The organism is Actinoplanes xinjiangensis (assembly GCF_003148685.1).
In the GTDB taxonomy this organism is placed as follows: Bacteria; Actinomycetota; Actinomycetes; order Mycobacteriales; family Micromonosporaceae; genus Actinoplanes; species Actinoplanes xinjiangensis.
On sequence record NZ_QGGR01000011.1, the window covers coordinates 111,815 to 227,157 of the forward strand.

The following is a 115,343-nucleotide window of genomic DNA, read 5'->3' on the forward strand; positions in this document are numbered from 1 at the left end:
CCCGCCAGTCGATCAGGAGCGGCTCGTCGGCATCGTCCCCCGGAGCTGCGGCACCACCGTCGCCGGCCCGCAGCCCGACCCGCCCGATGTGCCGTACCGTCCCGTCGACCGCGTCGAGCCGCCCGAACACCAGCCCGTCACCGGCCCGCCGCAACTCCTCGAACCGTTGCCGCAGCATCCGCTGCCGGGCCGGGCCCAGCCCGTCGTCGCCGGCGTCCGCGATCTCGTCGCCGAGCCGGGCGGCCAGCCGGTCACGCCGCGCCAGAGCGACCTCGAGAAATCGTTGTTCCTCGGTGATGGCTTCCCCGTTCTCCATGGCGGCCAAGGTAGAACCCCGAAACGGGAGAACGCCTATGGAGGAGAGAGGTCTCTCAGTTTCTTGCCATGCCGATCAGCCTGCTATCTGGCTATTGTTTTCGCTGCTCAACGCGTTGTGCCGGGTGACGAGGCCGGGTAATTCCTCCAGCGAGCCGATCCGGAACAGGCATCGCCCGGCCTCCTCCGGCATGTCCAGGACGTGACCCCACGGGCCGCGCCGGATCAGGCACGTCCGCATGCCGGCGAGCCGCGCCGGGCGCGCGTCGTTGTCGGGGCGGTCACCGACGTACAGGATCGACGCCGGATCGTGGCCGCTCTCGGCGACGGCCCGCTCGAAGAACCCGGGTGCCGGCTTCTCCACACCCCAGCCCTCGGACGTGCCGATCAGGTCCACCGCGAGGTCCATCGCGCTCAGCAGCGGCCCGGCGTGCGCGGGCTGGTTGCCGGCCAGCCCCACGAACAGGCCCTGCGCCTTCAGGGCGGCCAGGCAGGCCCGCGCGTCCGGGTAGAGGTCCTGTTCGCCGAACGTCTCCGGCTGTCCCGCCGCAGCCCGCAGCGCCCGTTCGGCCGCCAGGTCGAAGTCCGGCCGGAACACCCGGAACACCTCCGTATAGGGCTGTCCGCGCGCGATCACCGCCCCGAAGACCGCCGAGAACGTGTGCCGGGGAATGCCGAGCCGATCCGCCCAGGCCGCGAACTCGTGGGTCTCGTCGAGAATCGTCCCGCCGACGTCGAAGAGGACCGCCCGGATCACGTCTCCGACGCACCGATGAGGGCGGCGACACGGGCCGCGTCGCCCCAGGAGAGGGTGAAGCCGGCCCCGCCGTGGCCGTAACAGGCGTACACCGGCCGATCGTGCCCGGCGACCGCCTCCAGCCGCACTCCGGCCCGGCCCGGGCGCAACCCGGCCGCCCGCGACAGCACCGGTTGCCCCGCCAGCTGCGGAACCAGCTCGGTGACGCGCCGCAGGATGGCCGCCTCCACGTCCGGGTCGACCTGCTCGTCCCAGGAGCCGACGTCCCCGGTTCCGCCGCAGACCACGTCGTCGCGGCGCGGCACCACGTAGGTGAGCCCGCCCGGATTGTCGTCGTCGGTGATCCAGTCGGTCAGCCCCGGATTGGCCAGCCGCACCACCTGCCCCCGGATCGGGAAGCTGACGTCGTCGTCGCCGAGCAGCGCCGCCGAGCGCAACCCCGCCGCCACCACCAGCACGTCCGCGTCGTCCTGGCGCAGCACGTCGCCGACCGATGCGAACTCGGCGGCCCGGATCCGCACGCCCAGACCGGTCACCGTCTCCCGCAGCCAGCCCAGATAGGTGCTGGTCTCGACCAGCGGCACCGTGCACCGGATCCCGGACGCACCCGCCGGCAGCCCGTCCGGCCCGGCCGGCTCGGTGTGCGGCACCGCCCGTGTCCACGACGTGTCCACCTCGGCCCGCCGCGACAGGACCGTCCCCCGGCGCAGATGCACACCGGTCCGCGGGTCGCCGGCCAGCTCCGCCAGCCGCCGGTAGGTGACCGCCGCCGAATCCAGCACCGCCGGCGAATGATCCACGTCGTGCGGGAACCAGATGGCCGCCGCCACCCCGGAGACACTGTCCGGGGCCTCCCGCGCCGCCACGATCCGTACCTCGTGCCCGGACCGGGCCAGCTCATGGGCCACGCTCAACCCGACGACCCCGGCACCCACCACCGTCACTCTGCTCACGGGATCACACGATAGGCCCCGTGGCCGGTGGGATGGTCCACCGCAGCGTGGCCCGTCCGCCGACGTTCTCCAGGGTCACCGGGTACACCTGCCCGAACGCGCGTCCCGCGGAGAACCGCTGCAACTCACTCGGTGCCCAGCCGACACAGAGGACCGGACAGCCGGCCACCTCGATCACCCCGGCGCCGAGCGGATCCAGCCGGCCGGCCCGCGAACCGAGATGGTGATGGCTGTGCGGCTCCACGTACGCCATCTGAACGAAGTGCCCCCGGGTGAGCGCCCACTCGTTGATCGCCGCCGCCCGTTCGTGCGCCACCGTCACCGGCAGATCCAGCCAGCCGTGCAGATTCCGGTTCCGTAGCCCCGGCAGCGGCTGCGCGCCGTACCGCGCCCAGGCCTCCTCCGCGCCCCGCCCACCGATCCGCACATCGGCCAGCCCGTCGACACTGCGGGCCGCGGGCAGGAAACCCACCCAGGAGTCGAGCGCCACCGCATCCCCGATGATCATCCCGCACGGGTCCACCGGCAGGTCGCCCAGGACCACCGGCGCCGCCCCGCCCGACACCGCCGGCCAGGGCAGATCCAGGTCGACGTCGATTCCCGCGATGGTGTCGACCGGCTCGTACGCGCCGGGCCGGGTCCGTGCGGTCACCGTCAGCTTCCCGGGACCGGCCGGCGCCACCACCGCCTCGGCCAGCCAGTCCCGCAGGTGGGCGCCACCGGTCGCGGCCGCCCGCATCGCCCGCGACGACAGTGGCTCGCCCAGCGCCCGCCACTGATCCAGGAACCCGCCACAGGCCAGTACGACGGCCCGCGACGGGACCAGCAGGTGAGCCAGGGTCGCCGTCATCGTCGTCGATCATCACACCTCAGCGTGCCCGGTGGAGGACATGCGCACGAACGTGTACCCCGGGAACCCTCACCTATGATCGGCGACATGGCGCTGCGGCTCGCTATGGTCAACGGCAAAGCGCGGGACACCGCGGCACTCGGCCGGTTCTGGGCGCAGGCCCTGGACTGGACCGTCTTCAGCGACAGACCCGGCGCGACCGCCGTCGGCCCGGCCGGTTTCACCTGGCCCGATCCGGACGCCCTGTGCCTCGACTTCATCGCCGTCCCGGACCCCTCGACCGTGCACGGCCGGCTGCATCTCGACCTCGCCACCGGCTCGGCGGCCCACCAGGCGGAGCTGGTCGCCAGGCTGCGGGACCTCGGCGCGACCCCCGCCGACGTCGGTCAGGGCGACGTGGCGTGGACGGTCCTGGCCGACCCGGAGGGCAACGTGTTCTGCGTGCTCGAGCCCCGCGACGTCTACCGGGACACCGGCCCGATCGCCGCGCTCGTCGTCGACTGCGCCGACCCGCCGGCCATGGCCCGCTTCTGGGGCGGCGCCCTGGACTGGACCGTCCACGAGTCGACCGGCGACTTCGCGCGGCTGCGCTCGCCCGGCGGCACCGGCCCCTTCCTCGAATTCCTTCGCACCAGCGGTACGCGGGCCTGGTGGAACCGTCTGCATGCGGACCTGCTGCCGTACCCCCGGGAAGCTCAGAAGGCGGAGGTGGGCCGCCTGCACAGCCTGGGCGCCACCGACGCCGACGTGGGCCAGGGCGACGTGGCGTGGCGCGTCCTGGCCGACCCGGAGGGCAACGAGTTCTGCGTCCTCGCCCACTGAGAAGAAGCCGGCCTCAGGTGCGAGACCGGCTTCGACCAGGACAAGGCCCGGTACGCGCTGACGCGTACCGAATGGCTTCAGGACACCGTGCCGGTGATGGTGTCCCAGGAGTAACCCAGAAGAGCGAACGCGGCCGCCAACAGCCCCAGGCTGATCCGGCCCGTGTTGATCGGCAGCGCCGCCACGACGAGCAGAATCACGGCGATGATATAGAGAAGTCCCGGAATGGTCATGTCCGCTCCTAGCAATGGGGGTCGAGAGCGGCGACGCAGTACCCCCACGGCGAGGCCCGCTAAACACAGGCTCCGGTCCATGACCTCCTCCGCCGCCGCCCGCACGGCCCGGCCCGGACCGAGGCGGGTAGTGACTGGCGCGGGATGGCAGCACTCGGGATGATCGGCCATCATGCATGGCGTGGAGTCCTACCTTCTGCCCGGCGAGCGTGTCCTCTGGGAGGGCGCTCCGATGCGGCACCGGCTGTTCCGCAGGACCGATGTGCTGCTCCTCCCGTTCAGCGTCGTGTGGTGCGGGTTCGCGATCGTCTGGCTGGTGCGGGCTCTGCGCAGCGACGGCGCGGGGCTCTTCCCGCTGTTCGGGGTCCCGTTCGTGATCGTCGGGGTCTACCTGGTCGCGGGGCGGTTCCTGGTGCGGGCCCTCGCCTCCCGGCGCACCGTCTACACGGTCACCGACGGCCGCGTCGTCGTCCGGGGCGGGCCGACCGGCGCCCGGCTGACCACGGCTTACCTCAGGGATCTGCCGCCTCCGGTGATCGCCGAGCGGCCGGACGGGTCCGGAAGTCTCGCCTTCGGCGGTTTCCCCGGGATCGGGGACGTCTTCACCGGCGGGGCGAAACGCGGTTGGCGTGGCTGGTCCGACGAGCCGTCCGACACCCCGATCCTGTGGGAGGTGCCGGACGTCCGCCGCGTCCGCGACTGCGTCGCCCAGGCCCAGCGGGCCGGCTGAGTACCTGTCTCGCCCGGAGCCGAGTGAGTTGCGGGTCTTGATCGCAGAGAGTCCGACACCTCCATCGCTCCTGATCGGTCCGACATGACCACCAGGACGACCATCGACAGGCGCTGACACGGTTCCGCGTGCCTCAGCGTGCCGGAGCGTCAGTCACCCACCCGCCGGAGAACGCTCCGTCACAGTCAGTCGAATCGCCGGTGCGCCGTCAGGTCGGTGCGGCGCGTCCGGCCATGGTGGTCGGTGAGTGAGGTACGGTCGGCCGTCCCCACCCCGCGCGGGCGTGGCGGTCGTCGGGCTCGCCGCCCGTACGGGAGGGGTGCTGTGATGAGGGACCGGTCAGAGTCTTCGGGTTTGGGCGCCGACGGTGTCGGGGTAGGCGAGGAGCCGGCCGGGCGGTCGGGCCGTCGCCGCCGGCTGGCCCGGTTGGCGGCCGCGGGGCTGGTGGCGGCCGGCCTCGTCGCGGCGTGCTCGCCGCTGCAACCGTCGGCTCCCAGTGAGTCGGCCCACCCGACGGGTCCGCGGGCCGACTCGGCGGGCCCGTCCACCGCCGCGTTGTCCACGGTGGATTCACCGGTGGCCAATCCGGCGCCGCTGCCGGACCGGCCGCTGGCCCGCGCGGCGTTCCTCTACGCACGGTGCAACCCCATAGACGTCGACAACGAGAAGTGCCGGCTCCGGCTCGTGCTCACCGACGGCTCCCAGTATTCGCTGCCCAAAGACGTGATGCAGGTGGGGCCGGGTCCGATCTCTCCGGACGGTGCCTTCCTGCTGCTGTACGACGAGTCCGCCGGGTTGGTCCTGCGCGATCTGCCCAGCGGAACGTCGCGCACGGTGTCCCCACCCGACCGCCTCGTGCTGGGAGGTCCGGTGTTCTGGTCACCCGGCGCGCGCTGGGCGGCGGTGTCGGCGGGCGGCCTCCCCGGGGAGAAGGCCGTCGCCGCCGTCGTCGACATCGCCGGCGCGAGCGTGCGCCGGGTGGAAGATTCAACCGCCTCCCTCGGCTCCCAGCTTGTCGCGGTCTCCGCCCACGGCGACCCGATCTGGGCCGAACCCGCGAACACCAGCACGACCACGGTGCACTGGGTCGTGGGCGGCCGGCAGCCCCGCGTCGTCGACGCCGACCTGCGCTCCCAGCTGCGGCCCGGCGAGATCGTCAACCAGACTGGATGGCCGGGCGAGTTGATGCTCGGCGACGGGATCACCGCCGTGGTGCCCATCATCCGGGCCGGCGGCGATCCACGAGAGGTCTCGTGGGCCAACGGCCACGCCATCCTGCTGGTCGACCTGGCCACCGGCGTTGCCCGGCACCGCCTGGATCTGCCCGGCAACCCCGCCCGCTCACGCCTCCACGGCAGTGGATGCGGACTCGGCCCCAACACCCTCATCGAGTCCGAGGGAGGCGACCCGACGAGCGGGCAGCAGCCGGCCGATCCCACCGATCGCACCACCATGGTCGCGCTCGACTCCCGGACCGCCGCCCGCGGCAGCGGCTACCTCTTTCCCCCGGAAGGGTTCCCTCTGCTCATCTGCTGACCAGCGGCAGACGACTCACCGTCGGGCGGTCACGTGGTGAGTCGCCCCGCAGTAACGACGAGCCGAGGGGTCACCGGAAGCCGTCGGCGGTCTCCTCCAGGCGGTTGCGGTAGGCGCTCCACCAGGTGGGGTCGCCGTCGGGCAGGCCGCTGTTGCCGGCGCGGGTGCCGGCCGCGCCGTCGACGAGTTCACGGACGATGTCGGCGTGGCCGGCGTGCCGGTGGGTCTCGGCGATCACGTGGATCAGGATCCGGTGCAGCGAGTGGTTCTCCAGGTCCTCGGTCCACCACGGGACACGGCCGACGGTCTCCAGGCTGAGGGCCTCGATGGTGGCGTCGGCGTGCGCCCACACCCGGTGGTAGAGGGCGATGACGTCGGCCCGGGACTCGTCGGCGGTGGCCCACATGTCGGCGTTCGGCTCGGCGTCGTCCTCCATCCACGGCAGCGGCTCCGGGAACGGGCGGCCGAACGTCACACCGAAATAGCCGCTCTCCACCCCGGCGGCATGCTTGACCAGTCCCAGCAGGTTGGTGCCGGTGGTGGTCAGGGGGCGGCGCACGTCGTACTCCGAGAGGCCCTCCAGTTTCCACACCAGGGCCCGCCGGGCCGCGTCGAGGTAGTGGCGGAGGTCTGTCTTGGGATCGTAGGAAGCCATGATCGGCACCCTAGGGGGTCATCGCACGCCGGCTTCGAAGAGCTGACCGTTCTGCGGGAAGCCGGTCACGGCGGTGGGTTTCGGGTCGCCGGTGGACCAGCGCGGGTCCTTCTCGTCCTCGAACGCCAGGTCCGGCCAGTGCATCGGGATGCCGGCGGCCGCCGTCGGGCACGGGTCGTCCATCAGCTGGACGTGCAGGTGCGGCTCGGAGGTGTTGCCGCTGTTGCCGACCTCGGCCAGTTGCCCGCCGGCCGCGACCCGGTCACCGATGCGCACCCGGGCCGATCCGCGGCGCAGATGGGCGTACGCCGAGAAGGTCCCGTCGTCGTGCCGGACGACGATGTGGTTGCCGAGGATCCAGGAGGCGCCGGCGAACTCGCGGGCGAACGCCTCGACCGTCATCATCCAGATCAGCGTCGGCCACGTGTCCCGGCTGCGGTGGTCGCGCCGGTTGCCGGTCACCGCCACCACGGTGCCGTCGGCCATGGCCAGGACCGGTTCGCCGAAGCAGGGGTACGACCCGGGCGCCCGTGTGCGCGGTGACCAGCCGATCCTCGTGGGCGCGTCGGGGGAGGGCCGGAGCAGGTCCACGGCATACGTCTGCCCGTAGGCCCGCACCCCGTGGCTGGGGGTGCCGGTGCCGGGGCTGTTGATCGCGACCCACCGGCCCCGCACCGGCGCCGCCAGGTCGACCGGCGGTTTCGTCGAGCGGGGCGGGCGGACGAGGGCGAGTGCCAGCAGCAGGGCCTTGATCGGCAGGTCGAGGAGGAGGGGGACGTCCGGGAGGACGAGCGTGACGACGACGCTGATCACGAACAGCCGCAGCCACCAGGTCTGCCGGCGGGCGATGGCGCGTTTCATCGGCGGGCTCCCAACAGGAGGGTGAGAAGGGGGACGACGCGGGCGGCGGGCACCTCGTAGCGCCCACCGCCGCGGGTGTGCAGCCAGCCGGCGGCGACGAGCTGCCGCAGGTGGTGGTAGACCTGCCCGCTGGTGCCGATGCCGTCGACCTGGGTCAGCTCGGCGGCGGTGCCGGCGCCGTGCAGGATCCGCTGGAGCAGCCGGATCCGCGCCGGGTGGGCGAGGGCGGCCAGGGCCGCGACCTGCTGTGTCCAGTCGCCGTCGAGCAGGTCTCGGGTGCCGGCGCTCTCCTGCCACCGGGCGGCGCGGCCGTCGGGCAGGGTCACGTGGCCGGTGATCAGGACGGCTCCGGGGTCGTCGACCCGGCTGGCGAGGCCCTCGAGTGCCCAGAACAGCTCGGCGTCCGGGGTGGGGGCGGGCTCGCCGGGACTCTCCCGGCTCTCGAAGCGCTGCTCCAGCTCGGCGACACGTTGTTCGAGGGCGGCAAGGCGGTCGGTGTCGCTCACCGCCCCACCATAACGTAATTACGTAAAACCGTTCAACGGGGGTTCCCTCTCCGTCCGGGCCGGAGAGTGGAGATCAACTACTGTCCGGAAGGACCGACATGCCGATGACGTCGCCGCCGATCGTGACGCTGTGGCTCACCGCCGCGATCGCCGTGCCGCAGACCGCCGAGCCCACCTGGTCGGCCGTCGTGGCCGGAGCGGGGGACACCACCTGCGGCATCCGCAGCGACCGGTCGCTCTGGTGCTGGGGATTCAACGGCGACGGCCAGATCGGTGATGGCACCACCGAGACCCGCACCCGGCCGGCCCGGGTCGGCGCCGCCACCACCTGGAGCGTGGTCGCGCCCACCGACGGCCACACCTGCGGAGTGCGCACCGACGGCAGCCTCTGGTGCTGGGGGAGGAACGGCGACGGGCAGCTCGGCACCGGGGAGGACGACGGCACGCGTACGTCGCCGGTCCGGGTCGGCACGGCGACCGACTGGACCTCGGTGGCCACCGGCGGCGGCGCCACCTGCGGCCTCCGCACCGACGGCAGCCTGTGGTGCTGGGGCGACAACGGCGGCGGGCAGCTCGGCGACGGCACGACCGACGACCGCCGGACCCCGGTCCGCATCGGTGCCGACACGGACTGGGCCGACATCGACATGAACGGCACGACCTGTGGCCTCCGTACCACCGGCGCCCTGTGGTGCTGGGGCTCCGACCACGGCGGCATCGCCGGCGGGCAGGCCGAGACCGCACAGACCGCACCCGCCCGGGTCGGTACCTCCTCGTCCTGGACGTCGGTCACCGCGGGATACTCCGACATCTGCGCCGTCGACTCCCGCCACGACCTGTGGTGCTGGTCGAGCGGCCCCGCCGACCGGCCGGACACCCCCGTCCCGGCACCCGCCGGCTTCGGTCCGCAACGGGTCGGCGCCGGCCTGTCCTGGTCGGACGTCACCCTGGGGCGGGGCCACACCTGCGCGCTGCGGACCAACGGCGAGCTCTGGTGCTGGGGTGACAACGACGCCGGCGAGGTCGGCGACGGCACCACCGCCCGGGTCGTGCAGCCGGCCCACGTCAACGCCGACCTCTCCTGGTCGGCGGTCACCGCCGGCGGCGACCGGACGTGCGCCCTCACCACCGCCGGTGCCCTCTGGTGCTGGGGCGCCAACGGCTACGGACAACTCGGCGACGGCACGACGTCGCCGCCGGCCGGCAACGAACCGCTGTCCGTCCAGCCCGCCGCCCGGTGGCGGCAGGTGACCGCCGGCCTCGGGCACACCTGCGCGCTCACCACCGCCGGAACACTGTGGTGCTGGGGCGACAACGACGCCGGCCAGCTCGGCGACGGCACGAACGACACCGGGCTTCCGCCGAGGCGTGTCTCCGACGCGCCGTGGAAGTCGGTGTCCGCGGGATGGACCTCCACCTGCGGTGTGGACGGCGCCGGCGCGCTGTGGTGCTGGGGTGCCGAGTTCGGCGGCGGCAACCGGTCCGACGAACCCCTGCGGATCGGCACCGGCACCACCTGGACCGGCGTCAGCACCGGCACCTCACACGCCTGCGTCCTGCGCCACGACGGCTCCCTCTGGTGCTGGGGCTCCAACGTCGCCGGCCAGCTCGGCACCGCCGACGAGGACCTCGTCACCGCGCCGGTGCGGGCGCGTACCGACCTCACCACCACCTGGACGTCGGTGAGCGTCGGGACGGCACACACCTGCGCCTCCGACGTGCACGGTGAACTGTGGTGCTGGGGCGCCGACGACAAGGGACAGCGCGGCGACGAGAAGACCGGCGACCCGTGGTCCCCGCCGATCAGGCCCGGCGGCCGGACCGTCACCACGGCCTCGGCGGCCTACGACGACTCCTGCGCCATCACCGCCGACAAGAGCCTGTGGTGCTGGGGCGACAACAGCAACGGACAGGTCGGCGCCGGCCGCACCGATGCGCGCCCGCTGCCCGGCCGGGTCGGGGAGTCCTCCGGGTGGACGACGGTGACCGTGGGCCGGGGACACACCTGCGGCGTCCGTGCCGACCGGAGCCTGTGGTGCTGGGGTTCCAACAGCGCCGGGCAACTCGGCGACGGCACCTTCACCGACCGGCACCGCCCGGTACGCGTCGGCGACGGCACCGCCTGGCAGTCGGTGAGCGCCGGCGAGTCCCACACCTGTGCCCTGCGCACCGACCGGAGCCTGTGGTGCTGGGGCGACAACCGGCAGACTCAGCTCGGCGTCCTGACCCCGGTCCGGCGGCCCGTCGCTACGACCGCTTGATCGTCGTGTGCGGGAAACGGTCGGGACGGGCCACCGTGACGGTCCCGGCCCGCCCGGACAGCAGCCCGTCCAGGTCGGTGATCGGCACGCAGCCCGGCCGCGGCTCGGGATGGTCCAGGGCCAGCAGCACCGCGCCGTCCGGGATGCCGTCGGTCACGTCGCGCGGGTCGCAGCCGTGGCCGAGGTACGCCCACCGGTAGCCGATCACCTCGTCGAGGGTCGTCGGCGCTCCACCGGCGACCCGCACCGCCGGGTTCGGCAGGGCCCGGCGCACGACCGGGGGCCGGCTGCCCAGGCGCCCGATTCCCGGCAGGGCCGCCACCGTGCGCAGCACACCCCGGGTCAGGCGCATCACCGTACGGTTGCGGCTCTGTACGACCCGGCCGATGCGCAGCGCCAGCGCGGTGGTCCGCTCGACGTCGGGCCGCCTGTCGCGTTCGTAGCCGTCGAGTGCGCTGTCGTCGCCGGCGACCGCGTCGGCCAGCCGCCAGGCCAGCGTGACCGCGTCGCGGATCCCCGTGCCGAGCCCGGCCCCGGCGAACGGCGGCATGGCGTGGGCGGCGTCGCCGGCCAGCAGGACGCGCCCGGCCCGCCACCGGTCGGCCATCCGGGCGTGGAAGGTGAACACCGTGGCGCGCTCGATCCGCAGGCCGGCCGGCTCGGTCCAGTCGGCGATCAGCCGCCGTACCGTCTCGTCGGCGGCCATCTCTCCGGGGTCCTCGCCGGGCAGCAGCATCCACTCCCACCGCCACCGGCCCGGCTGGGACATGACCACGCACGGCCGGGTCTCGTCGGCCACGAACGCGACACTCGGTCCGCCGTCCCCCTCGCCGCCCACGGCGTCGACCACCAACCACGGCTGCGGGTAGGTCGTACCGGTGAAGCCGATCCCGGCCGCGGTCCGCACCGTGCTCCCGGTGCCGTCACAGCCCACCAGCCACTGCCCGGTCACCCGCCGGCCGTCGTCGAGGAACGCGGTGACCGTGCCGTCGCGCTGCTCCACGCCGGTGACGCTGTGCCCGGTGAGCACCCGCACGCTGCCGGTGGCCTCGGCGGCGGCCCGCAGACCGGTCTCCAGCGCCGGCTGGTCCAGGCGGGCGAGAGCCGGATGGCCGTACGCCCGCCCGTTCTGCCCGATCATGAGCAGCGGCCGTTGGTCCGGTCCGATCACGCCGCTGGCGGCCACCGGGGTGGCCCATTCCTCGGCCGGCGGCAGCCCCGGCACCAGTCCCAGCGCCCGTAGTGCCTCGTTGTCGAGCACGGCGGCGCGTGGTTTCGGGTAGGGCAGTTCCTGCGGTTCGATCACGACCGTCGCCACACCCCGGCCGCCGAGCAACGCCGCGAGCAGCGCCCCCACCGGGCCCATCCCGACGACCACCACCGCGGCCTCTGTCACGTCATCGCTGGTCACGGCGTTCCCCGATCCGGGTGGCACGGCCGTCGGACCGATCGGCACCGGTCGACAGAAGACGAGCAACCATAGCGGTGCTCCGTCGTACGCCGACGCTGCCGTCGGTCACGATCACCGGGTAGCCGAGGTCGCGTGCCTGATCGGCGACCGTCGCCGCGAACACGGCGTCGCGGCGCATCCATCGCCGGAACGCCTCGTCCGGCCGCTCCAGTCCGGTCAGCATGCCGGGATTCTCGTCAGGCGCCGGCGCTGCTGACCTCGGCGGTCCGCTGACGGGTGACCAGGTAGCCGAACGCGGCCGCGGTGAAGAACATGAGGATGCCGTAGACGGCGGCGGGGATCGCCATCTCGGTGCTGTCGAGCAGGGCCGGGCTGACCGCCACGGTGATCGCCAGGGTGCTGTTGTGGATGCCGATCTCCATGCCGGCGGCGATCGACTCGCGCCGGCCAACTCCGGCGAGGCGCGGTGCGCCGTACCCGATGGCGAGGCTGATCACGTTGAAGATCAGGACCGCGACGCCGACGGCGACCAGGTAGTCGGCGATGTTGTCCCGTTCCTTGATGACCGTCCCGGCGATCACCGCGACCAGCACGATCACCGACACGATCTTGACCGGCCGGGCGAGACGCGCGGCCAGGCCCTCGTTGCGGGCCCGCAGCGCCATGCCGATCGCGACCGGGATCAGCACGATCGCGAACACCTGGAGCACCTTGTCGAACTGCAGGCCGATGGACGCGCCGTCGCCGAGGAACCGGGCGGCCGACAGGTTGACGATCACCGGCAGCGTGACGACCGCGAGAACCGAGTTGACCGCGGTCAGGGTGACGTTGAGCGCGACGTGCCCGCCGAACAGATGGCTGTACAGATTGGCCGTGGTGCCGCCGGGTGACGCGGCGAGCAGCATCATCCCGACGGCCAGTTCGGGTCGCAGGTCCAGGGCGAGGACGAGCCCGAAGCAGAGTGCCGGCAGCAGCAGCGCCTGACAGGCGAGCGCGATGAGGGCCGGTTTCGGGAACTGCACGACGCGGCGGAAGTCGGCCACGGTGAGGCCCAGCCCGAGGCCGAGCATGATGATGCCGAGTGCGATGGGCAGCCCGATGGCCGTCAATGCCGAGTCCATGCCGCATTCTGCGTCGGCGCGAGGATGTGAGGAATCCTCATTTCGGCCAGGACTGTGTCGGCCGTCACTGTACCGGCCCTCGATGCGCCGGCCGGGCCACCGTCATCAGCGGTCCGGCCGGCGCATGCGGGGCGGGCTACGGCCAGACGTACGGCGACCGGACCGGCTTCGGCTCGCGCGGCTGCTTCACCGGGTGGGCCGCGAACTGCTCGGCGTGCAGCCCGAACGACCGATCCAGTTTCGGCATCCAGTACGCGTCGTCGTGCCGCCCGGCGCCCAGCTGGTAGTCGTGCCGAACCCCCTTCGCGGCCAGCGCCGTGCTCATCTGCTGTGCCGCCGCCCCGAACCGGTACTCGTCGGAGTCGCCACCGTCGAAGTAGTACCGGTGCCGCCCCAGATCGGCCGCCGACATCCCGGCGACCAGGGTGAGCGGCCGCAACCCGGCGTTGGCGGCCTGCTCCGCGGGCGTCCCGGCCAGCGGCGGCAGGCTCAGCGCCCCCATGTGACTGGTGATCGAGCTGAACACCGCCGGAGTGGTCAGCCCGAGCATGAACGCGCCCTGCCCGCCCATCGACACCCCGCTGATCCCGCGGTGGTCACGGTCGGCGACGGTCCGGTACGCCCGGTCGACGAGCGGCACGATCTCGTCCACGATCATCGTCCGGTACCTGCCGGCGGACGTGTCGGCGTACCAGCCGCTGCCGCCGTCCGGGAACACCACGATCGCCTCGACGCCGAGCCGGTCCAGGACGGTGCCGATGTCGCGCGCCTCCCACTCGATGTTGCTGCCGTTGAACCCGTTCAGCATGTAGACCACCGGGAACCGCCGGGTGGTGGTGCGGGTGTAGGCCGGTGGCAGGTACACGTTGAACTGCGCACGCCGCCCCATCGCCGCCGACCGGTAGTCGTCCCGGAAGAACCGCGCGTGGTCGCCGAGTTCGACGGGGCGGCGCGGGTCGACGTACAGCAGCTCCCGTGCCGGCGGCAGCCCGGTCCAGGTGCGGATGGTGTCGACGACGAGCCGGCCCTGGCCGTCCACGAACACCTCGGCCTGCGCGTCGGTCAGCGTCACCCGCCCGGCGCCGAGCAGCTCCCGCAGGCCGGCCAGGCGGCGGGCGGCGGTGTCACCCTGGTGGAAGAACCCGTCGGCCAGGGTCGCGGCATAACCGCGGACGTCTCCGGCGGCGACGGCGCGATGCTGCCGGTCCAGCACGGCACAGACATGAGCCAATTGGGTACGGGTGGCGGCCGTCCCGGTGTCACCGGCCAGGGCACGCAGTCGCGCCTTCGAGTAGAGCCCGACGGGGCCCTGGTGGAAGCCGCCCCCGCCGGTGCCGTCGTAGACCCGTACGGCGATCACGTTGGTGGCGCCCCAGCGCAGCAGGCCGTCCGCCGGGTAGTACTCGCGAGGCACCTCCCACGTCGAGTCGAAGGTGGGCGGGAAGCCCCCGGTCCGCCCGATCTCCCGCCCGTTGAGGAACGCCTGATCCGCGTCGTCGATCTTCCCGAGCGCCGCCACGACGGCCGAGTCGGTGATTCCGGCCGGCCGGGCGGGCAGGGTGAACGTCCTGCGGTACCAGGCGAAGCCGTCGTACGACGTGAGGTCGGGGTGCGCACCCCAGTCGTCCGGGACGGTCCAGTCCCGCCAGCCGGTGTCGGCGAAGGCCGGATCCGACCAGGACGGGTCGTCGCCGGTGGTGAACTTCCAGCCGTCCCCGGCCAGATCCACCCCGAAGTCGACCGATCCGGTGGTGGCGCAGGCCGTCGATCCGCCGCCCGCGGAAGCCGGTGTGGGAACGTTCACAGATGTAAGCGTCAAGAGTAGGGTGCCCAGCAGAGCGCGAGCTTTCCAAGACATCGAGTGCCCCCGGAAGAGAACAGGATCACACAAGAAACACAACGGACGCACACTCGCAACAATCCGAATCCCTGTCAACCGGGCCGAAACACCCCAGGCCCGGCGTTGACTGATGTGCGATTGTTCTCCCGCCGTCGGCCGGCCGCCGAGCCTGTCGGCGGCCGGCCGCTGCGACGAGAGGGCGGGCGGTGTCAGCGGTTGAAGACGGTCACCTCGATGGCGTAGTGGTCGGCCCGGTACAGGTGGTCGGAGTACTCGACGGTGGCGCCGGTGCTGTCGAACGACGTGCGCTGCATGCTGATCAGCGGCGTGTGCTGTCCGATGTCGAGCAGCCGGGCCTGCGCCGGGGTCGCCGCCTTCGCGGTGATCCGCTGTTTGGCGACGGCGGGCCGCCCGTTCCACTCGGCCATCAGCCGGTAGAGGCTGCGCATGCCGAGTGCCTCGGCGGTCAGGTCGGCGAACCGGGGCGGCAGCCAGTTGCGCAGCACCGCGAGCGGCACCCCGTCGGCCAGGCGCAGCCGTTCGCAGTGCACCAGGCGTTCGGTCGGGGGCAGGCCGAGCATCCGGGCGGCATGCCGGTCGACGCAGTCGCGGTCGAACCGCAGCACGGTCGTCTGCGGCTGCCGGCCGGCCGCTGCCAGGTCGTCGTAGAGGCTGGTCAGGGCGACCCGGCGACGGACCTGTACGTCGGTGACCCGGGTGCCGACGCCGCGTTTGCGGGTGAGCAGCCCTTTGCTGACCAGTTCCTCGATCGCGCGGCGGATGGTGGGCCGGGAGATGTCCAGCGCCTCGGCGAGCTCGACCTCGGTGGGCAGTCGCTCACCGGGGACCAGTTCGCCGCGGTCGATCGCCTCCTCGAGGCGCCGGCCGAGCTGGAAGTAGATGGGAACGGGGCTGGTGCGGTCGATTTCGAGAGGCGGCATGGGCATCGGGGGCACCCCCACAGCGTGACAATCGCGGAAGTTTGTCAGTGCGTTCAGAAGAATGTCAATACAAACTATTGACGTGATCAACAGGGCGGCAGAGGCTGCTCACACGTGCGGCGGAAACGTTCGCGACATCTTGCCGTAATCGGAGGTGTGATGCGGGACTTCGAGGTCATCGCGATGGGACGTGTCGGCGTCGACATCTATCCGCTGCAGACCGGAGTGGGCCTGGAGGACGTCACCTCGTTCGGCAAGTTCCTCGGTGGCAGCGCGACGAACGTGGCGGTCGCCGCCGCCCGGCACGGACGCCGCACGGCGGTGATCACCCGGGTCGGCCGGGACCCGTTCGGCAGGTACATCCACCGCGCGCTCGGTGAACTGGGTGTCGACGACCGGTTCGTCTCCGCCGTCGACGGCCTGCCGACCCCGGTCACGTTCTGCGAGATCTTCCCGCCGGACGACTTCCCGCTCTACTTCTACCGCCAGCCGACCGCCCCCGACCTGATGATCGAGCCGGGCGAACTGGACCTGGACGCGATCACGAACGCCGGCGTCTTCTGGGCCACCGTCACCGGCCTGTCCCAGGACCCCAGCAACACCGCCCACCACGCCGCCTGGCAGGCCCGTGGCCGCCGCCCGCTGACCGTCCTGGACCTCGACTACCGGCCGATGTTCTGGGATTCCCCGGCCGAGGCCACCGCGGCCGTCCAGGAGGCGCTGCCGCACGTCAGCGTCGCCGTCGGCAACCTCACCGAATGCGAGATCGCGGTCGGGGAGACCGACCCGGACGCCGCCGCCGACGCCCTGCTGGCCGCCGGTGTGTCGCTGGCCGTGGTCAAGATGGGCCCGGCCGGGGTGCTCGCCAAGACTGTGAAGGAGAGCGTGACGAAACGGCCCACCGACGTCGAGGTGGTCAACGGCCTGGGTGCCGGGGACGGGTTCGGCGGCGCCCTCTGCCACGGCCTGCTCCACGGCTGGCCCCTGGACCGGATCATCGGTTTCGCCAATGCGGCCGGCGCGATCGTCGCGAGCCGCCTCGAATGCTCCACCGCCATGCCGACCACGGCCGAGGTGGAGAAGGTCCTGGAGGCCGGACGTGTCTGACGACGACTTCGCCGAGCTGCGCGGCCTGCGCGCCACGCGCCCGCAGGCGATCGCCGAGGCGGCCGCCCGCCGCGTACGGCGGCCGCTGCTGAGCGATCCCGGCGACCGGCTGATGCTCGTCGCCGCCGACCACCCGGCCCGCGGGGCGCTGGGTGTGCGGGGCGACGGCGGGGCGATGGCCGACCGCTACGAGCTGCTGCGCCGGCTGCGGACCGCGCTGCGCCGGCCGGGCGTGGACGGGGTCCTCGGCACCGCCGACGTCCTGGAGGACCTGCTGCTGCTCGGTGAGCTGGACGGCAAGATCGCGATCGGCTCGATGAACCGGGGAGGGCTGCAGGGCTCGGTGTTCGAGCTGGACGACCGGTTCACCGGCTACGACGCGGCGGCGGTGGCCCGGATGCGGTTCGACGGCGGCAAGATGCTGGTCCGCATCGACCCGGACGACCCGGCCAGCGTGCGCACCCTGGAGGCGAGCGCCCGCGCCGTCGACGAGCTGGCCGCGCACGGGCTGCTGGCCATGGTGGAGCCGTTCCTGTCCACCCGGGGCAGCAGCGGTTCGGTGGTCAACGATCTGAGCACGGCGGCGGTGGCCCGTTCGGTGGCGATCGCCGCGGGACTGGGCGGGACCAGCGCCTACACCTGGCTGAAACTGCCGGTCGTGGCGGACATGGAGGCGGTGATGGCGGCGACGACGATGCCGGCGCTGCTGCTCGGCGGTGACCCGTCGGGCAGTCCGGCGGAGACCTACGCGTCCTGGGGGCGGGCTCTGGCCGTACCCGGTGTGCGCGGCCTGATGGTGGGCCGCGCGCTGCTCTATCCGCCCGACGGTGACGTGGCCTGTGCGGTCGACGCCGCCGTCCGGCTGGTCCGTACGGGGGTGGCGGCGTGATCCGGCTGGACGTGACCCCGGAGTCGGCGGGCTGGGGCTACAGCGGCCTGCGGGTGGTCGTCCTGGCGGCGGGGGAGGAGTTCCACTACGACACCGGCGGGGACGAGGTGGTCGTGGTGCCGCTGGCCGGGTCCGCGACGGTGACCACCGACGGTGACAAGGCCGAGCTGACCGGGCGCGCGAGTGTCTTCGACGGACCGACCGACGTGGTGTACGTGCCGATCGGGACGACGCTGCGGCTGCGCAGCATCGACGGGGGCCGGTTCGCGCTGGCCACGGCACGGGCCACGAAGCGGCTGCCGTTCCGGCACATCCCGGTCGCCGAGCAGCGTATCGAGCTGCGGGGGGCGGGCGTCTGCTCCCGGCAGGTCAACAACTTCGCCACCACCGACGTGCTGGACGCCGACCGGATCATCGCCTGCGAGGTGCTCACCCCGGGTGGCAACTGGTCGTCGTACCCGCCGCACCGCCACGACGACCTGGAGGAGATCTACTACTTCGAGGTGGCCGGGGGCGGGCCCGCCTACCAGCGCGCCGACGGGGTGCGCGAGGTCCGTACCGGTGAGGTGGTGTTGATCCCGGACGGCTGGCACGGGCCGTCGATGGCCGCCCCCGGCTACGACCTCTACTACCTGAACGTGATGGCCGGGCCGGGGGAGCGGGCCTGGGTGATCGAGGACGAGCCGGAGCACGCCTGGGTCCGCGACACGTGGACCGGCCAGGCGATCGACGGGCGGCTGCCGTTCGGAGAGAAAGGCGAACAGGACCGATGAGACTCACCGTGGGCCAGGCCGTCGTGCGGTTCCTGGCCGCCCAGCACACCGAACGTGACGGGACCGAGCACCGGCTGATCGAGGGCTGGTTCGGCATCTTCGGGCACGGTAACGTCGCGGGCCTCGGCCAGGCGCTGCTGGAGGCCGAACTGACCGAGCCGGGCGCCGCACCCTACCGCCAGGCCCGCAACGAACAGGGCATGGTCCACGCGGCCGCCGGGTTCGCCCGGATGCGCAACCGGATGTCCACACTGGCCTGCACCAGCTCGATCGGCCCGGGCGCCACCAACATGGTCACCGGCGCCGCCCTGGCCACCGTCAACCGGCTGCCGGTGCTGCTGCTGCCCGGCGACGTCTTCGCCACCCGCGTCGCCAACCCGGTGCTCCAGGAGCTGGAGGACCCGCGCGGCTTCGACGTCAGCGTCAACGACACGCTGCGGCCGGTGTCACGCTTCTACGACCGGATCTGGCGGGCCCAGCAGCTGCCGTCGGCGCTGCTCGGCGCGATGCGGGTGCTCACCGACCCGGCCGAGACCGGCGCGGTCACCCTGGCGTTGCCGCAGGACGTCCAGGCCGAGGCGTACGACTTCCCGGACCGGCTGTTCCGCAGGCGGATCTGGCACGTGCCCCGCACCCTGCCCGAGCCCGGCGCCCTGGCCCGCGCGGTCGCGGTCATCCGCGGTGCCGAACGTCCCCTGATCATCGCCGGCGGCGGAGTGATCTACTCGGAGGCCACCGAGGCGCTGCGGGCCCTCGCCGAGGCGACCGGCATCCCGGTCGCCGAGACCCAGGCGGGCAAGGGCTCGATGCGGTACGACCACCCGCTCGCCCTCGGTGCGGTCGGCGCCACCGGCACCGTCGCGGCCAACGAGTTCGCCCGTGACGCCGACGTGGTGATCGGTATCGGCACCCGCTGGAGCGACTTCACCACCGCGTCCCGCAGCGCCTTCGCGGACCCGTCGGTCCGCTTCGTTAACGTAAACATCGCCGCTTTCGACGCCGTCAAACACTCCGGCGAGGCGGTGGTGGCCGACGCCCGCGCCGCCCTGGAGGCCCTTCTCGAGGCCCTGACCGGGTACCGGACCGCACCGGCCCACCAGGAGCGGGCCCGGGACAGGTCGGCGGCCTGGGACGCGACCGTGGAACGCGCCTACCACCTGGGCAACCAGCCGCTCCCGGCGCAGACCGAGGTGATCGGCGCCGTCAACGACGCCGCCGGCCCCCGCGACGTGGTCGTCTGCGCCGCCGGATCGATGCCCGGTGACCTGCACAAACTGTGGCGCACCCGGGACCCGAAGGGCTACCACGTCGAGTACGGCTTCTCCTGCATGGGCTACGAGATCGCCGGTGGTCTCGGTGTGAAGCTGGCCGCCCCGGACCGCGAGGTCTTCGTCATGGTCGGCGACGGCTCCTACCTGATGATGGCGCAGGAGCTGGTCACCGCCGTACAGGAGCGGGTGAAGCTGATCGTGGTCCTGGTGCAGAACCACGGCTACGCCTCGATCGGGCGGCTCTCCGCCTCGGTCGGCGCCCAGCGGTTCGGCACCGCCTACCGCTACCGCGACCAGGACGGCCGGCTGGGTGGCGGCGTGCTCCCGGTCGATCTGGCCACCAACGCCGCCAGCCTCGGCGCCACCGTCTTCCGGGCCGCCACCGTGCCGGAGCTGCGCGACGCGCTGGCCAAGGCGCGGGAGACCGACGGCGTCACGGTCGTGCACGTCGACGTGGACCCGATGGTCGACGCCCCGTCCAGCGAGTCCTGGTGGGACGTCCCGGTCGCCGGGACGTCACAGCTGGAGACGGTCCGGGCGGCACACGAGCAGTACCTCGACGGCAAGCGCGGACAGCGCGACTACCTCTAGAAGGAGGGGACACTTTGACCGGCTTCGTGGATCGTATCGGCGGCGCGCCGATCTCCTGGGGCGTCTGTGAGGCGCCCGGCTGGGGACTCGAACTCCCCGCCGACCGCGTGCTCGCCGAGATGGGCGGGCTGGGCCTGCGGGCCACCGAACTCGGCCCCACCGGCTACCTGGGCAAGACCCCGGCGCATGTACGGGTCACCCTGGACCGCCACGGCCTGACCCTGATCGGCGGTTTCCTGCCGGTGCCGATGCACGTGGCGACCGCCGACGACCTGGCCGAGGCCGCCGACGCGATGGACACCCTGGCCGCCGCCGGCGCCGAGGTGGTGGTACTGGCTGCCCGCTCCGGTGACGGCAGCTACGACCACAAGGTGCATCTGGACGACGACGAGTGGCGGACGTTGTTCGCCACCCTGGAGACGTTGCAGGAGATGGCCCGCGACCGTGGCCTGCGCCCGAGCCTGCACCCGCACGTCGGCACCGCCGTGGAGTCCCGGGAGGCGGTGCTGCGGCTGCTCGACGGCAGCGACGTGCCGATCTGCCTGGACACCGGCCACCTGCTGATCGGCGGCATGCAGCCGGCCGAGCTCCTCGACCTCGCCGCGTCCCGGATCACGCACGTGCACCTCAAGGACGTCGACCTGGAGGTGTCGGCGACCGTCCAGGACGGCACCCGTGCCTACATCGACGGTGTGCGGGCCGGCCTGTACACCCCGCTCGGCGCCGGTGACGTCGACATCCCCGGCATCGTCCGCGCCCTGGAGAACGCCGGCTACACCGGCTGGTACGTCCTCGAACAGGACTGCGCCCTGGCGGTCTCGCCCGCCGACGGTGCCGGCCCGGTCGGTGACGTGCGGCGCAGCCTGGAGTTCCTCACGGAGGTGGCGCGATGACCACACTCATCGAACCCGGGCGGGTCCCGGCCGGAACCGGGGGTGCCGTGGTGCGGCGGATCGGCATCATCGGCACCGGCATCATGGGCGCCGACCACGCCCGCCTGCTCACCCGGGCGGTCTCCGGTGCGGCCGTCGGCGGTGTCTTCGACCTCGACGACGACCGGGCCCGCGGGGTCGCCCAGGCCAGCGGCGGCGCCCGGGTGTTCGCCGACCCGTACGCCCTGATCGCCGACGACGACATCGACGCCGTGCTGATCGCGTCGTCGGACGCCACCCACGAGGACTACGTGCTCGCGTGCGTGGCCGCCGGCAAGCCGGTGCTCTGCGAGAAACCCCTCGCACCGACCGTCGACGGCTGCGCCCGGATCCTGGACGCCGAGACGGCCCACGGCAGCCGGCTGATCACCGTCGGGTTCATGCGCCGCTTCGACCCGGGCTACACCGACCTGAAGGCGCTGCTCGCGACCGGGGAGATCGGCGCGCCGCTGATGCTGCACAACGTGCACCGCAACCCGGCCGCGGTGCCCGGCCTGCCCAGCTCCGCCCTGATCACCAACTCGGCGGTGCACGAACTCGACATCACCCGCTGGCTGTTCGACTCCGAGATCACCGAGGTCGCCGTGCACACCCCGCGGCCCAGCGGCAACGCCGGCGGCACCCGCGACCCGCAACTGCTGATCCTCACCACCGCGTCCGGGGTGCTGTCCGACGTCGAGATCTTCGTCAACGCCCGATACGGCTACGAGGTCCGCTGTGAACTGGTCGCCGAGACCGGCACGGTCACCCTCGACGCCCCGCCGCCCACCGCGGTACGCCGTTCCGGACTGCACGCGCGGACGCTTCCGGCCGACTGGCGGCCCCGTTTCGCCGAGGCGTACCGCCTGGAATTGCAGGACTGGATCGACGGGACCGGGCAGGGCGCGACCGCGTGGGACGGATTCGCCGCCACGTTCGTCGCACAAGCCTGTGTGAACGCGCTGGAAAGCGGAGAACGTTATACCGTCGAGATGCCGCCGACACCCGGGCTCTACCGGCGGTAGAAAAGGTGGGTTCCATTTCTTCGCGTCTTTCCGAAAGTGGTGCGGTGACCGATTCTGATCCCGAGTTCACCGCGCGCGTGCGGACCGCACTGGAGCGGGAGGTCCGCGGCATCCGCACCGAGACCGGCGACCTGTGGTGCCAACTGCAGCACCGCCGGCTCGCCGAGCGGGTCAAGGCGCTGGCCGCGGCCTGGCACCTCACCGGCGACAGCGGCCTGCTCACCCCGGCGGCGCAGCTCACCGGCCTGCTGCGGGAGCGGCAGAACCCGGGCGGCCTGTTCCGTGGCGGCGACAACGTCGACTCGCCGCCGGACTCCGCGTTCAGCGTCAACGACCTCGCCGACGCGGCCCGGCTGCTGCGCGAGGCCGACGACCAGAGCGCGCAGCGGCTCGCGGACCGCCTGGTCCACCTCCTCGACACGATGACCCCGGCCCTGGTGAAGGGCGGGGTGCACACGCCGAACCACCGGTGGGAGCTGTCCGCCGCCCTGGCCCGGCTGCACCGCCTCGCCCCGCGGCCGGAGATCGCCGCCCGGGTCGGGCAGTGGCTGGCCGAGGGCATCGACATCGAGGACGGGCTGTACTCCGAACGCAGCGCCAACTACGCCGCCGCCGTGTCGAACCCGTCCCTGCTGGTCATCGCCGACGTCTTCGACCGGCCCGACCTGCTCGACGCCGTCGAGGCGAACCTGACCGCCACCCTGGACCTGCTGATGCCCGACGGCACCGTGGAGACCGTCCTGTCCCGACGGCAGGACCAGACCCGGCGGGTGCCGCTGCGCGAATACCTGATACCGCTGCGCGCCCTGGCGATCCTCCGCGATCGCGGCGACCTCGCCTGGGCCGCCGGGATCGCCCTGGAGCAGGGCGTCCCCGCGCCCGCGAACGCCGTCGTCATGCCGCTGGTGAACCGCCGGCTTCCGGCACCGGTCGCACCCGCCGTGCCCCGGCAGCGGCTCTTCGCGGCCGCCGGGACCCTGGTGGCGCACGGTCCGGACAGCACGGCCGTGGTGTTCGGCGGCTCCGACTACCCCCGTCACCGGCGGATCCGTTCCGGGCTGGCCAACTCGCCGACCCTGCTGCGCCTGCACGCCGGCGCCACGGTGCTGGAGAGCGTCCGGCTGTCCCGCACGTTCTTCGGTCTCGGCCCGTTCCGCGCCGAAACCCTGACCCTCTCACCCGACACCCCGGCCGACGAGGCGGGTCCGGTGGTGACCCTGACCGAGACCGTGTCGGCGGCCTACTACCAGCCGCTTCCCGGCGACGGCACAGGCCGTTACGCCCTGACCGACGACGGCCGCTTCAGCGCCGCGATGGACTTCGCCCGCCGCCCCCGCGACGAGGTGTCCCTCACGACCCGCGTCCGCGTGGCGTTACCCCAAGCTGGCTCTCACCGCTGTCTCAGCGCTGCTGAGACAGCGGTGGAAGCCAGCTCGGTACTTCGGTCTGTACCCCGGGTCGACCTGACGGTCGACATCGACGGCGCGGCCGTCGACTGGGCTCTGGAGCTGGCGTTCCGGCCGGGCGGCACGATGACCGGCGCCCGTGCGATCGGCGGGTGCCGATGGCATCTGGAGTCGGGCACGGCCACCTACGGCGGGCTGCACGTGACGGTCGTGGAGGCGTCGGAGACGGCGTCGGAGTCCGACCCGGGCTACCACCCGGGGGAGGACTACGCCTTCCTCGGCGGCACCGACGCGGCCGACGGTGTCCTCCTGTACGTGACCGGAAAAGCCCCGTCGAGGCTGCGTCTGTCCATCACCGCGCCGGTCGTTTAGGAAACTGTACAGAAGTACGTCCTGATTGATCGACCCGCGTCCATGAAAAAGCAACCTGTGAATTAACATGTCGTTGACGCGGTAAGCGCTTTCCTCTAACGTCCGTCGCCACGAGAAGAACCACGAGAAGACATTTCATCGAGGAGATAGTCATGGGCATTTCGGCATCCGCTCGGAAGGGGTGGCTGGCCGCGAGCGTCGTCGGCGCCCTCGTCCTCGGCGCCTGCTCGTCCGGCTCCGGCAGCGGTGACGGCGACCCGAAGGGCATCACCTTCTGGTTCTCCACCTCCGCCCAGGACAAGGGCTACACCGAACTGGCCAAGGAGTTCGAGGCCAAGGAGGGCATCAAGGTCGAGATCGTCAACGTGCCCTACGACGGCTACCAGGACAAGCTGAGCCAGGCGGCCCAGGCCAACGCCCTGCCGGACACCGCCAGCGTGCCGTCCCTCGACCCGCTCTGGGTCAACCAGGTGCAGGACCTCGCCAGCATCGCGAACAACGAGGCCAACAAGATCAACAAGAACCTGATCACCGCCGACGGTGACAAGGTCCTGTCGATCCCGTCGGACATCACCGCGGCCGGCCTCTACATCAACAAGAGCCTGTTCGACAAAGCCGGCGTCTCCTTCCCGACCGACCCGGCCCAGACCTGGACGTGGACCGACTTCCTCGCCGCGACCACCAAGGTCCGCGAGGCCACCAACGCCAAGTACGACCTGGTCTACGACAACTCCGCCGCCCGCATCCGCGGCTGGATCTACACCCACGGCGGCACCGGCTTCCAGCTCGGCGCCGACGGTAGGTTCGCCGCCCCGGACGCCGCCACCGTGCAGGCGCTGAGCGAGTTCAGCAAGATCAACGACGACAAGGTCATGCCCAAGTCCGTCTGGACCTCCGGCCAGGACCCGAACGCGCTGTTCAAGAGCGGCCAGGTCGTCGCCTACTACTCCGGCGTCTGGCAGGTCGCCGACTTCGCCGACAGCATCACCGACTTCGAGTGGGCCAGCGTGCCGAGCCCGGCGCAGCCGACCCACGCCACCGACATCAACCTCGGGGGCAAGATGGTCGCGTTCAACAACGGTGAGAAGGCCGAGCCGGCCAAGAAGTGGCTCGACTTCATCTTCCAGCCGGCCAACTACACCAAGCTGGCGCAGACCAACGGCTACCTGCCGATCGAGACCGGCCTGACGCTGACCTACCCCTTCGAGAAGAAGGCCGCCCAGGACGCGTTCGCCCTGTACATCAAGGAGATCGAGCTGGCCGACCCGATCTCCAGCTCCGGCCAGGCGAACCAGACCAAGCTGCTGCTGGCCAAGCAGAAGGTCGAGGACGCGCTCATCAAGACCGAGATGGCCAAGTTCATCAACGGCGAGCAGGACGTGCAGAAGACCGTGGACGCCATCGTCTCCGGCCTGAACGACCAGATCAAGTAGGGGACGCGACAGGTGGGCCCGCCGTCCTCGGCGGGCCCACCTCGCTGGGAAAGAGAGACAACCATGGTCGACAGTGCCAACCGGGCCACGCCCCGGTGGTGGCCCCGGCGCAGGCACAACAGCTACACCGTCGCCCCACTGATCCTGATCTCCGTCAACCTCCTGCTGTTCCTGACGTTCTTCGTCTGGCCCGCCATCATCGGCCTGGCCTACTCCTTCACCAGTTACACCGGTGTCGGCGACGCCCCCTGGGTCGGCCTGGAGAACTACCGGGAACTGATCGGCGACACCGACTTCTATGCGGCCCTGCTGCGGACCCTCATCTACACCGCCTGTGTGGTCCCGCTGATGTTCGTCATGTCGCTCGGCATCGCCTACCTGCTGGTCAGCCCGTACGCCAAGGGCAAGCCCATCGCCCGGGTGATCTTCTTCCTGCCCTGGCTGATCTCACCGATCATCGCCGGTGTCATCTGGCGCTGGCTGTTCGGGGAGAACTTCGGCCTGGTCAACTTCGTGATCACCGAACTCGGCGGCGACCCGGTCTCCTGGCAGTCCAACGGCGACCTGTCCCTGATGATCGTCGTCATCGTGGCCACCTGGGCCGGCACCGCGTTCAACATGCTGCTGTTCATCGCGGCACTGAAGAACGTCCCGGTCTCCTACTACGAGGCCGCCGACCTGGACGGCGCCAACGCCTGGCAGAAGTTCCGGAACATCACGCTGCCGGCCATCGCGCCCACCTCCTTCATCGTCGTGCTGCTCAGCACCCTGCACGCGATGAAGGAGTACACGTACTTCGTCGCGGTCAACGACGGCGGCCCGGGCACCGAGAACAACCTGATCGTCCAGTACATCTACGAGACGGGCTTCAAACGGACTCAGATGGGCTATGCCAGCGCGGCGTCGTTCGTACTCCTGCTGATCCTCGTGATCGTCGCCGTCCTCCAGCTGATCGCCAGCCGCCGGAAGGGATCCTGAGATGGCCGCCTCCCGTAGCCGCACCGGCGACATGCCGAAGAAGATCGGTTCCAGCGCGATCATGTGGCTGCTGGCCGCCCTGTACGGCTTCCCGCTGCTCTGGTTCGTGGTCAGCTCGTTCAAGCCCGGCGGCGAACTGTTCTCCTACCCGCTGACGTTCTGGCCGAAGAACCCGACGCTCAAGGGCTACACCGATGCCTGGACCAGTTTCGACTTCCCCGGCTACCTGATCAACACGATGATCGTGGCCATCGCGGCCACCCTGCTCACCATCATGGTCAGCGCCGCCTGCGGGTACGCCCTGGCCAAGTACGGCAACTGGTGGCTGAAGATCTTCGCCGGCTGCATCCTGGCGACCACCATGCTGCCGACCGAGACGATCCTCGCCCCGCTGTTCCTGGTGGTCCGCAACCTCGGCCTCTACAACAGCCTGTCCGGGGTCGTGATACCCGCGGTGATCACCGCGACAGGCACCTTCATGTTCCGCCAGTTCTTCGTGACGGTCCCCAACGACCTGCTCGAAGCGGCCCGCATCGACGGCTCCAGCGAACTGTCCACCTTCTTCCGGATCATGCTGCCGCTGTCCCGGCCGATCGTCCTGACCCTGGCGATCTTCTCCTTCCAGTGGCGCTGGAACGAGTACCTCTGGCCGCTGATCATCCTCAACGAGCCGAGCCAGTTCACCCTCCAGATCGGCATCGCGGGCATCGTCGGCGCCAACAACGTCAACTGGTCGATCCTGATCAGCGCCTCCGTCCTCTCCATGGTTCCGCTGGTCGCCATCTACCTGGTCTTCCAGAAGTACGTGATGAACGCAGACATCAACGCCGGCCTCAAAGACTGAGGAACACAGATGACCACTCTGACCCGCCGCACCCTGCTCGCCGCGACCACCGCCGGACTGTCCGCCCCGCTGTTGAGCCGGGCCGGCCTCGCCGCCGAGATGGCCGAGGTCAAGGCCTTCGTCGACGACTACAAGTCCAACCTCACCACCAACCTGACCGTCGACACCAACGCCGCCGTACGGATCCTGTCCGGCGTCCAGGCCTACTGGCGGACCGGCAGCGCCTGGAACGACGGCACCGTCCGGAACGCGGCCGTGCTCCGCGCGAACGTCAGGTTCTGCGAGACCCGTACCGCGTCGCGCACCGACGCCGAGGCCGCCTGGTCGTTCATCGTCGACCGCCGCCACCAGAGCTACGCCGTCATCGACGGCCTGGGCCCCTGGGCCGGCGCCTACCGCAGCACCGCGCTCGCGGTCACCGGCATCACCGAGGCCCCGGCCGGCACCCCGCCCACCACGATCAGCGACGCCGTCCCCGCCGGCGCCCCGGCCGGGGCGACGCTCGGCGCCGGCTCGCCCACCTCACCGCTCGGCCGGATCGTCACCCTGGTCAACACGGTCCGCGGCAACTGGTCCTCCAGCAACCCGTCGAAGTTCGCCGTCCAGTACCCGCGCCCCTGGCGGATGACCACCGACAGCACGGTCGTCGACACCGGCGCCCTCGACGAGTACGGCTACCCCGTCTACCGATCGAAAGTCGTGGTCGCGCCGCAGCTGCTGCGGCAGCGCAGCCTCACCCCGGCCGACGACGGTGGCTTCCCCAGCGGCCACACCAACGCCCTGCACCTGGCCGCGCTCGCCTTCGCCTACGCCTTCCCCGAGCGCTTCCAGGAGCTGCTGACCTGCGCCTTCGACCTGGCCGACACCCGGATCACGGCCGGCATGCACTCACCGCTCGACGTGGTCAGCGGTCGCATCCTGGCCACCGCGCTGGCCGCCGCGATCCTCAACGACCCGGCCAACGCGGAACTCAAGGCCGCCGCCCGGGCCCAGGCGGCCGCCTTCCTGGCAGCCACCGCGGGTACGGGGGCGGACCCGTTCGCTGATCGCACCGCCAACCGCCGGACCATCCTCCCCAAGCTCACCTACATCCTTCCGCGCACCGGCCCGGACCGGCCGCTGACCGTGCCGAAGGGCGCCGAGGTGCTGCTGGAGACCCGCCAGCCGTACCTGACCGCGGACCAGCGCCGGGCCGTCCTGGCCAGCACCGCCCTGCCCGCCGGATACGCCCTGCTCGACGGCCCGGAGCAGTGGGGCCGCCTCGACCTGTTCAAGGCCGCCGACGGCTACGGCGCCTTCGAGTCCGACGTCGACGTCACCCTCGACGCTCTGGCCGACGCGTGGCGCAACGACATCACCGGCCGTGGCGGCCTGACGCTGCGCGGCACCGGGACACTGACCCTGACCGGCGTCAACCGTTTCCGCGGCGGCCTGCGCGTCCTCGGCGGAACCCTGGCCGCGGCCGGCACCCGCGCCCTGGGCGGCGGCGACGTCGAGATCCGTGGCGCCACCCTGCGCACGGTCCCGGGGGCGTGCCTCGACGGCACCGTCACGATCGGCCCGGACAGCACCCTCGACGTGACCGGACACCCGCACGGACCGGTCCTCACCGCCAAGCGCGTGACCGGCCGTTTCGCCAGGGTCACCGTCGACGGCCGCCCGGCCGTGGCCGTTCACACCCGTACCGGCGTCTCGGTCCGGATCCTCTAGTCATGACATCACCCCGCGTCGTCCTCGTCGGCGCGCACGGACATGGGCGCGGCCACCTCGACCAGCTCGCGAAACTGCACGCCCAGGGCAGCATCGAGCTGATCGGGGTGGCCGACCCCCGTCCGCCGTGCCCTGAGCAGCGGGCCGCGGCCTCCGGCGCGCCCTGGCGGCGGGACGCGGCCGGCCTGATCGAGGCGACCGCCCCCGACCTGGCCGTCATCGTCACGCCGGTGCACACCCACGTCGAACTCGCCTCGGCCGCCATGCGCGCCGGTGCCCACCTGCTGCTGGAGAAACCGCCCGCGCCCAGCCTCGCCGGCCTCGACCGGCTCCTGGCCGTACAGGCGGAGACCGGCCGGATCGTGCAGGTGGGCTTCCAGGCGTTCGGGTCCGGCGCGGTCACCGAGCTGCGCCGCCGCATCGACGACGGTGAGCTCGGCGACATCGAGGCGATCAGCGCCACCGGCCTGTGGTGGCGCGGCGAGGCCTACTGGAACCGGGCCGGCTGGGCCGGACGACGATTCCTCGACGGGAACGACGTCAACGACGGCGCGCTCACCAACCCGTTCGCCCACGCCGTCGCGCTCGCCCTCATTCTGGACGGCTCCGCCGGCGACCGTTCGGTGCGCGGCGTCGACCTCGACACCTACCGCACCCGGCCGGTCGAGGCGCACGACACCGCGAGCGCCCGCATCCACACCGCCCGCGGCACCCGGGTCACCGTCGCCGCCACCCTCTGCGCCGAGGCCGAGGAGGACCCGGCCGTCGTCGTGCACGGCAGCCGCGGCACCGCCACCCTGCACTACACCCGCGACCGGCTCGTCACCGCGGCCGGCGACACCCGGTACCCGCGGACCGATCTGCTGGACAACCTGCTCGCCCACCTCGCGGACCCGGTCGTCGACCTGCTCGTGCCGCTCGCCGCGACCCGCGCCTTCACCGAGGTCGCCGAGGCGGTCCGGCAGAGCCCGCCACCGACCCCGGTCACCGAGGACCGTCTCGCCGACCTCGCCGCGCTCACCCGGACGGCCGCCACCACCGGCCGGCTCTACCGCGAGCTCGGCGCGACCTGGGCGACCGCGCCCGCCTGGACCTGGACACCGGAGGGATCCTGATGCGGATCACCGCGATCGAGGGCACCGATCTGTTTCACGGCCCGGCCGCCGCACCCCGGCAGGTCGTCCGGGTCACCGTCGTCGCCACGACGGCGACACACCCTTTCCGGGTACGGGTGGAGGGCGCCTCCGTCCGTACCCCCGAGGTGACCCTCACCGCCGGGATGGCCGCCGGCGAGCAGCGCACCGTCGAGGTCGGCGTCCTCGTCTCCGCCCCGGCTGCCGAAGGCACGCCGTTGCAGGTCACCGCGATCGCCGACACTGACGCCGGGCCGGTGACCGCCGACGGCCGGTTCCGGGTCGCCGCCACCGGCTGGACCATGTGGATGGTGTCGCACTTCCACTACGACCCGGTCTGGTGGAACACCCAGCGCGGCTTCACCGAGGTGTGGCAGCAGCTGCCCGACGTGCCCAAGGCCGACAAGCTCCGCCCGGCGTTCGTGCGGACCGCGTTCGACCTGGTCCGCGCCCACATCGACGCGGCCCGCCTGGACGACGACTACCGGTTCGTGCTCGCCGAGATCGACTACCTGAAGCCCTACTGGGACGTGTTCCCCGAGGACCGCGAGGACCTGCGCCGCATGCTGCGCGAGGGCCGGGTCGAGCTGGTCGGCGGCATGTACAACGAGCCGAACACCAACCTCACCCACCCCGAATCGACGATCCGCAACACCGGCTTCGGCCTCGAATACCAGCGCGACGTCCTCGGCGGCGACCCACGGACCGGGTGGATGGTCGACGTGTTCGGCCACGACCCGGCGTTCCCCGGCCTGATGGCCGACGCCGGGCTGACGTCCAACTCGTGGGCGCGCGGGCCGTTCCACCACATCGGCCCGCGACGGCACACCGGCGACATCACCCGGATGCAGTTCCCCAGCGAGTTCGAGTGGATCTCACCGAGCGGGCGGGGGCTGCTCACCGCCTACATGGCCAACCACTACGTCGCCGGGTGGGACGTCGAGCGCAAGGAGACCCTCGAGGAGGCGCTCGCCGAGGCCTACGCCCAGTACCGATCGCTGCGGCAGGTCGCCGCCACCCCCAACGTGATGCTGCCGGTCGGGCACGACCACAACATCCCGTCCCGGTGGTGCACCGAGATCCACCGGGAATGGGCGAAACGCTACGTGTGGCCGCGTTTCGTGATGGGCCTGCCCCGGGACTTCTTCGCCGCCGTGCGGTCCTCGTCCCCGCGCCTGTCCCCGCAGACCCGCGACATGAACCCGGTCTACACCGGCAAGGACGTCTCCTACATCGACACCAAACAGGCGCAGCGGGCCATCGAGACGATCGTCCTCGACGCCGAACGCCTCGGCACCCTCGCCGCACTCCTCGGCACCGGGTATCCACGGTCGCAACTGGACAAGGCCTGGCGGCTGCTCGCGTACGGCGCCCACCACGACGCCGTCACCGGGACCGAATCCGATCAGGTCTACCTCGACCTGCTCGCCGGCTGGCGGGAGGCCTTCGAACTGGGCGCGGCGGCCCGCCGGTCGGCCGTCACCGGGCTCGCCGCACGGGCCGACACGCTCGGCGCGGGGCAGGCGGTCCTGGTCGCCAACCCGCTGTCCTGGCCGCGCGGCGGCGTCGCCCGGATCGACGTCACCTTCCCGGCGCCCGGCCCGTCCTCGCTGACCGTTTCCGACGATGAGGGGGCGCTGGTGCCCGCGGTCGTGTCGGCGGTGACCCGCCACCCGGACGGCAGCATCGCCGCCGCCTCGCTCACGGCGGTCGCCCGCGACGTCCCCGCCCTCGGCTACCAGGTCTGGCACGTCCGGCCCGCTCCCGCTCCGGTCCCTTCCGTGCCGGCCCCTTCCGCGCCGATTTCTCTCGCGCCGGCCTCTTCCGCGCCGGTCTCTCCGGCGTCGGCCTCCTCCGCGGCGCCGGCCTCGGTCACCGTCTGGCGGGCGGCGGCGGGTGATGCCGTCATCCGCAACGACCGCTTCGAGGTACGTGCGGACGCCGACCGTGGTGGTGCCCTGACCGCCATCATCGACCGGCGTACCGGACGACAGCTGCTGCGGCCGGGTGGCCTGGGCGGCGAACTGGTCGTCCAGGAGGAGTATCCCGACCATCCCCACTGGGGCGAGGGCCCGTGGCACCTGCTCCCGAAAGGCCCCGGCCGCGGCCTCGCCGATCGGCCCGCCACGGTCCGTGTCGAACACAGCCCCGCCGGCAGCCGGCTGATCACCGAGACCGGCATCGACGACCTGCGGATCACCCGCGAGGTCACCCTGTGGTCCGGCAGCGACCGCATCGACTTCCACACCCACGTCGACGGCTCGATCGGGCAGGACCGCCTGCTCCGCGTCCGGTTCGACCTCGACCTGCCCGGCGCTCAGCCGGTGTCCGAGGTCGGGTTCGCCGCGATCGGCCGCTCGTTCGGCTTCCCCGCGCTCGACGCCGCCGAAAGCCTGTGGACCCTCGACAACCCGGCACACACCTGGGCCGCCCTGTCCACCACCGCCCGGATCCGCTTCACCGGGATCGTTCCCGGTGTCACCGCCGGTGCCGTTCCGGGTGCGGTACCCGGCGCTGCCGCCGGTGCTGTTCCCGGTGTCGCTTTCGGTGTCGCCGAGGTCGTCAGTGACCAGGATCCGCGGGATCTGGTGGTGGCGCTGGTCCGGCAGGGTGTCACAGCGACCGCCGGCCGCCCCGACGGCCCTCGCTACGGCGCACTCGACGCCGACTCCAACCTGCCCGACATCCGGATCGCCGTCGGCGACACCACGTTCACCGCCGCGGTACTCGCCTCCGCCGATCCGTCCTCCGCGGCCCTGCTCGCCGCCACCGGCCGGGTGTATGTGCCACCGGTCCGCCCGCTGGACGAGACATGGGTGCCCGACGCCGACCTCCGGGGCGTACGCGACCTGCCCGTCCTGATCGTCACCGACGCCGCCCTGCCCGGCCTGATCGCCGACCTGGACGACGCCGAGATCACCGTCGACCAGGCCATGACCGGTGGGTTCACCGACTACTCGGTGGCTCTGATCAACCACGGCACACCGGGCTTCGTCGCCGCCCGCGACGGTTCCCTGTACCTGTCCCTGATGCGCGCCTGCACCGGCTGGCCCAGCGGCGTCTGGATCGACGGCCCCCGCCGTACCGTCCCGGACGGTTCCGGGTTCGCCCTCCAGCACTGGACCCACACGTTCCGGTACAGCCTGGCCGCCGGCCCCGGCGACTGGCGCCGGGCCGGGTTCGTCCGGGCGGGGCAGGAGTCCAACCATCCGCTGATCGCCGCCCCGGTCACGGCGGAACCCGGCGACCTGCCAGCCCGGCTGTCGCTGGCCTCCGTCGAACCCGCGAACGTCGTACTCAGCGCCCTGAAGATCGACGACGACCAGGTGACCGCCCGGATCTACGAGACCAGCGGCGCCCCGGCGCGGGCCCGGATCCGCCTGCACGGCGGCCTGTACGACCCCGCGCTGGCCAACGTCCTCGGCGAACCGCAGGCCCCCGCCACCGCCGACGGCGACGATGTGACCGCCGACCTGGCCCCCGCCGAGATCGTGACGATCGCCGCCCTGCCCGCCACGCCGCCGGCCATCGCCGCTCCCGCGATGGAGCCGGTCCAGCCGGTCTTCACCCGCTACTGGCTGCACAACAAGGGCCCGGCCCCGCTGAACGACCTGCCGGTGACCGTCCACCTGTCCAGCACACCCGGAACAGCCCGGATCACCGTCTCCACCAGCACGATCGCCGCCGCCGGAACGGTCGAGCTGGAGATCCCGCCGGGTGTCACGGTCACTCCCGCCGGGCCCTACCCCTACGACCTGCCACCCGACGGCCACCACCACGTCGATCTGACCGTGACCGGGAACGGCCGGATCACCGCCCGCATCCGTGACCCGCACGGCCAGCTCCTGGAGGACGTCTCCACCCTCGCCAAGGCCGGCCCGTCCGCGGTTCTGTCCCCACCGGCGGTGGCGGTGCCGCCGGGGTCCATCGTCACCCTGTCGCTGCACCTGCACAACCCGACCGACGCACCACTGCGGGGCGAGGCCCAGTTGCTGTCCCCGTTCGGCACCTGGGGCGACAGCGGCGACGACCTCGACGTCCAGCCGTGGATCCAGGGCTACGACCTGCCCGCCGGTGCCGCCACGACCCTCACCTACACCGTCCGGGCCGCACCCACCGCCCGCGCCGGCGCCCACTGGTGGGCCCTGGCCCGTGTCACGGCCCTCGGCCACGTCACCTACACCGCCACCGTCCCGCTGGCGGTCCGGAACCCGTGAGCCGTCGTTCCCGGGCGTCACGGGTGATGATGCGGCTCGCGAGGCGGTGATCGCCCGGCGACCTGAGCGTGCGGTGGGCACGTCCTTCCATACGGGACCTCGGAATGGGTCTTTCTGGGGTGGACAGTTTCGGTCATGCTGGCGTGGTGATGACGTGGTACTCGAGTTTCGAGTTCTGGTGTGCGACCGCGATCCTGCTCTACTGCCTGATCCGTCTGACGAAAGTGCAGGCCTGGTGGCGGGGTGAGTGGAGCTCCAGCCGGATCCGCTGGCGGGACCGCGCCTGGCTGATGATCGTCATCAGCGTCGCGATGCTCATGACCACGCTCATGATCATCTTTCCGCTCGACCCGGACACCGCACCGCCGGCACTGCTCCTGCTCGGCCGTTCGCTGATCATCCTGTCGGCCGTCCTCTTCCTGACCGTCCCGCTGGTGGGCTGGGTCTCCGCCCTCGACTTCGCGGTGCCGCCGCACCTGCGCACGGGCGCGCCGCCCTGGACGATCCGGCCCGCACGCCCCGCCGGGGCCCGTCCGGCACCGCGCCTGGGGCCGCCGGTTCCGGGCCGGACGGCGATCCGCTTCCACCGCCCGGCGGTCAGGTTCAAGGATCGTTTCCGGGCATATCGTCTGGAGATCGACGGCGAGACGGTCGGCGAGATCCGGCACGGCGGCGAGGTCACCATCGTCACGACACCGGGCACCCGGACGGTACGGGCCCTCATCGACTGGATGGAGAGCCCGCCACTGACCGTCACCGTGCAGCCGGGCCGTACCGTGACGGTCCTCGTCGAACCCGGTGACGTGTCCGGATTGGATGCGATGCAACCCCGCGAGGACTACCTGTTCCTCAGCGTGGACGAGCGCTGATCACCGTCGTACCCGGGCCGGGCATCTGATCCGTTGATCGTCAGGGCTGGAAGGTGACCTCGGGGTAACGCGGTGACGGCCGGTCGAGGAGCCCGCCGCCGCGCTGTCGCAGGTGCCGGTCGAAGAACGCCCGCACGTAGGTGCGCTGGATCGCGATCGACCGGTGCGCGCCGATCGTCCCGACCACCGGCTCGACCTGCTCGGCCGGCAGCCCCAGTTGCGGGAGCAGCGCCTGATGGTCGGTGAACGACAGGTGCGCCGAACCCGCGATCTCCAGCCGGTATCGCGGCCCCCGCAGCCGGTCCCACAGACGGGTCCAGGTCTCGTCCTGTTCGCCGTGTGAGTCTGATCCGAACAGCAGGAACGGCCGGTTCAGCTTGGAGCCGAGGACCGGGCCGACGACGCTGCCGTCCAGGTTGATCCCGGCCCGCACCCGCCGGTCGGCGTGCATCACCCCGGCGGCCGTGGCCCCGCCCATCGACGCGCCGAACATGCCGACCCGGGACAGGTCCATGGTCGCGGCCAGCGGCATCCGGCCCAGCTGGTCGAGGACGAACCGGGTGTCCCGGACCCGCACGTCGAGCACCTTCTCGAGCAGCTTCTCCTCCTCCCCGGGTGAGGCCGGCGGTGCGACGGCCCCGGTGGCGATCCGCCCGTCCGGGAACTCGACGAGACCGGCGTCATGGGTGTGGTCGATCGTGACGACCACGTAGCCGTGGCCGGCCAGGTCCTCGACGAGCGTCGTGCCGCTGGTGCGCTCGAGCCCGAAGCCGGGGGAGTAGAGGATCACCGGATGCCGGCCCGCCGCCGGTGGTGCCCCGAGGTGACCGTGGGTGACCGGTAGCGCGTACGGGCTGCCCGGCGGGTTGATGCGGGCGGCGATCCCGGGCGACACCCAGTCGGCGCGCTGGTGGCCGCGGACGGTCCGGGCCGGGTACCAGATCGACACCATCAGCTCACGGTTCTTCTCGGTGGCCACCCACGGGTCCGGCCGGGAGCGGTCGATCAGGTGGGCCGTGACCGTGCCGATGCGGGCCGGGCCGGTCGGCGGCGGCAGCGACAGCGGGGTGACGGCCGGTACCGGCGTGGCGGCGAGGACCAGGGAGAGCAACGCTTTCAGCATGCCCCGAGTCTTCGGCCCGCCGGTCGGCCCCGGGTAGTCGCACCGGTCACCGGTTCGACGTGCGTTCCACACGGTCCGGGCACTGCGAAACGCATCGTGGGCCCCCTGTGGACTCCTTGCGCGGCACGACGAGAATCGTGATCGTGAGTGCCGAGCTGCCGCCTTTACCCGCCCGCCTGCGCCTGATCGCGTGGTGCACGGCGCCGGTGCTGCCGGCCGCCCTGGGGAGCCTTCTCGCCTGGCCGGGCTGGGCCGTCGCCCTCGTGATCGTCCTCGTGGCGTTCCTCGTCGGCATCCTGCGGTCCACCCCGGCCAACGGCAGGAAGTCCGCCGCCAAGCCCGGATGGCGCCGCCTGCTCGGCCTCGTGCTGTACACGGCGGTGTTCGTGTGCACGGTGGCCACCTTCCACGCCGCACGCCTGACCGTCCTCGACCTGGCGGGCCGGCCCACCACGGTCGAGGTCGACTACGTGGAGACGAACCAGAGAACCTTCCGCGGCGGCCGGACCGACACCTACTACTGCTTCCACCTGCGCCGCCCCGACGGCTCCCCGGTCACCGGCAGCATCTGCCGCGACGGCCGGGACTACTCACGCGGGGTGCCGCTCCAGGTGCTGGCCGAGCCCACCGGCCTGGTCGCCCCGGAGACGCCGGACGCGGTCGCCCGGGCGGTACTGCCGCGCAGCATCGCCCTCGGCGCGTTCGTCGTGATCTGCCTGGCCGCCCTGTCCGGAGGTGGTCCGGCAGGTCCGCAGCGGCCTCCGGTCCCACCCGGACGGTACGGCCGCTGGCGTCCCTCGCCACCAAGACCGCGCCGCACCCGCGGCTCCCGCCCCCGCAAGGGTGGCCGCCGCTGACCTTTCCCCGGTCGCTCGCCCCGTTCCGGAGGTCTCATCCCGTGTGGACGATGCCCGGCGCGGTCCGGTCGCCGATCCTGACGGCATGGCAGAGAGCAGGCGCGACACGGTCTCCCTTCTCGGGCTCCTGGTGATCGTCGCCGGGGCGGTCCTGGTCGTCGCCGGGGTGGTCACCTGGGCGACGATCAGTTCGACCCTGGCCTCTCAGCAGATCACCGTGTCCGAGGATGCGGCGTACTTCGCGGGGCAGCACGTGGACCAGCCGTGGGAGGCCTACGCCGAGGCGAAGGTGATCGCCGAGCACGCGGGGGAGATCGCCGACGGTAAGACCTACGCCCAGCTGGCCCGCGACGACCCGAACCGGGAGACGGTGATGGACGCCTCGTTCCTTCAGGCGTCCCTGTTCACCTCGGTCGTCGCCTTCGGCGTCGCGGCGCTGGCGGCCGGCATCGGGATCGTGTTCGTGCTGATCGGCGCGTCCCTGCGGCGGGTGGCGCCGGTGTCACCCGCCCCTTGACGCGTTCCCCGGTTCCGGAACCTCGCGTTCTTATTGACGTTTGTAAGTTAACTTTCCTAATCTTTCAGGACCCGGACAGAAGGGTCCACATCCCCATGAAGATCAAGAAAGCCCTCGCGGCTGCGCTCACCTTCGCCACCTCGGCGATCGCGCTCGCCGCGCCCCAGCCCGCGCAGGCCGTGGTGCTGCCCAACGGCTTCAAGAGCGTCGGCTACATGCCGTCGTGGGCCGGCAGCGTCACCAGCGTGCAGTACTCGAAACTGACCCACATCAACTACTCGTTCGCGCTGCCCAACGCGAACGGCACCCTGCAACCGATCGAGAACACCGCGAAACTCCAGCAGTTGGTCACCCTCGGCCACCAGAACAACGTACGGGTCTCCCTCGCGGTCGGCGGCTGGAACGACGGCAACGACTCCGCGTTCGAGAGCCTCGCCGCCAATGCGGGCACCCGCACCACGTTCGTCAACTCACTGATGTCGGTGGTACGCCAGTACAACCTGGACGGCATCGACATGGACTGGGAGTACCCCGATCCCGGTGCGTCGGCGAACAACTACACCGCCCTGATGGGGCAGCTCAGCACCGCCCTGCACAACGAGGGCAAACTCCTGACCGCGGCGGTCGTCAGCGAGGGCGGCGCCGCGAACGGCGTACAGCCGGCGGTCTTCGGCTACGTCGACTGGCTGAACATCATGGCCTACGACGGCGGCACCCCGCACGCCAACTACGACTGGTCGATCGCCGCGGCGAACTTCTGGAAGAGCCGGGGGCTGCCCAAGGCCAAGACCGTGCTCGGGGTGCCGTTCTACAGCCGGCCGGGCTACTACACGTACGGCCAGCTGGTCGCCCTCGACCCGGCCAACGCCAACCGGGACTGCACCACGGCCGGTGGCGCCCAGCAGTGCTACAACGGGCTGCCCACGATCCGCCGCAAGACCCAGTGGGCGATGGCCAACGCCGGCGGCATCATGAACTGGGAGCTGAGCCAGGACGCCACGGGCGCGAACTCGCTGGTCAGCGCCATCTACGAGACGGTGATGAGCGGCAGCGGCCCGGTCGGCCGGACCGGGCCGATCACCGGCGTCGGCGGCAGGTGCGTCGACATCGCCGGGGCGAGCAGCGCCAACGGTACGGCCGTCCAGCTCTACGACTGCAACGGCACCACGGCGCAGTCCTGGACCGTCGGCACCGACGGCACCGTCCGCGGCCTCGGTAAGTGCCTGGACGTGAACGCGGCCGGCACCGCCAACGGCGCGCTGGTGCAGATCTACGACTGCAACGGCACCGGGGCCCAGCAGTGGCAGTCGTCGCCGGACGGCACGCTGCGCAACCCGGCCAGCGGCCGCTGCCTGGACGCGCAGAACAACAGCTCCGCCAACGGCACCCGCCTGCAGATCTGGGACTGTTTCGCCGGCACCAACCAGCGGTGGACCCTGCCCTGACGGGTGCACATCCGGCATGCCGAGTTGCGGCAAGGCATGCCGGGTGGGTAAAGATGCGCGATGAGGACGATCGCGCACGGTGTGATGACGACGAGCCTGGTGCTCACGATGGCGGCCTGCACCGCACAGGAGCCGGCGGCCGCCCCCGGGCCGGAACGCTCCACGGTGTCCGCCTCGGGAGCGGCGGGGGTGCCGGAACTGGTCGCCACCGGAGTCCGCACCCTCGCCGGGACCGATGGCGCCCCCTTCGACGAGACCCGGCGGATGACGGTCCCGCCGGGGTGGACGGCGACGGTGTGGGCGCGGGTCCCGAGTGCCCGCCTGCTGGCCTGGACGCCGGACCGGCAGCTGCTGGTGTCCCGGCCGAAGTTCGGTGACGTGCTGGCGCTGACGCCCGGCGCCGACGGCACGGCACCCGCCCAGCGGGCCCTGCTCACCGGCCTGAACCAGCCGCACGGGCTGGCCTTCGCCGGGGACACGCTCTATGTGGCCGAGAGCGACCAGGTCAACGCCTACACCTACCGCAACGGCCAGGTCAGCGGCCGGAAGGTGGTGGTCGGCGGACTGCCCGACGACAAGAGCCCGGAGTTGCGCGGTGCCTACTCGCACGCGCTGAAGAGCGTCGCGATCGGGCCGGACGGCAGCATCTACGTGTCGGTCGGGTCGACCGGCAACATCTCCGCCGAGGACCGCGACGCCACCCCGCAGCGGGCCACGATCCTCAAGGCCCCGGCCGGTGGCGGCACCCCGACGGTGTTCGCGCGCGGTGTCCGTAACGGCACCGGCCTGGCGGTCGACCCGGACGGGGCGGTGTGGACGGCGGTCAACCACCGGGACAACATCCAGTACCCGCACGAACGTGACTACGACGGTGACGGCGGCAAGGACAACGGTGACGTGCTGCAGTCGTACGTCAACGATCATCCGATGGAGCAGCTGGCCCGCCTCACCGAGGGCCGGGAACTGGGCTGGCCCTACTGCAACTCCGAGCCCGACGTGAACCCGGGCGACCCGGACTCGCCGCTGAGCTACACCGGACGGCCGTTCGTGCGGGACCTCCAGACCAACGAGGACGGCTCGAAACTGGACTGTGCGAAGCTGCCGCCGGTGGAGCAGGGGATGGGTGCGCACTCGGCGCCGCTGGGCCTCAGTTTCGTCTCCTCGCCGGGACTGCCCGGGGCGTACGGGCCGGGCGCGCTGGTCGGTGTCCACGGCTCGTGGAACCGCAACCCGCCGCGCCCGCCGGAGGTGTCGTTCTACGCCTGGCGCAACGGCACGCTCGGCCCGCAGCAGACCCTGCTCGGCGGCTTCCAGGACGACGACGGCTCCCGCTGGGGCCGCCCGGTGATGGCGGTGCAGGGCCGGGACGGTGCCCTGTACGTCAGTGACGACCACGCCGGCGCCGTCTACCGGGTCACCGCCCCGGCCTAGCCGCCGCACGGCGAAGGCGGAGAGCGATGGGGTGGACACGGTCGGCAACCTCGATCTACAGTGGGCCAACCTCAGCGGACCTCATCGCCGGTCCGGGAATTGATGCGAGCGGCATCGGGGGCGCTTCGTCAATTTCTCGTGCTCGTGAGTGGCGACGATGCTGCCAGCCTTTCCTTCGACAGGTTGGTATCAATGCAATCACTGGATCTCCGGCAGGCCCGCCGGGCCGGCCAGCATCCGCTGCTGCACGAGCTGACCCACCTCGACCCGGCCGCGCCGGTCGTCCGGACGTACGTCTGCGTGCCGTTCGGTGGCGGTGACGCCGTGGTGTATCAGCCGGTCGCCGACGCCCTGCCGGCCGGGCATCGCCTGTTCTCGGTCGCCATGCCCGGCCACGACCCCGGCACCGACGAGCCGGCGATGCCGTTCGACGAGCTCGCGGGCCGCTGCGCCGCCGAGATCCTCGCCCGGGTCGACGGTCCACTGGTGCTCTACGGGCACGGCGGTGTCGGGTCGGCGCTCGCCCTGGAACTGACCCGCCGGCTGGCGGCGGCCGGGCGCCCGCTCGACGCCGTCTACGTCGGGGCGGTGTTCCCGTTCGCCCGGCCGAAGAGCCGCCTGATCAACGGCATGTCGGCCTGGCTGCGGCGCCTGCGCTCCGACCAGGCGTACGCGAACGGGCTCGCCGCCCAGGGTTTGGAGCTCGGCGACCTGGAACCGGAACAGGCGCAGCGGGTGGTGCGCAGCCTCCGCAACGACGCGGACAAGGCGGAGGAGCAGTACGCCCGCCTGTTGCAGCACACCGGCGAGCGTCTGCCCGCCCCGATCATCACCATCGTCGGTGACGACGATCCGACCACCGGCTACCACGACGAACGGTTCCGGGAGTGGCACGCGCTCACCGACACGGCGGCGCTGGTGGTCCTCGCCGGTGCCGGGCACTACTTCGTCCGGCACCGGGCGAAGGAGGTCGCCCGGATCATCACCACGGTGGACACGACGCTGCCGCTCGGCACGGCACCCGTCGAACCGGGGGACGGCTGGCGGCTGGCCGGGGTCTCCCGCAGCCGGGAACGCGACCACCGGACCGGGCCCCGGCCCAGCATGCGCCGGTTCGCCACGGTCGCGACCAGCCAGCTGGTGGCCTTGACCGGCGCCCAGATCGCCGACTTCGCCATCCCGCTGTGGATCTACGGCATGACCGGGTCGCTGACCCGGTTCGGGCTGCTCACCCTGCTGGCGATCGCGCCGGGTGTGCTGGTCGCGCCGCTGGCCGGTGCGGTCATCGACCGGGTCGACCGGCGGGTGGTGATGCTGGCCGGCGACAGCGCGGCCGGCCTGGTGATCGCCGCGACGGCCGCCTGCTACGCGTCCGGGAACCTGTTGCAGTGGCCGATCTATCCGCTGCTGGCGCTGCTGTCGGTCGCGCTGACCTTCCAGCGGCTCGCCTATCTCTCCGCGGTCCCGCAGCTGGTTCCCAAGCAGTTCCTCGGACACGCCAACGGCCTGGTCCAGACCGCCGACGGCACCGCCCGCCTGATCGCCCCGCTGGCCGGCGCCGCACTGCTGGCCGCGTTCGGGATCGAGTGGATCCTGCTCCTGGAACTGGCCACGATCGTGGTGTCGGTCGCCGTCGTCGTCGCGGTCCGGTTCCCGCGGACGATGGCCCATCAGCGGCGTGAGCCCCTGCTCGCCGAGATCGTGGCCGGGCTGCGCTATTCCGTGGGCAACCGCAGCTTCCGTGCCATGCTGGGCCTGTTCGCCGTGGTCAACGTGTTCATGTCGCCGCTGATCCTGCTGGTGCAGCCACTGGCACTGAGTTTCACCACGCTCGCCACCGCCGGCTGGATCTCGTTCGCCGGCGGTCTGGGCGCGGCCACCGGAGGGCTGATGCTGACCGTCTGGGGCGGGCCGCGCCGGCGACGGATGCGGGCGGTGCTGCTGTTCATCCTGCTGTTCGCGGTGTTCGCCGTGTTGACCGGCTGGCGTGCGTCGCCGTACCCGGTCGCCGTCGGGGTCTTCGGGATCCTCTTCTCGCTGTCGGTCACCAACGGCATCTACATGACGATGATCCAGGTCAAGGTGCCGCAGCGGTTCCACGGGCGGGTCCTGGCGGCCAATCAGATGATCGCCTGGTCGTCGATGCCGGTGGCGTTCCTGCTCGTCGCGCCGGGCGCCAGCCACCTGCTGAACCCGATGCTCGAACCGGGCGGTCTGCTCACGTCCACGGCCGGCGTCCTGATCGGAGTCGGTCCGGGCCGCGGGATCGGTCTGACCTACATCCTGTGTGGTCTGGCCATCGCGGTGGTGGCGCTGCGGGCGCTGCGGCACCCGCGGCTGTCCCGTTTCGACGAGGAGGTGCCCGACGCCGGCATCACGTGACCTCCACGCCCACCTGCGCCGCGCTCCGGCCGTCCGGCTTCTGCTCGACAAGTGTCCGCCGCCCGCGCCCTCGTATGGACCGCGGACCGGGTCATCGTGCGCCTGCGCGCCGACCGGGTTCTGATCCGTACCGGTCAGATCGTGGTCGGTTGCAGGAGTTCCCCGAGCCAGGCGGCCGGCGCGCCGCGGAAACCCTCGTCGACCGGGATCGCCGCGCCGGTCAGCCCTCGCCGCCAGGACAGCGCCCGCGACACCCGGGTGACCCGGCAGGCGAGGGTCGCCGAGCGGCGCAGTGCCGGCAGGTCGGCGAGATCGGTCCACGGTTCGAGGTAGGCGTCGCGCAGCCGCGCCATCGCCGACGCCCGGGCGGGGGCGTCCAGAGTGTCGTGCATGACGTTCAACGTGACCAGCAACGTGCCGAACGGATGCCCGACACTGGCGTCGCCCCAGTCGAAGAACCGCAGGTCGGGGAAGACGTTGTTGTCGTGCAGGTCGTCGTGCTGCAGGGCGGGCGGAATGCCGTCGGCGGCCAGCTCGGCACACCACCCGGCGAACTCGCCGGCCAGCGCGGGCACCGCCGGATCCACCGCGGCGCGGATGTCCGGGTCGGCGAGGAGCCCGGCCAGAAGCCCGGGAAGAAGCGAAACCCGCTGATCCGGTACGCCCAGAGTACCCAACCGGCCGACATGGGCGACGGTGGCCCGCTGGAGGGCCGAGTAGGCCTGGAGCATCGCGGTCCACGTCGTCACCCGGTCGTCCGCGGCCAGCGTCTCCCGCAGGGTCGGCCCCGCGTCGGCGGTCAGCAGCCACCCCCGCCCGGTGTCGACGGCCAGGGGCGCGAGGGTGGCGCCCGGCGCGATATCGGCCAGGGCCTCGGCGAGCCCCGCCTCGTACCGGCAGCCGGTGATGTTCGCCTTGAACCACCGCACCCCGCCGGTGGTCGGCACTCTATGGGTGACCGACCACGGCCGTACCCGGAACTGCTCGATCCCGCCGGTGACCGGCGTGCCCAGCGCGCCGAGCCGGGCGGTGACCCACGCATCGGCCGCGGCCCGCCAGTCCGGGTCGTTCCAGTCGTTCTCACGCACGAGGACACACCTTACGGCCGGGGCGAGCCTCACCGACGGCCGTCGTCCAGTGGCCCGACCAGAATTTGCCCGAACAACAGTGGTCCCTGGTCCAGGTGACTCCCTGAACCTGAGCCGAGGTCGCCGATCACGGCGACCCCGGCTGTCGTCTCAGCGGATCCGGCGGCGGTCGCCGAGTCCGTCGTCGATCGGCAGGTCCACGGCGAGCGGCCTGGCCAGGGTGGCCGGGACGTCGGCCCAGCGGCGCAGGGTGGCCGTCGCCGCGGCCGAGTCGGCCGGGTTCAGGCGGGCGATGTTCGCGCCGTGGTTGGCGCCCGGAGCGACGTACAGCGCCGAGTCGCGCCGGCTCGGCACGAACCGTTCGGCGCCCCACGGGTCGTTCTGGCCGTAGACGAACATCATCCGCTCGGACTGGGTGCGCACCCACAGGTCCACGTCGATCATCGGCAGCGGGTTGTGCGGTCGGCGCAGCTCCCGGGGCAGCGAGGCGTTCGCCGTGTACAGCTTCGGGTGGTTGCGCAGGCCGCGCAGGTGCTCGAACTTCAGGCTCGGCCAGCCCAGCTGGGACGCGGCCTGGAAGTAGTACGGCCAGTAGTACTCCAGGGCCTGGTCGGTGTAGAAACTCCAGCCCGCGACCGTGTCGATCCAGGTCCAGATGTCATCGTCGGACGCGGTCGCCGCCGGGACGCCCGCGCAGTCGGCGGCGGTGCTGTACTGCCAGAACGCCCACACCGAGTCGAGCACGGTCATCTCGAACGAACGGTCCGCGGTGCCGATGGTCCGGTCGAACGTCCAGCCGCTCTCGGCCGCCGCGGCCTCCAGCCGCGGGACGAGACGGTCCCGGCGCAGCAGCGCCTGCCGCTGCACCTCGTCGAGCGCCGTGCGGCAGTCGGCGGTGCCGACGATGTCGAAGAAGCGGTCGTACGCCCCGTCGGCCGGGTTGATCACGTCGTTCGGCGCCACGTAGGCGACCACACCGTCGATGTCCTTCGGGTAGAACCGGCGGTGGTAGACCGAGGTCATGCCGCCTTTGCTGGCGCCGGTCTGGATCCACTTACCGTCGTAGACGGACTTGAACGCGCCGACGATCCGGTGCTCGTCGGTCGCCTCCTGCCAGATGTTCAGATCGGACCAGTCGGCGTCGGCCGGCCGGGACGGGGTGAAGAACCGGTGCTCGACGGAGATCTGGTTGGCGCCCAGCAGGGCGGTCGGCTCGGTCTGGGTCGGGCGCGGGCTGGCGGCCAGGCCGTAGCCGTTGGTGTACAGCACCACCGGCCCGGCCTCGGACCGGTGCAGCAGGGTCAGCCGCTGCTCGTAGGTGCCCCGGCCGGGGTGCCGGTGGTCGGCCGGCTGCCGGTAGGTCAGGACGAAGAACCGGTAGCCGGTGCCCTGGGTCTCGGAGATGACGGTGAGCCCGGGGATGGCCGTCAGCTGGTCGAGCAGAGGGTCATCGGCGGCACGGGCGGCGGTGGCCGGGGATAGGACCACGAGCAGAGAGGCCAGTACGGCCATCAGGCGAAGTCTCACGCCCGCCACCATATCGACCATCGGTGATGGCGGGGAGCCCGCCCGATCGGGCGCGGTCGATCCGGCCCCATCGGCGGTACCGCGGCCGGCATCCGGCGTGCGGAGGGCCCGGGTCGGCTTCCGGCATGCGAGGGCCGGGGCCGGCTTCCGGCATGCGAGGGGCCGGGCCGGCGCGGGGCGGGACTATGCCGTCTGGCGCTCGACCAGGGTGGGCTCGTAGATCACCGAGGTGACTCGTTCGTCCGGGTCGTCCAGCCGGGACAGCAGCATGCGCGCCGCCTCGGCGGCCATGTCCTCCAGCGGGTGGCGGACCGTGGTGAGGGCCGGGCGGGCGGAGAGTGCGGCACTGCTGTCGTCGAAGCCGACCACCGCGACGTCCTCGGGCACGCGACGGCCGGCGTCGTGCAGGACCAGCAGGGCACCCAGGGCCATCAGGTCGTTGGCGACGAACACCGCGTCCAGCCGCGGGTGGGCGGCCAGGAGTGCGCGCATCGACTGTTCGCCGCTGTCCTGGGTGAAGTTGCCGGTCTCCTGGGGGATCCACGCGTGGCCGTGGCGGGCCATCGCCCGGCGGAAGCCGGAGATGCGGTCGACGCTGGCGGGCACGTCCGGCGGGCCGGAGATCATCACCGGGCGGCGGCAGCCGCGGGTGGCCAGGCGGTCGGCGGCCAGGGCCGCGCCGGCCTCGTTGTCGAGGTCGACATAGCTGATCGGGACCGGTTCGGCGGGGCGGCCGATCAGCACGGCGGGGATGCCCGCGTCGGCGAGCAGGCCCGGCAGTGGGTCGCGGGCCGGGAGGGACAGGACCACGGCGCCGTCGGCCTGGCCGTTGCGCAGGTCGCCGACCAGGCGCTTGTGGCCGTCGGCGCCGACCATCTGCAATGCCAGCTGCACGCCGAGGGGCCGCAGCACGCTCATCAGCCCGCCGACCACGCGCCCGAAGTAGGGGTCGGAGAAGAACCGGCCCATGAAGGGGTCGTCGTCGTGTGTCTCGCTGTCGGAGACGACCAGGGCCACGGTGCCGGTCCGCCGGGTGACCAGCGACCGGGCCATCCGGTTGGGCACATAACCGGTCTGGTCGACGGCGGCCCACACCTGCTGGTGCAACTGCGGGTCGACGTTGCGGATGCCGTTGACGACACGGGAGACGGTGGCCCGGGAGACTCCGGCCACGCGAGCCACGTCCTCGAGGGTGGGCAGCCGCTGGCTCTGCATGCCCGCAGTTATAGCACGGGGAGAGCGGTTTCCGGCTGCCCCTTCACAAGTCCGAAACACCGGGTTCCGGAACCGGAAATCATTGACGTCCGTGGTGCTGGAGCACACGATGGGAAAACGCTCTCCAAGCGTGTCCTCCCCCCGTCCTCGCACAGACTTGGAGATCAATCGTGCGAAAACGCTTCCTGGCGCCCCTCGGCGTCACCCTGCTGACCGCCGCCCTGCTGGTGGTGGCCGGCAATCAGTCCGCGCAGGCCGCGGACACCCTGTTGTCCCAGGGCAGACCGGCTCTCGCGTCCTCTCTGGAGAACGGCGAGGCCCCGGCCATCGCGGCCTTCGACGGCCGCGCCGACACCCGCTGGGGCAGCCAGTGGGCCGATCCGCAGTGGCTGCGCGTCGATCTGGGCGCCACCGCCACGATCACGCGGGTCGTGTTGCGGTGGGAGGCGGCGTACGCCAGGGCCTTCCAGATCCAGACCTCGCCCGACGGCAGCGCCTGGACGTCGATCTTCGGCACCACGACGGCGACCGGCGGCACGCAGACCCTCACCGTCAACGGCACCGGCCGGTACGTGCGGATGTACGGCACCCAGCGCGGCACCGGCTACGGCTACTCGCTGTACGAGTTCCAGGTGTACGGAACCTCCACCGTCCCGCCGCCGCCGACCGGCGGTCCGGGCTACGTCCACGCCGACCCGCCGGTCACCGGGGTGGTCCCGTCCACCGAGACCCCTCCGGCGATGAACCCGCCCGTGACGCACCGCGAGTTCCAGGCGAACTGTTCGGTGAGCCGGGCCAACCTCGACGACGACCCGATCGTCTTCCCCGGCCTGCCCGGCGCGTCGCACTCGCACACGTTCATGGGCAACCGGACCACCAGCGCCGCCTCGACGCTGTCGAGCCTGCAGGCGGGCGGCACCTCGTGCGTCACCCCGGGCGACCGGACCGGCTACTGGATGCCGACGCTGCTCAACGGCGACACCGCGGTGCAGCCGGACGGCCCGCAGGTCATCTACTACAAGAGCGGTGTGATCGACTACCGCAGTGTCCGCCCGTTTCCGCCGGGTCTGCGCTACGTGGTCGGCAGCCCGGCCGCCACCCAGGACGAGTTCCGTAACGCCCCGGGCGCGGTCGAGGGCTTCGAATGCGGCAACAGTGCGTTCAACTGGGACATCCCGGCGAACTGCCCGGCCGGCACCCGGCTCAACGCCCGCTACCAGGCGCCGAGTTGCTGGAACGGCATCCATCTGGACTCGCCGGACCACAAGAGCCACATGGCGTACCCGGTCAACGGCGTCTGCCCGGCGTCGCACCCGGTGGCCGTCCCGATGATCGAGTTCAAGATGGCCTGGCCGGTCAGCGGGAACATGTCACAGGTCCGCTTCTCCAGCGGGCGCGGCTACTCGTTCCACTACGACGTCTACAACGTCTGGGACCCGGCGACGCTGGCGGCTCTGGTGCGGCACTGCATCAACGGCGGCCTGCAATGCAACCCGCGTGGCTTCGACCTTTACAAGCCGGAGCGCGGGGCGGCACTGAACGAGAACTACGAGCTGCCCCGATAACACTTTTCTCAGAGGAGATTCAGAGCGGACTGCCGGGTTCCGGAAATGCGTGCGGCGAGAGCGATCGTGCGCGGTTCCTGCCCGGCGGACCGTTCACTCTCCGCCAATTTCCGGCTCTGTTCCAGATGGGCCCGCAGGTGCTCGCGCAGTACCGTGTCGAACTCCTTCCCCCGGAGTGCGGCCGCTGCGGCGACCTGTGACGGCATCACCATGCCGGGCATCGGCATGCCCTTGTGCGGGTTCTCCCGGGGCAGCCCGGCCTCGGCGTGCAGGCGCCGCAACTCGGTCAGCTCGGCCTCGGTGAACTCTCTGACCTGCGCCACGACGTCGGCCAGGCCGGATCCCGCACCGACCAGGTCGAGCAGTGGCAGCAACTCCTCGTCCATCGCGATGTTGATCTCGATCCACGAGCGGTCGGTGCCGCCGAACGACGCCGAGGGCGTGGTGCTCACCGGAACGGGGGAGACCGGGGTGGGGCCGGCGCATCCGGCCCCGGTGAGCAGGGCGCATGCGAGAAGGATACGGGGAATCGCAAACACCCGCGCAGTCTCCAGTTCCGGAACTGATTCTGTCAACGCTTTCATATTGACCCGCGGCAAGCGGGGCGAAACAATCGCCTCGCTTGGAGAGCGCTTTCCGTCCCCCCGAGGCATTGGTGTGATCATGCATAGACGGCTGCTCCTTCTCATCGCGCTCGTCGCCGCGACCCTGGGCGTCCCGTCCGCCGCCGGAGCGGCCGGGACGCTGGTGTCGCAAGGCCGGCCGGCCACCGCGTCCTCCCAGGAGGCCGCCGGTCCCGGTCACCGCCCGGCCCTCGCCTTCGACGGCGACCCGGGCACCCGGTGGTCCAGCGCGTTCGCCGACCCGCAGTGGATCCAGGTCGACCTCGGCTCACCCGTGGCGATCAGCCGTGTCGTGCTCCAGTGGGAGGGTGCGTTCGGCCGGGCGTACGACATCCAGACCTCGGCCGACGGCAACACCTGGACCACCGTCAAGAGCGTCACCGACGGTGCCGGAGGCACCGAGACGCACACGGTCGCCGGCACCGGCCGGTATGTGCGGCTGCTCGGCACCCAGCGCGGCACCGGCTACGGCTACTCGCTGTGGGAGTTCCAGGTGTACGGCGGTGACAGCGGCCCGGTCGGTGACGAGTTCACCACGATCTGGACCGACACCTTCGACGGGCCCGCCGGCACCGGGCCGAACGCGGCGAACTGGCTGCTGCGCACCGGAACGCGGTACCCGGGTGGTGCCGCCGACTGGGGCACCGGCTCGGTCGAGACCGCCACCGACTCCACCGCCAACGTCTCGCTCGACGGCGCCGGGAGACTCGGCATCCGGGCGATCCGCGACGCCGCCGGCAACTGGACGTCGGGCCGGATCGAGACCCAGCGCGCCGACTTCACCCCTCGGCCGGGCGAGCTGCTCAAGTTCACCGCCGTGCTGAAGCAGCCGGACGTGGCGAACGCCGCCGGTTACTGGCCGGGCTTCCGGGCCACCGGTGCCGCCTACCGCGGCGACTTCACCAACTGGCCGGGCGTGGGCGAGACCGACATCATGACCGGCGTCAACGGCCGGGACCAGCTGTCGCAGACGCTGCACTGCGGCACCGCGCCGGGCGGGGTCTGCAACGAGTACGACGGCCGGTCCTCCGGGTTCGCCTCCTGTGTGGGCTGCCAGAGCGGCTACCACGAGTACTCCCAGATCATCGACCGGACGAAGACCGACGAGGAGATCCGGTTCTACCTCGACGGCCGGCAGACCTGGGTGGTCCGCGAGTCGCAGGTCGGCGTCGCGGCCTGGCAGGCGGCCGTGCATCACGGCTTCTACCTGCGCTTCGACCTGGCGATCGGCGGCTCGCTGCCGAACGCGATCGCCGGGTCCACCACGCCGACCGCCGCGACCACCTCGGGCGGCACGCTCAGCGTCGACTCGGTGACCGTGGCCCGCTCGGTGAAGACCACGGCGCCCGCCATGACCGACCCGCCGGTGCCGGCCGGGCCGAGCGTCGTACGGGTCACCGGCTCGCAGGGCGACTGGCGGCTCACGGTCGACGGGACCCCGTGGGAGGTCAAGGGGATGACCTACGGCCCGCCGCAGGGCGCCGCCGACGGCTACATGCGCGACCTGAAGAACATGGGTGTCAACACGATCCGCATCTGGGGGCCGGACGCGAACACGCCGCTGCTGCTGGACACCGCCGCCCGGCACGGCATCAAGGTGATCGTCGGGCTGTGGCTCAACCACGGCACCGACTACGTCAACGACACCGCCTACAAGACCGCCGTCAAGGCCGAGATCGTCGCCAAGGTGAACGAGCTCAAGGGCCGCTCCGGCGTGCTGCTCTGGGACGTCGGCAACGAGGTCATCCTGGAGATGCAGAACTACGGGCTGGCCGCCGACGTGGTCGAGGCGCGGCGGGTGGCGTACGCCAGGTTCGTCAACGAGGTCACCGAGGCCGTCCACGCCGCCGACCCGAACCACCCGGTCACCTCGACCGACGCCTACACCCACGCCTGGACCTACTACAAGCCGTACGCGCCGGCGCTGGACCTGCTGGCGGTCAACTCGTACGGGGCGATCGACACGGTCAAGCGGGACTGGATCGCCGGGGGTCACACCAGGCCGTACCTCCTCACCGAGGGCGGCCCGTCGGGGGAGTGGGAGGTGCCGAACGACGTCAACGGGGTGCCGAACGAGCCCGGTGACCTGGCGAAGAAGGCCGGCTACACCGACAGCTGGAACGCGATCAAGGGACACCCCGGCGTGGCTCTCGGCGCGACCGAGTTCCACTACGGCATCGAGAACGACTTCGGCGGCGTGTGGCTCAACACCACCACCGGCTTCTGGCGGCGCCTGGGTTATCACGCGATGCGCCAGGCGTACACCGGGCAGCCCGCGCCGAACACCCCGCCGGAGATCACCGCGATGACGGTCGGCTCGCAGACCGCCGTCCCGGCCGGCGGCACGTTCACGGTGAACGCCACCGTGACCGACCCGCAGGGCGACCTGATCCGCTACAACCTGATGGCCGGCGACAAACACATCAACGGCAACCGCGGCCTGCGGCACCTGACCTTCCGCCAGACGGGCGACGGTGCCTTCACGGTACGGGCACCCGAGACCCTGGGCGTCTGGAAGATCTACGTGTACGCCTACGACGGGCACGGCAACGTGGGCATCGAGCAGCGGTCGTTCCGGGTCGTGCCGCCGCCCGCACCCGGCACCGAGCTGTCCCGGGGCCGGCCGGTGACGGCGTCGAGCCACCAGCCGACCGGCACCAACGGCCCGCAGCTGCCGTCGTATGCGGTCGACGGCGACTACGGCACCCGCTGGGCCAGTGAATGGGCCGACACGGCGTGGCTCCAGATCGACCTCGGTTCGGTGCAGTCGTTCGACCGGGTGCGGCTGGCGTGGGAGGCGGCGTACGCGAAGGCGTACACCGTGCGGGTCTCCGACGACGGCGCGAACTGGCGGACCGTCCACACCGCGACGGCCGGCGACGGCGGCTTCGACGAGCTGACGGTCGCCGGCTCCGGGCGCTACGTCCGGGTCGACGGCACCACCCGGGCGACGGCGTACGGCTACTCGCTCTACGAATTCGGCGTCTACCGCGCCTGAGGTTCCGGAACTTCCCCGGCCGCCGCCGCGGGCTCAGCCCACTGACCTGGGTCTATGCCCTCGATCGCGGTCGGGGAAGCGCTTCCTCAATGTTTCCGGTGCATTGACAGCTTCTTAACGCCGGTTCACAGTGACGGTCAATAGAGCGCTTTCACAGCGTCGTTCCCCTCTCCAGGAGCCCCCGCCCATGAGACGCCGTCTGTTGTCCCTCGCCGGAATCGGCGCCCTGCTCGCCACCTACGTCCTCGCCACCGGTGGCCAGGCGAGCGCCGCCGACACCCTGCTGTCCCAGGGGAGGACCGCCACCGCCTCCTCCTCCGAGTCGGCCGCCTTCCCCGCCGCCAACGCCGTCGACGGCAACCTCGGAACCCGCTGGTCCAGCGCGTTCAGCGACCCGCAATGGCTCCAGGTCGACCTCGGCGCCTCCGCCACCATCACGTCCGTGGTCCTCGACTGGGAGTCCGCGTACGCCCGCGGTTTCAGCCTGCGGACCTCGGCCAACGGGCAGAGCTGGACCACGGTCCACAGCACCACCACCGGAACCGGCGGCCGGCAGACGATCAACGTCACCGGCACCGGCCGCTACGTGCGCCTGGAGACCACCGCGCGGGCCACCCAGTGGGGGGTCTCGCTCACCGAGTTCCAGGTCTACGGCACCGGCGGCGGGGGGACCACGCCGACCATCCCGCCGGGCGCGGTGCGGGTCGCCGAATTCCTCGCCGACTGCCCGTTCAGCCACCGGCTGCCCGACGACCCGATCATCTTCCCGAACCTGCCCGGCGCCTCGCACATGCACAGCTTCTTCGGCGCCACCAACACCAACGCCTTCAGCACGGTCGACACGCTGCTCAACGCGAACAGCAACTGCAACCCGTCGATCGACAAGTCGTCGTACTGGATCCCCACCCTCTACCGGGACAACGTGCCGGTCGAACCGGTCACCGGGATCTTCTACTACCTCGGTGAGGGCGTCCGCGACGACCTGATCGCCCAGACCCAGCCGCTGCCGCTGGGCCTGCGCATCGTCGCCGGCAACGCCAAGGCCGCCGGGCCGGCCGACAACACCATCGCCCGCTGGTCGTGTCTGCACGCCGGGCACGTCGGCTCGTCGCCGGACTTCGTCAACTGCCCGGCCGGGACGATGCTGGAGTCGTACCTCGACTTCCCGCACTGCTGGAACGGCCGCGACCTGGACTCCACCGACCACAAGAGCCACATGGCGTACCCGGTGGGCAACGCCTGCCCGGCCAGCCACCCGGTCGTGGTGCCCAAGCTGCGCCAGGTCATGCGCTACCCGGTCGCCGGTGACCCGGCCCGGCTGCGGCTCGCCTCCGGCGGCGGATACACGATGCACGGCGACTTCTTCAACGCCTGGCCGGTCGAGGAGATGGCCCGCCGGGTGAACGACTGCATCCGGCCCATCATCAAGTGCGGAGCCGACGGACGGCCCTGATAGAACATCAGGTTATGAGCACGAGATCCGGACGCGGCGGCCACCATCCCACGATGGACCAGGTGGCCGCCGCGGCCGGGGTCTCCCGGGCCACCGTCTCGCGGGTGATCAACAACGCGGCGTCGGTGGCTCCCGGCATCCGCGACGCGGTCCAGCGGGCGATCACGCAGACGGGGTACGTGCCGAACGTCGCCGCCCGCAGCCTGGTCACCCGCCGGTCGAACTCGGTGGCCCTGGTGATCAGCGAACCGGACCGGCCCGACGACCACTCCTTCCTCAACCGGATCTTCACCGACCCGTACTTCGGCCGCGTCACCGCCGGCGCGACCGGGGCGCTGCGCCCGCACGACGTACACCTCGTGGTCGTCCCCACCGACTCCGCCGACCACCATCAGGTCGTCCGCTACCTGCGCCAGGGCCACGTCGACGGGGTGCTGCTGATCAGCAGCAGCGAGCACGACCCGCTGCCCGCCCAGGTGCACGCCCTCGGCATCCCGGCGGTGCTCTCCGCCCGGCCGTCCGGGCCGCTGCCGGTCAGCTACGTCGACGTCGACCAGCGACTCGGCGCCCGCCTCGCCGCCGAACACCTGCTCACCCGCGGCTGCGGTCGCCTCGCCACCATCAGCGGCCCGCTGGACATCCCGGCCGGCGCCGAGCGCCTCGACGGCTTCCGCGCCGCCGCCGGGACCACGGTGCCCACCGAGATCGGCGACTTCACCCGGGTCGGCGGTGAGGCCGCCGCGCACCGCCTGCTCGACGAACACCCGGACCTCGACGGACTCTTCGTGGCCAGCGACCTGATGGCCGAGGGCGCGCTCCGGGCCCTCCAGGACCGCGGCCGCCGGGTCCCCGACGACGTGGCGGTGGTCGGCTTCGACGACAGCAGCGCCGCCCTGGAGTGCCGGCCGCCGCTGACCACCGTCCGGCAGCCGGTCGAGGAGATGGCCGCCGAGATGGCGCAGTTGCTGATCGCGCACATCGACACCCCGGGCCGCTCCCCGCGCTCGGTGATCTTCCAGCCCACCCTGGTCCGCCGCGAGTCCGCGTGACCGGGCGATGTGCGGCGGGTTACCGGGCGGCAGCGTGCCGCTGACATCGGGGCGTGACACGAATGGGTGAGAAGGGCCTGCTCAGGTGTCCTCATAGGATTTCGGCAGCGGCCATCGACGCCGCTTCGAGAGAACCGATCATGGGGAGATTCATGTTCTCGCTTCATCGTGGGACGCTGGCCGCGGCCGTTCTGGCCGCGGTCGGCACGACCACCCTTCTCGCCTCGCCCGCGCAGGCGGCCACCTCCGCCACGGCCGACGTGTGGGGCAGTGCCGTGCGCTTCGCCGCGGGGACGGGCCAGGCGAACGTCCTGGTCGTCACCGTCTCCGGCCGGTACGTGACGATCGACGACCGCACCGCCGTCCGGCCCGGCCCGGGCTGCGGGCAGGTCACCGGCGACCCGACGCGGGTCGTCTGCGTCACCCCGGGCCGGCCCGGCGCGATCAGCGTCACGCTCGGCGACGGCAACGACCAGATCGACAACCGGACCGCGATCCCGCTGATCGCGCTCGGTGGCGCCGGTGCCGACACGCTGGCCGGCGGTTCCGGCCGGGACCGGCTGTACGGCGGTGCCGGCCGGGACACCCTGGTCGGCCGGGCCGGCGGCGACACCCTCGACGGCGGAACGGACAACGACTGGATCGAGGGCCGCGCCGGTGCCGACCGGATCCAGGGCGGCTCCGGCGACGACGAGGTGCACGCCGGCGGCGGACCGGACACCGTCCACGGCGGTGACGGCAAGGACCTGCTCAGCGGCAACACGGGCAGCGACGAGATCCACGGCGGCGCCGGCTCGGACATCATCGCCGGCGGGTCGGGCGGCGACCGGCTGAACGGCAACGCGGGTGACGACCTGATCGTCGGCGGGGAACTCGACGGCGACGTCCCGGACAGCGCCGACGTGATCACCGGCGGAGCCGGCAACGACCGGATCGACGGGCAGACCGGCAACGACACGATCAGCGGCGGCAGCGGCGACGACTCCCTCGTCGGCGGGTCCGGGCGCGACCGGATCGACGGCGGGACCGGCCGGAACCGCATCATCCAGTGACACCCGCCGTGGCGCCCGCACCCGCCGGTACGGGCGCCACGGCCCACGCATGAGGTGGCGTCGCGTGGGTACCTCGGTGCGGTGCCCAGCAACCAGGTCGTCGTCATCACCGGTGCCTCCAGCGGCGTCGGGCGTGCCACCGCGCTCGCCTTCGCCCGTCCCGGCGTCCGTCTCGTCATCTCCTCCCGGTCCCGGCCCGCCCTGGACGACGTCGCCGCGCAGTGCCGGGCCGTCGGCGCGGAGGTCCGGGTGGTGGTCGCCGACGTCCGGGAACCGGAGACGATCGAGCAGGTCGCGGCCACGGCGGTGACCGCGTTCGGCGGCATCGACGTGTGGGTCAACACCGCGGCCGTGATGGCGTACGGCCGGTTCGAGGACGTCCCCGCCGCCGTCTTCGACCGGGTCGTCGACGTCGATCTGCTCGGCGGTGCGACGGTCGCCCGGGTGGCGCTGGCCCGGTTCCGGAAGCAGGGCCGGGGCGTGCTGATCTTCGGCGGGTCGCTGCTGGGAAGCGTCGTCACGCCGTACACCAGCTCGTATGTCACCAGCAAGTGGGGACTGCGGGCGCTGATCCGGGCGTTGCGCCTGGAGACCCGCGACGCGCCGGACATCCACGTGTGCCTGGTGTCGCCCGGTTCGGTGAACACGCCGATCTACCGCAACGCGGCCAACTACGCGGGCCGGGGCGGGAAACCACCACCGCCGGTCGTCCAGCCGGAGAAGGTGGCCGCGGCGATCCTGCGCTGTGCGCGCAAACCCCGGGCCACGGTGAACGTCGGCGCCGCCAACCGGATCATCGAGCTGGGCTTCGTCGCGATGCCCGGCCTGTACGACGTGCTGGTCGGCCCTCTCATGCGGGCCGGCGGACTGTCCGGGGACCCGATGGACGCCCACGACGGCAACGTCTTCGACCCCGCTCCGGCGGCCGGGGAACACTCGCGGGGCGAGTGGAAGTCACCGCGGTGGCGGGTGGCCGGGACGGCGGCGGCCCTGGCCGGTGCGGTCGTGGCGGGCGGGTGGGCGGCACGCTCGCGCCGCTGACCTCGGCCGGTCCGCGGTCTGTGCGAGGGTGGACGGCGTGAGCCTCGACGTGACCGCGCTGCGCGCCCATTTCCCCTCCCTCGACTCCGGTCTCGCGTTCTTCGACGGGCCCGGCGGCACCCAGACGCCCCGGCCGGTCGCCGACGCGATCGTCGCCACGATGACCGGGCCGCTGTCCAACCGGGGCGCCGTCAGCGTGTCCGAGCGCAACGCCGAGCGGGTCGTCGCCGAGTTCCGGGCCGCCTACGGTGACCTGCTCGGGGTGCCGGCCGCCGGGATCGTGCACGGGCGCAGCGCCACCCAGCTCACCTACGACTTCTCCCGGCACCTGGCCGGCACGTGGCGGGCCGGCGACGAGATCGTGGTGAGCCGCCTCGACCACGACAGCAACATCCGCCCCTGGATCCAGGCCGCCGAGCGGGTGGGCGTCACCGTCCGGTGGATCGACTTCGACACCACCACCGCGGAGATCGATCTGGAGTCGTACGAGCGGGCGCTGTCGTCGCGTACCCGGCTGGTCGCGGTGACCGCCGCCTCCAACGTGCTGGGCACCGTGCCGCCGCTGCGCCGGATCGCCGACCTGGCCCACGACGCCGGTGCGCTGCTCTACGTGGACGGTGTGCACTACGCCGCCCACCGGCTGGTCGACATGCCGGCGCTCGGTGCCGACCTGTTCGTCTGCTCGCCCTACAAGTTCCTCGGCCCGCACTGCGGGGTGCTCGCCGCGTCCCCGGATCTGCTGGAGACGATCCGGCCGGACAAGCTGGTGCCGTCGAGCGACGCGGTTCCGGAGCGGTTCGAATTCGGGACGCTGCCCTACGAGATGCTGGCCGGCGCCACCGCGGCCGTCGACTTCCTGGCCGGGATCGACCCGGGGGCGGGCGGAACCCGGCGGGAACGGCTCGCGCGGTCGCTGGCGTCGGTGCACGAGCACGAGACGGCCCTGCGGCAGCGCGCCGAAGCGGGCCTGCGAGGGCTGGGTGACGTCGTCACGCTGTATTCGGCTGCCGTGGACCGTACCCCCACGTTGTTGATGAATTTCGCGGGCCGTGCGGCCCGGGACGCCCAGGCCTTTCTCGCCGGGCGCGACGTCCTCGCGCCCGCCGGGTCGTTCTATGCGTACGAGCCGTTCGTGGCCCTGAAACTGGACGCGGCGTTGCGGGTCGGACTGGCGCCGTACAACACGATCGAGGAGATCGACCGGCTGATCGACGGGCTCGCCAGTTGGACAGACGGGCCGGTACAGCGATAGCGTGCGGACGGCCGTGGCACTGCATGAGGAGGTGAGCACCGTGAACGTTGTAATGATGGGTGCTCCCCATGCCGTCACGGTCGGCGATTGACGCGGGCGTCGCCGGGAGCACAGCGGCGAAAGGCGTACCTCTATGCAATCTGCTGAAATCACACGAATCTCGGAGCGGCACTGGCATGCCCTCGACGACGATCAGGTCGTCGGGCGCGGTGAGGTCCTGCGCCGGCCGGACGGCCGCAGCTTCCTCAGTATCGACGCGTGGCACGGCGCGGTCTTCGACCGGCTGGCCGAGGAGATGCTGCCGACGCTGCCGAAACCGCTGTACACGGTGGTCGACGAGGCCGATCTGGACCTGATCACCCAGTGGGAACGGATGGGTTTCGGGCCGCGCCGCCGCGAATGGGAACTGGTCGTACCGTCCGGGATCACCTCCGCCTCGTCACCCGGGGTCACGGTGCTACCGGTCGGCGCGGCCGAGGACGAGCCGTTGCGTGAGCTGGACCGGGCGATCCGCGACGAGGTCGAGGCGACCGTCGGGTGGCACAACATGCCGGCCGAGGTCTTCCACCTGCACGATCCGTCCCGGTATGCGGTGGCCGTCGCCGGCGGCCGCTACGTGGGACTGGTCCGGGTGGTGCCACTGCCCCGCCGGCCCCGCATCGGCCTGATAGCGGTCCGCGCCGGTTTCCGCCGCCGTGGCATCGCCCGGGCACTGCTGGCCGAGGTCCTCGGTGCCGCCCACCGGGCCGGACAGACGTCGGTCTCCGCGGAGGTCAACCAGTCCAACGCGGCGGCCCTGGCACTGTTCGAGGGCTTCGGGGCCCGGCGCGAGAGCAGCAACCTCGAGTTGGTGCTGCGCTGATGGCTTCCGAGATCTCCCTCGAGGGAACCGTGCTGGAATGCCTGCGCAACACCACCTTCCGGGTGGAGCTGGCCAACGGCCATCAGGTGCTGGCGCACATCAGCGGCAAGATGCGCAAGAACCGGATCCGGGTGCTGCCGTTCGACCGGGTGCTGGTCGAGTTGAGTCCGTATGACCTGACCCGGGGCCGGATCTCCTTCCGCTACCGGAACTGATCCCCGCTTCTGGACGGCCCGGTTCGCCGCGGCCTGCGCCTGTCGCAGGCCGTCGGCAGCCGGGCCGGCCGGGGATGACCGGCGGCCTAGCGGGCAGCGGCGACACGCTTCCCGGCCGGTGGGTACGCGTCGTTGCGCTCGGCCCGGCGCACCTGCTCCTCGGTGGGCTTCCAGTCCCGCGGCTGGGTGGTGTTGATCTCTGCTACGTCACGCATGTGCCGCCTCCTGGGCCCGGTCCCGTCGCCGCCCGTCATACCCACTTCGGTCGCGTCTATCCGGATCGGCCGTCGGTATGAGGCCCACGGGCCCGTGGGCGGTGACGCCCACGGGCCCTGTCTCCGGGGGGAGTCAGTTCACGAACACCGGTGCTCCGGCGGAGTTCACCACCGGGGTGTACCTGGCGCTGAAGTAGCCGTTCGCGACGCAGGCGGACGGGCCGCTGCTCTTGTTGAACTGCTGGTCGGTGAACGCGATCGCGTTGTCGGTGTTGTCGGCGACGCCGCTGATCGTGTTGCCGTTGGCGACGAACACGCACGTCACCGAGCCGAGCAGGGTCCGCAGGTTGAGGGTGGCCGAGATCGGCGCGGTGTCGGTGCCGGTGACCGTGACGGTGCCGTCGCTCGCGGTCGTGGTGGCGTACGGCTGGTTGTTGACGGTCACGCTGTTGACGCCGAGGACACCGACGATGCCGGTGACCGTGCAGCCGGACAGCCCGAGGGTGGAACCGAGCACGGCCGCTCCGGGCGCGGCGGGGTTGTCGTTGACCACGGCGCTGAAGCTGGAGCCGGTGCATTTCATGCCGTTGGCGCCGGCCGGGGCGGTCGCGAAGACCGCCTGCGTGCCGGTGGCGATGCCGGCCGAGATGGTGTCACCGACCACGACGGCCGGGCCGGCCAGGCTGTCGGTGGTCAGCACGGTGCCGTCGTCGGCCAGCGCCGGGGCGCCGAGCATCAGGGCGGCGGTGGCGCCGGCGATCATGGCGGCGGTGATACGGGACTTGTGCATGGGGGTGCACCCTTTCCTAGGAGGCGGCGAGCGCCTGATTGAGGTCGTCCAGGCTGGGGGAGACGGCGAAGGCGGTGTCGTTCGCGCTGAACGTGACGGCGTTGCGCCCGGCCGCCGACGGCAGCCCGAACGCCAGGTTGATCAGCGGGTCGAGGCTGCCGGGGATGAGCCCGCAGCCGGTCGCCTTCGGTACGGCGTACGCGTTGTCGACGAGGGTGGCGCCGGTGAAGCCGACACCGAGGGTCTGGTAGCCGTTCGGGTCGGCGACGATGTTCAGGGTTCCGGGGTCGCCGGTGACCGGCCCGTTGGGCGCGGGCGGACTGGTGGTGCCGGTGGTCGGCCGGAATCTGATCGGGTTGGTGTCCGAGCCGATGTAGCAGCGGTTGCCGAACAGTGCGTTCTTGAGTTTCAGCTTGATCGGCAGCACGAAGACCGGGGTGTTCGCGCCGGTGGCGAGCGGGATGAACTCGGTGATCGGCCCGGCCAGCTCGACCTGCGCGAACACGCTGGTCACGCCGGGCAGGAAGTTGACGATGCCGGGGACGGTCACCTCGAGCGGCCGGGCGACCAGTGTCTTGCCGCCGGGCGCCAGGACGGTCGAGTAGACGTTGGCGACGCTGCCGTCCGGGAACTCCCGGACCGGCGCGCCCGCGGGCCAGTAGACGCCGAACTGCACGGTGATCGGGCTGCCGAACTCGACGGTGGTCGAGCCGATGGTGATGCTGCCGCTGTTGGTGACCGAGCGGACGCATCCGACCTGGAGGTTCGCCGGGTCCATCATGACGGCCGAGGTGAGTGGGCATTCGTCGAGGCCGGCGTAGGCCCCGCCCGGCGCGGCCGCGCTCGCCGGGGTCGCGGCGCCGATCAGGAGAAGTGAAGCGAGGACGGATGTGAGCCGTGACGCGCGCATGGGCGCCACCCTCCCTTTGCGAGGACGAGGTGGCCCGGCCGTTTCCGCAGCGTTCCGGGGCTTGAAGGACAGGCGATACTGGGGTGACCGCCGTGGGAACCATCGAGGTCCGTGTCTCCGGTATGAGAAACCTCAGCGGTATGTCATGTCAAGACATTGAGGGATGGCGATGAATAATCCGGTAATCAGCCCGCTTCCGGGCGCACGGGCGGGCCGCGATCCCTCCCGGGCCATCAAACGTGGCCCGCGGTCGATGACGCCCGAAGCGGTGGCCGCCACCCAGCGGGAGCGCCTGCACGACGCGCTGGTGCACACCGTCGCCGAGAAGGGCTACGCCAACGCCCGGGTGAGCGACATCTGTGCGGCGGCCGGCGTGACCAGGCCTGCGTTCTACGCGCTGTTCGCCGGCAAGGAGGACGCGTTCCTCGACACCTACCGGCACGGCACCGGCGTGGTGCTGCGGCTCATGGACGAGGCGTACGCGGCGGCCGGCGACTGGCGTACCGGGGTGCGGGCCGCGCTCCAGGTGCTGCTGGACGTGCTGGCCAGCGTGCCGGCGTTCGCGGCGATGGCGATCGTGGAGATCGACGCCGCCGGGACCCTGGCGCGGGAGAAGCGCACCGAGCTGCTCAGCCGGTTCTCGCGGTTCTTCGCCGACGCCCCGCCGGTGCCGGACGGCCTGGTCGACACCGTGGTCGGCGGTGTCTACGCGACCATCTACGGCTACGTCTCGACCGGCCGGGTGTCGCAGCTGCCGGACCTGTTGCCGATGCTCAGCTACTTCATGACGGCCCCCTTCGTGGGTCGCGACGCCGCCGCCGCCGAGCTGGTGCTGCCCCCGGTGGGGGAGCGGGTGGTGGCCCCGTGCGCCACGTCAGATACCGACGAGGTTTTTCACTGACGGGAAAGCGGCTTCCTGGGCTTGACGGGCTCTGTTACTGGGGCGTAACTTCCCCGCAATCCATCGAGGTTTCCCGATAGGGATCCCGCCGGGCGGCATCCGCAGTGCCCGCACCGGTGGCGATCACCCGTGCCCGGCATAAGGAGCGTGCATGTCCTCCACTCCGTTCGGCCGCACCCGCTGGCGCCGCTTCGCCGCCGTCATGCTCGGTGGCCTGGCCGCCACCACCGGCCTGGTCCTGCTCACCGGTCAGGGCGTCCTCGCGGCGTCCTTCTCGATCTCCGGCATGCCGTTCACGGTCACCTCACCCAAACTCCACGGGTACGGGTTCGCGCAGTACGCCGAACTCGACCAGATGGCCCCCGGCAGCCCGAACGAGGGCGACACCGGCGGCCAGGTCGTCGTGATCGTCTCCGCCATCCGCGACGCCGAACTGGACGGCCTGTGCCAGAGCATCGAGCTCGGCGGCATCAACCTGAAGATCACCGCGGGCAGTGCCACCAACAAGGTCAAGGCCGACACCCTCGTCGTCGACTCCGACGTGATCACCGCCAACGCCGACTTCAAGACCATCGACATCGGCCAGGACGCCAGCACGCTGGACCGGGTGCCCGGCCGCAAGGGCGCGATCGGCGTCTTCGGTCAGCAGGCCGAGGAGGTCACGCTGACCAACCTGCGGCAGAACAACTACGCCACCACGGCCGCCCGGTTCTACCTGCCCAACCTGCGGATGGCCTTCACCTCGGACGGCTGCTGACCATGACCCGAGCCGGCGTGACGGTCGCCAGGACCGGCTGGCGGCACCGGCGTCCCTTCTGGGGCGGCCTGTTCGTGCTGCTCGGTGGCCTGGAGATCATGTTCACCGTGTGGGCGCCACTGGGTGTGGTGCTGCACGTCGGCATGCAGAACTTCATCGGCTACCTGATCCCGATCGTGATCATCCTGTGTGGCCTGCTGCTCTGGTTCACCCCGGCCCAGCGGATCTTCTATTCGCTGGTCGCCATCGTCTGCGGCCTCGCCTCCTGGCTCACCTCGAACATGGGCGGCTTCATCATCGGCCTGCTCCTCACCCTCACGGGCGGTGCCCTGGCCTTCGCGTGGACCACCGCAGACGGGGCCACCGCAGACGGGGCCACCGCAGACGGGGCCACCGCAGAGGGGGGCGCCGAAGCCCGGACGACCAGAGAACGACCCGCCGGGGAGCAGCCGGCCGACGACCCGACCATCGGTGACCTGAGCATCGTCACCAGCCCTCGCAGCGCCGACAAATCAACGGAGGAATAGTGGAGCAGCCGAGATCCCCCCAGGTCAGCCGGCGTCAGGCGATAGGCGTGGCCGGCGGCGTGGTGGCCGGCGCGGCGATCGCCCAGGCCGGTGCGATGCCCGCGTTCGGGGCGGCCGCCGCCACCGACGCCGACGCCATCGTGGTCGGGCACGGCCTGGCCGGCCTGGTCGCCACCGCCGAACTCGTCGCCGCCGGCCGCAAGGTGCTGCTGCTCGACCAGGAGAACGAGGCCAACCTCGGTGGCCAGGCGTACTGGTCGTTCGGTGGGCTGTTCTTCGTCGACTCCGACGAGCAGCGGCTGATGGGTGTCAAGGACAACCACGACCTGGCCTGGCAGGACTGGCTGGGTACGGCCGGCTTCGACCGCGGTGTCGACAACCCGGCCGGCCAGGACTACTGGGCGTACAAGTGGGCGCAGGCCTACGTGCAGTTCGCCGCCGGGGAGAAACGGTCCTGGCTGGCGTCGCTCGGCATGCAGTGGTTCCCGATGGTCGGCTGGGCCGAGCGCGGTGGCGGCCTCGCCGACGGGCACGGCAACTCGGTGCCGCGGTTCCACGTCACGTGGGGCACCGGCCCGGCCATCGTCGAGCCGTTCGAGAAGAAGGTCCGCGCCGGGGTCGCCGCCGGCAAGGTGGTCTTCAGGTTCCGGCACCGGGTCGACGAGATCGTGACCACCAACGGGGCGGTCACCGGCGTACGCGGCAAGATCCTCGAAGCCAGTACCGCTGCGCGTGGCAAGCCCAGCTCCCGTACCGTGACCGGCGATTTCGACCTGAAGGCACCGGTGGTGATCGTCGCGTCCGGCGGGATCGGCGCCAACCACGACCTGATCCGGCAGAACTGGCCGGCCCGGCTCGGCAAGGCCCCCACCACGATGATCACCGGCGTGCCCGCGCACGTCGACGGCCGGATGCTCGCGATCACCGCGAAAGCGGGCGGCCGGATCGTCAACCCGGACCGCATGTGGCACTACACCGAGGGCCTGCGCAACTGGGACCCGATCTGGCCCAACCACGGCATCCGGATCCTGCCCGGCCCGTCGTCGATGTGGTTCGACGCCACCGGCAAGCGTTTCCGGGCGCCCGACTGGCCCGGCTACGACACCCTGCACACGCTCGGGTCGATCACCGCGAGCGGCTACGACTACTCCTGGTTCGTCACCACGCAGAAGATCGTGGACAAGGAGTTCGCGCTCTCCGGCTCCGAGCAGAACCCGGACCTGACCGGCAAGAACCTCTGGCTGCTGCTGAGCCGCGTCTGGCAGACCCCCGAGCCGATCCGGAAGTTCCAGCAGTACGGCACCGACTTCGTCCAGGCGAAGACGCTGCCCGAACTGGTCACCGGCATGAACCGGCTCACCGGCTCCAACCTGATCAACGTGGACGCCCTGAAGCGGCAGATCGAGGCCCGGGACCGGGAGATCGACAACGCGTACAGCAAGGACGCGCAGGTTCAGGGCATCCGCAACGCGCTGTCGTACCCCGGTGACGTGCTCGGCCGGACCGCCTCCGCGCACACGCTGCTCGGCTCGGACTCCGGCGGTCTGGTCGCGGTCCGGCTCAACGTGCTGACCCGCAAGACCCTCGGCGGCCTCCAGACCAATCTCCAGGGCCAGGTCCTCAACGCCTCCGGCACCCCCGTTCCCGGCCTGTACGCGGCGGGCGAGGCGGCGGGCTTCGGCGGCGGCGGTGTGCACGGTTACCGATCTCTGGAGGGTACGTTCCTCGGCGGCTGCCTCTTCTCGGGCCGGGTCGCCGGTCGCGCCGCCGCGGCGGCCACCGCCGGATAGCCCTCAGCGGCCCGGCGGATCGCCGGGCCGCTTCCCGGGGCCGGGTGACCGCTCGTCGCGCCGCGCTCAGCGGTGCAGGCGGGCCAGCCATCCGTTCGGATCGCGCCGGACCCGGTCGACGGCGCTGAGGGCGGCGCCGATCACCGCGGCATCCGGGCCCAGCGGCGCCGGCCGCACCTCCACCGGTGACCAGCCGGTGCGCAGAACCCGGCGGCGCAACTCCCGGTGGATGCCGTCGATCAGCCACGACGCCAGCAGCGCATAGCCGCCGCCCAGCAGCACGGTGTCCACCCTCACCAGATTGACCAGGCCCGCGATCGCGATGCCGAGGGCGGTGGCGGCCTCGTCGAGTGCTGCCAGGATGCGCGGATCACCGGCGGACACCAGCGCGTCGATGGCGACCGCCGGAGACCGGGCCACCTCCGGGGAGCCGGCCCCGCGGTCACCGGAAGCGGCGAGGATCGACTCCAGTCCGGCATAACACTGGAGGCAGCCGGTGGCGCCGCACACGCACGGCGGGCCGCCGGAACCGACCATGACATGCCCGAGCTCGCCCGCCCAGCCGTCGAGCTGGGCGCCGTCCAGCACCAGGCCCGCGCCGATGTCGAACTCGCCGCTCACACAGACGAAGTCGCGCAGCTCCGGGCCCGCCGCATACCACTCGGCGAGGGCGGCCAGACGGGCGTCGTTGCCGACGTGCACCGGCAGGCCGAGCCGCCCGGACAGGGCGGCCCCCGCATTCACGTCGCGCCAGCCGAGCGCGGGCGCGAGCCGGACGACCGCATCGTCGCGCACCGGTCCCGGCACGGCGAGCGTGACACCGACGACCGTGAGGTTCTCCGCCGCGGCCGCGGTGACCGCACGGCCCGCCATCGCGGCGAGCCCGCCCAGCACGGCCTCCGGCCCGGCACCGGGGCGGTCGGCGAACTCCAGGTGGCGGACCGTGCCGGTCAGGTCGACGACACACGCGGACAGCACGTCGGCGCGGATGTCCAGGCCCAGCCCGGCCGGCCCGGAACGGGCCAGGCTCAACCCGACCCGCGGCCGGCCGCTGCCGCCGGAGCGGGACGGCCCGGCCTCCACGATCAGCTCCGCGGCGAGCAGCTCGTCGACGATCCGGGTGATGGTCGGCCTGGTCAGGCCGGTGGCGGCGGCCAGTTCACTGCGCGAGATCGGCGCGTCCCGGGCACCGGCGATCTGCCGGAACGTGAGCACCAGATTGTGGGCGCGCAGGCCGTCCTGCCGGATCGGGCCGTCCGTGCGGGGCGCCACCCGGTGCACCGGCCGGGTCATGCGGCGAGTTCGTCGGCATATGCGGCGGCCCGCCCCGGTGACACGTCGCCGTCGGCGATCACGGTCACGATCCGGCGTTTCAGGCCCGCACCCGGCGCCAGCAGCAGCGGCTCCTCCCATGCCAGCGACGAACCGATACCCACGTAGTCGCGGGTCCGCACGAACCACCGGTCCCCGCGGGTCGCCTCGTCGGCACCGAGGAACACCAGCGTCCAGCCGGCTCCGGCGACCGACAGCCAGCGGGCCCGGCCACCGTGGACGGCGTCGCCGTCCTCCGGCGCGGTCACCCGGCACTGCCCGGACGGCGCCCGCCAGAAGAACCCGCCGTACCCGGCGCCGGCCCGTCCGTGCGCGGCCGGACTGCGGATCGGCAGCTCCCGCTCGGCCACGTTGATCAGCGAGAACGTGAAGTCCAGCGCCCACGCGTCCGGCCCGGCCGGCCGCCACGACAGGGTGCGCCGCTCATAGAACAGCACCGAGCCGTCGATACTGTTCCAGCGCAGCGTGTGCATGAGCTGCCCGGGGCGGCGCCGCACCCAGCGCATGTGCACCTGACTGCCCTGATTGTCCAGCCAGGCCGGCCCGTGGCCGGGCAGGAACGTGCGGCCACCCCAGAAGTTCGCGCCGTCCACCTCGGCGACCGCGACGCTGACGCCCAGGTGGTGACGGTGCGAGGCGGGCATCAGCTCGGTCACCGTGGTCCCGGCCAGGGTGCGGACCGGATGAAGGTACGGCCGGGGCGCCAGCGACGACGGCAGATCGGGCCGCCACGCATACTCGGCGACGGTCCGGTCGCCGAGACGCAGAACCTCAACGGCGTCACCGGTCACGGAAGCAGGATAGTGTCACGGCGCCGCCGGTGTGATCGCGGTCGCTTCGACCACCGTGGTTCCGGGCCCGTCGACACCGCCCGCGACCGTGCACGACCGCAGATGACCGCGCCCGCCGGCCGCCTCGTAGTCGCCGGTCAGCCGGGCACCGACGAGCAGGACCCGGTCACCGGCCGCCCGGACCGCCGGGGCACCGGTCGCCTGCACGGCGATGTCCTGCACCACCGTCTGGTCACCGAGCACGGCCAGCGTCGCCGCGCCGGCGGTGCCCTGGACGCCGCCGTAGAACTTCGCGGCCGACGCCGCCGTGTCGTAGGTGATCAGCACGTCGCCGTCCCCGCGGACCGTGACGTTCGACTGGTCCGGCCAGATGCGGACCTGCTCCCGGTACACCCCGGGCCGCACGACGATCTCGACCCGGCCGCGGGCGTCCCGGGTGGCGCCGAGCGCGGCCAGCAGACTGCCGTAGTCACCGGAGCCGTCCAGGGCCACGGTCACCGTGCGCGGTGTCCGCGCCGTCGGGGTACGCGGTCCGGCGTACCGTCTGATCAGGTCTTTGACCGTCGCGGCCGGGTCGGGGGAGTAGACGTAGAACGCGGCCGGGTCGAAGGCGGTCCCGGCGCTGTCGATGCGCCCGGCCGTGCCGGTGAACAGGTTCCGGCGCTGCACCAGCTGCGCGGCCGCCCCGTGCGCCACCAGCGGATCGTTGACGTACTCGAACACGCTGTCCTCGACGACCACGCGGGCGTTGTTGCGGCTCATCGTCCCGTACTGGGTGACGTCGCTCAGATAGTTGTTGTACAGGTGCGCGGCGGCCGTGTTGTCGAGGCTCCAGTTACGTTGCACGGTGTTGCGGATCCAGTTGTGATGCGCGGTCAGCCGGGTGACGACGTTAGCGGTCCAGCCGACGCCGAGCGCCTTGTTGACGTCGCTGATCACGTTCCACGACAGCGTCACCCGGTCACTGTCCTTGCGGATGTCGATGCCGCCGTCGCCGACCCGCTCGACCCGCACGTGGTCGATCCACACCAGGTCGGCGGTGTCCAGGCGGATGCCGTCGTTGTCGTTGTCGGCGCTCTTACCGTCGAAGTCGCCCGGAACGTAGGAGTCGCGGATCGTCAGGTTCCGGATGACGACGTTGTGCGCGCCGTTCAGGAACAGCCCACCGCCGACGAGTTCGGCCCCCGGCCCGCTGCCGACGATGGTCTTGTCGTCACCGACGGTGATCATGTCGCCGAACGGGTCCACCCGGATACTGCCCGCGATCTGCACGGTCAGTGGCCCGGGTGCCGTGGCCCAGGCCCGCAGTTCGGCCAGGGTGGTGGCGCGGACGGTACGGCCGCCCGCACCGCCGGTGGCGTCGGCGGCGAAGCCGGTCGCCCGGTCGGTCCAGGACGGGTCGGCGGTCGCGGCGGCGGGTGCGGCAGGGCCGGTGAGCAAAGCGGCTCCCAGAACGAGGGCGGCGAGGGGACGTCTCATGACTGCTCCCGGTCGTTGTCCGAGGCGGTGATCGGGTCTTTCGTCACGGCGGTGGCCCGGTCGCCCTCCACGGCGGTGATGCGGAGGGGACCGAAATCGGCGTGGCCGGTGTGTCCGATGGCGAACAGGCCGAGGGTGGCGCCGATCCAGCCTCCGGGCGTCGCGGGGAACGGCGGGCCGACGTCCTGCCAGCCGTTTCCGGTGTCGGCGGCGAAGTGGGCGACGGCGCCGTCGGTGACGGTCAGGGCGAGGTGGACCGGACCGCTGACCGGTTGCGGGCTGGCGGCGTCGTGGTCGTCCTCGCCTCCGGCCTCGGCCGTGCGGCGGATCAGTCGCGGTCCGCCGGGCTGCTGTTCGAGACCGACCCAGCTGTACGAGTGACCGAGCACCGTCAATCCGGCCCGTGCCCCGGGTCCGGCGTCCAGGCGCACCGTGGTCTCGGCGCGGAACCGTGGCCCGGGCAGCCGCCGCCCCAGGACGGCGGGGAAGGTCCGCAGGTCGTCTCCGGGTTCGCACGCCAGCCGGATGCCGTTCGCGGGGTGCAGTTCACCCGCCGCGGGCCGGCCGGGTGCGGGGTTGGCCGGCCACGTCCACTCGTCCACTGCGTCGAGAACGCGTGTCGTTTCCGGCCCGCTCCCGGGAACGCGTGTCGTTGTCGGAGGCTTGCCGGGGACGGGTGCCGCTGTCGGTTCGAGGAGCGGCTTGCGGTACCGGATGACCGGCTCGCCACGGTCGCCGATCACCGGCCAGCCGCTGTCCTGCCACCTCATGGGCTGAAGGTGGACCACACGTCCGTACGCATGAAGGTCCTGAAAGTGCAGAAACCAGTCCTCGCCGGCCCGCGTCCGCACCCACGCGCCCTGATGCGGGCCGTTGATCTTCGTTGTGCCCTGTTGGAGCACGATGCGCTGCTCATAGGGGCCGAAGACGGTCCGGGAGCGCATCGCGTACTGCCAGCCGTCGGTGACGCCACCGCCCGGGGCGAAGATCCAGTACCAGCCGTCCCTCTTGTACCACTTGGGGCCCTCGAGGGTGCGGCAGCCGGGGATCGTGTCGCCGTCGACGACGAGCGTGCCGGTGCCGAGTGACCGTTGAAGATCAGGGGTCATCCGGTGCGCGGTGAGCCGGTTGTTGAAGCCGCAGCGGCTCTTCGCCCAGGCGTGGATCAGGTAGGCGCTGCCGTCGTCGTCCCACAGCGGGCACGGGTCGATCAGTCCGCGCCCGGGGAGGACGAGCCGTGGTTCGCTCCACGCCCCGGCCGGATCGTCGCTGGTCGTGACGTAGATGCCGTAGTCCGGGTCGGGGTAGCAGATCCAGAACCGGCCGTCGTGGTGACGCAGCGCGGGTGCCCACACGCCGCAGCCGGGCCGGGGTGCGCGATAGGCGTCCTCGGGAACGAGCCGTTCCCGGGCGTGCCCGATCAACCGCCAGCCGACCAGGTCGGTGGAGTGCAACACCGGCAGTCCGGGCACGCGGTGGAAGCTTGACGCGATCATGTAGAACGCGTCCCCGACCCGGATGACGTCCGGATCCGACCAGTCGGCATGAAGGATCGGATTGCGGTAGCCACCGTCGCCGGTGTCGGCGGTCCACGGCGCGGTCACGGGCGGACCCTCCCGGCGGCGGCCCGGCGGGCTGCGGTCATCGGTGGGCCTCCTCGGCTGCGGTGAGGGCTTCGTCGGTCGGGGTGCCGTCGGCGACCAGCACCGACAGCCGGCGGGTGAGGGCGCCGCCCGCCGGGACGACCAGGCGTTCCCACGCGAGGGCCGAGCAGACGCCGGCGTAGTCGTCGCAGCGGACGAACCACGGGTCGGGCGAGATCGTGTCGGTGAGGAAGACCAGGGTCCAGCCGCCGCCCTCGACCGACAGCCAGCGCGCCGCCCGGCCGTGGACGGCGTCGATGCCGGTGCCGGTCTCGGCGCTGATCCGGTGGTCGCCGTCGGGTGCCCGCCAGAAGAATCCGCCGTACCCCGCGCCGGTCCGGCCGCGGGCCGCCGGGCTGTCCAGGGTGAGCGTGCCGCCGGTGGCGCTGGTCAGGGTGAAGTCGACGCGCAGCAGCCAGGCGGTGCCGTCGAGGTGGTGGGCGGACAGTCCGCGGGATTCGTGGGCGAGGGCGTGGCCGTCGCGGTCCAGCCAGTCGAGTTCCTGGTGCAGGCGGTCGCCGGAGCGGTGCAGCCAGCGGGCGTGCCGCTGCCGGCCGTGGTTGTCGAGGTGGACCGAGCCGTGTCCGGCGACATAGGTGCGCCCGCCCCAGAAGTTGGCCTCGTTGAGGACCGGGACGGCGATGCTCGCGCCGAGGTGGTGCAGGTGGTCGGCCGGCATGAATCCGGTGACCGTCAGTCCGCCGAGGGTGGTCACCGGGTGCAGGTAGGGGCGGGGCGAGACGGTGGCGGGCAGGTGCGGATCCCACACGTACCGGGCCACCACCCGCCCGGCGCAGGACAGGTCGTGTGCCTGAACGGTCGGCATGGACGGCAAGCTAGCGGCGCAAACCCAGTTACGTCAATCTCTGAAACAAATCCCCCCGGAGCCGTTGACATACATGGCACTCGATAGATAAAACACTGAAACAAATTGCCTGCGGGAGGATCCACCGTGAACTCACGTCTCGACCGGCGCCGGCTGCTCACCCTCGCCGGCATGGCCGGGCTCGCCGCGACCCTGCCCGCCTGCGGCCGCGGGTTCGGCGGCAACGGCGACAGCGACGGCAAGGTCGAACTCAACATGGTCTGGTGGGGCGACGCCCATCGCGCCGAGCTCACCCAGAAGTCCCTCGACCTGTTCCAGTCCGCCAATCCGGGCGTCCGCGTCCGCACCGAATACCAGGACAGCAGCCCGTACAAGGACAAACTCGCCGCCCGCTTCGCGGCCGGTGACCCGCCGGACCTGATGGCGATGCGCTTCGACAGCCTGCGGGAGTACGCCGACCGCGGCACCCTGCTCGACCTGGCCCGCCATCCCGAACTCGACCAGAACGGCCTCACCGAGCCGGCGCGTGCTCTCGGCCGGGTCGGGAGTGCGAGCTACGGCGTGCCGTCCGGGCTCAACACCATCGGCTTCGTCATCGACAAGACCCTCACCGATCAGTACGGCGTGGACATCCCCGACGGTGACACCTGGAGCTGGGCCGACCTCGCCACCTTCGCGCAGAAGGTCACCAGGGCCAGCGGCGGCAAGGTGTACGGCACCAACTTCGAACCGTGGACGGTCGCCAACCTGCTCGTCTTCGCCCGCCAGCGCGGCGAGGACTTCTTCACCGCCGACGGCCGGCTGGGCGCCACCGAGGCCACCCTGACCGCGTGGTATCAGCTGGTCGAGGACCTGCGTGAGGCCGGCGGCATCCCGCCCGCCGGGTTCATCGACCAGAACAACGGCGCCTCACCGGCCCAGTCCTACCTGGCCAAGAAGTCGATCGCCTCGCAGATCATCCCCACCAACAACCTGCTCGGGTTCAACCAGGCGTGCGGCGGCAATCTGGTGCTGCTGCGGATCCCCGGCGAGACCCAGGGCACCCGGCGCGGCCAGTCCGTCGACACCCCCGCACTGTGGTCGGTGGCGGCCGCCTCCCGGCACCCGGCCGAGGCGATCAAGCTGCTGAACTTCCTGATCAACGACACCGAGGCCGCCAAGGTCGCCGGCGTCACCCGCGGGGTGCCGGCCAACAGCCGGGTCGCCGAGACGATCGCCCCCGGGCTGGAGCCGGACAACAAGCGCTCCAGCGACTTCCTCGCCGCCCTGCAGAAGGAGAAACTGCCGGCGTCGTACCCCTATCCGGTCGGCGCCAGCAAGCTCACCAGCATCCTCAAGACCATCAGCACCGAGGTCGAATTCGGCCGGACCAGCCCGGCCGACGCCGGCAGACAGTTCGTCACCGAGGCCCGCAAGGCCATCGCGCCATGATCCGAAGGCGTCAGGACTGGGCGGGGTACGCCTTCCTGCTGCCCTGGTTCGGCGGCATGGTGTTCATGGTCGTCCCGTTCTTCGCGTCGCTGTACCTGGCGTTCACCGACTACGACCTGCTCACCCCGCCACGCTGGGCCGGCCTGGCCAACTTCCGGGAGATGGCCGGCGACGTCAAACTGCACCAGTCGCTGAAGGTCACGTTCGTCTACACCCTGGTGTCGGTCCCGGCGTCACTGGCGGTCGCGCTCGCCGTGGCCATCGTGCTCGACCGCGGCGTGCGCGGCCTGGCGATCTACCGCAGCATCTACTACCTGCCGTCGCTGCTCGGCGGCAGTGTCGCCATCGTGATGCTCTGGCGCTACCTGTTCGGCTACGACGGCATCGTCAACGACTTCCTGTCCTGGTTCGGCATCGCCGGGCCGGCCTGGACCACCGACCCCGACCATGCGCTGACCACGCTGATCCTGCTGCACGTGTGGACGTTCGGCGCCCCGATGGTGATCTTCCTGGCCGGGCTGCGGCAGATCCCCGCCATGTACTACGAGGCCGCCGGCATGGACGGCGCGTCGACGTGGCGGCAGTTCCGGTCGATCACCCTGCCGCTGCTCAGCCCGATCATCTTCTTCAACCTGGTGCAGGCGCTGATCGCGTCCTTTCAGACCTTCACCCAGGGGTACGTGCTCAGCAACGGCAGTGGCGGCCCGGCCGACTCCACCCTGTTCTACAACCTCTACCTGTACCAGAAGGGGTTCGCCGAATTCGACATGGGCTACGCCTCGTCGATGGCCTGGCTCCTGCTGATCATCATCGCGGGGTTCACCGCGATCAACTTCCTCGCGGCCCGCTACTGGGTCTTCTACGACAACTGACGGGGCCGCCTGATGTCGCTCACCCTGACCCGTACCCCGCAGGCTCCCTCCGCGGCGCCGCCCGCCGCGCGGCGTACCCGCCCGCGGTTCCTGCGGCACGTGCTCCTCAGTGGCGTCGGTGTCGTGATGATGTACCCGCTGCTGTGGATGATCTCCAGCTCGGTGAAGCCCAGTGACAGCGTCTTCACCGACGAGTCGCTGTGGCCGGCCGTGTTCGACTTCGGCAACTACGCGCGCGGGTGGACGGCGCTCAGCGAGCCGTTCGAGGTCTACCTGGTCAACTCGCTGATCATCGTCACGCTCAGCATCGTCGGGAATCTGCTGTCCTGTTCGCTGGCCGCCTACGCGTTCGCCCGGCTGCGGTTCACCGGCCGCAGACTGTTCTTCGCCATGATGCTCGGCACCATGATGCTGCCCGGTCACGTCCTGGTCGTCCCGCAGTACGTCATGTTCGACCGGCTCGGCTGGCTCAACACGTACTACCCGCTGCTGGTGCCGCACTTCCTGGCCACCAACGGGTTCTACATCTTCCTGATGGTCCAGTTCATGCGGTCGCTGCCGCAGGAGCTCGACGACGCCGCCCGCATCGACGGGTGCGGCCCGTTCCGGACCTTCTGGAAGGTCGTCATGCCGTTGTGCCTGCCGGCGTTCGCCACCACCGCGATCTTCACCTTCATCTCGGTGTGGAACGAGTTCTTCAGTCCGCTGCTCTACCTCACCGACCCGCAGCTGTACACCGTGCCGCTCGCCGTCCGGCAGTTCATGGACTCCGAGGGTCAGAGCCGGTGGGGCGAGATGTTCGCCATGTCGTTCGTGTCGCTGGCCCCGGTGATCGGATTCTTCATCGCCGGCCAGAAGTACCTGGTCAGAGGCATCGCAACCACCGGACTGAGGTGATCTCGCAAGCCGCCCTCGCCCTTCCGCCCCCACTGTAGCCACCAAAGTGGGGCATTGTCCCCGTTTCGGCCCCGGCGGTCGTTGATCTCCACCGAGGATGGAACGCCCGTGCGTGCGGTTCCCTCGTGGAAGGACTCTGATGACCGTCACCGACATCCTTTCCCCCGAATGCCTGGCCGATCCGACCGAAGTCTGGCAGGCGCTGCGCGAGACCGAGCCGCTCGCCTTCCACGAGGGCCTGAACGCCTACGTGATCAGCCGCTACGCCGACGTCGAGCGGGCCTTCAAGGATCCGGTGTTCACCAGCGACAATTACAGCTGGCAGCTGGAGCCCGTGCACGGCCGCACGATCCTGCAGATGGACGGCCGCGAACACTCGGTGCACCGGCGGCTGGTCACCCCGGCCTTCCGCGGTGGGGAGCTGACCGCCCGGTTCGTGCCGGTGATGCGGCGCAACACCACCGAGCTGCTCGACGCGTTCCGGCACACCGGTGAGGTCGACCTGGTCGACGCGTTCACCACCCGCTACCCGATCAACGTGATCGTGGACATGCTCGGCCTGCCCCGGTCCGACCACGTCCTGTTCCACCGCTGGTACACGTCGATGGTGGCGTTCCTGGCCAACCTCACCCAGGATCCGGAGGTGGCCGCCGCCGGGCTGCGGACCCGCGACGAACTGGCGGAGTACCTGCTGCCGCGGATCGCCGAGCGTGGTGCCGACCCGCGCGACGACCTGATGTCCGTGCTGTGCACCGCCGAGATCGACGGCGAGCGGATGACCGCCCAGGAGATCAAGGCGTTCGTCAGTCTGCTGCTGGTCGCCGGGGGCGAGACCACCGACAAGGCCCTCGCGAACATGATGCTCAACCTGATCCGTCACCCGGACCAGATGGCCCGGGTCCGCGCCGACCGTACGCTGATCGCCCACGCCCTCGCCGAGACGCTGCGGTACTCGCCGCCGGTGCAGATGATCATTCGGCAACCGGCCGCCGACGTGGAACTCTCCGGCGGGACCGTGCCGGCCGGCGCGACCGTGGTCTGCCTGATCGCCGCCGCCAACCGCGACCCCCGCCACTACACCGACCCGGACCGGTTCGACCTCACCCGCCCCGACCTGGACTTCGCCAAGGCCTACACGGCCGCCGCCGACCACACCGGCTTCGCCCTCGGCCGGCACTTCTGCGTCGGCGCCATGCTCGCCAGGACCGAGGTCGAGGTGGCCGCCAACGCCCTGCTCGACGCCATGGACGACATCGAACTGGCCGAGCCGCCCGTCGCGCGGGGCCTGTTCACCCGAGCCCCGACCACCTTGCGGGTGCGATTCCGCCCGGTGTCGTAGCGGCCGGCCGACGGTACCGCGCCCCTATCATCAACTGGCTATCATCAACGCTTCGAAGTTGATCGGTCACTCTGGATCGGGGCCGCCATGTCGGGGGAGATCGAGCCGCCTGTCTTTCGTGGCGTTCACGAACTGCTGAAACTGGTGCTGTTCCTCCGCCGGCGGCCACGATTCCTGCCCCGCGTGTCGGAGATGGCGGTGCACGGGGACATCCCGCTGCCACTGATCCAGCTGGCGGGGCCGGAGACGTCGGTGCACCACTTCCTGGTTGCCTTCCGGGACGAGTTGGAGAGGGCCGAGCCGCGTACGCCGTACGTCATGGTGGACGCCGCGACCGCAGAGCCGGCCGCACCCGAGCCGGCCCGACGGGAGCCGGGCGCGGAGCCGCAGGCCTCGGCCGAGGTACCGGAGATCTTCCTGCTCGACCGGATGTGCCGCGACCTGCAGGAGGACAGGTTCGCCGAACGCCCCAACAGGTTCCGGCGCTACCGGCTCGCCAGGTGGCTCACCCGGCGCACCCTGGCACAGTCCGGCCTGCGCGACCCGCAGTCGGAGATCGTCGGGATCCTCCGCGAGTGGCGTGGCGAGCCGACCGCGGTCCAGGACGCCAGCCAGAGCCAGCCCTCTCCGCAGGGCAGCACCGCACTGTCGACCGCGGCCCTGACCGGCGGGTTCTGGCTCGTCCGGCTCGGGCTGATCAAGTGGCTCGGCCGCCGTTCGTACGGCATCGTGCCGGAGGCCCGCTGGTTCATGCGGCGCCAGACCTACATGGTGCCGCGGCACTCCTCGGACTTCTTCGGGTTCGCCGAGCGGCTGACCGCCGGCAGGCTCACCAAGGAGAACGAGAACCAGCTGCACAAGCTGCTCGTGCACGCGTTCCTCGAGGATCTGCGGCAGGCGTACCGGCGGCGCCGGCTGTCGGTGCTGCCCCGGCGGCGCGGGTGGCGGCGTACCGCGTACATCCCGGTCCTGATCGACGCCGCCGCCGCCGACAACGGCGGCGTCCGGCTGATGAGCCTGATCAACGACGTCCGCAACGAGACCGGGGAACTCGATCCGCTGCTGGTGGTCGCCGGTCGCCGGGACAAGCCGGTCGCCGAGGGGCATACCGCGCCGTTCGCACCGGCCAGCAACAGCGCCTACGTCGCCTGGCGCAAGGACCTCCCGGTCCGGCGGCAGCAACTCGCCGCCGACGCGCGGTTCCTCACCATCCATCTGAACGCTCCACTGACGCCGCCGGAGATCGCCAACACCTCCGGCGAGGATGCGGACGCCTGGGCCGACCTGGACCTGAACCCGGGCCGGCCCTCCCGGTTCGCCCGGCGCGGCGTCCTCGAGGTGCTGCTGGTGGCCGCCCTGGTCGCGGTCGTCGCCCTGCCGGCCGCCCGCTGGGCCGACTACTGGCAGGCCGGCTGCTCCTACCTGCAAGTGAAGCCGGACGCCGGCATCGCGGTACGCCTCGCCGAACTGGCCCCCGGCGATCAGCAGTGCGTCGGCTACAGCGACAACGACGGGCAGGTCTTCGGCAGCAACGAACGGCTCGAAGCCGCCCAGCGGGAGGTGTTCCGCCTCAACGCCGCCGCGGTCGACCTCCACGAGCAGCAGAGCAACCGGCCCCTGATCAGCATCGTCTACTTCGCCGGGCTCACCCACGCCGGCACCGATCTGGAGACCGACAACGCGGTCGCCGAGGAACTGATCGGCCTGGCCATCGTGCAGCGCCAGCAGTATCTGTCGGTGACCGGCCAGAACGACCCCCTGCTGCGGGTGATCATCGCCAACGGCGGCCGCGGGATGGCGGTCGCCGACCAGGTCACCCGGGAGATGCTGATCCCGCTCGCCGAGAAGGACGCCACGGTCAAGGCGGTGGTCGGGCTGGACCGTACCGTCCCGCAGACCAGGCGGGCGATCACCGACCTCGGGCGGGCGGCCGTGCCGACGATCGCGACCACCCTCACCGGCTCGGGGCTCGCCGACGCGTCCAAGTTCTACTTCCAGATGGTCTCCGGTAACCCGCAGCAGGCCCAGCTGATCGCCGCCTATCTCCGGCACCTCACCGACCCGAAGGTGGAACTGCTCACCATCGTCCGCCCGGCCCCCGGCGGCCAGCCCGACGACTACGTCGACACCCTGGTGACCGAGTTGACCACAGCGGTCAAGGGGGTCGTCGAGGCCGAGGTGATCGCCCTGCCCGGCGGTGCCGCCCTGAAGCCGTGCACCAGCCCGGACCCGCGGGCCGGCGGCCGCAGCCGGATGTACTTCTACGCCGGCCGGGAGACCGGCTACGCCGCGTTCCTGCAGGCGATCAAACAGGACTGTGCGGTGGAGACCCTGCCCCGGATCGTCGCCGACGACGCGGTCACCCGGCTCGTCGCCCAGCCCGCGTTCCGTCAGCAGAGCTACGTGACGCAGATGGATCTCGACTACGTCGCGCTCGGCAGCCTGGTCGTCCTCGCCGGGCGCAGCTGCCCCCAGGAGCGGATCCCGGCCGCACCGCTGGCCACGAAGAGCCGCCTCGTGGAGTTCTGCGCGGGATACTTCGACCTGATCCACGACGACCGGTCCGAGCTGTTCGGCAAGGCGTGGGCGGTGCCGTCGTACCCGGGGGAGCGGGTGGGTGTCGCCTATGACGCGGCCAACCTGGTCATCACCGCCGCGCGGCAGGCCGGCCCCGACCCGTGGAACCGGGCGTGGCTGGCACAGCTGTTCCGGGACCAGGAGTTCGCGCACGTCGGCGCGAGCGGGCGGATCTCCTTCGCCGGCTCGCGGGTCGGCGCGGACCGCAACATCGCGGTACTGCGTCTGCCGACCCCCGCCAACGCCGGTGAGGCGGCCGGCGCGACCCCGCACTGTCTCTTTCTGATCGGCGAGCTGTACGGCAAGGAGACGGCCACCGCGCAGGCCCCGAACGGCTGCCCCACCGGTTGACGGAGACGCGGGGAGGTCATAATTTTCATCGGGCTGACGTGCTGATGAAAAGGGTGACCAGGAATGTCGGGAGAGAGCGGCGGGCTGCTGGGACGGCTGCGCATCGAGGGACCGCAGATGCCGGAGGCGCTGGGCCGCATCGCCGAAGCGATCCTCGCCGACCCGGAGACGTCGGCACACGCCAGCATCGTCGACCTGGCCGAGCGGTCCGGGACGTCCACCGCGACGGTCACCCGCTTCGCACGGACCCTCGGCTTCAAGGGGTACGCGAGCCTGCGCGTCGCCGTGGCCACCGAGACCGGCCGCGCCGAACAGGCCCGGTGGGAGACCGACATCAGCGGCGACATCGCGCCCGGCGATCCGCTCGACCAGGTGCTCAGTGTCGTCGCGGCAGCCGACACCCGGGCCATCCAGGGCACCGCCGCCGCCCTCGACGTGACCGCCGTCGACCGGGTCGCCGAGGCCATCGCCGGAGCCCAGCGGGTCGAACTGTTCGGGTTCGGCAGCAGCGGCACCGCGGCCCGGGAGATGGCGTTCCGGCTCGAACGGATCCGGGTACCGGTCTGGCACCGGCAGGACAGCCACACCGCGCTGACCAACGCGGCCCTGCTGCTGCCCGGCGACGTGGCGATCGGGCTGTCGCACTCCGGGCGTACCCGCGAGGTCATCGAAACGCTTGCCGAAGCCGCCGACCACGGGGCCCTCACCGTCGCGGTGACCAGTTTCGCCAGGTCGCCGCTGGCCGAGGTCGCCGACGTCGTCTTCACCACGAGCGTGCTGGAGACCACGTTCCGGCTGGCCGCGCTCTCCGCCCTGCATTCGCAGCTGCTGGTCCTGGACCTGATCTACGTGGCGGTGGCACAGCGCACCTACGAACGCACCGCGGAGGCACTGGAACTCACCGTCCGGGCCGTCGACGCGCACCGGTTGCCGGAGAAGGCGCCGAGCCGCAAACGCCGCCCGGCCACCGACCGTTAGGGCCGGTCGTCGCCGACGGCCTGCCGCACCACCAGGTAGACCTGCTCGACGGTGATGCCGTGCCGGCGGGCGATCATCGCGACGTCGTGCCCCTCGCCGTACTCGGCCACGATCGTGTCCGGATTCGCGAAGCCCTGCACCTGGTACGCCTGGGGAGCGTAGTAATCCGGCGGCGGCGGTGGCGGTGGCGGTGTGTGGTGACCGGGTGGCGGATACTGCCCGGTCTGCCCGCCGCCCGGCCCGACCTCCCGCTCGACCAGGGCGAACACCTGCTGGACGGTCCGTCCGTAACGCGCCGCGATGCCCTCGACCTCATACCCGTCGCCGAACTCCGCGACGATGCGGTCATCCCTGCCCGGGTACGCCTCAGCCACAGACCGACGCTACCGCGCGGCGTCCACCGCCGGAACCGTGGTCAGTTCATCGCGAGCGGGTCGGGCGGGAAGAGGTCGTGCCCGTCCCAGGGGTCGACCGCCTCCGGATAGCCGTTCTTCTCCAGCTCCGGCGCGGCCGGGGAGACCGGCGCCGGCGTCGGGAACGGCCTGGTGGCGGGCGTGGCGGGTAGCGACGGCGGCGGCGTCGGCGTGGCGAACGGCCGGGTGGCGGCCGAGGGCGGGGGAGGCGGGGCCGTGAAGGGCCTGGTCGCGGGCATCGGCCTGGTCGCGGGCATCGGGCTGGTCGCGGGCATCGGGCTGGTCGCGGGGGGCGGCGGTGCCGGGGTGGCGGCGGTGGGCTCGGCCAGCAGGGCCGAGGCGGCAGCCCGCTCCGACTTCAGCCGGGCGCGGGCCGAGTCGAAGACCGGGCCGCGCAGACCGGTCAGCGGCTCGTCCTGCCACAGTTCGAGCGCGGTCCGGATCTCGTCGGTGGCGGCACCGATCGCGCCGGTCTGGTGTTCGGCGTGGGCGCGGGCCAGCGCCGCCCGGAAGATCCCGGTGTCGACGGCGGTTTCACCCGCCCGGATGACGTATCCGCCGTCGGTCAGCGTGATCAGCGACGTCCGGTCCGGGTCGAGGCCCCGGCGCAGCGCCCCGATGTACCGCTGAACCACGTCGACACCGTTGGACGGCGGGTCGCCGTTCCACAGGGCGTCGACGATCTGCCGCAACGGCACCGGCCGGGGGGCGTGCAGCAGCAGAAGGGCGAGAACCGCCTGCTGTTTCGGAGGGCCCAGGTCGACCGGTTCGGCGCCCCGGAACGCCCGGATCGGGCCGAGCATCTCGAAGCGCACGCCGACGGCGGACGAGCCGTCGTTCATCTCAGTAACCCCACCGGCAGCAGCATAACGACGGCGGCCTCGTCCCAGGTCCGGCGGGTGAACAGGTGCGGTCACCCGTTCGGTCACCGTTCCCGGACGGGTTTGCCGGTGGCGGTACGCCGCAGCCGCCCCACGATGGCGATGTCGCGGGGCCGTTCCGCCCGGGACAGCCGGCCGGCCGCCCACGCGCGGAGTTCGCCGGCGGTGAGGGCGCTGCCCGGCCGGACCTCGACGGTCGCCCGTAGCCGCTGCCCGAACTCGGTGTCGGGAACGGCCTCCAGCAGCACGTCGGTCACGTCCGGGTGCCGGGTCAGGACGTCGGCGACCGGCCCCGGATACACGTTCTCGCCACCGGAGACGATCATGTCGTCGAGCCGGCCGTCGACGAACAGCCGCCCGGCCGGATCCAGATGCCCCAGATCACCGGTGCCCCGCCACGCGCCGCCGGACTGCCAGCCCCGTACCCGGATCTCACCGACGCGGCCCGGCGGCACACCCGTACCGTCCGGTCCGGCGATGGTGATCCGGATCCCGCGCGGCGCCCGCCCGACGGTGCCCGGCGCCGCCCGCAGGTCCGCCGGTGTCGCCATCGCCGCCCAGCCCGCCTCGGTCGTCGCGTACATGTTGAAGATCCGCTCCCCGAACCGTTCCCGCAGCCGCTCGCACAGGACGGCGGTCAGCGGCGCCGCGCCGCTGACGACGCCGCGCAGCGCACCGAGGTCCGGCCACCGTGATGCCGGCAGTTCGACGATGCGCCGCAGCTGGATCGGCAGAGCGAACAGCAGCCCGGCCCGATGCGCGGCGACCGCGCCGAGGATCCGCTCCGGGTCACTTCCGGACACCAGCACCACCGGAGCGCCCAGGACGAGACCGGCGGACAGATAGGTCAGCCCGTAGCCGTGATGCGGCGGGGTCGCCACGACGATCGGCTCGCCGCGCCGCACGGGCGTCATCCGCAGGTGGGTGGTGACCGGCCCGAGCAGCATGCTCACCGGCAGTGGCCGGGACACGCTGCGCGGCACCCCGGTCGTCCCGGACGTCAGTACGAACACGCGGCCGGGCCGGGCCCTGCCGGTGAGCGGGGCCGCAGCACCGATCAATTCCGGCCAAGCCATCGTCGGTACGCCCGCAGTCGCCGTTGCTCTCCCGTCGCTCGGGGCATCGGCCGGGGGAGTCCCGGGCGCCGGTCCGTTGGTGTCTGCCGCGGTTGTCTCCGCCGGTTCGGTGATCAGGGCCTTCGCCTGTTCGCGGCGGAGCACCTCGGCCATCCGGTCGGCCGGCAGATCCGGCGGCAGCAGGATCACGTCGGCACCCAGCCGCGCCAGCCCGGCCGCCGTCGCCACGAACCCGCGGTGCCCGTCGCAGGCCAGCCCGACCCGGTCGCCGGGCCGCAGCCCGAGCCGCCCGGCGGCGTTCGCCGCCACCCGTTCGGCCATCCCGGACAGCTCCCGATACCGGATCGGCCCGTCCGCGTCGATCAGCGCGATCCCGTCGGGAGGCCCGGCGGCGACCGCGGTGGCCAGGCTGCGCCCGTACCGGCGGCCGGCACGCAGGATCCGCACGAGCCGGCCGGGCCGCCACAGCCCGGTCGCCGCCAGCACCCGCAGCGGTTCGACGGCGCCGGCCATCCGGACACCCGCGGCCAGCCCCCGCTCCACGGTCCGCGGCGCCACCGCCATGACCACCGAGCCGATCTTCGCCCACCACGGCCACCAGTTCGTGTGATGCGCCACCGACCGGCAGACGATCTCCGCGGCCTCGGCCGCCGACATCGCCGGCGCCCGGCGGTAATGCGGGGTCGGCGCGCTCATCCGGGTGCGGACCAGGTTGAGGTACGCCGTGCTGACCGTCACCCGATCCGGCCGCAACTCGACCGCGGCACAGCGCAGCCACGTGTCGAACGCCGCCTTCGACGCCAGATAGGCCGACCAGTTCGGCGTGCGGGAGGAGAGCCCGGCCGTCGACACGTTGACGATGTGCCCGCCACCGGCCGCCCGCATCGCCGGCAACAGCGCCAGCAGCAACTGGACCGGCCCGAGATGGTTGACGGCGAGGGTCCGCTGGATGTCGTGGAACCGGTCGGCGGTGTCCGCGACCGACCGCCGGATCGACCGCCCGGCGTTGCTGACCACGACGTCGATCCGGCGATGGCGGTCCACCAGGTCCGCGGCGAGCGCGGCCGCCGCGTCCGGAGACGACAGGTCAGCCGGATGGACGAACGCGCGCCCACCCGCCGCCACGATCTCGTCCCTGACCTGTTCCAGCCGGTCGACGGTGCGCGCCACCAGCAGCACGGTGGCCCCGGCCGCCGCCAGCCGGCGGGCCGTGGCCGCACCGATGCCCTCCGACGCCCCGGTGACCAGGACGACCTTTCCGTCCACGGCGTTGCGCAGCCGCCGCTCCCGGGGCCCGCGCCCGGTGATCCCCAGCCCGATCCGAACCCACCGTGCCCACCGATCCACCGCGCCATTGTGAGCCATGCACCGCGTGACCGGGCTCCTGCCGGGCGGCACCCGTCCTGCCGGGCGGCCCGGAGGGTGACCGGGGCCGTCCGGTGGGCTACGGCGCCGAACCCGTCACGTTGATGCGGTGGGCCCGTCCAGGTGCAGCCGGCCGAGGACGCCCGGCTTGTCCGCGTCCCCGCCGTACACGCCGAGCACCGCCGTACCCCGGTCGCCGTCGCGCCACAACCGGCCACGCACGGTGAACGCGTCACCGGCCCGGAACGGATTACGGAACGCCAGCGTCACCCGGTCGGTCGCCTGGTTCGCCACCGGCAGACCGGCCTGCGCCGCCAGCACCGTCAGGTGATCCTCCAGCAGACTCAGGTACTCGCCGGTGAAGACGATCTGATTGGTGTCGGTGTGCTGCAACCCGAACACACCCGCACGTTCCCCGGCGGCGACCTCCCGGCCCCCCTCCGGCGGCTCGGCCAGCTCGGCGGCCCCCGGATGCCCCGGGTCCAGCAGGTGCACGGCCAGATGCCGGGTCTGCGGCAGCGGCTCGGCCACGATCCGCTGCCCCGGCGGCCCGTCGCGGCGTACCAGCGTCAGCAGCAACCGCCCGGTACCGCAGACGAACGGCTCGTCGGAGACGGTCTCCCGATAGCGGAACGGGTCACCGGTCCCGGGGCGCGACGTGAACGTGTACCGGCACTCGAAACCCAGCCGGGACGGCCGATGACCCAGCCCCCACCCGGACAGCTCGGCATGCCGGGTGACGACGGTGACGTCCAGATCCGCACCGACCGCCAGCGGGCCCGGCCGGCGCTCGAACTCGGCATGGGTCACCACCGAACCGAACCCGGCGGCACGCAGCCCCGCGACGTCGACGTGCCGGGTGAAGCTGTCATACATCATCGGCACGGCCACCGACAGCATCGACCGGGACTTGAGCCGGAAACCCTGATCCAGGTCCGGGATGTTGAGCAGCACCCGGTGCTCGCCGCGCAACTCCTCGACGAGCTCAGCCGACGGTGTTCCGGTCATTGGCTTCCTCCTTGATCGTCTGTTCCGCCCCGAACGCGTCCCGCAGGCAGGAGACCACCCGGATCGCGTACCCGTCCGGGTCGGCCAGATGGTTGGTGAGATGCCGCCCCGCCGGCACCCGCCACACGGTCACCGCGCCGGCACAGTCCTCCCGCAGGAAACGGCAGCTGTCCTCGACGTCGAACAGACTGTCGCGGGCCCCGACGATCTGCAGCACCCGCGTCCCCGACAGCGCCCGCACCGACCGCCGGGCATGCCGGTACAGCGGCCCCGCCCGGGTCCACAGCGAGGCGGCCCGGGCCACCAGCAGGTCGGCGACCGCGCGGGTACGCCGGAACCGGGCACCCCGGCGTTCCCGGCGCAGCAGCGTGTCCAGCATCCCCACCCAGCGGACCAACGGAACCGAGTCCAGAACGACCGCCGGATAGTGCCGGCCCGCCGTGCCCGCATGGGCGATCGCCATGTTGCCGCCGAACGAGCAGCCCAGCAGCGCCACCCGCCCGGCGAACCCCGGATGGGCGGTGTTGACGTGCCGCACCACCGCGTCCAGGTCCTTCAACGGGCCCCACAGTCCGTCGCGCCACCACCGCCGGGGCGCCGCGCTCTCGCCACAGCCACGGAAGTCGAAGGTGACCACGGCCAGCCCCTGATCCACCAGCAGGCGGGCATGCGAGAGTGTCCGCGACTTGCTCGCATTCCGGGCATGGCACACCACCACCATGCCCCAGGCGCCCGGCGGCAGGAAGACCCACCCCCGGATCCGCAGCCCGTCGGAGGTCGTCACGGTGAACGGCTCCGGGACCAGCCCGTGATCCTCCGGAGTGGCGAAGTCGGCGCCGCGGGCGGGCCACACGAAACGCCGGAACACGTCCACCGGGTAGCGCCATGCGGACCGGATCACCGCACCTCCGGCAACGGTGTCAGATCGACCCGGGTGTCCTTCAGCAACGGCTGCCACGTGACCGGGTCGATGTTGTCCGAACTGGTCAGCAGATTCGGATGGGTGTCGGCCTTGTCCGGATGGAACGACAGATACAGATGCCCGGCCGGCACGTCGGCACTGACCTCGGCCGGGCACTCGATCGACCCGATCTCGTTGTGCAGCCGCACCCGGCTCCCCGGCCCGATGCCCAGCCGTACCGCGTCGGCCTCGTTGACGTACACGAAATTGGTGTCCGGCCAGTTCGCGGCACCCGTCGCGGTCGACGAGTTGAACATCGCCACGTTGTTGCGGCGCACCGCCTTGCCGCCCATCGCACCCCGGCCGGTGATCAGCACGAACCCGCCACGGTTGCGATCCTGATACGGCACCAGCTGCGCCTCGGCCGGCAGGTGGAAGGTCGCCTGCCGGCGCTGGGCGGCCAGCACTCCGGAGAACAGCGGCTCACCGTTCTCCGGACGGTACCGGCGCTCACCCGCCCACTGGGCGCCCTCACCGGCCCGGATGTCGCCGAGCGTGATCGGCCGGCCGTCGGCGTGCGCGAACTCGTTGTAGAAGCCCCGCGACGCCACCTGGATCTCGTCCCAGATCGGCTCCGACAGCGGCTCCCCGTACTCGTCCACCGGATAACGGAACGCCGCGTCCAACGCCACCGGATCCAGATCGGCGTTGCCCTTGGCCACCATCTCCGCGACCCCGGCGCCGGCGGGCACGGCCGGCGGCGGCTCATCGGTCAGACGCCGGGCGATGGTACGCGCGATCTCACACACGATCCGCACATCACTCCACGCCTCGAACCCCGGCTGCTCGACCGGCTCCATGTACTGCAGCCGCCGCTCACCGTTGAGGAAGATGCCGGACGTCTCGTGTTTGGTCCGGCACGGCAGCACGATGTCGGCGTACTCCATGATCTCCGGGTTGTAGTACGAGTCGATGTAGACCACGCACAGGTCCATCATCCGCTCCCGCCACCGCGCCAGGTTCGGGAAGTTACGGGCCGGGTTGGTGCCGAAGACGAACAGCGTCCGCAACCGTTCCGACGTGGCGAACGACGCCACCGGCAGCCCCGGCTCCGGATTGATCCGCCACGACGGCAACCCCCAGATACCGGCCATCCGCTCCCGGTTCTGCTCCTCCGTGACCCGCATCCGGAACGGCAGCAGCCGCCCCGAATACCCCATCGCCAACTCGGCCGAGGCGTTGGACTGCCCGGCCATCCGCACATGCCCGCGACCCGGCGCACCGAGATGCCCGGTGAGCAGGTGCAGGTTCAGGATGGACGCGACACCGGCACTGCCGACGGTCTGGTTGATGCCCACCGAACTCGTCGACACCACCCGCTCCCGGGCCCACAGCCCGGCCGCCCGCAGGAACCGGTCGCGCATGTCGGCCGGGTCCATCCCGTGCGGGGTGATCCGGGCGACGACCTCATCGGCCGAGAACGGACCGGTCCGCACGAACCGCAGGAACTCCTCCGCGGCCGCCGGATCAGCGTGCCGGGCGACATAGCCGCGGTCCCATCCGCCGGAATCCAGCAGGTGACGGGCGAAACCGCAGTTGAGCAGCACGTCACTTCCGCTGCGTACCGGAAGATGAATGTTGCCGGGGTCGTCGGCCAGCAGCAGGTCCACCGTGTCGGTGCGGCGCGGGTCGACGACCACCTTGACCGCGCCGCGATTCTGCCGCACGTACCGCTGGAAGATCGTCGGATGGTTCGCCGCCGGATTGTGGCCGTAGAAGAAGATCGCCTCGGCATGCCGGTAGTCGTCGTAACACGAGAACGGGCCCTCGTTGCCGAACACCAGCTCGTGCCCGCCCGCGTTGTTGGCCAGGCACTGCTCGGCGTTGGAACAGATGTTGTTCGTTCCCAGGTGACCCTGGAAGAACTTCTTGGCGATCCACAGCGCCTCGGTGGTCATCTGCCCGACACCGTAGAAACCGAGCGAGTCACGCCCGAAGTCCTGCCGGTCGGCGAGGATCGAGTCGGCGGCCATGTCGATGGCGTAGTCCCAGGACACCCGCTCCCACCCGTACGGCGAGCGCAGCATCGGGCTGGTGAACCGCTGCACGTCCTGCGGCCGGGAACCGAGATGCTGCTGAAAATAGTGCGCACCCTTGACACAGACCCCGGCACTGCCGGTGCCACGCACCTTCCCGCCCGCCGTGATCGTCACCTGATCCACCACGCCGCAGAACGTGCACAGCGACCGGCGCGACCCGTCATCCATGCGGCACCCCGGCAAGGTCACGCCCGAGCGCGGCGGTGCCCAGCGTCCAACCACCGTCCACCACGAACTCCTGACCCGTCACATAGGCGGCCGCGGGGGAGACCAGGAACGCCACCAGCGCCGCCACCTCCTCCGGAGTGCCCAGCCGGCCGGCCGGAATGTGCCGCGTCACCGCCTCCCGCCACTCGGCCGGGCGCTGCGCGGTCGGGCCGGAGTCGACGAACCCCGGCGACACGGTGTTGCAGGTGACCCGGTAGGGCGCCAGTTCGGCGGCCAGGCTGCGACTGAACGCGGCCACACCGGCCTTCGCCGCGGCGTACGCCGACAGGCCGGGCACGCCCATCTGCGCCGCCGCCGACCCCACGCTGACGATCGCGCCGCCACCGGCCTTCATCAGGCGGAACGCGGACGCCCGGCAGACATTGACGACCCCGGTCAGATTCAAGCCGACGGTACGGTCCAGCTGCCCCGGTTCACTACGGAGCAACGGCACGCCGTCCACCGATCCGAAACAGTTCACCACCGCCGTGAACCGCCCACCCCGCCACGCGGTGGCCACGAAGTCGGCACAGGACGCCGGATCCTCCACGTCCACCGGCAACGTCTCCACCGGCAGCCCGGCCACCGCCTCCTTACCGGTGTGGCAGCCGACCACCACCTCGTGCCCCTGCTCGAGCAGCGCCCGGACCACGGCGCCCCCGATCCCACCGGCCCCGACGACGACGGCCCTCACACCATGCTCCGGCCGGTGGTTGCCAGGGCCTGTTCGCGTTCCACCTTCTTCTTCACCAGGTTGCGGTAGATGGACTTGAAGTGGCGGGTCTTGCGCAGCGAGAACTCCCGGTTGTAGAAGGACCGGTAGACGCTGAGCGCGCCCTCCTCCAGCTCTTCCGGGGTCATGTGTTTCGGCTGGTAGACGGCGTCGAAGACGGTGTAGTAGGACCATGACTTGTCCGGCAGGATGCGGTTCTCGCGTTCCATGTCGTCGCGCAGCGGGGTGCCGGGGAACGGTGTGCAGCACGACACCTGGATGCCGGCCAGGTAGTTCTCCTTGACGAACTGGGCGGTCGCCTCGAAGGAGTCCTTGGTGTCGGTGTCCAGGCCGAGGGTGAACGCCCCGTACACGCCGACGCCGTGGTCCTGGATGGTCTTGGCGGCCTCCACGTATTTCGACAGGTTCCGGAACTTCCAGTTCCGCTCGTCGATGCCGTCCAGGGTCTCGGTGGAGACGCTCTCGAAGCCGATCAGCATCGTCATGCAGCCGCTCTCGTGCATGAGGTCGAGGATCTCCGGGTCCTTGTAGAACGACACGTCGGACTGGCCGCTCCACTTGATCCCGAGCGGGACGAGCCGGCTGAGCAGCTCTCTGGTCCGGTTGCGGTCGACCACGAAGTTGTCGTCGGAGAACAGCACGTACGGGTTGTCCCAGCGCTCCTGGACGTACTCGACCTCGCGGATCACCTGGTCGACGGTCTTGTAGCCGAGCTTGTCCCGGTAGCGGATGGTGGCCGCGCAGAATCGGCAGCTGTGCGGGCAGCCGCGTGAGGTCTCCACCCAGATGCTCGGGTAGTAGCGCTGCTGGGCCAGTTCGTAGGCGGGGCGCGGCACCACGCTCAGGTCGGCGCGGGTGGTCTGCCGGTACATGGGCTTCAGGCCGTCGTGGGTGAAGTCGTGGATCACCTGCGGCCACAGCGCCTCGGCCTCGCCGACGCAGACCGAGTCGACGTGGCGGGCCACCTCGAACGGCAGCAGGTTGGCGTGCAGTCCGCCGGCGACGACGGGGACGCCGCGGGCCCGGAACTGGGCGGCGATCTCGTACATCCGGTCGGCCTGTGCGGTCATCCCGGTCAGGGCGACCAGGTCGGCGTCCTCGTCGAAGTCGACGGGTTCGATGTTCTCGTCGATGTAGTGCAGGTCCCAGCCGGGTGGGGTGAGGGACCCGACGATGACCAGGCCGGTGGCGAAGCCGGTCCACGTGTAGTCGAAGAACTGGAACTCGCGGGATTCGCGCTTGAACCGCTGGTGCTGGGGGTTGCGCCCGAAGAACGTCGCCTGCGGCGAGATCAGGAGCAGCTTGCGTGCACGTGCCATGGTGTCGGCCTCCGTGGTCAGGTGCGGGCGGCGGTCAGGTCGCGGCAGACGGCCACGAAGTCACCGACCGTGCTGATGGCGAACAGCTGTTCCTCGTCGATCTCGATGTCCAGTTCCAGTTCGACCCGGGCGACGATCTCCAGCATCACGATCGAGTCGACGTTGGTGATGCCGGTGACCGGGTTCTCGAGTACCACGGCCTGTGGGGACGTCTTGGCGACCTGGGCGATGATGCGCTGGATGGTGAGGAACGGTTCCTCGAGCAGTGTGGTGTCGGTCATCGGGTCGCCTCGCTCGGGTCGGGGGTGTGCTGGACGGGGGTGACGCGGAACGAGCGCCCGGCGCTGGCCCGGAAGCCGCCGATGCCGCCGGGTAGCGGCAGGTAGTCGGGTTCGGGGACGTCGATGACCAGGCCCGGGGTGAGGCGGGCCGGGTTGAAGCCGGGTACGCCGCTGTTGTGGGCCACCAACTCCAGGTAGCGGCGTGCGTCGCCGTAGGCCACGTAGGCGATCTCGGTGATCGTGTCGCCGTCCCGGATGGTGTAGGGCTGGCCGATCACCGGCCCGGTTGTGCTCATGACTTGTCCTTCCCCGGCAGGTGTGCGGTGAGGGTGCCGCTGCGGTAGAGGTGGGCGGCCAGTCGCCGGCGGACCTTGCCGGAGCTGGTCTTGGGTACGGCGCCGCGGCGTACGACGGTGACGCCGTGCACCGGCAGTGCGAAGCGGGAGCGGACGGCCTCGGCGACCCGGTCCGGCAGGTCGGTCGTCGCCGGGTAGCGGATCGCCTCGACCAGGACGTGCACCGCCTCGGAGTGTTCTCCGGCGGTGGCGAAGGCGGCGACTCCGCCCGGCCGGACGCCGTCGACGCGTTCGACGGTCTCCTCGATGTCGTGCGGGTGGTAGTTGCGGCCGTTCACGATGATCAGGTCTTTGAGCCGGCCGGTCACGTACAGTTCGCCGTCGTCGAGGAAGCCGGTGTCGCCGGTGTGCAGCCAGCCGTCGCGCCAGGTGTGGGCGGTGGCCGCGGGGTCGCCGTGGTAGCCGGTGGCGAGGTGGCCGCAGCGGACCAGGATCTCGTCGTCCACGATCCGGACCTCGGTGCCGGGCATCGGGCGGCCGGTGGAGGTGAGTTCGACGTCGTCGCGGCGCAGGGTCCGCAGGCCTTCGCCGGGCCGCCGGGTGGTGACGGCCAGGGTGGCCTCGGCCAGGCCGTAGCAGGGGGTCAGTTGGGAGGCGCGGAAGCCGGCGGGGGCGTAGGCGCGGGCGAACGCGCGGAGGGTGCCGGGGCGGACCGGTTCGGCGCCGCAGCCGGCGACCCGCCAGGCGGAGAGGTCCAGCTCGTCCAGGAGCTCCGGTGTGGCCCGTTGTGCCAGCATCGCGTAGGCGAAGTTCGGTGCGTACGCGATCGTGCCGCGCACTTCGGTGAGCAGGCGCAGGAATCCGGCGGGGTCGCGGACGAACCGTTGCGGCGAGAGGTACCAGACCGAGGTCTGTGAGGCGACCGCGACGAAGACCTTCCCGATCAGTCCCATGTCGTGGTAGAGCGGTAGCCAGCTGACCCCGCGGTCGCGGTCGGCGTGCAGGTCGATCGCCTCGATCATGGCGGCGCTGTGGGTCAGCAGGGCGCGGTGGCTCACCACGACGCCTTTGGGGTGGCCGGTGCTGCCGCTGGTGAACTGGATGAACGCCGGGTCGTCGGGGTGTGGTTCGGCGTGTGGCCCCGGCTCGGCGGTGGTGAGGGTGTCGAAGGTGGCCAGCGGTGCGGGCAGGGCGGCGTCGGCGAGCAGGTGCGCGACGGTCTGGCCGGCCAGGCACAGGCGGACCTCGGCGGTGGTGCAGATGCGGGTCAGGCCGTCGACGTATGCCGCGTGGCGGCCGCCCGGTGAGGGAGCGGGATACGGCACCGGCACGACTCCGGCACGTAACGCGGCGAGAATGGCGAGGACGAATTCTGATTCGTCGTTGAGCAGGAGTGCGACACGGTCGCCGGAACGTATTCCGAGTCCTGCCCAGCGGGTCGCCAGATCTGCGGTGATGCGGTTGACGTCGGCGTACGAAAAGAATGTTCTTTCATTTCCGCTGAGGAATGTGAATCCTCGGTCCGGAACGGAGAGTTCGCGCAGAAGGTGCGCGAAAGATCGCCCGTGAGACACAGCAATCCCCGTCAGCCGTTGCCTGCGTGCGGTTGTTGAAAGCAGGCGCCGCGGCAGGATCCGTCTGCGCGCATGGTGGCCCCGTGCTCACCGATGCGGGGCGGTGAGAAAGCACCGTTCCCCTGTCGGCCCAACAGTTCCGTGGCACCATTGCCAGTGGCCGACCATCGACGATGCTATATCAGTAATCGGGTGGTTACAAGGCCGCAATGCCGGTGGCACAAAAGGCGTGCCAGCAGGCATTATCTGTTGATCACGGTAAATGATCACGGTGGGCCGGAGCCCGCCGCCCGCCCCTGTCGGCAGCGTGTGGTTCAGTGACGGGATGGACTTCGAGACGGCGCTGGGATCACTGTTCTCACCGGAGGGACGCCGGGATCCGTATCCGGCGTACGACGTCCTGCGCGAGCACGCGCCGCTGTTTCCGGCCCTGGACGGGCGCTGGTTCGTCACCACCCATGCGATCACCGGCCGCCTGCTGCGCGACCCCGGCGTGCGGGTCGCGGACGCCGCCGTCTACGACACCTTCTGGCCGGACTGGCGGGCCAACCGCGGGGTCGCCTCGATCGTCGGGTCGATGCTGCTGACCAACCCGCCCGACCACACCCGGCTGCGCCGGGCCGCGGCAGCCACGTTCACCGCACGCCGGGTCGCCGCGATGCGCGACATGATCACCGACCAGGCCACCGACCTGATCAAGGCGATGCCGGAGCGCACCGACTTCGTCAGCGCCTTCGCCTATCCGCTGCCGATCGCGGTGATCTGCGCCCTGCTCGGCGTGCCGGACACCGACCGCACCTGGTTCCGTGAGCAGGCCGCCGACCTGACCGTGGTCCTGGAGCCGATCAGCACCGCGGACGAGATGGCGCGGGCCGACGCCGCCGGGCGCGAGCTCGAGGACTACTTCATCGGCCTGATCGCCGAGCGGCAGAAGCAGCCCCGCAACGACCTGACCAGCGCGCTGGTCGCCGGCGGCTCCGGGCTGACCGGGCAGGAGCTGCTGGCCAACCTGGTGCTGATGCTGGTCGCCGGCTTCGAGACCACCACCAACCTGCTCGGCACCGGCCTGCACCTGCTGCTGGACCAGCCCGCCCAGGCCGACCGGCTGCGCGCCGACCCGGAGCTGGCACCCGCCTTCGTCGAGGAGATCCTGCGCTGGGACTCGCCGGTGCAGATGGCCGCCCGCTACACCTCCGAACCCCTCGACCTCGGCGACGGCCTCCACCTGCCGGCCGGCGCCGACGTGAACCTGCTGCTCGGCTCGGCCAACCGCGACCCGGACCGCTATCAGGACCCGCACCGCTTCGACCCGGACCGGCCCAACATCCAGCCCGTCTCGTTCGGCGGCGGCGCCCACTACTGCCTCGGCGCACCGCTGGCCCGGCTGGAGGCGCAGGTCGCGTTCCCGCTGCTGCTCACCATGCTGCCCCGGCTCGCCCTCGCCGGTGAGCCCCGGCTGCGCGACCGTCTGGTCCTGCGCGGCTACGCCGAACTACCGGTCACCACGAGCTGACCGCCGATGCCCGAGCAGATCAACACCGCGGATTTCCTGTACGAGGTGGGCGTCCTGAAACGCACCGCGCGTACCGGATGGGCTCTGGCCCGCATCGCGAACCGGGAGTCGGTCGCCGACCATGTGTTCCGCACCGCGGTGATCGCCATGACGCTGGCCGTGACGGCCGGCGCCGACCCGGACCGGACCGCCGCCCTCGCCCTGCTGCACGACCTGCCGGAAACCCGGCTCGGCGACATGCACCACCGGACCCGCCGCTACCTGGACGAGCCGAAACCGTTCCGCCGGGTGATCGACGACCAGACCGCCGGGCTGCCCGCGCCGGTCCGTGACCTGATCCGCGCGCGTGCCGCCCAGTGGCTCGACCAGGACACCGAGGAGGCCCGCCTGGCCCGCGACGCCGACGTCCTGGATTCGCTGCTGCACGTGCGCGAGAGCCTCGCCGACCGGCCGGAGCTGTGCCGGCGCTGGGAGGACTACCTGGCGGCGTCGGTCACCACCGACGCCGGCCGGAGCCTGCTGGCCGAGATCCGCGCCACCGGCCCGGACGACTGGTGGCCCCGGACCGTATCCGGCTGATCACCGCCTTATGGTCGTGGGATGCACATCCGGCCGATCCACCACGGCGACGCGGCCCGTCTCGCCGTCCTGCTCGACCAGCTCGGCTTCCCGTCGACCGAGCGGGAGGTACGCCAGCGCCTCGACTACTGGCTGGGTGACCGGGCCGGTGCCCTGCTCGGCGCGGACGACGACGGCAACCTGGTCGGCATGGCCGCCCTGCACATCACCCCGCTGCTGGAGGTGACCGGCAAGTTCGGGCGCCTGGCCGCGCTGGTCGTCGACGAGGCGGTCCGCGGCCGCGGTGTCGGCCGCATGCTGATCGGCGCCACCGAGCAGCGGGCCCGGTCGGCGGGCTGCCTGTTCGTCGAGGTCAACAGCAGCAACCACCGGCAGTCGGCGCACCTGTTCTACGAGAGCCTCGGTTTCACCGACAGCCGGGAGACCTCCCGCCGTTTCGTCCTGCCGCTGCAGGGAGCCTGAGCCGGGCCCCCCGGCCGCTACGGGGAGACCTCCCGCCGTTTCGTGCTGCCGCTCCAGGGCGCCTGAGCCCGGCCGCTACCGGGAGCCGGACCGGTCGGCGTCCGCGGTGTCCGCCGGGTGCACCGGTGGGCTGCACGGGTCGCAGAATGTCTTCACCGGGGTGTGCGCGCTCAGCCGGTCCGGGATCAGCAACCACGCCAGCACGCCACCGGCGGTCATCAACCCCGCACACACCAGCATCGCGGTCCGGTAGACCGGCGCCAGCGCCCCCGGATCGGTGAGGCTGCCCGACCCCAGCCCGGCGGCCAGCGGCAGGACCGCCACGGCGAGCAGGCCCGCCGCCCGGGCCACCGCGTTGTTCACCCCGGAGGCGATGCCCGCGTACGAGTCGTCGAGCGCGCCGAGCGCCGTGGCGGTCAGCGGCGCTACCAGCAGGCACAGCCCCAGCCCGAACAGGATCACCGGCGGCAGCACGTCGGCGGTGTAGGAGGCGCCCGCGCCGATCCGGGACAGCCAGGCCAGTGCCGCCGCACAGACCAGCGGCCCGGCCGTCATCGGGATCCGCGGCCCGATCCGCTGCCCGAGAGCACCCGCCCGCGCCGACAGCAGCAGCATCAGCACCGTGACCGGCAGCAGCGCGACCCCACTGGCCAGCGGCGAGAACCCGGCCACGACCTGAAGGTTGACCACCACCAGCAGGAACACGCCGCCGTTGGCCGCGTACACCAGGAAGGTCACCAGGTTGGCCCCGCGGAAGGCCCGGGACCGGAAGATCCGCAACGGCAGCATCGGATGGGCCGAGCGGCGCTCGACCAGCACGAACGTGACCATCCCGGCCACCCCGGCGGCCAGTGACGCCAGCACCACCGGATCGCCCGGCCCGTGCTCCGGCCAGGCGGTGAACCCGTAGGTCAGCCCGCCCAGCCCGGCCGCCCCGAGCAGCAGCCCGGCGACGTCGAACGTCCGGGCCGCCGACGGATTGCGGGACTCGGGTACGTGCCGCCAGGCCACCCACAGTACGACCGCCGCCACCGGCACGTTGATCAGGAAGATCAGCCGCCAGCTGCCGCTCTGCACCAGCCACCCGCCCAGGAACGGTCCGAGCGCACCGCCGATGCCGGCGAGCCCGGACCACGCCCCGATCGCCTTCGGCCGGTCCTCGCGGGTGAACGACGCCTCCAGGATCGCCAGCGCCCCCGGGGTCAGCAGGGCACCGCCGATGCCCTGGAGGATGCGCGCCGCGATCAGCAGCTCGACGGTCGGCGCCAGCCCGCACAGCAGCGACGCGACCGCGAACCAGGCGACACCGCCGAGGAACACGCGGCGGCGGCCGAACCGGTCGCTGAGCGAGCCGCCGAGCAGCACCAGCGAGGCCAGGCTGAGGGCGTAGCCGTTGACCGTCCACTGCAGGCCGGCACTGTCCGCCCCGAGTTCCCGCCCGATCTCCGACAGCGCGATGTTGACCACGGTCGCGTCGATGAAGGCGAGGCTGGAGCCCAGCACGGTGGCCAGCAGCACCCACCGCCCGGCCGCCGATCGGTATTCCAGCACGTGAATCCCCTCAGGTCGTTCGTCTTGCTCAGGTCGTTCGTTTCGGCTCAGGTCGTTCGTTTCGGCTCAGGTTGTTCGCTTCGCTCAGGTTGTTCGCTTCGCTCAGGTCGCTTCGCGCAGCCAGGTGCGGCACAGCCACCAGGCGTTCACGGCACCGAACGTGCCGGCCGGGTCGATGCCGGTCACCTCGGTGAACCGGCGCACCCGGTTGCGGACCGTGTTCGGGTGCACGAACAGTCGTCCACCGGCGACGGTGACGTCCCGGTCGCTCTCCAGCCAGGCCAGCACGGCGTGCGCGACCGGTTCGGCGTTCGGCCCGAGATTCGCCCACGCGTGCCGGTGCCGGTCGAGCAGCGCCGCCGCCAGGTCGGCCCGGGCGGTCAGCGCCGCCTGCCACGCCACGTCGGCGATGTGCACCACCCCGGTACGCCCGGTCGACTCGGCGGTGATCAGGGCGGCCAGGGCGAGCCGCCGCACCGGCGCCATCTCGTCCGGTGCGGCCGGGCCGGCCAGCCCGGCGGTCGCCGGCACCGACGGCGCCCGGGACAGCACCCCGACGAACAGGTCGTCGACGATCGTGCACACCACCGGCGGCTGCTCCCGCAACGCCCGCTCGTCGAACCCGGGCCGGGCCACCAGCACCCACAGGCCGTCGTCGGCCGGCAGACCCGCCTCGGCGACCGCCAGCGCCGCCGCCGAACCGCCCTGCAACAGCCGCCGCAGGATCGCCGCGTCCCGGCTGCCCGCCCGTGGATCGGCCGGCGTCTTCGTGGCCCGGTGCGCCGAGATCAGCCGGCCCCGGACCGCGTCGGCCCAGTCGTCGTACAGCTCCCGGGCGTCCAGCAGCCGCTCGGCGCTGACCCCCTCGGCCCGGCCCATCTCCCGCGCCCGCGCCCAGATCGCCCGCTCGGCGACGTGGATGGCGCCCAGCACCGCCTCGATCGGCACCCCCTGCCGGGCCCGGGTCACGCCCAGTTCCTCCACGAACGACAACTGGCCCCGGTCGGACCGCGCCGGTCGGCCAGGGCCCGGGTCGCCGCGGTGAGCAGCGCCCGGGTGTGCCCGGCGATGTCCGACGGCGGCAGGACCGCCACCTCCCGAACCGTCGCGCGCACCCCGGAGATCACCGACGGCAGCAGATCCTCGTCGCCCATCACGCGTTCGATCAGGTCGACCACGGCGGTCCAGTCGTCGCGACGATTCATGCCGCCATGCTGCCGTGCCGTTGTGGTGGCCCACAACCACAGCGCGAAACGGCGTGCCGTACGCCATGTTCAGGCCGGTTGCCGGGGCCTACGGTTTGGCCAGCGCTACAACGTCGGTGGGAGAGTTCCATGCGTGTCGCCGTGATCGGCGCCGGAGCGGCCGGACTCGCCACGCTCAAGGCCCTGCTCGACACCGGCTGCGAGGCCGTCGGCTACGAACAGCGCGACCGGCCCGGCGGCCTGTGGACCGACGCGTACGCCTCCCTGCACCTCAACACCAGCAGGGGCCGCCGGTGACACGACCTGCGATCACCGGCCGTCGTGCCTCGCGCGCCGTCCGGACACGCGGCCACGGGCGTAGCCCCCGCCGAACGGCCGCCCTCCGGTGCATGACAGCGGCCGCCGTAACGCCCGGCTGGCTGTCACCGCTGTCTCCCGGCTCCCGAAGCAGCGGTGGGGACCAGCCGGGAAGGCCTGGCTGGCTGTCACCGTTGTCTCCCGGCTCCCGAAGCAGCGGTGGGGACCAGCCGGGGAGGCCTGGCTGGCTGTCACCGTTGTCTCCCGGCTCCCGAAGCAGCGGTGGGGACCAGCCGGGGAGGCCTGGCTGGCTGTCACCGTTGTCTCCCGGCTCCCGAAGCAGCGGTGGGGACCAGCCGGGGAGGCCTGGCTGGCTGTCACCGTTGTCTCCCGGCTCCCGAAGCAGCGGTGGGGACCAGCCGGGGAGGTCTGGCTGGCTGTCACCGTTGTCTCCCGGCTCCCGAAGCAGCGGTGGGGACCAGCCGGGGAGGTCTGGCTGGTTGTCACCGTTGTTTCGGGGCTTCTGAGGCAGCGGTGGGGACCAGCCGGGGAGGTCTGGCTGGTTGTCACCGTTGTTTCGGGGCTTCTGAGGCAGCGGTGGGGGCCAGCCGGGGTTGCGGGGGGACGGTGCGGCTCTGACCGCGGAGGACGAGGGGGCGGGGTGGGCGGATAGCCTGGGCGGTGATGAAACGAGATCTTGAGGCCGCTCGGGAGCTTGCCGCCGGTCTGGCCGTTCGTGCCGGGCGGTTGCAGATCGAGCGCCGTGACACGCTGCGCATGGGTGCTCCCAAGGCGCACGCCAACGATGTCGTCTCCGACGTCGACATCGCCAGCGAGCGGCTGATCGTGGAGGCGATCCACGAGGCCTGGCCGGAGGACGCCACCCAGGCCGAGGAGGGGCACGGCCGGGCCGGCGGCAGCGGCTGGACCTGGATCATCGATCCGCTCGACGGCACCCGCAACTATGTGAGCCGGACCGGGCCGTGGTCGGTGTGCATCGCGCTCTACCAGGGCGACCGACCGCGGATGGCGGTCGTGCACGACCCGGCCGCCGGTGAGACGTTCAGCGCGATCGACACCGGCGGCGCCCTCCTCAACGGGGAGCCGCTCACCGGGTCGAGCGGTCCGCCCTTGGCCGAGGCGCTGATCGGCGTCAGTTTCCAGCCCAACCCGCAGACCAAGCAGCGGGCCGGCCGGGTGCTGCGCGAGTTGCTGCCGCTCTGCGGTGACATCCGGCGGATCCCGGCCGCGCTGAATCTGGTCTATCAGGCCGCCGGCCGGCTCGACGGCGGCCTGGCCCTGGACACCAAGCTCTGGGACATCGCCGCCGGTGCGCTCATCGCCCGGGAGGCGGGGGTGACCCTCGGCGGGCGCGGCCCCGACTTCTCCACCGAACTGACCATCGGTGCTGCTCCATCGCTGTGGCCGGAACTCGCCGCGAAGGTCCGCGCCGCCGATCTGTGAGCAGCGTTACCATCCGGGCGAGACCGGAAGAACCCCGGTGCGGGCCTCCTTGTCGCTGAGGTGGCTTCAACTCGCACCATGACCCCGCCCGTCGACGACCTCTCGCCCGGAGAGCTGCTCCCGGCCGGGCGGCGTTTCCGGATCGTTCTCGTGCTCGGTCTGCTGACCGCGCTCGGGCCGCTCACCATCGACATGTACCTTCCGTCGCTGCCGGCGATCACCACCGATCTGCAGACCAGCGCCGCCGCCGTGCAGCTCACGCTGACCGGCACGCTGGTCGGCCTGGCGTTCGGCCAGCTGCTGGTCGGCCCGTTGTCCGACGCGTTCGGGCGACGGTGGCCGCTGCTCGCCGGTATCGCGGTGCACATGCTCGCCTCGGTCTTCTGCGTGATCGCGCCCAACGTGGCCGTGCTCGGCGCGCTGCGGGTGTTGCAGGGTCTCGGTGCCGCGGCCGCCGCCGTCGTCGCCATGGCGATGGTGCGTGACCTGTTCACCGACAACGCCGCGGCCCGGCTGTTCTCCCGGCTGATGCTCGTCGTCGGTGTCGCGCCGATTCTCGCCCCGACCGTCGGCGGCCTGGTCCTGAACTGGACGTCGTGGCGCGGCGTGTTCGTGGTGCTGACCGTCGTCGCGGTCACGATCAGTGCGGTGTCCGCGCTGGTGCTGCCGGAGACCCTGCCGCCGGCGGCACGCCGCAGCGGGGGAGTGCGGGGTACCCTCCGCGACTACGGCCGGTTGCTCACCGACCGGGTGTATGTGGGCCTGATCCTGGTGGCGGGCCTGGCGATGGCGGCGCTGTTCGCCTATGTGAGCGGATCGTCCTACGTCTTCCAGGACGGGTACGGGATGAGCGAGCAGCAGTTCGCCCTGGTCTTCGCGGGCGGTGCGGTCGGTCTGATCGGTGCCACCCAGTTCAACGTCCGGCTGCTGCGCCGCTGGTCACCGCAGCAGATCATGAGTGCCGCACTGGTGGCCGGGCTGGTGTTCGGCCTGGCGTTCCTGATCCTGGCGAGCACCGGCGTCGGTGGTCTGATCGGCATCCTGATCCCGTTGTGGCTGGTGCTGGCCATGGTCGGCCTGGCCATGCCGAACGCCCCGGCTCTGGCGCTGTCCCGTCACGGCGAGGCCGCCGGTACCGCTGCCGCTCTGCTGGGCGCGGTCCAGTTCGGTGTCGGCGCCCTGGCCGCCCCGCTGGTCGGCGTGCTCGGCGTCGGCGAGGTGGCGATGGCCGTGGTCGTCTTCGGCGGCATGCTGTCGGCCACCCTGGTCTGTTTCCTGGTGGTCCAGCCGCACCGGCTGCCCGCCCACCAGCCGGCCCCCGCGGTCGCGGTCGCCCACTGACCACTGCCCGGCACCCGGCCTCTCGCCGGCGGGCGGGGCCCGCTGTCACGACGCGGCCGCTGCACGTGGGCCCGCTTCCGCCCCGCCCGGCCGGATGGCGTGACCGGGGTGCGGCACGGTCGCGGGCCGGTCCCGTGGACCGTGCCGGCCGTGCCCCGCCGATGCCGACGGCGGGACACGGCCGAATCGGTCACGGCTGGGAGAACTCCACGATCGTGCCGGTGTGCAGGGTGTTGTCGGTGAGCCGCGCCGCGTACACCTGAATGGCTCCCGGTGTCGGATCGAGGGATGCCGGAACCGGCCAGGAGGCGCCGGTCCAGGTCTGCTTCCATAGGCCCAGCCCGGCACGGAGCGTGACCAGGTCGAGCTGGGTGGTGGGCCAGCCCGCCGCGGCCAGCCCCCGGACCTGGCCGGTCGCCGGGATCTCGCCGCCGCCCGGTACCTCTGAGGCGCCGGCGGACCACCCGGAGTCGGTGCCGGTGCGGTGGTTCACGGCGCCCCAGGCGGTCACCGTGAAAAGGTGCAGGCTGCCGTTCGGCAGAGCGGCGGCGGCCACGTCGGCGACGGTGGCGTTCGTGTCGACCGTCGTGACCGCGGCGGTCCAGTCACCGGCCGCGGTGGCCACCCGGTCCCGGACACCGCCCGAACCGGCCAGCAGCAGATGCAGCCGTTTCGTCCCCGGATGGACGACCGCCGCGATGGAGGTCACGTCCGTACTGGAGTCGACCTTCTCGGAGGTGACGGGCCAGGCCTGGTTCAGCGGCCGGACCCGGTGCCAGACGCCACTGCCCGGGATGAGGGTGAAGGCGTGCAGGTCGCCGTCCGGGTCGGCGGCGATCGCCGCGTCGGTGATCTGCGTGCTGTGGTCGACCCTGGTGGCGGTGGTCTCCCACCCGCCGGTCGCGCTGCGGCTGCGGGACCACATTCCGCTACCCGGGATCAGGGTGAGCACGTGCTGCCTCCCGTCCGGTCCGGCGGTGGCGGCGATCTGCCCGGTCGCCGCGTTGCCGTCGATCCGGGTGGTGGTGCCGCCGACCGTGTCGAACGTCCGGCCACGCTGGGCGGTGTCCTCGACGCCGTAGTACGGGCTCGCCGTCCGGGCCTTGTAGAACTGCGCCCCCGCCCGGGTCACCGACTTCGCCGGGTTGACGAAGTCGACCGTCTCGGTGCACCACCCGTTGACGGTGCCGCAGGCCCCGGGCGTGGTGCGGTATCTGTCCGCCTGGGTCTGGATCAGCTGCCCGGACGGCTGCGAACTGATCGACTTCACCGCGCCCCGGTCGATTCCGGCGGCGGCGCGGGCCAGCTGCCTGGTGACCTTGTCGTACGTGTAGACGTACCGATTCGTGGTGATCCACAGCCTGTCCGGGTGGGTGTGGTCGGCGGCGACGTCGTGCACGTCGTCGCCGCCGGTGCCGGTGGCCAGGCTGATCACCTGGGTCCGGGCCGGGTCCTCGCGCAGGCCCGGAGCCGTCGCCGGCCCGGTCACCTAGAGCGCCTTGAGGACCTGGGACTCCGCGGCCGTCCCGTCGTTCGGTGAGCCGGCCACCCACAGCCGCCGGATTCCCGGATCCCAGAGCACCGCATGGGCCGTCTCCAGCGGGAACGTCGCCGTCGCGCCGGTGGAGGTCGAGTACACGCGGACGTAGTCGCCACCGGTGCCCGCTGCGGTGCCGGTGGCGGCGATCGCGACGTTGCCGTCCGGCAGCAGTTCGATCGAATGCAGGTTGTCGGCGGCGGGCACCTTGACCGCCCACACCCGCTCGCCGGCCGGATAGGTCGCCACCGTCGCGAGCCCGGCGCCGTCCGCCACGACGAGCCGCTGGAGCCCGGACGTGGTGGTGCGGACCCGGAAGTCGTTGCCGCCGTTGAACCCGCCGGTCTCGGCCGGCGACGTGTAGCCCAGGGCCGTGGTCGGCGCCCACGTCCAGGAGTCCCACGCCGATGTCGCCGGGTTCAGCCGATAGATCTTGTTGGTGGCCTGGTCGCCGACCAGGATGGAGTGGTCCGCAGTGGCCGCTGTCGCCGCGGACGGCGCCACCGCGACCAGTGAAATGCCGCATACCAGCGCCGCCGCGACGGCGGCGCCGGAACCCCGATTGATCATCCGCGGATGATATAGACGCCGGTCGGAACATCACCGCCGGAGCAGCCGGCGCGGGATATGCAGCAGACTCACGGGGAGTTCCCGACGCCGTCCACCGCCGGGGACAGCCGGCCGCACGGCGGCGTGCCACCGCGGCATCGGAGCCGACAGCAAGGGAGCCCGGCCATGTTCTTCCCTCTCGGAGTACGCGACTTTCTCGACCGCGCGGAGCTGGTGTACGGCGACCGGATCGCGGTGATCGACGAACTGGACCAGCCGGCCGCCTCGTGGGGGTCGCTGACGTACCGCGAGATGGCCCGTCGTGCCCGGGCCCAGGCGGCCGGCCTGGACGCGCTCGGGGTGCCGGCCGGTGGCCGGGTCGCGATCGTGTCGCACAACTCGGCGCGGCTGCTCACCTCGTTCTTCGGGGTGTCCGCCTGGGGCCGGGTGCTGGTCCCGGTCAACTTCCGGCTCGCCCCGGCCGAGGTCGGCTACATCGTCGAGCACTCCGGGGCGGACGTCGTCCTGCTCGACCCGGAACTGGACGCACTGCGCGACACCGTCACGGCCCGGCACGTGTTCACGCTGGGCGCCGACGACGACGTGGTCTTCGGCAGCACCGCCGAGCCGCGGGCCTGGGCCGGCGACGAGTCGGCGACCGCGACGCTGAACTACACCTCCGGCACCACCGCGCGGCCCAAGGGCGTGCAGCTCACCCACCGCAACCTGTGGCTCAACGCGACCGTGTTCGGCCTGCACACCACCGTGACCGACGACGACGTGCTGCTGCACACGCTGCCGATGTTCCACGCCAACGGCTGGGGCATGCCCTACATCGTGACCGGTCTCGGCGGCCGGCACATCGTGCTGCGCAAGGTCGACGGCACGGAGATCCTGCGCCGCATCGCCGAGCACGGGGTGACCCTGATGTGCGCGGCACCGGCGGTCGTCAACGCCGCCCTGGACGCGGCGGCGACCTGGGACGGCGAGGTCCCCGGCCGTGACCGGGTCCGCATCGTGGTCGCCGGGGCGCCGCCGCCGACCCGCACCATCGAACGCGTCCGCGCCGAACTGGGCTGGGAGTTCCTCCAGATCTACGGCCTGACCGAGACCGCTCCACTGCTGACGGTCAACCGGATGCGCGCCGAATGGGCCGGCCACGACCCGCACGAGCAGGCCCGTCTGCTGGGCCGGGCGGGGACGCCGGCGCTCGGCGTGCGCCTGGGCCTGGCCGCCGACGGTGAGGTCCTCGCCCGGTCGAACCACAACCTCGACGGGTACTGGAACAACCCGGAGGAGACCGCCCGCGTGCAGGAGGGCGGCTGGTTCCACACCGGGGACGGCGGCACGCTCGACGACGGCTATCTGACGATCGCCGACCGCAAGAAGGACGTCATCATCAGCGGCGGGGAGAACGTCTCGTCGATCGAGGTCGAGGACGCCCTCAGCAGTCATCCGGCGGTCCGCGAGGCCGCGGTGATCGGCATCCCGGACGACACCTGGGGCGAGCTGGTCACCGCCCTGGTGGTGACCGACGGCAGCCCGGTCACTCCGGAGGACCTGATCGAGCACTGCCGCCGGCATCTGGCCGGGTACAAGTGCCCGAAGCAGGTGCGGTTCCTGGACGCGCTACCGCGTACCGCCACCGGCAAGGTCCAGAAGTACCGGCTCCGCGAACCGTTCTGGCAGGGCCGCGACCGCAAGGTCAACTGACCCGGGCCGGTCGCCGTATCGGAGGTAGTCTCCGTTTGGTCTGCACCCGCATACGGGGGCCGGCTTGGAGGCCCCACCGGCGTCCCGGCGGCGTCCCCGACGGCGGGTGTAGGCGGTGGTCTCCGGTTCGATGCGCCAGCGCTGTGCCAGGGTGCGCCGCGCGCTCGAGGCCGCCGAACGGGTCCACGTCGCCGACCGCGTCTTCTGACGAGCCGGCGCGGGCGGCCGGGAAACGGTCATCTCTGCGGAGGCAGACGCTCGACCAGGACGGTGTTCACTCGGGCGGCGAGCCGGATGTCGTACCTGGACCGGGTGGAACGCCATCCGGTGTCCTGGAGTGTCGTGCCGGCCGGGACGTCACGCCGGGTCGTGCCGGCGACGGTGGCCAGGCCGGCGCCCTTCGCCACGCGTACCCGGACCGGAGCGCCCGCCGCGGTGCGCACCGTCAGGTCACCGGCCGGCCCGGTGATCGTCAGCGGAACCGGCCCGGCCGGCTTCGGTAGCTGCAGCACGCCGCGGGAGACCGCGGACGCCACCTCGACGGCCGCGAGACCGCCGGCCCGCGCGTCCAGGTCCAGTTCGGTCGTCGCGCCGGTGAGCCGCACCGTCCACGCCACCCTGGCGTTGAGCACCACCTCGGCGCCGGTGGTGACGACCGCACCCGGGGCCAGCGCGAGCACCGAACCGCCGCCGGCCTCGGTCACCTGAGGCGGGACGTTCGGGTCGAAGCCGGTGATGGTGAACAGCGAACCGCCCAGCTGCGCCGTCCGGATGCGCAACGTGGTCGCCGTGCCGGTGATCTCCAGACGTCGCTGTCCGGCCGTACCGAGTGGGGCGGTCAGCGGCACCGGTGACGCCGCGGACGGCTGCGGGCCGCCCTGGACGGTCGCCGCCGACCGTGGTGCGTTCGTCCGGGACGCCTCGGTCTGGCCCAGCACGACACCGATGGTCAGGGACACCAGCATCGCGGTGAACGCCCACAGCCGCCAGGGCCGGCGGACCTGCTGCTCATAGATGAGCACCACCCGTCCTGTGCTGTCCGGCCGGGTGCCGGCCGGGGTGGTGACGACGGGCAGCGCATCGGTCGGCTCGTCGGCGAACGTCGGTGGCCGGGCCGTGGGGGAGCCGCCCCGCAGCCGGGCCAGGGTCGCCCTGCCGATCAGCCGGGATCCGCCCGGCGAGGCGCCGGACCGCCGCCCTGCGACCGGTTGCCCGCGGCCGGGCGCGGGCGTCGCCGGCGGGCCGTCCTGGTCGCCGGCGGCAGGTGACAGGAAGCGCAGTACGACGTTCGGTCGCCGTCGATCCGGGGGCGGCCCGCCCCACTGGTCAGCCATCGCGCCTCCCCCCGCCGGGATACGTACCTCGGCGCTACAAAGTACGGATGACGGGCTCGTACCGGATCGATGAAGATCGAGTCATTCGGTGTGCGGTACCGGTTCAAGCTTCGCGGATCAACGACAGTTGCGCGACGTGAGCCGGGCCGGGCGGTATGACAGATCGAAAGGAGATGATGGACATGACAGGAACACTGAGCCCGTGGCCGCAGATCAGCCAGGGCGCCAAGGAACATCCGGTACCCACCTTGCAATACCTGCTGCGGGCGCGCGGCCGGACGGTGACGGTCGACGGCATCTTCGGGCCGCGGACCGACGTCGCGGTGCGTGCCTTCCAGCATGACGAGGGCCTCGCGGTCGACGGCATCGTCGGGCCCGCCACCTGGGGTGCGCTGATCATCCAGGTCGAGCAGGGCGACGAGGGCGACGCCGTACGCGGCGTGCAGGAGGAGTTCCAGTTCCGCAACCTCTCCGGCGACCCGTCGCAGGGCCTGGCGGTCGACGGCATCTTCGGGCCGGAGACCGATGCGGCGGTACGCGGTTTCCAGTCCGCGATCCACGCCGACGTCCCGTCGATGGCCGTCGACGGCGTCGTCGGCCCGATGACGTGGCAGGCGCTCGTCAGCGGGATGCTGTCGTTCTGACGTAGCCGACGCCGGAGGCGGATCAGCCGCCGGTTGCGGCGTGGCGCAGCCGGGGGCGGGCCGGCGTCCCCAGCACCCGTGCCGCCACCCAGGCCAGGCCGTCGGCCGTGGCGGCGGGGGTGTCCGACGGCTGCATCACGTGGCTCAGCACCGTCCGGACCAGCAGGTCGATCGCCGCCGCGATCTGGTCGGCGGTCAGGTCCGGGCCGTAGCCGACGACCCGCTCGGTGAGCATCGTCTTGGCCTGGACCAGCAGCTGGGCGGCCCGTGTCGTCAGCATCGGCAGCAGCTCCATGTCGGCGCCGTGTGTCGCCGACGCGATCGCCCGGAGCAGGAGGTTGTCGTCGGCCAGTTCCAGGACCGCGCGGACCGCGTCGTAGACCGCCTCCACCAGATCGTCCGGGTGGCGGTCGAAGGCCGCGCCGACCGCCGACAGGAACCGCTCCAGCTCGTGCGACACCATCGCGTCGGCCAGGACCGTCTTGGAGCCCAGCTCGTTGTAGACGGTCTGCCGGCTGACGCCCACCAGCTCCGCCAGCCGGGCCATCGTGACCGCCGACCAGCCGGACCGCGCGGTCAGCCCGATCGCCGCCTCGATGATCAGCCGTCGGTGCCGGCCGCCTTCCGGCGGTGGGGGTGCCGCGCTCATGGACCAGAGTCTAGGACTGCGCGACGAAGTCGACCTTGTCGCGTACGCCGCAGTCCGGGCAGCACCACGAGTCGGGTATCGCCGACCAGGGCGTGCCGGCCGGGAAACCCTCCCGTACGTCGCCGCGCCGCTCGTCGTAGACGTAGCCGCAGCCGGGGCACATGCCGCCCGCGGTCGCGTCGCCACGGCTGTCGGTGACGTGCCGTTGCGGTGCGGTGGCTACCGTGCCGTACCGGGCGAGCAGGCGGTCGCGTCGGCCGGGCTGGATGTTCGCCCGGGTCGGGTCGCCGTCGAAGTGGGCGATCACCCGGGGGTCCATCACCCGGCGCCACACCGGCGGGATCAGGGCGAGCAGGATCATCCCGGCGTACCCGGTCGGTAGCACCGGCGAGCGCTCGAAGTCGCGGAGTGCCTGGTACCGGCGGGTCGGGTTGGCGTGATGGTCGCTGTGCCGTTGCAAGTGGTAGAGCAGCACGTTCGTGGCGATGTTGTTGGAGTTCCAGCTGTGGCTGGGATCGACGCGCTCGTACCGGCGCCGTCCGGGTGCGCCGACCCGCTGCCGGAGCATGCCGTAGTGCTCCATGTAGTTGACGATCTCGAGCAGCGAGAAACCGACGACGGCCTGCACGATCAGGTACGGCAGGACACCCGCGCCCAGCCAGGCGATCATCGCCGCCCACAGCACCGCCGACATCAGCCACGCGTTGAGGACGTCGTTGCCGATCCGGAACGGGTGCCGGTCGCGCCGGGCGTAGCGCGGCGTTCCAGGCGCCACGCCGATCGCACGGAGCCGAAGACCGTGCGGGGCCAGAACCGGTAGAAGCTCTCACCGAGCCGGCTGCTCGCCGGGTCCTCCGGCGTCGCGACCCGGACGTGGTGGCCGCGGTTGTGCTCGATGTAGAAGTGCCCGTAGAAGCTCTGTGCCAGCGCGATCTTGGACAGCCAGCGTTCGTGGCTCTCCTTCTTGTGCCCCAGCTCGTGTGCGGTGTTGATGCCGATCCCGCCGATGCAGCCGATCGAGATCGCCAGGCCGAGCCGGTCGACGGTGGACAGCGGGCCGTGGGCGATGAGCCAGAACGCGGCGGCGAAGCCGAGGTATTGCACGGGCAGGTAGGCGAAGGTGATCCAGCGGTAGTACCGGTCGTTCTCGAGCCGCGCGATCATGTCGTCCGGCGGGTTGCTGCGGTCCAGGCCGGTGCACAGGTCGATCAGCGGCACGATCACGAGGATCACGATCGGCCCGATCCAGAACCACACGCCCCACCCGGTGGCCTCGTGCAGGCCGATCGCCAGGAACGCCAGCGACGGTACGACCAGGCCGATCAGCCACAGGTACCGCTTGCGATCGCGCCACTGCCCGGTTGCCTCGGTCATCGCCCCTCCCGGCTGTCGATGTACGACAACCTATGAGACGTACATCTCATTTGACAATAGCGGTGCGAATGTAAAGTCCGCGATTTCCGAAGGAAGCCGATCACCGTGCCGAATGAGAGAGCCACCACACCCCACGCCCGCGACCCGGCGCTCGAAGGCAGGTTCCATGCCCGATACGCACGTACCCCGGCCGGCACGACGCACCGTCGCCATCGCGGCCGGGCTCCTGATCCTGACCACCGCCGCCGCGGCCGTGGCGCCGGTCTCCCCGGCGACGGCCACGACGGCTCCGGCGCCGGCACCCACCGCGCCACTGCCGACCCTGGAGCCCACCCCTCAGCCGACCGACGACCCACCGCCCGCCGACCTGCCCACGGAGCACCGATTCCGGTACAACTACCAGGTCAAGGTCTGTCCCACCCTCGACCGGGCGGCCGTCGCCAAGGCCCTCAAGGTCCGGTCGATGAAGGTCTACACCGCCGAGGGAATCGTCCCCGGGTCATGTCTGCTGATGAACCACATGACAGACCCGACGGCCCAGTGGGGCGTGACCATGCAGCCGGCCGACTCGCCGTGGGTCAACACCGACAGCCGTCGCGCGAAGGTCATCCGCGTCGCCGGGTTCAAGGGTGTGGTCCGTAAGATCCACTCCGACCGTGACGTCCTGAACCTGCTCGCCACCCGCGGCAGGTACGCGGTCTATGTCGAGGTCGTCAGCAACAAGGCCATCCCTCTGGCCGCGGCGGTCGCGCAGGCCGGCAAGTCGCTCACCTGGCTGGAGAAGAAGAAGCCGGCCCACCCGACCTTCCCTACACCGACCCCGGTGCCGTACTGAGACCGCCGGCGGCCCGCCCGGTTCCACCAGGCGGGCCGCCGCGGCGGCGGAGGACTACAGGCCGGCGTCGAGGGGCGCGTCGAGCCGCAGACCGGGATGGCGGCCGGCCACGGTACGCATCCGCCAGCGGTGGGCGAACACCGCGAGCAGCGCACCGTCACGGACCCGGGTCATCACCTCGACCTGCGACTCACCGCGCAGCAACTCCTGGCCCTCGGCGTCGGTGACGGCCGCGATCTCGTACGGCAGGCGGTCCAGATGCACCTTCACCCCGAACTCGGCCTCCAGACGGAAGCTGGCGACCTCGAACTGCATCGGCCCGACGGCGGCCAGCACCGGTAGACCGTCACCGCGCAACTCCGAACGCAGGACCTGGACCACACCCTCGCCGTCGAGCTGCTCGATGCCGCGACGGAACCGCTTGTAGGCGCCGGTGTCGCTGGTCCGGCAGACCGCGAAGTGCTCCGGCGGGAACGACGGCAGCGGAGGGTACTGCACGGGCTTGTCGGCGTAGAGGGTGTCGCCGATGCCGAGCGCGGTCGCGTTGACCAGGCCGACCACGTCACCGGGGTACGCCTCGTCGATGGTGTCGCGGCCCTGCCCGAAGACCTGCTGGGCGTACTTGGTGGTGAACGGCCGCCCGGTGCCGGCATGGGTGACGACCATGCCGCGCTCGAACCGGCCGGAGCAGATCCGCATGAACGCGACCTGGTCACGGTGCGCCTTGTTCATGTTCGCCTGAATCTTGAACACGAACCCGGAGAACCCGCTCTCGACGGGCTGGTCGGTGCCGCTCACCGTGGGGCGGGCGGTCGCCGGCGGTGCCAGCTCGACCAGGATGTTCAGCAGCTGCCGTACGCCCAGGTTGGCGACCGCCGCACCGAACAGCACCGGCGTGCTGGTGGCGGCCAGGAAGGTGCCCTGGTCGTGGTCGGCACCGGTCATCTCGAGCAGCTCGAGTTCCTCGTTGGCGGTGACCCACTCCGCGCCGTACCTCTCGGCGGCCTCGGCGTCGCCCATCTCCTCCTCGATCGCCAGGTCGGCGCCGCCGGGGGAGCGCTGCATGCGGGTGAACACCCCGGTCCGCCGGTCGATGACACCGTGGAAGTGCCCGGCGATGCCGACCGGCCAGGTCAGCGGCGTCGGCTTGAGCCCGATCCGCTGCTCGATCTCGTCCATCAGGGCCAGCGCGTCGTGCCCGGGCCGGTCCCACTTGTTGATGAACGTGATCACCGGGATGCTGCGCTGCCGGCACACCTCGAACAGTTTCAGCGTCTGCGGTTCGAGGCCCTTCGCGGCGTCGAGCAGCATGACCGCGCTGTCGACCGCGGTCAGCACCCGGTACGTGTCCTCGGAGAAGTCGGCGTGACCCGGAGTGTCGAGCAGGTTGATCACCGTGTCGCCGTAGGAGAACTGCAGCGCGGCCGACGTGACCGAGATGCCACGCTGCTGCTCCATCGCCATCCAGTCGGAGACCACGCCCTTACGGTCGCCCTTGCCGTGCACCGCGCCGGCCTGGCCGATCACTCGCGCGTGCAGGGCCAGGGCCTCGGTCATCGTCGACTTGCCGGCGTCCGGGTGCGAGATCACCGCAAACGTACGCCGCCGCGCCGCCTGGGCAGCAACCCCCGCCGCCGATGTCAGCACGCTTTGACTCACCGATCCACCCCTCACGAAACCGTGGCGGCCACCGGCCGCCACCCCGCAACCATATCTTCTGCCCCCGGACGGGGATCGGGGCTGCGCCCGGCCCTCGCCCCGCTCCCGGGACGCGGCATCCTCAGGTACGGCCGTCGCGTTCCTGAGCCTGCCGCAGCGAGCGCTCGTACGGCACCCAGTCGGCCAGCCGCACCGGGAGCCCCTCCGCCCGGAGCCGTTTCACGACCGCCGGATCGTCGTCGACGATCACCGCGATGACCCCGTCGCGGGCGAGCCGGCGCAGCTGCCCCAGCTTGAAGTCACGGGCCGGCCGCCGGTCGTCGTCGGGCCGCATCAGCAGCCGCCCGGCCGGTAGCCCGTGGGCGGCGAACCAGCGTTCGGTGACCGGCCGCAACCACTCGGGACGCCCGGTCAGCCACACCAGCCGGTGATCCGGCGCGTACCGGTGGACCAGCTCGATCCCCTCGGGCAGCGGCGGGTCCCGGTCGGCGGCCGCGAAGAACGCCGCCCAGTTCTTCGGCCGCCGCGCGACATGCCGCAGACGGTGCCGCACGTCGGCGACCACCCCGTCGACATCGAAAACGGCGAACGGTGCGTCGGACATGGTGATCATCCTGCCCGACGCGCCGGGAGGGTCTCAGACCGGCAGCGCCCGGATCCGGTCGACGATCTTGCGGCGGTCACTGTCGTCGCCGCCCAGATTCGCCCCGTCGACGGCGGCCAGCAGTTCGGTCCGCTCGGCGTCGGTGAAACGCCGCAGGTTCGTCTCGGCCAGCACCAGCGCCTGATACTGCTCGTTGGCGGTGACCGGCACGGTGATCGCCCCGGTCAGGGTGGCCGCGTCGACGAGCCGCGGATCACCCTGCATCAGGCCGAGCAGCAGCACCCGGACCGGCCCGGACGCCGTCGGGAACAGCACCTTGACCTCGTCCGGGTCGAAGGTCCGCTGACTGGCGAACGCCGCGGCCCGGCCGACGAGGTGATCCTGCACCTGCTTGCGGACGGTGTAGAAGCTGCCGCCCACCAACTGCGTGTGGATCACCCCGTACGCCTCGGCGATCTCCGCCAGCTCGGTGTTGGCGAGCAGCCGGGCGGTCCGCGGCGCCCCGTGCGTGGCCATCTCCCGCACCAGCCGCAACTCGAACCCGTCGACGCCCACCACGAGCGCCTGGAGGTGGGGCAGCACGAACGGGCTGACCAGCAGCAGCCCACCGGTGATCACGAGGACGACGAGGGCGGCACCCGGATCGGGGGAGAAGAAGGTCTTCCACCCGGCCACCATCAGCACGGCCACCCCGGCGCCGCCGACCGCCCACAACCACCATCGATTCATGCCGCTGAACCTATCGGCTCACCCCGCCCGCCGGGTCATCCCTTGAGACCGGTATGTGCCAGACCTTCGATGATCCGGAGCCGGGCCGTCACGAAGACCACCAGCACCGGGCCCGCGGTCATCAAGGCCGCGGGCCCGCGCGGTCTGATCTCATCTGCGCGGGGTGACGCGACCGCCTTCCGATCCGTCGAGGCTGTAACCGAGACGGAGACGGATCGGCGGAGGTGGTGGCGCGTTGAACACGACGATCGCCGCGTCGGTGGCGCTGTCGGCGCTGGCGCTGTTGCTGCTCTGCGGCCTGGCCTTCGGCCGCCGCCGCCAGCGGGCGTTCATCCGGGAGGGCCCGGTCTTCACCGCCCGGTTCCGCACCGCCGGACCCCGCCCACCGGGCTGGCGCGGCCTGCACGGGCGCTGGTCACGGCGGATGTTCGCCTACTGGCGCGACGACGTGCTGGTGATCCGCCGGGGCCCGCTGTGCGACCGGCGGCTGCGGCTGAACGCGCAGGTCACGTTCGCCGGCGTGTACGGGCTGTCCGGCCGGCGCGGGGCCATCGCCGTGCACCTGCGCCTGCCGGACGGCTCGTTGCTGGAGGTCACCGCGCCGGCCGGGGACCGCGCCGAACTGGTCGGCCCGTACCTTGCGGCCGCCATGAGCCACCTGCCCCGGGCCCCACTGCGCCGCCGCGACCGCCGCCGGCGGTGAGGGACCAGAAATTTCGGGGCATCAGGCGGATCCGGCCCGGCGGACATGCCGGAAAGGGGGCCCGACGGTACGCCGCCGGGCCCCCTTTCCTCCCCCTCACCCGCGGTAATGCCTCAGGAAGAGTGCCTCGGCGTGGGCCAGCCGGGCGATCTCGCCCGGGTCGACACTCTCGTTCGGGGCGTGGATCGCCGCCAGGGGCTCCTCCACACCGATCAGGATGATCTCCGCCTCCGGATAGGTGGAGGCGAACACGTTGCACAGCGGGATCGAGCCGCCCTGACCGAGCGTGGCCATCTCCCGGCCGTACGACTCGTGCATCGCCGCGGCCAGCGCCCGGTAGGCCGGCCCGCCGGTGCGGGCCTCGAACGGCTGGCCCAGTGCCTCGGGCTCGACGGTCACCCGTACACCCCAGGGCGCCGCCGCGTGCAGGTGCGTGATCAGCGCGTCCTGCGCCTTGGCCGCGTCCGTGCCCGGCGGCACCCGCAGGTTGAGCCGGGCCCGGGCGCGTGGCTGGATCGCCGCGGCCGAGCCGACCACCGGCGGGCAGTCGATGCCGAGCACCGTCACCGCCGGCCGCGCCCACAGCATGTCCGCGACCGTGCCGTCGCCCAGCAGCGCCACCCCGTCGTGCAGCCCGGCATCGGCACGGAACTGCGCGTCCGGGTACGGCGCCCCGGTCCACGTCCGGGTGTTGTCCAGCCCGGCGATCGTGGTGTTGCCGGCCCGGTCCCGCAACGACGACAGAATCTGGATCAGCGCGGCCAGCGCGTCCGGGGCCGGTCCGCCGAACATGCCCGAGTGCACCTCGCCGGCCAGCGCCCCGACCGTCACCACCACGTTGGCCAGCCCGCGCAGCGTCACCGTGGCGGCCGGCACCCCGACCGCCGCGTTGCCGGTGTCGCAGACCAGGATCGTGTCGGCCTTCAGCAGACCCGGATGACGTTCGACGAAGTCCTCCAGGCCGCCGGTGCCCTGTTCCTCCGAACCCTCGACGATCAGTTTGAGGTTGACCGGGATGTCGTCGCCGAGCGCCCGCAGTGCCGTCAGGTGCATGACGATGTTGCCCTTGCAGTCGGCGGCGCCGCGGCCGTACCAGCGGCCGTTCACCTCGGTGAGGGCGAACGGAGGGGTACGCCACTCGGCCTCGTCCAGCGGCGGCTGCACGTCGTAGTGGGCGTAGAGCAGCACCGTCGGTGCGTCCGGGTCGGCGCACGGGCGTACCCCGTAGACCGCGTTGCTGCCGTCGCTGGTCTCCCGCAGGCTCAGCCCGGTGAAGCCGACCTCCGCGAAGCGGTCCACCACCCAGTTCGCCGCCCTCGTGCACTCCCGGGGCGGGAACTGCCGCGGGTCGGCCACCGACGGGATCGCCACCAGTTCCGCCAGGTCGGTGCGGGCCCGGCCCATCAGCGCGTCGATGTCCGCTCGCAGCCCCATCACGCCACGTCCTCGAGTTTGAGATCGTCGACGACGTCCTGGAACGACTCGAGATAGACCGGGCAGTACACCTTGATGATCAGCAGCTGGCCCTGGACCACCTTGTTGTCGGCGATCACCGGGCGTTGTCCGGGCCCGCCCGCACCGTTGGTCAGCTGGCCGTGGAGGATCCCGCGGCGCAGTGCGTCGTCCGGGTCGAGGCAGACCGCCCCGCCGTCCGCGCCGAGCGTGTTGACCAGCTGCTCGGTCGACGGCGCCCGCAGCCCGGCGGCGGACAGTTCGGCCTGCAACTGCTGCGCCTTCCCGGTGGCCTGTGCGGCCTGGTAGTCGTTGCTGTAGGTGATCAGGCCGATGCCGGCGAACAGCACGACCGTCAGTCCGGAAAGGGTGTAGAGCAGCGTGTTGGCTCTCATGACGCCGGTGCCTCCTTCCAGGACGGTTTGCGCAGGCGATAGAAGAGGTACGGCACCAGCAGGCCCAGGCCGAGCGCGCCGCCGGCGACGATCAGCAGGTAGGTGCCGACGCTGCCGGAGCCGAACTGCGACGGCGGGATGAAGCCGATCAGCAGGGCCGCCAGCGATGCCGCGAACCCGATGCCGCAGAGCCCGGTGATCATCGGGGCGCGGTAGCCGCGGGGATGGTCCGGCTGGGTTCTGCGCAGCCGTACGGCGGCCACGAACATCAGCAGGTACATGATCAGGTAGACCTGGGTGGTGATCACCGAGAAGATCCAGTACGCGCTGGAGACGTCCGGGATGAACGCGTACGCCAGTGCGATCACCGTCGTGACCAGGCCCTGGACGACCAGGATGTTCTGCTGTACGCCGTGCTTGTTCAGCTTCTGCAGGAACGGCGGCAGGTAGCCCTCCTGCCGGGAGATCAGCAGCAGGCCCTTCGACGGCCCGGCCAGCCAGGTCAGCATGCCGCCCAGGGAGGCCGCGACCAGCATGATGCCGAGGATCGGGGTGAGCCACTGGGTGCCGAACTCGGCGAACACCGCGTCGAACGCCTGCATCACCCCGGCGGTGAGCGACAGCTGCTCGGCCGGCACCACCCAGCTGATCGCCAGCGCGGGCAGGATGAAGATCAGCAGGACCAGTCCCATGGACAGGAACATCGCCCGCGGGAACTCCCGGCCCGGGTTCTTCAGCGAGCCGACGTGCACAGCGTTCATCTCCATGCCCGAGTAGGACAGGAAGTTGTTGACGATCAGCACCAGGCTGGACAGACCCGCCCAGGCCGGCAGCAGATGGTCGGAGGTCATCGGGGCGGCCGACTCGTTGCCCTGGCCCAGGAACACCATGCCCAGGACCACGAGCAGGGCGCCGGGGATCAGCGTGCCGATGATCAGGCCACCGCTGGCCAGTCCGGCGACACCACTGGTGCCACGCGACGAGATCCACACTCCGGTCCAGTAGCAGACCATGATCACGATGGCGGTCCAGACGCCGCTGGAGGCCAGTTCGGGGTTGATGACGTAGGCGAGGGTGCTCGCCACGAACCCGAGCAGGCTCGGGTAGTAGAAGATCGTCATGGCGAACTGGCACCACACCGCGAGGAAGCCCAGTGGCTTGTTCAGCCCCTGGCTCACC

Annotated in this window: 103 protein-coding genes and 1 pseudogene (2 of these 104 running past the window's edge); 52 read left to right on the plus strand and 52 right to left on the minus strand. The window is 71.6% G+C overall.

Annotated elements, in window-relative coordinates:
- From BC793_RS24570 to BC793_RS50690, 4 genes are all read right to left on the minus strand, one after another.
- On the minus strand, positions 1-316 hold the beginning of the coding sequence (locus BC793_RS24570; RefSeq protein ID WP_109596142.1) for a HelD family protein. The gene continues 1,745 nt to the left of window position 1, outside the view; the window shows 316 of its 2,061 coding nt (coding positions 1-316); the start codon lies at positions 314-316; its stop codon lies beyond the left edge, outside the window.
- 75 nt (positions 317-391) lie between these two features.
- On the minus strand, positions 392-1,072 hold the full coding sequence (locus BC793_RS24575; protein ID WP_109596143.1) for an HAD family hydrolase: 681 nt from the start codon (positions 1,070-1,072) through the stop codon (positions 392-394).
- Positions 1,069-2,025 (minus strand): FAD-dependent oxidoreductase, encoded by a 957-nt coding sequence (locus tag BC793_RS24580; protein ID WP_109596145.1) that lies wholly within the window; start codon positions 2,023-2,025, stop codon positions 1,069-1,071. Before BC793_RS24580 ends, BC793_RS24575 begins: the two co-directional genes overlap by 4 nt.
- A gap of 4 nt (positions 2,026-2,029) precedes the next feature.
- Entirely contained in the window at positions 2,030-2,875 is an 846-nt protein-coding gene (locus BC793_RS50690; RefSeq protein WP_203896377.1) for a hypothetical protein, read from the minus strand.
- 87 nt (positions 2,876-2,962) lie between these two features.
- On the opposite strand from BC793_RS50690, the gene BC793_RS24590 reads away from it, so the two are divergent.
- A complete protein-coding gene (locus tag BC793_RS24590) occupies positions 2,963-3,697 on the plus strand; it encodes a VOC family protein (protein WP_109596429.1) in 735 nt (244 codons plus the stop codon).
- 77 nt (positions 3,698-3,774) lie between these two features.
- Here BC793_RS24590 and BC793_RS50290 read toward each other — a convergent pair whose 3' ends face one another.
- Positions 3,775-3,930 carry a hypothetical protein gene (locus tag BC793_RS50290; protein WP_170167269.1) on the minus strand — a complete coding sequence of 52 codons (156 nt, stop codon included), beginning with the start codon at positions 3,928-3,930 and terminating at the stop codon, positions 3,775-3,777.
- Positions 3,931-4,111: 181 nt separating this feature from the next.
- On the opposite strand from BC793_RS50290, the gene BC793_RS24595 reads away from it, so the two are divergent.
- Entirely contained in the window at positions 4,112-4,660 is a 549-nt protein-coding gene (locus tag BC793_RS24595) for a hypothetical protein (protein WP_109596147.1), read from the plus strand.
- Positions 4,661-4,987: 327 nt separating this feature from the next.
- A complete protein-coding gene (locus BC793_RS24600) occupies positions 4,988-6,196 on the plus strand; it encodes a hypothetical protein (RefSeq protein ID WP_146246425.1) in 1,209 nt (402 codons plus the stop codon).
- A gap of 70 nt (positions 6,197-6,266) precedes the next feature.
- Here BC793_RS24600 and BC793_RS24605 read toward each other — a convergent pair whose 3' ends face one another.
- From BC793_RS24605 to BC793_RS24615, 3 genes are read right to left on the minus strand one after another with little or no spacing between them, the layout of a single operon-like run.
- Positions 6,267-6,851, minus strand: a complete 585-nt coding sequence (locus BC793_RS24605) for a DinB family protein (RefSeq protein ID WP_109596431.1) — start codon at positions 6,849-6,851, stop codon at positions 6,267-6,269.
- Between the two features lie 18 nt (positions 6,852-6,869).
- On the minus strand, positions 6,870-7,712 hold the full coding sequence (locus BC793_RS24610) for a M23 family metallopeptidase (RefSeq protein ID WP_109596151.1): 843 nt from the start codon (positions 7,710-7,712) through the stop codon (positions 6,870-6,872).
- Positions 7,709-8,218 carry an ArsR/SmtB family transcription factor gene (locus tag BC793_RS24615; protein WP_109596153.1) on the minus strand — a complete coding sequence of 170 codons (510 nt, stop codon included), beginning with the start codon at positions 8,216-8,218 and terminating at the stop codon, positions 7,709-7,711. Before BC793_RS24615 ends, BC793_RS24610 begins: the two co-directional genes overlap by 4 nt.
- Positions 8,219-8,322: 104 nt before the next feature.
- Between BC793_RS24615 and BC793_RS24620 the strand changes: the two genes are divergently transcribed.
- Positions 8,323-10,479 (plus strand): RCC1 domain-containing protein, encoded by a 2,157-nt coding sequence (locus tag BC793_RS24620; RefSeq protein ID WP_146246426.1) that lies wholly within the window; start codon positions 8,323-8,325, stop codon positions 10,477-10,479.
- On the opposite strand, the gene BC793_RS24625 is transcribed toward BC793_RS24620, so the two are convergent.
- The 5 genes from BC793_RS24625 to BC793_RS24645 form a co-directional block, all read right to left on the minus strand.
- The gene (locus BC793_RS24625) at positions 10,466-11,890 is read right to left on the minus strand and encodes an FAD-dependent monooxygenase (RefSeq protein ID WP_109596157.1); all 1,425 of its coding nucleotides are present in this window, start codon (positions 11,888-11,890) and stop codon (positions 10,466-10,468) included. The genes BC793_RS24620 and BC793_RS24625 overlap by 14 nt on opposite strands.
- Positions 11,877-12,113 carry a hypothetical protein gene (locus tag BC793_RS24630; protein ID WP_109596159.1) on the minus strand — a complete coding sequence of 79 codons (237 nt, stop codon included), beginning with the start codon at positions 12,111-12,113 and terminating at the stop codon, positions 11,877-11,879. Before BC793_RS24630 ends, BC793_RS24625 begins: the two co-directional genes overlap by 14 nt.
- 13 nt (positions 12,114-12,126) lie before the next feature.
- Complete coding sequence (locus BC793_RS24635) at positions 12,127-13,011, minus strand: bile acid:sodium symporter family protein (protein ID WP_109596161.1); 885 nt, start codon at positions 13,009-13,011, stop codon at positions 12,127-12,129.
- Between the two features lie 136 nt (positions 13,012-13,147).
- Positions 13,148-14,815 carry an alpha/beta hydrolase gene (locus BC793_RS24640; protein WP_158319346.1) on the minus strand — a complete coding sequence of 556 codons (1,668 nt, stop codon included), beginning with the start codon at positions 14,813-14,815 and terminating at the stop codon, positions 13,148-13,150.
- 245 nt (positions 14,816-15,060) lie between these two features.
- The gene (locus BC793_RS24645) at positions 15,061-15,798 is read right to left on the minus strand and encodes a GntR family transcriptional regulator (protein WP_109596433.1); all 738 of its coding nucleotides are present in this window, start codon (positions 15,796-15,798) and stop codon (positions 15,061-15,063) included.
- Between the two features lie 153 nt (positions 15,799-15,951).
- Here BC793_RS24645 and iolC point away from each other — a divergent pair, with 153 nt between their 5' ends.
- The 14 genes from iolC to BC793_RS24715 all read left to right on the plus strand — a co-directional run bounded on the left by iolC (position 15,952) and on the right by BC793_RS24715 (position 35,321).
- Positions 15,952-16,899, plus strand: a complete 948-nt coding sequence (iolC, locus tag BC793_RS24650) for a 5-dehydro-2-deoxygluconokinase (protein WP_109596164.1) — start codon at positions 15,952-15,954, stop codon at positions 16,897-16,899.
- Entirely contained in the window at positions 16,892-17,788 is an 897-nt protein-coding gene (locus tag BC793_RS24655) for a Cgl0159 family (beta/alpha)8-fold protein (RefSeq protein WP_109596166.1), read from the plus strand. The genes iolC and BC793_RS24655 overlap by 8 nt, the downstream gene beginning before the upstream one ends.
- The gene (gene iolB, locus BC793_RS24660; protein ID WP_239170332.1) at positions 17,785-18,561 is read left to right on the plus strand and encodes a 5-deoxy-glucuronate isomerase; all 777 of its coding nucleotides are present in this window, start codon (positions 17,785-17,787) and stop codon (positions 18,559-18,561) included. Before BC793_RS24655 ends, iolB begins: the two co-directional genes overlap by 4 nt.
- Positions 18,558-20,423 (plus strand): 3D-(3,5/4)-trihydroxycyclohexane-1,2-dione acylhydrolase (decyclizing), encoded by a 1,866-nt coding sequence (iolD, locus tag BC793_RS24665; RefSeq protein WP_109596170.1) that lies wholly within the window; start codon positions 18,558-18,560, stop codon positions 20,421-20,423. The genes iolB and iolD overlap by 4 nt, the downstream gene beginning before the upstream one ends.
- A gap of 14 nt (positions 20,424-20,437) precedes the next feature.
- Positions 20,438-21,316 carry a TIM barrel protein gene (locus BC793_RS24670; protein ID WP_239170331.1) on the plus strand — a complete coding sequence of 293 codons (879 nt, stop codon included), beginning with the start codon at positions 20,438-20,440 and terminating at the stop codon, positions 21,314-21,316.
- Entirely contained in the window at positions 21,313-22,359 is a 1,047-nt protein-coding gene (locus BC793_RS24675; RefSeq protein ID WP_109596172.1) for a Gfo/Idh/MocA family protein, read from the plus strand. The genes BC793_RS24670 and BC793_RS24675 overlap by 4 nt, the downstream gene beginning before the upstream one ends.
- 44 nt (positions 22,360-22,403) lie before the next feature.
- Positions 22,404-24,137: a hypothetical protein gene (locus BC793_RS24680; RefSeq protein ID WP_109596174.1), complete on the plus strand. Its 1,734-nt coding sequence runs from the start codon at positions 22,404-22,406 to the stop codon at positions 24,135-24,137.
- Positions 24,138-24,289: 152 nt separating this feature from the next.
- Positions 24,290-25,570: an ABC transporter substrate-binding protein gene (locus BC793_RS24685; protein WP_109596176.1), complete on the plus strand. Its 1,281-nt coding sequence runs from the start codon at positions 24,290-24,292 to the stop codon at positions 25,568-25,570.
- A 63-nt stretch (positions 25,571-25,633) separates the two neighbouring features.
- Entirely contained in the window at positions 25,634-26,548 is a 915-nt protein-coding gene (locus tag BC793_RS24690; RefSeq protein ID WP_109596178.1) for a carbohydrate ABC transporter permease, read from the plus strand.
- 1 nt (position 26,549) lies between these two features.
- Positions 26,550-27,392, plus strand: coding sequence for a carbohydrate ABC transporter permease (locus tag BC793_RS24695; RefSeq protein WP_109596180.1), 843 nt, complete (start codon positions 26,550-26,552; stop codon positions 27,390-27,392).
- A 9-nt stretch (positions 27,393-27,401) separates the two neighbouring features.
- On the plus strand, positions 27,402-29,102 hold the full coding sequence (locus BC793_RS24700; RefSeq protein ID WP_109596182.1) for a phosphatase PAP2 family protein: 1,701 nt from the start codon (positions 27,402-27,404) through the stop codon (positions 29,100-29,102).
- Between the two features lie 2 nt (positions 29,103-29,104).
- Positions 29,105-30,217, plus strand: coding sequence for a Gfo/Idh/MocA family protein (locus tag BC793_RS24705; protein WP_109596184.1), 1,113 nt, complete (start codon positions 29,105-29,107; stop codon positions 30,215-30,217).
- Positions 30,217-34,452 (plus strand): glycoside hydrolase family 38 N-terminal domain-containing protein, encoded by a 4,236-nt coding sequence (locus BC793_RS24710; protein ID WP_109596186.1) that lies wholly within the window; start codon positions 30,217-30,219, stop codon positions 34,450-34,452. The genes BC793_RS24705 and BC793_RS24710 overlap by 1 nt, the downstream gene beginning before the upstream one ends.
- Positions 34,453-34,598: 146 nt before the next feature.
- Complete coding sequence (locus BC793_RS24715; protein ID WP_203896376.1) at positions 34,599-35,321, plus strand: hypothetical protein; 723 nt, start codon at positions 34,599-34,601, stop codon at positions 35,319-35,321.
- Between the two features lie 40 nt (positions 35,322-35,361).
- On the opposite strand, the gene BC793_RS24720 is transcribed toward BC793_RS24715, so the two are convergent.
- Complete coding sequence (locus BC793_RS24720) at positions 35,362-36,444, minus strand: alpha/beta hydrolase family protein (protein ID WP_109596190.1); 1,083 nt, start codon at positions 36,442-36,444, stop codon at positions 35,362-35,364.
- Between the two features lie 143 nt (positions 36,445-36,587).
- Between BC793_RS24720 and BC793_RS24725 the strand changes: the two genes are divergently transcribed.
- The 5 genes from BC793_RS24725 (at position 36,588) to BC793_RS24745 (ending at position 43,076) form a co-directional block, all read left to right on the plus strand.
- Positions 36,588-37,301 carry a hypothetical protein gene (locus tag BC793_RS24725; protein WP_146246428.1) on the plus strand — a complete coding sequence of 238 codons (714 nt, stop codon included), beginning with the start codon at positions 36,588-36,590 and terminating at the stop codon, positions 37,299-37,301.
- A gap of 85 nt (positions 37,302-37,386) precedes the next feature.
- Positions 37,387-37,818: an aromatic ring-opening dioxygenase LigA gene (locus BC793_RS24730; RefSeq protein WP_109596437.1), complete on the plus strand. Its 432-nt coding sequence runs from the start codon at positions 37,387-37,389 to the stop codon at positions 37,816-37,818.
- A 95-nt stretch (positions 37,819-37,913) separates the two neighbouring features.
- Complete coding sequence (locus BC793_RS24735) at positions 37,914-39,263, plus strand: glycosyl hydrolase family 18 protein (RefSeq protein WP_109596194.1); 1,350 nt, start codon at positions 37,914-37,916, stop codon at positions 39,261-39,263.
- Between the two features lie 60 nt (positions 39,264-39,323).
- Positions 39,324-40,694 carry a PQQ-dependent sugar dehydrogenase gene (locus BC793_RS24740; RefSeq protein WP_109596195.1) on the plus strand — a complete coding sequence of 457 codons (1,371 nt, stop codon included), beginning with the start codon at positions 39,324-39,326 and terminating at the stop codon, positions 40,692-40,694.
- Positions 40,695-40,886: 192 nt separating this feature from the next.
- Entirely contained in the window at positions 40,887-43,076 is a 2,190-nt protein-coding gene (locus tag BC793_RS24745; RefSeq protein ID WP_158319347.1) for an MFS transporter, read from the plus strand.
- A gap of 134 nt (positions 43,077-43,210) precedes the next feature.
- Here BC793_RS24745 and BC793_RS24750 read toward each other — a convergent pair whose 3' ends face one another.
- The 3 genes from BC793_RS24750 to BC793_RS24760 all read right to left on the minus strand — a co-directional run bounded on the left by BC793_RS24750 (position 43,211) and on the right by BC793_RS24760 (position 46,906).
- The gene (locus BC793_RS24750; RefSeq protein ID WP_109596199.1) at positions 43,211-44,164 is read right to left on the minus strand and encodes a phosphotransferase; all 954 of its coding nucleotides are present in this window, start codon (positions 44,162-44,164) and stop codon (positions 43,211-43,213) included.
- Positions 44,165-44,314: 150 nt separating this feature from the next.
- Positions 44,315-45,691 carry a S28 family serine protease gene (locus BC793_RS24755; RefSeq protein WP_109596439.1) on the minus strand — a complete coding sequence of 459 codons (1,377 nt, stop codon included), beginning with the start codon at positions 45,689-45,691 and terminating at the stop codon, positions 44,315-44,317.
- 183 nt (positions 45,692-45,874) lie between these two features.
- Positions 45,875-46,906: a LacI family DNA-binding transcriptional regulator gene (locus tag BC793_RS24760; RefSeq protein ID WP_109596201.1), complete on the minus strand. Its 1,032-nt coding sequence runs from the start codon at positions 46,904-46,906 to the stop codon at positions 45,875-45,877.
- A gap of 170 nt (positions 46,907-47,076) precedes the next feature.
- Here BC793_RS24760 and BC793_RS24765 point away from each other — a divergent pair, with 170 nt between their 5' ends.
- Positions 47,077-48,471 carry a DUF1996 domain-containing protein gene (locus BC793_RS24765; protein WP_109596203.1) on the plus strand — a complete coding sequence of 465 codons (1,395 nt, stop codon included), beginning with the start codon at positions 47,077-47,079 and terminating at the stop codon, positions 48,469-48,471.
- 8 nt (positions 48,472-48,479) lie between these two features.
- On the opposite strand, the gene BC793_RS24770 is transcribed toward BC793_RS24765, so the two are convergent.
- Entirely contained in the window at positions 48,480-49,010 is a 531-nt protein-coding gene (locus BC793_RS24770) for a DUF305 domain-containing protein (RefSeq protein ID WP_158319348.1), read from the minus strand.
- A gap of 124 nt (positions 49,011-49,134) precedes the next feature.
- Between BC793_RS24770 and BC793_RS24775 the strand changes: the two genes are divergently transcribed.
- The 8 genes from BC793_RS24775 to infA all read left to right on the plus strand — a co-directional run bounded on the left by BC793_RS24775 (position 49,135) and on the right by infA (position 59,016).
- A complete protein-coding gene (locus BC793_RS24775; protein ID WP_109596206.1) occupies positions 49,135-52,092 on the plus strand; it encodes a discoidin domain-containing protein in 2,958 nt (985 codons plus the stop codon).
- Positions 52,093-52,279: 187 nt separating this feature from the next.
- On the plus strand, positions 52,280-53,545 hold the full coding sequence (locus tag BC793_RS24780) for a DUF1996 domain-containing protein (RefSeq protein ID WP_109596208.1): 1,266 nt from the start codon (positions 52,280-52,282) through the stop codon (positions 53,543-53,545).
- Positions 53,546-53,559: 14 nt separating this feature from the next.
- Positions 53,560-54,594, plus strand: a complete 1,035-nt coding sequence (locus BC793_RS24785) for a LacI family DNA-binding transcriptional regulator (protein WP_170167270.1) — start codon at positions 53,560-53,562, stop codon at positions 54,592-54,594.
- A 152-nt stretch (positions 54,595-54,746) separates the two neighbouring features.
- A complete protein-coding gene (locus tag BC793_RS24790) occupies positions 54,747-55,646 on the plus strand; it encodes a calcium-binding protein (RefSeq protein ID WP_109596212.1) in 900 nt (299 codons plus the stop codon).
- Between the two features lie 81 nt (positions 55,647-55,727).
- The gene (locus BC793_RS24795; RefSeq protein ID WP_109596441.1) at positions 55,728-56,687 is read left to right on the plus strand and encodes an SDR family NAD(P)-dependent oxidoreductase; all 960 of its coding nucleotides are present in this window, start codon (positions 55,728-55,730) and stop codon (positions 56,685-56,687) included.
- Positions 56,688-56,724: 37 nt separating this feature from the next.
- Complete coding sequence (locus BC793_RS24800) at positions 56,725-57,939, plus strand: cysteine desulfurase-like protein (protein WP_109596443.1); 1,215 nt, start codon at positions 56,725-56,727, stop codon at positions 57,937-57,939.
- Between the two features lie 133 nt (positions 57,940-58,072).
- Positions 58,073-58,801, plus strand: coding sequence for a GNAT family N-acetyltransferase (locus tag BC793_RS24805; protein WP_109596213.1), 729 nt, complete (start codon positions 58,073-58,075; stop codon positions 58,799-58,801).
- Positions 58,801-59,016 carry a translation initiation factor IF-1 gene (gene infA / locus BC793_RS24810; RefSeq protein WP_109596215.1) on the plus strand — a complete coding sequence of 72 codons (216 nt, stop codon included), beginning with the start codon at positions 58,801-58,803 and terminating at the stop codon, positions 59,014-59,016. The genes BC793_RS24805 and infA overlap by 1 nt, the downstream gene beginning before the upstream one ends.
- An 86-nt stretch (positions 59,017-59,102) precedes the next feature.
- Here infA and BC793_RS52385 read toward each other — a convergent pair whose 3' ends face one another.
- The 3 genes from BC793_RS52385 to BC793_RS24820 form a co-directional block, all read right to left on the minus strand.
- Complete coding sequence (locus BC793_RS52385; RefSeq protein ID WP_275416259.1) at positions 59,103-59,231, minus strand: hypothetical protein; 129 nt, start codon at positions 59,229-59,231, stop codon at positions 59,103-59,105.
- Positions 59,232-59,364: 133 nt separating this feature from the next.
- Positions 59,365-60,021, minus strand: coding sequence for a Tat pathway signal sequence domain protein (locus BC793_RS24815; protein WP_109596217.1), 657 nt, complete (start codon positions 60,019-60,021; stop codon positions 59,365-59,367).
- Positions 60,022-60,037: 16 nt separating this feature from the next.
- Positions 60,038-60,931 carry a hypothetical protein gene (locus BC793_RS24820; RefSeq protein ID WP_109596219.1) on the minus strand — a complete coding sequence of 298 codons (894 nt, stop codon included), beginning with the start codon at positions 60,929-60,931 and terminating at the stop codon, positions 60,038-60,040.
- 253 nt (positions 60,932-61,184) lie between these two features.
- Between BC793_RS24820 and BC793_RS24825 the strand changes: the two genes are divergently transcribed.
- From BC793_RS24825 to BC793_RS24840, 4 genes are all read left to right on the plus strand, one after another.
- On the plus strand, positions 61,185-61,832 hold the full coding sequence (locus BC793_RS24825; RefSeq protein ID WP_239170330.1) for a TetR/AcrR family transcriptional regulator: 648 nt from the start codon (positions 61,185-61,187) through the stop codon (positions 61,830-61,832).
- Between the two features lie 151 nt (positions 61,833-61,983).
- The gene (locus BC793_RS24830; RefSeq protein WP_109596221.1) at positions 61,984-62,589 is read left to right on the plus strand and encodes a DUF6230 family protein; all 606 of its coding nucleotides are present in this window, start codon (positions 61,984-61,986) and stop codon (positions 62,587-62,589) included.
- A 2-nt stretch (positions 62,590-62,591) separates the two neighbouring features.
- Positions 62,592-63,116: a DUF6114 domain-containing protein gene (locus BC793_RS51560; protein WP_239170329.1), complete on the plus strand. Its 525-nt coding sequence runs from the start codon at positions 62,592-62,594 to the stop codon at positions 63,114-63,116.
- Positions 63,117-63,211: 95 nt separating this feature from the next.
- The gene (locus BC793_RS24840) at positions 63,212-64,906 is read left to right on the plus strand and encodes an FAD-binding dehydrogenase (protein WP_203896381.1); all 1,695 of its coding nucleotides are present in this window, start codon (positions 63,212-63,214) and stop codon (positions 64,904-64,906) included.
- A 66-nt stretch (positions 64,907-64,972) separates the two neighbouring features.
- Here BC793_RS24840 and BC793_RS24845 read toward each other — a convergent pair whose 3' ends face one another.
- From BC793_RS24845 to BC793_RS24865, 5 genes are read right to left on the minus strand one after another with little or no spacing between them, the layout of a single operon-like run.
- Positions 64,973-66,199: an ROK family transcriptional regulator gene (locus tag BC793_RS24845; RefSeq protein ID WP_109596225.1), complete on the minus strand. Its 1,227-nt coding sequence runs from the start codon at positions 66,197-66,199 to the stop codon at positions 64,973-64,975.
- Complete coding sequence (locus BC793_RS24850) at positions 66,196-67,029, minus strand: DUF6807 domain-containing protein (protein ID WP_109596227.1); 834 nt, start codon at positions 67,027-67,029, stop codon at positions 66,196-66,198. The genes BC793_RS24845 and BC793_RS24850 overlap by 4 nt, the downstream gene beginning before the upstream one ends.
- A 15-nt stretch (positions 67,030-67,044) precedes the next feature.
- Positions 67,045-68,508: a pectinesterase family protein gene (locus tag BC793_RS24855; protein WP_146246429.1), complete on the minus strand. Its 1,464-nt coding sequence runs from the start codon at positions 68,506-68,508 to the stop codon at positions 67,045-67,047.
- Positions 68,505-70,112, minus strand: coding sequence for a glycoside hydrolase family 43 protein (locus BC793_RS24860; RefSeq protein WP_109596231.1), 1,608 nt, complete (start codon positions 70,110-70,112; stop codon positions 68,505-68,507). The genes BC793_RS24855 and BC793_RS24860 overlap by 4 nt, the downstream gene beginning before the upstream one ends.
- 37 nt (positions 70,113-70,149) lie before the next feature.
- Positions 70,150-70,977: a DUF6807 domain-containing protein gene (locus BC793_RS24865; protein WP_109596233.1), complete on the minus strand. Its 828-nt coding sequence runs from the start codon at positions 70,975-70,977 to the stop codon at positions 70,150-70,152.
- 126 nt (positions 70,978-71,103) lie between these two features.
- Here BC793_RS24865 and BC793_RS24870 point away from each other — a divergent pair, with 126 nt between their 5' ends.
- The 6 genes from BC793_RS24870 to BC793_RS24895 all read left to right on the plus strand — a co-directional run bounded on the left by BC793_RS24870 (position 71,104) and on the right by BC793_RS24895 (position 79,422).
- A complete protein-coding gene (locus BC793_RS24870; protein WP_109596235.1) occupies positions 71,104-72,408 on the plus strand; it encodes an ABC transporter substrate-binding protein in 1,305 nt (434 codons plus the stop codon).
- Positions 72,405-73,280 (plus strand): carbohydrate ABC transporter permease, encoded by an 876-nt coding sequence (locus tag BC793_RS24875; protein ID WP_109596237.1) that lies wholly within the window; start codon positions 72,405-72,407, stop codon positions 73,278-73,280. The genes BC793_RS24870 and BC793_RS24875 overlap by 4 nt, the downstream gene beginning before the upstream one ends.
- Before the next feature lie 12 nt (positions 73,281-73,292).
- Positions 73,293-74,177, plus strand: a complete 885-nt coding sequence (locus tag BC793_RS24880; protein WP_109596239.1) for a carbohydrate ABC transporter permease — start codon at positions 73,293-73,295, stop codon at positions 74,175-74,177.
- 139 nt (positions 74,178-74,316) lie between these two features.
- Complete coding sequence (locus tag BC793_RS24885) at positions 74,317-75,516, plus strand: cytochrome P450 (RefSeq protein WP_109596241.1); 1,200 nt, start codon at positions 74,317-74,319, stop codon at positions 75,514-75,516.
- An 87-nt stretch (positions 75,517-75,603) separates the two neighbouring features.
- A complete protein-coding gene (locus tag BC793_RS24890) occupies positions 75,604-78,444 on the plus strand; it encodes a hypothetical protein (protein ID WP_109596243.1) in 2,841 nt (946 codons plus the stop codon).
- Between the two features lie 63 nt (positions 78,445-78,507).
- Complete coding sequence (locus BC793_RS24895; RefSeq protein ID WP_109596245.1) at positions 78,508-79,422, plus strand: MurR/RpiR family transcriptional regulator; 915 nt, start codon at positions 78,508-78,510, stop codon at positions 79,420-79,422.
- Here BC793_RS24895 and BC793_RS24900 read toward each other — a convergent pair.
- The 11 genes from BC793_RS24900 to BC793_RS24950 form a co-directional block, all read right to left on the minus strand.
- Positions 79,419-79,796, minus strand: coding sequence for a hypothetical protein (locus BC793_RS24900; protein WP_109596247.1), 378 nt, complete (start codon positions 79,794-79,796; stop codon positions 79,419-79,421). The genes BC793_RS24895 and BC793_RS24900 overlap by 4 nt on opposite strands.
- A gap of 41 nt (positions 79,797-79,837) precedes the next feature.
- Positions 79,838-80,677: an AfsR/SARP family transcriptional regulator gene (locus tag BC793_RS24905; protein WP_109596248.1), complete on the minus strand. Its 840-nt coding sequence runs from the start codon at positions 80,675-80,677 to the stop codon at positions 79,838-79,840.
- Positions 80,678-80,760: 83 nt separating this feature from the next.
- Positions 80,761-83,139 (minus strand): SDR family NAD(P)-dependent oxidoreductase, encoded by a 2,379-nt coding sequence (locus tag BC793_RS24910; protein WP_158319349.1) that lies wholly within the window; start codon positions 83,137-83,139, stop codon positions 80,761-80,763.
- Between the two features lie 114 nt (positions 83,140-83,253).
- The gene (locus BC793_RS24915) at positions 83,254-84,165 is read right to left on the minus strand and encodes a hotdog family protein (RefSeq protein ID WP_109596252.1); all 912 of its coding nucleotides are present in this window, start codon (positions 84,163-84,165) and stop codon (positions 83,254-83,256) included.
- Complete coding sequence (locus BC793_RS24920; protein WP_109596254.1) at positions 84,143-85,066, minus strand: alpha/beta hydrolase; 924 nt, start codon at positions 85,064-85,066, stop codon at positions 84,143-84,145. The genes BC793_RS24915 and BC793_RS24920 overlap by 23 nt, the downstream gene beginning before the upstream one ends.
- Positions 85,063-87,333: a molybdopterin oxidoreductase family protein gene (locus tag BC793_RS24925; protein WP_146246430.1), complete on the minus strand. Its 2,271-nt coding sequence runs from the start codon at positions 87,331-87,333 to the stop codon at positions 85,063-85,065. The genes BC793_RS24920 and BC793_RS24925 overlap by 4 nt, the downstream gene beginning before the upstream one ends.
- Complete coding sequence (locus BC793_RS24930) at positions 87,326-88,066, minus strand: SDR family NAD(P)-dependent oxidoreductase (RefSeq protein ID WP_158319350.1); 741 nt, start codon at positions 88,064-88,066, stop codon at positions 87,326-87,328. Before BC793_RS24930 ends, BC793_RS24925 begins: the two co-directional genes overlap by 8 nt.
- Complete coding sequence (locus BC793_RS24935) at positions 88,063-89,424, minus strand: B12-binding domain-containing radical SAM protein (protein WP_109596260.1); 1,362 nt, start codon at positions 89,422-89,424, stop codon at positions 88,063-88,065. Before BC793_RS24935 ends, BC793_RS24930 begins: the two co-directional genes overlap by 4 nt.
- 17 nt (positions 89,425-89,441) lie before the next feature.
- Positions 89,442-89,705 (minus strand): acyl carrier protein, encoded by a 264-nt coding sequence (locus BC793_RS24940; protein WP_109596262.1) that lies wholly within the window; start codon positions 89,703-89,705, stop codon positions 89,442-89,444.
- Positions 89,702-90,001: a LysM peptidoglycan-binding domain-containing protein gene (locus BC793_RS24945; protein ID WP_109596264.1), complete on the minus strand. Its 300-nt coding sequence runs from the start codon at positions 89,999-90,001 to the stop codon at positions 89,702-89,704. The genes BC793_RS24940 and BC793_RS24945 overlap by 4 nt, the downstream gene beginning before the upstream one ends.
- Positions 89,998-91,575, minus strand: a complete 1,578-nt coding sequence (locus BC793_RS24950) for a fatty acyl-AMP ligase (RefSeq protein ID WP_158319351.1) — start codon at positions 91,573-91,575, stop codon at positions 89,998-90,000. Before BC793_RS24950 ends, BC793_RS24945 begins: the two co-directional genes overlap by 4 nt.
- A gap of 325 nt (positions 91,576-91,900) precedes the next feature.
- Between BC793_RS24950 and BC793_RS24955 the strand changes: the two genes are divergently transcribed.
- From BC793_RS24955 to BC793_RS24965, 3 genes are read left to right on the plus strand one after another with little or no spacing between them, the layout of a single operon-like run.
- Complete coding sequence (locus BC793_RS24955; RefSeq protein WP_109596447.1) at positions 91,901-93,088, plus strand: cytochrome P450; 1,188 nt, start codon at positions 91,901-91,903, stop codon at positions 93,086-93,088.
- Positions 93,089-93,094: 6 nt separating this feature from the next.
- On the plus strand, positions 93,095-93,667 hold the full coding sequence (locus BC793_RS24960; RefSeq protein ID WP_109596268.1) for an HD domain-containing protein: 573 nt from the start codon (positions 93,095-93,097) through the stop codon (positions 93,665-93,667).
- A 21-nt stretch (positions 93,668-93,688) separates the two neighbouring features.
- Complete coding sequence (locus tag BC793_RS24965; protein ID WP_109596270.1) at positions 93,689-94,129, plus strand: GNAT family N-acetyltransferase; 441 nt, start codon at positions 93,689-93,691, stop codon at positions 94,127-94,129.
- A gap of 75 nt (positions 94,130-94,204) precedes the next feature.
- Here BC793_RS24965 and BC793_RS24970 read toward each other — a convergent pair whose 3' ends face one another.
- The 3 genes from BC793_RS24970 to BC793_RS50695 all read right to left on the minus strand — a co-directional run bounded on the left by BC793_RS24970 (position 94,205) and on the right by BC793_RS50695 (position 96,885).
- Positions 94,205-95,680, minus strand: coding sequence for an MFS transporter (locus BC793_RS24970; protein ID WP_239170328.1), 1,476 nt, complete (start codon positions 95,678-95,680; stop codon positions 94,205-94,207).
- A 102-nt stretch (positions 95,681-95,782) separates the two neighbouring features.
- Positions 95,783-96,664, minus strand: coding sequence for a helix-turn-helix domain-containing protein (locus BC793_RS24975; protein ID WP_211340647.1), 882 nt, complete (start codon positions 96,662-96,664; stop codon positions 95,783-95,785).
- On the minus strand, positions 96,646-96,885 hold the full coding sequence (locus tag BC793_RS50695; protein WP_203896374.1) for a hypothetical protein: 240 nt from the start codon (positions 96,883-96,885) through the stop codon (positions 96,646-96,648). The genes BC793_RS24975 and BC793_RS50695 overlap by 19 nt, the downstream gene beginning before the upstream one ends.
- 129 nt (positions 96,886-97,014) lie before the next feature.
- On the opposite strand from BC793_RS50695, the gene BC793_RS24980 reads away from it, so the two are divergent.
- The 3 genes from BC793_RS24980 to BC793_RS24990 all read left to right on the plus strand — a co-directional run bounded on the left by BC793_RS24980 (position 97,015) and on the right by BC793_RS24990 (position 99,987).
- A complete protein-coding gene (locus BC793_RS24980; RefSeq protein WP_203896373.1) occupies positions 97,015-97,182 on the plus strand; it encodes an NAD(P)-binding protein in 168 nt (55 codons plus the stop codon).
- A gap of 684 nt (positions 97,183-97,866) precedes the next feature.
- Positions 97,867-98,646, plus strand: a complete 780-nt coding sequence (locus BC793_RS24985) for an inositol monophosphatase family protein (protein WP_109596274.1) — start codon at positions 97,867-97,869, stop codon at positions 98,644-98,646.
- 78 nt (positions 98,647-98,724) lie between these two features.
- Complete coding sequence (locus BC793_RS24990) at positions 98,725-99,987, plus strand: multidrug effflux MFS transporter (RefSeq protein ID WP_109596276.1); 1,263 nt, start codon at positions 98,725-98,727, stop codon at positions 99,985-99,987.
- Positions 99,988-100,177: 190 nt separating this feature from the next.
- On the opposite strand, the gene BC793_RS24995 is transcribed toward BC793_RS24990, so the two are convergent.
- Entirely contained in the window at positions 100,178-101,476 is a 1,299-nt protein-coding gene (locus BC793_RS24995; RefSeq protein ID WP_109596278.1) for a PLL family lectin, read from the minus strand.
- Entirely contained in the window at positions 101,477-102,094 is a 618-nt protein-coding gene (locus tag BC793_RS25000) for a hypothetical protein (protein ID WP_109596280.1), read from the minus strand.
- A gap of 165 nt (positions 102,095-102,259) precedes the next feature.
- Here BC793_RS25000 and BC793_RS25005 point away from each other — a divergent pair, with 165 nt between their 5' ends.
- On the plus strand, positions 102,260-103,786 hold the full coding sequence (locus tag BC793_RS25005; protein ID WP_109596282.1) for an AMP-binding protein: 1,527 nt from the start codon (positions 102,260-102,262) through the stop codon (positions 103,784-103,786).
- Between the two features lie 236 nt (positions 103,787-104,022).
- Here the strand turns inward: BC793_RS25005 and BC793_RS25010 are convergent, their stop codons facing one another.
- On the minus strand, positions 104,023-105,120 hold the full coding sequence (locus BC793_RS25010) for a hypothetical protein (RefSeq protein ID WP_109596284.1): 1,098 nt from the start codon (positions 105,118-105,120) through the stop codon (positions 104,023-104,025).
- A gap of 182 nt (positions 105,121-105,302) precedes the next feature.
- On the opposite strand from BC793_RS25010, the gene BC793_RS25015 reads away from it, so the two are divergent.
- The gene (locus BC793_RS25015) at positions 105,303-105,764 is read left to right on the plus strand and encodes a peptidoglycan-binding domain-containing protein (RefSeq protein ID WP_109596449.1); all 462 of its coding nucleotides are present in this window, start codon (positions 105,303-105,305) and stop codon (positions 105,762-105,764) included.
- Positions 105,765-105,786: 22 nt separating this feature from the next.
- Here BC793_RS25015 and BC793_RS25020 read toward each other — a convergent pair whose 3' ends face one another.
- From BC793_RS25020 to BC793_RS25025, 3 genes and pseudogenes are all read right to left on the minus strand, one after another.
- A complete protein-coding gene (locus BC793_RS25020; protein WP_109596286.1) occupies positions 105,787-106,413 on the minus strand; it encodes a TetR/AcrR family transcriptional regulator in 627 nt (208 codons plus the stop codon).
- Between the two features lie 10 nt (positions 106,414-106,423).
- Entirely contained in the window at positions 106,424-106,774 is a 351-nt protein-coding gene (locus tag BC793_RS52855) for a rubredoxin (RefSeq protein ID WP_428839529.1), read from the minus strand.
- A 66-nt stretch (positions 106,775-106,840) separates the two neighbouring features.
- Positions 106,841-107,787: pseudogene (locus tag BC793_RS25025) on the minus strand (alkane 1-monooxygenase); the annotation flags it as partial.
- Between the two features lie 166 nt (positions 107,788-107,953).
- Here BC793_RS25025 and BC793_RS49725 point away from each other — a divergent pair.
- Positions 107,954-108,622 carry a hypothetical protein gene (locus BC793_RS49725; RefSeq protein WP_158319352.1) on the plus strand — a complete coding sequence of 223 codons (669 nt, stop codon included), beginning with the start codon at positions 107,954-107,956 and terminating at the stop codon, positions 108,620-108,622.
- A gap of 54 nt (positions 108,623-108,676) precedes the next feature.
- Here BC793_RS49725 and BC793_RS25035 read toward each other — a convergent pair whose 3' ends face one another.
- From BC793_RS25035 to BC793_RS25045, 3 genes are all read right to left on the minus strand, one after another.
- Entirely contained in the window at positions 108,677-110,281 is a 1,605-nt protein-coding gene (locus BC793_RS25035) for a peptide chain release factor 3 (RefSeq protein ID WP_109596451.1), read from the minus strand.
- A 121-nt stretch (positions 110,282-110,402) separates the two neighbouring features.
- Positions 110,403-110,885, minus strand: coding sequence for a phosphatase domain-containing protein (locus tag BC793_RS25040; protein WP_239170325.1), 483 nt, complete (start codon positions 110,883-110,885; stop codon positions 110,403-110,405).
- A 33-nt stretch (positions 110,886-110,918) separates the two neighbouring features.
- Positions 110,919-111,614, minus strand: coding sequence for a hypothetical protein (locus tag BC793_RS25045; RefSeq protein ID WP_146246431.1), 696 nt, complete (start codon positions 111,612-111,614; stop codon positions 110,919-110,921).
- A 235-nt stretch (positions 111,615-111,849) separates the two neighbouring features.
- Here BC793_RS25045 and BC793_RS25055 point away from each other — a divergent pair, with 235 nt between their 5' ends.
- Positions 111,850-112,317 (plus strand): hypothetical protein, encoded by a 468-nt coding sequence (locus BC793_RS25055; protein ID WP_239170324.1) that lies wholly within the window; start codon positions 111,850-111,852, stop codon positions 112,315-112,317.
- Between the two features lie 96 nt (positions 112,318-112,413).
- Here BC793_RS25055 and BC793_RS25060 read toward each other — a convergent pair whose 3' ends face one another.
- The 3 genes in view from BC793_RS25060 to gadC are tightly spaced (each overlapping or abutting the next) and all read right to left on the minus strand, a layout consistent with a single transcriptional unit that may run on beyond the window.
- On the minus strand, positions 112,414-113,751 hold the full coding sequence (locus BC793_RS25060) for a dipeptidase (protein WP_109596292.1): 1,338 nt from the start codon (positions 113,749-113,751) through the stop codon (positions 112,414-112,416).
- A complete protein-coding gene (locus tag BC793_RS25065; protein WP_109596294.1) occupies positions 113,751-114,164 on the minus strand; it encodes a hypothetical protein in 414 nt (137 codons plus the stop codon). Before BC793_RS25065 ends, BC793_RS25060 begins: the two co-directional genes overlap by 1 nt.
- Positions 114,161-115,343, minus strand: partial view of a glutamate/gamma-aminobutyrate antiporter GadC gene (gene gadC, locus BC793_RS25070; RefSeq protein ID WP_109596296.1) — the 3' portion only. The gene runs 230 nt beyond the window's last position; only the last 1,183 of its 1,413 coding nucleotides appear in the window; its start codon lies off the right edge, out of view; the stop codon is at positions 114,161-114,163. The genes BC793_RS25065 and gadC overlap by 4 nt, the downstream gene beginning before the upstream one ends.

Excerpts from the sequence above, each read along its gene's own strand:
- BC793_RS50690 (WP_203896377.1), bottom strand. The coding sequence starts at position 2,875 with ATGACGGCGACCCTGGCTCACCTGCTGGTCCCGTCGCGGGCCGTCGTA.
- BC793_RS24590 (WP_109596429.1), top strand. The coding sequence starts at position 2,963 with ATGGCGCTGCGGCTCGCTATGGTCAACGGCAAAGCGCGGGACACCGCG.
- BC793_RS50290 (WP_170167269.1), bottom strand. The coding sequence starts at position 3,930 with ATGACCATTCCGGGACTTCTCTATATCATCGCCGTGATTCTGCTCGTC.
- BC793_RS24600 (WP_146246425.1), top strand. The coding sequence starts at position 4,988 with ATGAGGGACCGGTCAGAGTCTTCGGGTTTGGGCGCCGACGGTGTCGGG.
- BC793_RS24605 (WP_109596431.1), bottom strand. The coding sequence starts at position 6,851 with ATGGCTTCCTACGATCCCAAGACAGACCTCCGCCACTACCTCGACGCG.
- BC793_RS24610 (WP_109596151.1), bottom strand. The coding sequence starts at position 7,712 with ATGAAACGCGCCATCGCCCGCCGGCAGACCTGGTGGCTGCGGCTGTTC.
- BC793_RS24620 (WP_146246426.1), top strand. The coding sequence starts at position 8,323 with ATGACGTCGCCGCCGATCGTGACGCTGTGGCTCACCGCCGCGATCGCC.
- BC793_RS24630 (WP_109596159.1), bottom strand. The coding sequence starts at position 12,113 with ATGCTGACCGGACTGGAGCGGCCGGACGAGGCGTTCCGGCGATGGATG.
- BC793_RS24635 (WP_109596161.1), bottom strand. The coding sequence starts at position 13,011 with ATGGACTCGGCATTGACGGCCATCGGGCTGCCCATCGCACTCGGCATC.
- BC793_RS24645 (WP_109596433.1), bottom strand. The coding sequence starts at position 15,798 with ATGCCCATGCCGCCTCTCGAAATCGACCGCACCAGCCCCGTTCCCATC.
- iolC (WP_109596164.1), top strand. The coding sequence starts at position 15,952 with ATGCGGGACTTCGAGGTCATCGCGATGGGACGTGTCGGCGTCGACATC.
- iolD (WP_109596170.1), top strand. The coding sequence starts at position 18,558 with ATGAGACTCACCGTGGGCCAGGCCGTCGTGCGGTTCCTGGCCGCCCAG.
- BC793_RS24675 (WP_109596172.1), top strand. The coding sequence starts at position 21,313 with ATGACCACACTCATCGAACCCGGGCGGGTCCCGGCCGGAACCGGGGGT.
- BC793_RS24685 (WP_109596176.1), top strand. The coding sequence starts at position 24,290 with ATGGGCATTTCGGCATCCGCTCGGAAGGGGTGGCTGGCCGCGAGCGTC.
- BC793_RS24690 (WP_109596178.1), top strand. The coding sequence starts at position 25,634 with ATGGTCGACAGTGCCAACCGGGCCACGCCCCGGTGGTGGCCCCGGCGC.
- BC793_RS24695 (WP_109596180.1), top strand. The coding sequence starts at position 26,550 with ATGGCCGCCTCCCGTAGCCGCACCGGCGACATGCCGAAGAAGATCGGT.
- BC793_RS24700 (WP_109596182.1), top strand. The coding sequence starts at position 27,402 with ATGACCACTCTGACCCGCCGCACCCTGCTCGCCGCGACCACCGCCGGA.
- BC793_RS24705 (WP_109596184.1), top strand. The coding sequence starts at position 29,105 with ATGACATCACCCCGCGTCGTCCTCGTCGGCGCGCACGGACATGGGCGC.
- BC793_RS24710 (WP_109596186.1), top strand. The coding sequence starts at position 30,217 with ATGCGGATCACCGCGATCGAGGGCACCGATCTGTTTCACGGCCCGGCC.
- BC793_RS24720 (WP_109596190.1), bottom strand. The coding sequence starts at position 36,444 with ATGCTGAAAGCGTTGCTCTCCCTGGTCCTCGCCGCCACGCCGGTACCG.
- BC793_RS24730 (WP_109596437.1), top strand. The coding sequence starts at position 37,387 with ATGGCAGAGAGCAGGCGCGACACGGTCTCCCTTCTCGGGCTCCTGGTG.
- BC793_RS24735 (WP_109596194.1), top strand. The coding sequence starts at position 37,914 with ATGAAGATCAAGAAAGCCCTCGCGGCTGCGCTCACCTTCGCCACCTCG.
- BC793_RS24740 (WP_109596195.1), top strand. The coding sequence starts at position 39,324 with ATGAGGACGATCGCGCACGGTGTGATGACGACGAGCCTGGTGCTCACG.
- BC793_RS24745 (WP_158319347.1), top strand. The coding sequence starts at position 40,887 with ATGCAATCACTGGATCTCCGGCAGGCCCGCCGGGCCGGCCAGCATCCG.
- BC793_RS24760 (WP_109596201.1), bottom strand. The coding sequence starts at position 46,906 with ATGCAGAGCCAGCGGCTGCCCACCCTCGAGGACGTGGCTCGCGTGGCC.
- BC793_RS24775 (WP_109596206.1), top strand. The coding sequence starts at position 49,135 with ATGCATAGACGGCTGCTCCTTCTCATCGCGCTCGTCGCCGCGACCCTG.
- BC793_RS24780 (WP_109596208.1), top strand. The coding sequence starts at position 52,280 with ATGAGACGCCGTCTGTTGTCCCTCGCCGGAATCGGCGCCCTGCTCGCC.
- BC793_RS24785 (WP_170167270.1), top strand. The coding sequence starts at position 53,560 with ATGAGCACGAGATCCGGACGCGGCGGCCACCATCCCACGATGGACCAG.
- BC793_RS24790 (WP_109596212.1), top strand. The coding sequence starts at position 54,747 with ATGTTCTCGCTTCATCGTGGGACGCTGGCCGCGGCCGTTCTGGCCGCG.
- BC793_RS24805 (WP_109596213.1), top strand. The coding sequence starts at position 58,073 with ATGCAATCTGCTGAAATCACACGAATCTCGGAGCGGCACTGGCATGCC.
- infA (WP_109596215.1), top strand. The coding sequence starts at position 58,801 with ATGGCTTCCGAGATCTCCCTCGAGGGAACCGTGCTGGAATGCCTGCGC.
- BC793_RS52385 (WP_275416259.1), bottom strand. The coding sequence starts at position 59,231 with ATGCGTGACGTAGCAGAGATCAACACCACCCAGCCGCGGGACTGGAAG.
- BC793_RS24815 (WP_109596217.1), bottom strand. The coding sequence starts at position 60,021 with ATGCACAAGTCCCGTATCACCGCCGCCATGATCGCCGGCGCCACCGCC.
- BC793_RS24820 (WP_109596219.1), bottom strand. The coding sequence starts at position 60,931 with ATGCGCGCGTCACGGCTCACATCCGTCCTCGCTTCACTTCTCCTGATC.
- BC793_RS24825 (WP_239170330.1), top strand. The coding sequence starts at position 61,185 with ATGACGCCCGAAGCGGTGGCCGCCACCCAGCGGGAGCGCCTGCACGAC.
- BC793_RS24830 (WP_109596221.1), top strand. The coding sequence starts at position 61,984 with ATGTCCTCCACTCCGTTCGGCCGCACCCGCTGGCGCCGCTTCGCCGCC.
- BC793_RS51560 (WP_239170329.1), top strand. The coding sequence starts at position 62,592 with ATGACCCGAGCCGGCGTGACGGTCGCCAGGACCGGCTGGCGGCACCGG.
- BC793_RS24840 (WP_203896381.1), top strand. The coding sequence starts at position 63,212 with ATGCCCGCGTTCGGGGCGGCCGCCGCCACCGACGCCGACGCCATCGTG.
- BC793_RS24845 (WP_109596225.1), bottom strand. The coding sequence starts at position 66,199 with ATGACCCGGCCGGTGCACCGGGTGGCGCCCCGCACGGACGGCCCGATC.
- BC793_RS24855 (WP_146246429.1), bottom strand. The coding sequence starts at position 68,508 with ATGAGACGTCCCCTCGCCGCCCTCGTTCTGGGAGCCGCTTTGCTCACC.
- BC793_RS24865 (WP_109596233.1), bottom strand. The coding sequence starts at position 70,977 with ATGCCGACCGTTCAGGCACACGACCTGTCCTGCGCCGGGCGGGTGGTG.
- BC793_RS24875 (WP_109596237.1), top strand. The coding sequence starts at position 72,405 with ATGATCCGAAGGCGTCAGGACTGGGCGGGGTACGCCTTCCTGCTGCCC.
- BC793_RS24880 (WP_109596239.1), top strand. The coding sequence starts at position 73,293 with ATGTCGCTCACCCTGACCCGTACCCCGCAGGCTCCCTCCGCGGCGCCG.
- BC793_RS24885 (WP_109596241.1), top strand. The coding sequence starts at position 74,317 with ATGACCGTCACCGACATCCTTTCCCCCGAATGCCTGGCCGATCCGACC.
- BC793_RS24890 (WP_109596243.1), top strand. The coding sequence starts at position 75,604 with ATGTCGGGGGAGATCGAGCCGCCTGTCTTTCGTGGCGTTCACGAACTG.
- BC793_RS24895 (WP_109596245.1), top strand. The coding sequence starts at position 78,508 with ATGTCGGGAGAGAGCGGCGGGCTGCTGGGACGGCTGCGCATCGAGGGA.
- BC793_RS24905 (WP_109596248.1), bottom strand. The coding sequence starts at position 80,677 with ATGAACGACGGCTCGTCCGCCGTCGGCGTGCGCTTCGAGATGCTCGGC.
- BC793_RS24915 (WP_109596252.1), bottom strand. The coding sequence starts at position 84,165 with ATGACCGGAACACCGTCGGCTGAGCTCGTCGAGGAGTTGCGCGGCGAG.
- BC793_RS24925 (WP_146246430.1), bottom strand. The coding sequence starts at position 87,333 with ATGGATGACGGGTCGCGCCGGTCGCTGTGCACGTTCTGCGGCGTGGTG.
- BC793_RS24935 (WP_109596260.1), bottom strand. The coding sequence starts at position 89,424 with ATGGCACGTGCACGCAAGCTGCTCCTGATCTCGCCGCAGGCGACGTTC.
- BC793_RS24940 (WP_109596262.1), bottom strand. The coding sequence starts at position 89,705 with ATGACCGACACCACACTGCTCGAGGAACCGTTCCTCACCATCCAGCGC.
- BC793_RS24945 (WP_109596264.1), bottom strand. The coding sequence starts at position 90,001 with ATGAGCACAACCGGGCCGGTGATCGGCCAGCCCTACACCATCCGGGAC.
- BC793_RS24955 (WP_109596447.1), top strand. The coding sequence starts at position 91,901 with ATGGACTTCGAGACGGCGCTGGGATCACTGTTCTCACCGGAGGGACGC.
- BC793_RS24960 (WP_109596268.1), top strand. The coding sequence starts at position 93,095 with ATGCCCGAGCAGATCAACACCGCGGATTTCCTGTACGAGGTGGGCGTC.
- BC793_RS24965 (WP_109596270.1), top strand. The coding sequence starts at position 93,689 with ATGCACATCCGGCCGATCCACCACGGCGACGCGGCCCGTCTCGCCGTC.
- BC793_RS50695 (WP_203896374.1), bottom strand. The coding sequence starts at position 96,885 with ATGAATCGTCGCGACGACTGGACCGCCGTGGTCGACCTGATCGAACGC.
- BC793_RS24980 (WP_203896373.1), top strand. The coding sequence starts at position 97,015 with ATGCGTGTCGCCGTGATCGGCGCCGGAGCGGCCGGACTCGCCACGCTC.
- BC793_RS24985 (WP_109596274.1), top strand. The coding sequence starts at position 97,867 with ATGAAACGAGATCTTGAGGCCGCTCGGGAGCTTGCCGCCGGTCTGGCC.
- BC793_RS24990 (WP_109596276.1), top strand. The coding sequence starts at position 98,725 with ATGACCCCGCCCGTCGACGACCTCTCGCCCGGAGAGCTGCTCCCGGCC.
- BC793_RS25000 (WP_109596280.1), bottom strand. The coding sequence starts at position 102,094 with ATGATCAATCGGGGTTCCGGCGCCGCCGTCGCGGCGGCGCTGGTATGC.
- BC793_RS25005 (WP_109596282.1), top strand. The coding sequence starts at position 102,260 with ATGTTCTTCCCTCTCGGAGTACGCGACTTTCTCGACCGCGCGGAGCTG.
- BC793_RS25010 (WP_109596284.1), bottom strand. The coding sequence starts at position 105,120 with ATGGCTGACCAGTGGGGCGGGCCGCCCCCGGATCGACGGCGACCGAAC.
- BC793_RS25015 (WP_109596449.1), top strand. The coding sequence starts at position 105,303 with ATGACAGGAACACTGAGCCCGTGGCCGCAGATCAGCCAGGGCGCCAAG.
- BC793_RS25020 (WP_109596286.1), bottom strand. The coding sequence starts at position 106,413 with ATGAGCGCGGCACCCCCACCGCCGGAAGGCGGCCGGCACCGACGGCTG.
- BC793_RS52855 (WP_428839529.1), bottom strand. The coding sequence starts at position 106,774 with ATGATCCTGCTCGCCCTGATCCCGCCGGTGTGGCGCCGGGTGATGGAC.
- BC793_RS49725 (WP_158319352.1), top strand. The coding sequence starts at position 107,954 with ATGCCCGATACGCACGTACCCCGGCCGGCACGACGCACCGTCGCCATC.
- BC793_RS25040 (WP_239170325.1), bottom strand. The coding sequence starts at position 110,885 with ATGTCCGACGCACCGTTCGCCGTTTTCGATGTCGACGGGGTGGTCGCC.
- BC793_RS25045 (WP_146246431.1), bottom strand. The coding sequence starts at position 111,614 with ATGAATCGATGGTGGTTGTGGGCGGTCGGCGGCGCCGGGGTGGCCGTG.
- BC793_RS25060 (WP_109596292.1), bottom strand. The coding sequence starts at position 113,751 with ATGGGGCTGCGAGCGGACATCGACGCGCTGATGGGCCGGGCCCGCACC.
- BC793_RS25065 (WP_109596294.1), bottom strand. The coding sequence starts at position 114,164 with ATGAGAGCCAACACGCTGCTCTACACCCTTTCCGGACTGACGGTCGTG.